Here is a 99,512-nt window from a genome sequence, read left to right on the forward strand (position 1 = left end):
CGCGCCATCTCCAAACACCGCGCCAAAGGCGACATCGACCGCAACAGCTACAAAACGCAGATCAGCATCCACATCCTGCCGGGTTGACAACCCGGCAGGATCGCTAACTGAGCGGCATTGGGCCTAGGCGTCCCGAATCTCCCGCGCCACAATGGCCGCCTGCACCCGCGACCGGACGCCGAGTTTGGTCAGCACCCGTGAGACATGCGTCTTCACCGTCGTCTCGCCGATGAACAGCCGCGTCGCGATCTGCGCGTTCGACAGCCCATCGCCCAGGCAGTCCAGCACCTCGCGTTCGCGATCGGTCAACTCGTCCAGCCCGGCGTGCCTCGGGGCCGCGCGCTCGCCGGGCGCGGCGGCGAACGCGTCGATGACCGCCATGGTCACCTCCGGTGCCAGCACACCGTCGCCCGCGGCCACCCGTCGGACCGCGTCCACCAGCGCCGGACCCGAGACCGATTTGAGGACGAATCCGGACGCGCCCGCCCGCAGCGTGCGCAAGACATACTCGTCCAGATCGAAGGTCGTCAAAATCAGGACGCGGGCCAGACCGTCGGCGACGATGCGTTCGGTGGCGGCGATCCCGTCCACCCCCGGCATGCGCACATCCATCAGCACCACCTCCGGACGCAGCGCCTTGGCCTGGGCCACCGCGATATCGCCGTCGGCGGCCTCGCCGATGACCTCGATATCGTCCTCGCTGTCCAGGATCAGCCGCAGCCCGGCCCGGATCGCGCCGTGGTCGTCGGCGATGAGCACCCGGATCACGCGGCGGACTCCCGCGCCAGCGGCAGCCGCGCCCGCACCGTCCACCCGCCGGATTCCGCGCCCGCCGCGCAGACGCCGCCGAGGGCGGCGGCCCGCTCGCCCATATTGAGCAGTCCGCGATGCGGACCCGCCGCCTCGAGCCGATGCGGCGGCCGGACAAGGCGATTGCGCACGGTCAGCGCCAATTCCGCGTCCCGCTCGGCGATTTCGATGACGACCTCCTGGCCCGGTGCGTGCTTCATGGCGTTGGTCAATGCCTCCTGGGTGATGCGATACGCGGCTTGATCGACCGCGCTGGGCAATTCGCGTTCGGGCAGTTCGACGCGGGTGCGCACGGTGAGTCCGGCGGCCCTGGCCGCGTCGACCAGGATGGGGAGCTGGGCCAGCCCGCGCGGCGCGGCGGCCGCGTCGGCGCCGCCGTCGTCGCGGGCCAGCAGACCGATCATGGTGCGCATCTCCTGCAGTGCGCTGACGCTGTTGGCGCGAATCGATGCCACGACCCCGGTGAGTTCAGCATCGGTCGCGGTGCGGTGCAGGACGCCGAGCGCGGCCTCGGATTGGATGGCGATGGCCGAGAGGTGTCCGGCGATGACATCGTGCAGGTCGCGCGCCATGGTCCGGCGCTCGTCGGTGATGGCCGCGCGCCGATCCAATTCCGCGACCAGCGTCAGCGCCTGCGCCCGACCGCGTTCGATCTCGGCGATGTCCTTGTGGGTGCGCACCGAATTGGCCCACCAGATGGGCGTCCAGATGAAGCTGAAGATCACGATGACGGCGAGCGCGATCGGCCGCCCGCCCGTGGCGATCACCGCGGTCGCCACGATGATGGCGACCGAGACGACGCCCCAGCACATGGGGATGATCCGGTTCGCGCGCCGACCGGAGTACAGCACGGAGGCGTAGATCAGATCCGAGTAGACCAGCCACGCCGGGACGGTGGGGCCGAGGTGGATATCGGTGGCGAGCGGGATGGCCCCGAGCAGCAGGGCCGCCACCGGATGGGTGCGCCGCAGCAGCGTGCATCCGAGGAGCGCGCCGAGGACGCCGAGCCGCACCCACAGCGGCACATCCTGACCGCGATCGATCATGGTGGACATGTTGGCCAGATACAGCCCGGTGCACGCCGCGAACCCCAGCAGCGAGCCGATGGCGTCTCGCGTGCGCGGTGATAGCTGCGACCAAACCCTCACCGCACCATCTCAGCACATGCCCGGCGCGGCACGGGTCCGCCGAAGTGATGAGGCGCGACGGCGTTGACGTGCGGATTCCCGTCGCGTCGTCGGTGGTCGCCAGTCGTGATCGCCCACCGGTTAGGCTGGTATGCGTGAATGTCGATGTGACCGCTTTGCCCGGAATCGGAGTGAGAAAGGATTTCGAGGTCCGGTCCGGCCGCCGCATCGGCGTGGTCGACCACCGCGACGGCGCAATCGATCTCATCGTCTACAAAGCCGACGATCCGGACGCCTGCGCCTCCCAGATCCAGCTCACCGCCGATGAGGCCGCCGTACTCGCCAACCTGCTCGGCGCGCCGCAACTCGTCGCCCAACTGCGCGAGGATCACCGCGACCTGCCGGGCATCACCACCCGCCAACTCCCGATCGTCGCCGAATCGCGCTACGCGGGCCGCACCCTCGGCGAAACCCAGATGCGCACCAAGACAAAGGCTTCCATCGTCGCGGTGATGCGCGCCGGGCAGCTGCACCCCTCACCGGGACCCGATTTCACCTTCGCAGAGGACGACCTGCTCGTCGTGGTCGGCACACCAGATGGCCTCGACGCCGCCGCGAAGATCCTGAACCACGGCTGATTCTCGTGCAGGAAACCGCGCTCGCGTTGATAGAGCTCGGAGCAGTGCTGTTCGCCCTAGGCATGATGGGGCGCGTGGCGGGTCGCTTCGGTGTATCTCCGATTCCGCTCTACCTGATCGGTGGACTCGCCTTCGGCAAAGGCGGGTTCGTAGAACTGAAAGCCGCAGGCGATTTCGCCCACTTGGCGGGCGAAATCGGCGTCATCCTCCTCCTTTTGCTGCTGGGCCTGGAATACACCGCGCCCGAACTGGTCACGGGACTTCGAAGATCCTGGGCCGCAGGCCTGGTCGATATCGTGGCGAACGCGACTCCCGGTGTCGTTGTCGCGCTGCTGCTGGGCTGGGGCCTCAACGGAGCGATCACCATGGCCGGGGTCACCTACATCTCCTCCTCCGGCATCGTGGCCAAGGTTCTCAACGACCTCGGCCGAATCGGCAACCGGGAAACCCCCGTAATCCTGTCCATCCTGGTCTTCGAGGATCTGGCCATGGCCGCCTATCTGCCGATCCTCACCACCGTCCTGGCCGGGCTCAGCTTCCTCAGCGGACTCAAGGCCGTCGCCATCGCGCTGGTCACGGTGACCGTCGTACTCGTGGTGGCGCTGCGCTACGGCCGCTACGTCTCCTCCATCGTGGACAGCGCCGACAACGAGGTGTTTCTGCTCAAACTGCTCGGCGCGGCACTGTTGGTGGCGGGTGTGGCCTCCTCGCTGAATGTATCGGCGGCGGTGGGCGCGTTCCTGCTCGGTATCGCCATCTCCGGATCGACCGCGCACGAAGCGACCAAACTGCTCGAGCCGCTGCGGGATCTGTTCGCCGCGATCTTCTTCGTCGCCTTCGGCTTCGCCACCGATCCGCACGATATCCCGCCGGTGCTCGGTTGGGCCGTGGTGCTGGCGATCGTGACCGTGCTGACCAAGATGTTCACCGGTTGGTGGGCGGCCGGTCGGCAGGGCATTCGACGGATGGGTCGGGCGCGAGCCGGGGCCGCGCTCATCGCGCGCGGCGAATTCTCCATCGTCATCGCGGGTTTGGCGGTGGCCGGCGGGACCGTTTCCGACGATCTGGCGGCGCTCGCGTCGGCGTATGTCTTGTTGATGGCGGTGCTCGGTCCGGTCGCGGCGCGCGTGGTGGAGCCGGTTGTGCAGTTGGCGCAGCGGCGTTTTCGGCCCGCCGTCAGTTCGTAGGCGCACCTTCCGGGCGGTTGTCTCGTCGGCCCGCCGAGCCGTGTCCTCGGTCGCCCTCCGGGCTGTGTCCTTGGTGGTCCTCCGGGCTGTGTCCTTGGTCGCCCTCCGGGCCGTGCCCCCCGTGCTCCCCCGAGCGCCGCAGACTCTCGGCCCGGTCGAGGAAATGCCAGAAGGTGGTGGCCACGAGCGCGACGATCAAGCCGATGATCGCCGCGCAGATATGGCCGTAGTTGGTGAAATTCGGGGCCTCCCACGCGCTCAACCCCAACACCACCCCGAGCGTGATCACCCAGGCCACCCGGACCGCACCGGTGAAGCGGAACGCGAGCACCGCCAGGACAGCGGTGAATCCGTAGCTGGTGCCGACATCGGAGGCGTAGCCGATGCGATGCGGGATCAGGTTGGCGTCGATGGCGCGCGAAATTCCGGTGATGATCAGCAGTGTCGCGCCGATATGGCCCGCCGAGTACACCAGGATCCATCGCGCGGTGCCCAGCCAGCGCTCGGCGGCGGCCATGACGATCAGGAAGCTGACGATGGTGTTCCACGGGAAGCCGCCGTCGGTCCAGAAGGCCGAGGCCACCAGCACCTGCAGCGGGTTGTGGCGCATGTTGTAGAGGTTGGTGGAGGCGGACAGGATCAGCCGGTGCTGGGCGGCCTCGCCGAGTCCGCGCAGCGTCCACCAGGTGATGAACAGGGTGAAGGCGTAGGCGGTGCTGGCGGGCGCGGCGGACAGATGCGCGCGGATCGCGGGCAGCACGCGGCGCCACAGGCCGGGGGCGCGCAGCCAGGTGAGCGCGGCGTGCAGTTCGGCGCCGAGATCGGTGGTTCGGGTCCACGGTGTTCGGAGCCGGGTCGAGGCGGGGGCAACCACGATGTCAGTGTGCCGTGTTCGCGCCGCCACGCCACCTCGACGCGCGCCCCCGGTGCGGCGGGGTCATCGGGGGCGCGGGCATCCGCAACGCCTGGATGGGTGAAATACGCTGTGCCGGTGTGGGTTTCATCGATGTAGCCGTGTCGCACCACCGGTGCGTGCTAGCGAATATTCGCGGCGGTGCGCAGATCCAAGCGGCGCATCACCCGGTCGACCACATCGGGCGGGACGCCGGGTTCACGGCGCGCGGCCAGCGCCTCGGTGCGACCGGCCTGCAGCACCTCCGCGGTGATCTTGCCCATCTTCCGGCGCAGGCGCAGCGCCCGATCACCGGTCAGCTTCGCGTTGGCATCGGCGGCGCTGGGATCGGCCTGGGCGAGTCGACGCTCGATCCCGTCGCGCACTCGCGCGTAGACCTCGTCGGGCAGCCCGTCGCGCTGCGAGATCTCTTTCAGTCGCGCCAATTCCGCGCCGAGGACCCGATTCCACAGGCTGCGCTCGAGTTCGCGCTCGGCCTCGGTATCGGCCTGCACCCCCGTCCACCGGACGACCGCGGGCAGGGTCGGTCCCTGCAGCAGCAGCGTGAACAGCACCACCGCGAAGGCGCAGAACTGGATCTCGCTGCGACCGGGAAACGGCGCACCCGAATCGGTGGTGTACGGCACGGCCAGCGCCAGCGCGACAGTGGCCACTCCGCGCATACCCGCCCACCACGTCACGATGGTCTCGCGCCACGTATAGGGCTCATCGATATCCCTCTTGCGCCAACCGCGCTGGAAGATCGCCCAGGTCGCCAGCAACCACGCCAGCCGCAGTCCCACCACGACCGCGATGACCAAGGCCGCCGACCCGAGGAAACGCGGCCAGTCGGGTCCGGCGTCGCGCAGCACGGTGCTCAACTCCAATCCGATCAGGCCGAAGGCGAATCCGGTGACCAGCATTTCGGTGATCTCCCAGAACGAATCGCCGATGAGTCGGAAATCGCTATCGCTGAAATCGGTCGCGGCATCGGTCAGATACAGCGCGCACACCAGCACCGACAGCACCGCCGAACCGCCCATGGCCTCGGCGATCCCGTAGGCCGCGAAGGGCAGCAGCAGACCGAGCGCGACCTGCCAGGCCGCCTCGTCGAGCCGCGCCATGAGCCTGCTGCCCGCCCATCCGAGCAGCAACCCGACCACAACGGCCACCACCGCCGAGACCAGGAAATCCCACAGCGCGCCGAGCGCGGAGAACTTGCCGGTCACCACCACCTGGATGGCGACGGTGTACAGGACAATGGCCGTCACGTCGTTGAACAGGCCCTCACCCTCGAGCACCGAGACCAAACGACGCGGCAGTCCCAGTCGACCGGCCAGCGAGGTGACCGCCACCGGATCGGGCGGTGCGACCAGCGCGCCGAGCGCGACGGCGGCCGCGATCGGCACCGCGGGCACCCCCGCGTGGAAGACCGCCGCGACCGCCGCCGCCGTGGCGATGACCAGCGCCACCGCGCGCAGCGAGATCGGCGCCCAGTTCTCGGCGAACTGCCGCCACGAGGTGCGTCGGGCCGCGGCGTAGAGCAGCGGCGGCAGCACCAGCGGCAGGATGAGTTCGGGTTCGATGCGGATATCGGGCACCCAGGGGATGAGCGCCAGCACGATCCCGAACGTCGTCATCAGCACCGCGGGCGCCAGGCCGGTCCGCTTGCTGAGCGGCTGGGCCAGGATGGTGGCGAACAGGACGACGAAGAGCAGGGCCAACTGATGCACCCAGGGAAGTTTGCTCACCGTATGCGCGAAAGTCGACCGCCCCCGCCGTCGTGCCGCTCACCAATTCCCCGAACGGAGCCGCATGTCTCAGCTCCGCAGGAAGACCTCTCAGTGTCGCGCCCCGGTATTGATCGGCCAGTCGCCGGTTGTGGTCGCCTCCGAATACGCGTTGCGATCGGCGGGGCGGCGGGTCGGGGGTGCGGTGTATTCGCGCGGCGGCAGCGGATAGGGCCGGGACTGCTCGAAATCGTCGTCCGCGCTCGGCGCGCTCTCCGGCCAGGTCGCGGCGGGGCGGGCCAGGGGAGGTTCGGCGGGTGCGGGGGCATGCCGCGCTCGCGATCGGGTCAGCTTCAGCGGCGGCAGATCCATGGTGTTCTCGATCTCGGTGAGTCCAACGCTGATCAGCAACAGAATGGTGACCAGGCTGAAGGCCACGATGATCGGTGCGAGCACCTCCATGGCCCCCGCGCCGGAGGGTGGCACCGCCCGGTCGGCGCGGTGCGCGTGCATCGAGGCCATTCCGGTGAAATGCATGCCCGTCACCGCGACACCCATGATCAGCGCCGCGCCCACGGTGGATAGAAAACCCTTGACGCGCAGCGTGAACCACAGTGCCGCGGTCGCCGCGACGACGGCGATCAGCACCGACAGCGCGACGATGCCCGCGTCGTAACCGATCATCGCGTCCGACTTCATGGCGTACATACCGGTGTAGTGCATGGCGGCCACACCGCATCCGGTGATCACGCCGCCCGCGAGCAGACTGATCCAGGTGGGTTCGGGCTTGTTGACCAGGAACAGTCCGATCCCGACCACGATGATCGCGGTGATCGCGCTGAGCAGGGTGAGCGGCACGCTGTAGCGGATCTCCGAACCCCGGATGGAGAAGCCGAGCATGGCGATGAAATGCATGACCCAGATGCCGGTGCCGCCGATGGCGATGGCCGCGCCGATCAACCAGCCGACCCGTCCCTCCTCGCCGCGGGCGCGGGCGGCGCATTGCAGCCCGAGCAGTGACCCGGTGACGGACATGGTGTAGGCGAGTACGGGCGTCAGCCACCCGTAGGTGAAGTGGTAAACGTCGAGCACAAAAGCCCCCAAGTAGCCGCCCAGGGGAACGGCGATCGCGCAAATGAACAACTGACCAAGGTCGACTCAGACCATACGGTAGCCGCGTCACCCGCGCACGCCAACTGTTCATAGGCGCGTCGATACCGTAAGACCCCCAGCCTCATTCGAACATGGTGTCCCGAAACGCCCTGTCCCCAACCAACTTTCGCCACAACGGAATCGGGCCGCCGAGCGAAAAGCTCGACGGCCCGATTCGCGGCGAATCAGTCCAGGTAGTCCCGCAGAACCTGCGAGCGGCTGGGATGGCGCAGCTTGCTCATGGTCTTGGACTCGATCTGGCGAATACGTTCGCGGGTGACGCCGTAGACCTGGCCGATCTCGTCGAGGGTGCGCGGCTGACCGTCGGTGAGACCGAAGCGCAGCCGGACCACGCCCGCCTCACGCTCGGACAGCGTCTCCAGCACCGACTGCAACTGATCCTGCAGCAGGGTGAAGCTCACCGCGTCCACCGCGACAACGGCCTCGGAGTCCTCGATGAAATCGCCGAGCTGGCTGTCGCCCTCGTCGCCGATGGTCTGATCCAGCGAAATGGGCTCCCGCGCGTACTGCTGGATCTCCAGCACCTTCTCGGGGGTGATATCCATTTCCTTGGCCAACTCCTCCGGAGTGGGCTCACGGCCCAGATCCTGGAGCAGCTCGCGCTGGATGCGGCCGAGCTTGTTGATGACCTCCACCATGTGCACCGGGATGCGGATGGTGCGGGCCTGATCGGCCATGGCGCGGGTGATGGCCTGCCGAATCCACCAGGTCGCGTAGGTGGAGAACTTGTAACCCTTGGTGTAGTCGAACTTCTCCACCGCGCGAATCAGACCCAGGTTGCCCTCCTGGATCAGATCGAGGAAGGCCATACCGCGACCGGTGTAGCGCTTGGCCAGCGAAACCACAAGGCGCAGATTGGCTTCCAGCAGGTGATTCTTGGCCCGGTTGCCGTCGCGGACGATCCAGTTGTAGTCGCGGCGCATGGCCACCGGCAGCTTCTCGCCGGTCTCGGTGAACTCGCGCACCTTTTCCGCCGCGTAGAGACCCGCCTCGATCCGCTTGGCGAGTTCCACCTCCTCCTCGGCATTGAGCAGCGCGACCTTGCCGATCTGCTTGAGGTAGGCGCGCACCGAGTCCGCCGACGCGGTGAGCTCGGCATCCTTGCGCGCCTGGCGCAGCGCCTCGGATTCCTCCTCGTCCCAGACGAAATCGCCCGAGGCCTTGTCGGCGGCGGAGGGCTCCTCGGCGGTCTCCGGCTCGGCCTCGCTCTCTTCCTCGGCGGTTTCCGCCTCGGCGGTGTCGTCCTCGGCCAGATCCTCGGCCAGGTCGTCGTCGGAGACCTCGAGATCGTCGAGATCCTCGAGGTCTAGATTTTCCTCGTCGAGCCCTTCCTCCGCCCCCGGCTCTCCCTCGGGGGACGTGGCCTTCTTGCCCGCGGACTTCTTTGCGGGACCGGCCTTCTTGGCCGCGGCCTTCTTCGCGGGGGCGGCCTTCTTGGCGGCGGCCTTCTTAGCCGGGGCCTTCTTCGCGGCAGCCTTGCGGACCGGCCGTTGTTCGGTTACCTCAGCGGAGTCGGCCTCGGCCGAATCGGCGGTCTGACGGGTATTCGTGGCTACCACGTACGCCCTTTCGTGACGGTCTCGTGCGGCGTCACGCCAGAGAAATGTTCCGGCGGAGCGGTTCTGTCGGGTTGCACCGGCGGAGGGCCGGTTGGGGGTTTCACCGGCTCACGACTTCGTCATAAGCCGAGGGCACAGTGCCTGCGGCTCACACAGTGCCCTCGGTTCAACTGAGGGGCTCGTGAACGAGGCGTGTTCCATTGTAACGATCCACCCAGGGTACCTAGGCATCATGCCCGGTGGTCGCATATAAGCGGGCGAGCCCGCGCGTCTCACGGCGCGATGCCCGCATCGATGGCCATCGCCGCGCCGACGATGCCCGCGGTATTGCGCAGATCGGCCGGTATCACCGGAGTTCGGTTGGTGAGCAAGGGAATCCACTGATCGGCGTCGCGGCTGATCCCGCCGCCCGCGACGAACACCTTCGGCCAGAACAGATCCTCGAGGGCGCTGAGCACCGTACTGACCTCGGCGGCCCACTGCGGGAAACTCAACCCGTCGCGATCCTTGATCGAGGCGGCCGCGCGATGTTCGGTCTCCATACCGCCCACCTGGAGATGACCGAGTTCGGAGTTGGGCACCAGCGTGCCGTGGTACAGCAGCGCCGAACCGATCCCGGTGCCGAAGGTGAGCAGCAGCACCAGACCGTCGAATTCCTTTGCCGCGCCGAAGCGGTCCTCGGCCAGGCCCGCGGCGTCGGCGTCGTTGAGCACCGTCACCTCCCGGCCGTCGAGCGCCTTGGCGAACAGGCCGCGCGCATCCGTGCCCACCCACGACTTGTCGATATTGGCCGCGGTGCGCACGATGCCGTCGAGCACCACCGACGGCAGGGTGATCCCGACCGGGCCGTCCCAATCCGCCTGCGCCACCACCTCGGCCACCGTCTCGGCGACGGCCTCGGGCGTGGCCGGATGCGGCGTGGCGATCTTGATTCGCTCGTGCAGCAACTCGCCGGTGGCCAGATCGACCGCCGCGCCCTTGACGCCGCTGCCACCGATGTCGATACCGAATGCGTGCCCCCGAGCGGACATGACTCAACCCCTCGTTCTCTGTGCTGGCCGGTGGGAAATCGGACGCCGCACCGGACCCACGCGCCCCACGGCGGTGCGTGCCCGACGACGGCGTCGTCGAGTGCGGAGGTCCGCACCCCGGCGATGTCCCCGCGCGAGTCCATCACCTGTGTCGTGCACGACAAGAGTAATGCGCATCCGATACTGGGCGGTCCCGAGGATGTGTGATGCGATGGGGTTCGTGCCGGAACCAACATCGCCCACCTCGGACTCCCGCTTCCCAACCGCGTCGGCTATGCGTGCCGACGGTGAGTTCTACCCCTTCGACCAGCAGCGAGCGCGCGGCGACGAGGCCGAACTGCGCCGCATCGCCGTGGAACTGGCCGAGGCGGCGGCCGCGCATGTGCGCGTGCGCCGCCCCGAGGTGTTCGGTCCGGCGGGTGCGCCCGCCGACGCCGTGCAGACCAAGGGGCATCCCACCGATCCGGTGACCGTCCTCGACAAGGAATCCGAACAGTTGATCCGTCGGCTGCTGGCCGAGCGGCGTCCGGCCGACGCGATCGTCGGGGAGGAGGAGGGCGGTCGCTTCAACACAGCCGACGACCAGGTGCACTGGGTGGTCGATCCCATCGACGGCACCGTCAACTTCCTGTACGGCGTGCCGGCCTACGCCGTGTCCGTGGCCGCGCTGCGCGGCGGTCATCCGGTGGCGGGCGCGGTGGTCGACATCGTCGCCGCCGACACCTACAGCGCCGCGCTGGGTCAGGGGGCCACCCGGACGGCGGCCGACGGCTCGGTCGAGCGGCTGAGCTGCAATCCGGTCGACGCGCTGCCGCTCGCGCTGGTCTCCACCGGATTCGCCTACAGCGCGGTGCGCCGGACCCGGCAGGGGGCGCTGGTCGCCCTGGTTCTGCCGCGCGTGCGTGATATCCGCCGCTTCGGCGCGGCCGCGCTGGAACTGTGCAATGTGGCCTGCGGCCGGGTGGACGCCTACTACGAGCACGGCCTCAACAGTTGGGATTGGGGCGCCGGGGCGCTGATCGCCGCCGAGGCGGGTGCGCGGCTGGTCCTGCCGCCCGCCACCGCGGGTGGTGTCGAGGGCGAACTCGTGGTCGCCGCCGCCCCCGGTATCGCCGAGAAACTGGTGGCGTTGCTCACCGAGGTCGGGGCCACCGCGGCCATTCCGGAGTGACGGCGCGCCCGCAATAGGGTTCGGCGCCGCGACCGGGATCGGTCGCGGCGCCGAACTTTGGTGGATGGATCAGCAGCGGCCGTGTCGGGCCGCGGCGAGCAGTTTGGCGTCGATGGCGGGGGACCCGCCCGGAGCCGGATTCTTCAGCGAGCGCAGCACCTCCTCGGCGTCGGCGCTGGGGCGCAGCGATTCGCCGAAGACGGAGCCGAGCACCAGGTCGACCGAATCGTCCTGGCGGGGATCCTCGATCAGTTCGGCGCAGGGCGCGACCAACTGGACCGAGGCGGCGGCCGGACGGCCGTTGACGCCGAAGCGAATCTGACCGGTACAGATCAGATCCCCATTGACGTATACCGAATCGTTACCATACGCGGCGCCGGGCGCACCGGTGAAACCGAGATCGCCCAGCGCGGCGGCGATATGCGCGGCCTGGCCGCTCTTGTTGTTGGCGTTGAGCACCCGCACCTTGGACTGGGCCAGCGGGGCGGGCTCGACGTCCTGGAGGCGCGAAGCGCCCACCCGCTGACCGAGTTGAGTCGGTGGCGCGGGTGGCGGGGATTTGGTGTCGGTGGGTGGGGTGGGCGAGTTGCAGGCCATGGCCGCGCCGCTCTTGTCGGCTTTGGAGAACGCGGTGATCCAGATGATCGCGCTGATCAGCGCGAGCACCAGCACGAAAATGAGCCACGTCTCTGGACGTCGACGCAGGTACGGTCGTCCCTGCCGGTCGGTCGCGGTGCCTTCGGTGATCAGTGAAACCACGACTGCACACTCTACGAAAGTGTCTCGGGCGCGCTGCGCAAGGTCTCGGTGCGTTGCCGGGGCGGTGTCGATTGCCCCTCAGTTTCGACTCGTCTGTGTTTTGGTTGCGACATTTCCCGCCTCGTCCGCTATTGTCTGGCGGCCCAGATCGAATCAATGGTGTGAAAATCCGAGATCGGTCGCGGGAACAAGAAGGGCATGTCCTGCGTTTACCGAGCGCAATCCGGGGTGGATCGCTCTGATCCGCGCTGATAGGCGAACGGTGTACGTGTGATGTGCACCACCGGCGGGGCGGTGCGTGCCGTGTCGATTCCGGCAGGAATCGGTGGCGACGCGGACCGGTCCGGGATATACGAAGCAAGGACGAGGGGAAGACGACATGGCAACCGACTATGACGCACCTAGGCGCACAGAATCCGATGAAGTCTCGGAAGATTCGCTGGAGGAGCTGAAGGCTCGTCGCAACGAGGCACAGTCCGCCGTCGTGGATATCGACGAATCCGATACCGCGGAGTCGTTCGAGCTTCCCGGCGCCGATCTGTCCGAGGAAGTGCTGACGGTTCGGGTGATCCCGAAGCAGGCCGACGAGTTCACCTGTTCCAGCTGCTTTTTGGTACACCACCGGAGCAGGCTGGCCAGCGACGCGGGCGGGCAGCTCATCTGCATGGACTGCGCCGCCTGAGATCGTCAGCCCGCGCTCGGGACCCCGAGCGCGGCCAGGACCCGGTCCGGATGCCGCGTACTGACCAGCCAGTACGGGGTCGGGTCGTCCGGGTCGTCGAGCACCAGCAGCACCATCGACCCCATCCAGGGGCGATGTTGGACATAGGCGGCGGGGTCGAGCTGGCGACCCAGCGCCGCGCTCTTCGCGGTCCGCGGGACAACGGCCGCGCGGGCCACATAGGTCACCGGCAGGTGCGCGCGATCGACGCGCAATTCGCGGACGCCGGTCGCATCGGCGACCACCTCAACCCGATGCCTGCCCATCCACAGCAGCACCCAGGCCGCCAACGGGAACCCCACCGCGTAAGGCAGCCAGCCGCGGATACCGGGCTGGCCGAGATGGATGGTGGCCGACATCAAACCGATGAGTCCCAGGGCCGCAGGCCACCACCACATGGGCACCCATTGGCGCTCGCGGTAGGGCGATTCGGCAGGTCGATCTCGGTTCGTCATCACGTCGCTGGGCTGGTCCGACACGAGTCAACACTAAGTCACGGCGGCCGAGGGGCTACGCGTAGGCTCGACCGATGTGAAGGACATTTCGCCGATTCCCCTGATGCGGCTCGACCCCGGCATACCGATGCCTGCCCGCGCGCACGACGGCGACGCCGGCGTGGATCTGTGCACCACCGAGGACGTCATCCTGGAACCGGGTGAACGGGTCCTGGTGGGGACGGGAATCGCGGTCGCACTGCCGATGGGCACGGTCGGATTGCTCCATCCGCGTTCGGGTCTGGCGGTCAAGGCCGGGCTGTCGATGGTCAACACCCCCGCCACCATCGATGCGGGCTATCGGGGCGAGATCAAGGTATGCCTGATCAATCACGATCCGCGCACCCCCATCGAGTTGCGGCGCGGCGATCGGGTCGCCCAGTTGGTCGTGCAGCGGGTGGAGTTGGTGGATTTCGTCGAGGTCGACGGCTTGGACGAGACCACGCGGGGCGGAGCAGGCTTCGGTTCCAGCGGCGGTCACGCGAGTCTGACCGCGCCGGGTGTCCCCGGCGGGGAGGTGTGAGGGGCATGTTCGGCAAGAAGAAGCGTCGCGCCGACGAGGAGCGCTACGACGAGTACGCCGCCGACGCATACACGGACCGCTACGAGGACGACTACGTCGAGGATCCGCCCACCGACGAGAATCCGATCGTCACCGGCGAATTCCCGGCCCGCGCCTTCGGTGCGGAGAGCGCCGAGCCGGAGCAGTCCGGCCCCTACGACTACGACGATGTCGCCGATCGCCTGGCCGAACTCGTCGATCAGCGCCTCGATCTCGGCTCGGTGATCCTGCCGGTGCCCCCCGGCGGACAGTTGCAGGTGGAGATGTCGCCCGACGGCACGCCGCAGGCCGTGCATCTGGCCACCGAATACGGCCGGATCACCGTCGTCGCCTATGCCGCCCCGAAGTCGGCCGGTCAGTGGCGCACCGTGGCCGCCGATCTCGCCGAATCCCTGCGCGCGGGCGGCGGTCGCGTCGCGGTGGAGAACGGTCCGTGGGGTCGGGAGTTGTTCGCCGTCACCAATGACGCGGATCTGCGTTTCATCGGCGTGGACGGCTACCGCTGGATGGTGCGCCTGGTCGCGGCGGGGCCGTCGGGCGCCGCCGATGAGGGCACCCCGCTGGTCGCGGCCGCCCGCGCGATCCTGCGCGAGACGATCGTGCGCCGCGGCACCGATCCGCTTCCGGTCCGGGATCCGCTCCCGGTCGTCCTGCCCCAGGAATTGGCCGAGCAATTGGCCGCCGCCCATCAGCAGCAGGTGTTGGCGGCGCAGCAGCAGTTCGAGGCTCAGCAGCGGGCCGCGCAGACCGGCGCCATGCCGGTGGTGCCCCGCCTGCCGGAGGGGCCGCGTCAGGGCACGGACGGTTCGGCCATGCAGCAACTCGGGCTCAACAACTAGCGTCCGCTCGCCGTCGGGCGTTCGCGCTCGACGGCGACCCGCGTCGCCCTGCCCGAAACGATCTCGGGGTCAGCGAGATTCGTGGAACGATTCCAGACCCAGCCGCCCGATGACGCCGGGATCGGCGCCGAGTTCGTCCAGGGTGATCCGGTGCAGTGCCGAATGCGGTAGCAGCGCGGCCCATTGCTCCGCGATCGATATGGGGTGCACCGGGTCGTCGACCGCACCCACCACGGCCACCGGAACTCGGACCGATCCCAGCAGTTCGACGCCGGGCCACTTGTAGTCGGCGGCCTCTTCGAGCGCGTCGGGCAGATCCGGCCACTGCGCGCGCCAGGATTGCGTCAGCGCCCGCGCCAACCACGGCGGACTGCTCGACCGCAGCTGCGTGACAACTTCCTCGAGCCCGCGCTCGCGCAACTGGCGCGCCGTATATGCCGCGCTGAGCGCGGCGGGGCACTGCGCGGTGTCGGGACCGGTCCACGCGGGCAGCGCCGCGACCACCCCGATCGCCGCCCGCGGATGTTCGGCCGCCCATTCCACGGCGACGGCCGCGCCGAGCGAGATTCCCGTCACCAGGATCGGACCGGATGCGGCCGCAGCGTCGAGCGCGGCCCGATATCCCGCCACCACGCCGCGCGGATCGGGTCGCACCGCGATCAGTTCGAATCCCCGTGCGGTGCAGGCCGGTTCGAAGGCCCGCCGGGCGAAGTCGGCGTCCGAGCCGGTGCCGGGCAAGGCCACGATTGCCTGCGCGCGGCCGGGGGTATCCGGCAGGGTGGATGGGATCGCGAACATCGGACCGAGCGTAGCGGGGGTCCGCGCACCCATCTACAGTGGCGGTGGACGGCCGACCGACCGGCCACTATTCGGTTCATCGCGGCGGCGTGCGATCCACGCCGTCGTGCGCCTGCAGGAGAGCATGAGATGTCATCCGCCGCGCCGGGATTCTTTCGCCGGCTTGGTCGTCGACTGACCGAGGATCTGGATCGACTCGACGCCGAGGAACTGGCCGAGACCTCGGAGGCCTCCGGCGCGTGCCGGGCCTCGGAGTGTCGACGCGGCGAGGAGGCCACCATGCTCGGTAAGCTGCGCAGCGTCGAGGCGTGTCCGAAGTCGGCGGGCGCGAGCGTGCAGGCCGAATTCTTCGACGGCACCGATGCGATCACCCTGGTGTGGATCGGGCGCAGGCGCATTCCCGGTATCGAACCGGGGCGGCGGATCATGGTCCGCGGCCGCGTCGGCGATCGCGACGGCCGCAAGGTCATCTACAACCCCTACTACGAATTGCGCGAGAACAGCTGACATATGCCATCGAGCGAGGACCGCGGCGCGCCGACCTACCGGGATGCGGCAGGGCGCGCGTCGACCCAGCAGCCGGATTCGCCCCCTTCGGCCGATCCCGCGCACGCCGGTGCGCGGACCGGCCGACATCGTGCGGATGACTCCTTCGCCGGGGCGGTGGAGGCCGTCGCGGAGGACGAGGGCAAGGACGCGGCCGAGCAGACCCTGCTCGAACAGCTCGGCGGATTCAGCGGCCTGATCTACTCGACGCTGCCGGTCCTGGTCTTCGTTCCGGTGAATTCGCTGTGGGGCTTGACGGCGGCCATCTGGTCCTCGCTGGGTGTCGCGGCGGCCGTGCTGGTGTGGCGGATGGTGCGGCGCAGTCCCATTCAGCCCGCCATCTCCGGATTCCTCGGCGTCGGCGTGTGCGCGTTCATCGCCTACCGGATGGGTGAGGCCAAGGGCTTCTTCCTGTTCGGCATCTACACCAGCCTCGTATACGGCGGAGTCTTCCTGGCATCGATTCTGGTGCGATGGCCGCTGGCGGGGGTGATCTGGGGTGTGCTCAACGGTCACGGCAGCGGTTGGCGCGCCGACCGGCGGGCGCTGCGGCTCTACGATCTGGCGACGGTCACCTGGGTTGTGGTCTTCGGCGCGCGCTACCTGGTGCAGTCCCAGCTCTACGACTCCGATCACACCGGTTGGCTGGCCGTGGCCCGGATCGGAATGGGCTGGCCGCTGACGGCGGTGGCCCTGGGGGTGACGGTGTGGGCGGTGCGCCGCGCGGGTCATCTCCCGGAGAAGAGTTCGGCCGAGGCGGCCTGACGGTTTTCGGCATTTCGGCCGCTCCGGGCCGAGATTTCCCGGCAGGGGCGCGTGGATTTCCCGGCCGGGGTGCGACAAGCACCGCCCGAGGGGGACGAGTACCCACCCTGGGGTGTCTGGTCGGTGTGGTGTGGTTCATATGACGATCGTGTGCGAGGGAAAATACGCAACGATCAAAGGAACCAACCGTGACCGTCGAACACTCCACCGTGACGCTGTCGCCCAAGAAATCCCCGACACTGTCGCAGCAGAAGCCCCAGCAGAACGCCCAATTCTCGGAGAGCAGGCGGGTCTCGGTCGAATTGGATCGACTGATCGGTCCCGCCGCGGCGGGCGACAAGGCCGCCGTCACCGAGATCGTGCGGATCGTGCATCCGCTGGTCCGCCGCTACTGCGGCGCACGGCTGGGCAACACCTCGCACCTGCAGGTGACCGCCGACGATGTGGTGCAGGAGATCCTGATCGCCACCGTCAACGCCATTCCCCGCTATCGGGATCAGGGCAAATCATTCCTGGCCTTCGTGTACGGCATCTCGGCGAACAAGGTCGCCGACGCGTTCCGGCGCGGCCAACAGCATCCGGTGTATCCCACCGCCAGTGTGCCGGACACGGTGTCCACCGCGCCCGGTCCCGAGGAGTGGGCGCTGGCCGACGAGCGCCGCGTCGCGACCAGGGAGTTGATGAAGATCCTGGCTCCCGCGCATCGCCAAGTCCTGGTGATGCGGATCGTGCTCGGCTGGTCGGCCGCGCAGACCGCGGAGGCGATCGGGACCAGTCCCGGCGTGGTGCGGGTGATGCAGCATCGGGCCCTCAATCGGCTGCGAGCACAATTGAAGTCGGCGTCCTAACTCAAAACGTATCGGGGAGTTACGTTTTGAGTCCGTGTTCGGCCAGCGCGCCGCGCAGGTCCTCCTCGGCCTCCTGCGAGGTCACGAACAGCAGTTCGTCCTCGCCCTCGAACGGGTCCTCCGGCGTCGGCACGATGACCCGCCCGCCGCGCAGAATGGTGACCAGCGCGGTGTCGCGGGGCAGCCGCAGCACCCGCACCGGCTTGCCCGCCAAGGCGGTGTCGGCGGGCAGCGTCAACTCCACCAGGTTGGCCTGCCCCTGCCGCAGCGTCATCAGCCGGACCAGATCGCCCACCGAGACCGCCTCCTCGACCAGCGAGGCGAGCAGCCGGGGCGTGGACACCGCGACATCGACGCCCCAGGAGGCGTCGAAGAGCCATTCGTTGCGCGGGTCGTTGACGCGGGCGACCACGCGGCGCACCCCGAACTCGGTCTTGGCGAGCAGGCTGTGCACCACATTGGCCTTGTCGTCGCCGGTCGCGGCGATGACCACCTCGTAGGTCTGCAGCCCCGCCTCCTCGAGCAGCGACAACTCGCAGGCATCGGCGTGCACCCACACCGCGTCCGGGATGGCGTCGGGATCGATGTGGTCGAGTTGACGTTCGAGCAGCATGACCTGATGTCCGCCGCGCAGCAGTTCCCGTGCGATGGAGCGGCCGACCGCGCCCGCTCCGGCGATGGCGACTCTCATGCTCAGTCCTCGTTCACTGGGGGTTTGCCCGCCAGCGCGACGGCCTCGCCGACGCTGCCGGAGGTGGCGGCCACATAGACGATGTCGTCGGCTTGGACGACGGTGCGCGCATCGGGCAGCAGCCCTTGACCGAAGCGGATCAGGAACGCCACCCGCGCGCCCAGGACGTCCTCCAACTGGCGCACGGTGCGCCCGTACCAGTCCTCGTGCAGCGCCAACTGGGTGATGGCGACGGTGCCGGTGGGATCGCGCCAGGTGGTGGTGCCGGTATCGCCGATCAGGGTGCGCAGGAACCGGTCGGTGGTCCACGGCACGGTGGCGATGGTGGGGATGCCGAGGCGTTCGTAGACGGCCGCGCGCTTGGCGTCGTAGATGCGGGCGACGACCTTCGCCACGCCGAAGGTCTCGCGGGCCACCCGCGCGGAGATGATGTTGGAATTGTCACCGGAGGAGACGGCGGCGAAGGCGTCGGCGCGCTCGATTCCGGCGCGGGTCAGCACATCTCGGTCGAAGCCGACCCCGGTGACCCGACCGCCCGTGAAACCCTGCCCCAGGCGCAGGAAGGCGCTGGGATCCTTATCGATCACGGTGACCTCGTGGCCCACCCGGACCAGGGCGCGCGCGAGCGAGGATCCGACGCGTCCGCATCCCATGATCACTACGTACACCGGGAAACCTCGCTCCTGGAACATGGTGTTCGGTCTGTTGTCTCGGCACAGACGGTACCGCTCCTGCCCACCGCCCATGTTCCCCCACCAAGGATGCCGCAAACCGGCCAGGACCAGCCGGGGCCACCAGGGCAGGTCCGGCTATGCTCGCTCCAGTGTCGAAGTTGACGACGGCCGCCAAACGCATGCTCCTTGGTCGGCCCTTCCGCAGCGATTCGCTGGGGCACACGCTGTTGCCGAAGCGGATCGCGCTCCCGGTGTTCGCCTCCGACGCCATGTCGTCGGTGGCCTACGCGCCGGAAGAGATCTTCCTGGTGCTCTCGGCCGCCGGTGTCTCCGCCTATCTGTATGCCCCGTGGGTCGGGTTGGCCGTCGCCTTCGTCATGGCGGTGGTGGTCGCCAGCTATCGGCAGAACGTGCACGCTTATCCCTCCGGCGGGGGCGACTACGAGGTGGCCACCACCAACCTCGGACCCAATGCCGGACTCACCGTCGGCAGCGCGCTGCTGGTCGACTACGTGCTGACCGTCGCGGTGTCGATCTCCTCGGCCGCCTCCAATATCGGGTCGGCGATCCCGTTCGTGGCCACCCACAAGGTGCTCTTCGCCGTGGTGGCCATCGCGGTGCTCACCGCCATAAACCTGCGCGGGGTCCGGGAATCGGGGACCGCGTTCGCGATTCCGACCTACGCGTTCATCGTCGGCATGTTCGTCATGCTCGGCTGGGGGCTGTTCCGGATCTTCGTGCTCGGCGACGAATTGCGCGCGGAGTCGGCCGGTTTCGAACTCAGACCCGAGGACGAACACCTCTACGGTCTGGCCTTCGCCTTCCTGATCGCGCGGGCCTTCTCCTCCGGCTGCGCCGCGCTCACCGGTGTCGAGGCGATCAGCAACGGGGTGCCCGCCTTCCGCAAACCCAAATCGCGCAATGCCGCCACCACGCTGCTGCTGCTGGGCAGTATCGCGGTGGTGCTGCTCATGGGCATCATCGTGCTGGCGCAGAAGATCGGAATCGTCTACGCGCACAACACCGCCGACCTGATCGGCGCGCCCGCCGGATACGAGCAGAAGACGCTCATCGCGCAACTCGCCGCGACGGTGTTCCACGGCTTCCCGGTCGGTTTCTTCTTCATCACCACGGTGACCGCGCTCATCCTGGTGCTCGCGGCCAACACCGCCTTCAACGGCTTCCCGGTGCTCGGTTCGATTCTGGCCCAGGACCGCTACCTGCCCCGGCAGTTGCACACCCGAGGCGACCGACTGGCCTTCAGCAACGGCATCCTGTTCCTGTCCGGTGCGGCCATCGCCTTCGTCGTCCTGTTCGGGGCCGAGGTGACCAAGCTGATCCAGCTCTACATCGTGGGTGTGTTCGTCTCGTTCGTGCTGAGTCAGACCGGGATGCTGCGGCACTGGACGCGGCTGCTGCGCAGCGAGACCGATCCCGCGCAGCGCGCACGCATGCATCGCTCGCGGATCATCAACGGGGTGGGTCTCACCGCGACCGGCGCGGTGCTGGTGATCGTGCTCATCACCAAATTCTTCGCGGGCGCCTACATCGCCATCTTCACCATGGTCGCGATCTTCATCGTCATGAAAATGATTCGCAAACACTATGATTCGGTGTCGCGCGAACTAGACGAACAGGACTGGGACGGTGTGCTGCCCACCCGCTCGCACGCCATCGTGCTGGTCTCCCGGCTGCACCTGCCCACCCGCCGCGCCCTCGGCTACGCCCGCGCCACCCGCCCCGACGCGCTCGAGGCCGTCACGGTGAACGTCGACGAGGCCGACACCAGGAAACTGGTGCGCGAATGGGAGCACAGCGATATCACCGTGCCGCTCAAGGTGATCGAATCGCCGTACCGGGAGGTCACCAAACCGGTGCTGGACTATGTCAAACGGGTGCGCCGGGATTCACCGCGTGAGGTGGTCACCGTCTTCATCCCCGAATACGTGGTCGGACACTGGTGGGAGCAGTTGCTGCACAATCAGAGCGCGCTGCGACTGAAGGGGCGATTGCTCTTCGAACCCGGCGTGATGGTGACCAGCGTGCCCTGGCAGCTCAGCTCCTCGATCCGGGCCAGGACACCGCGCGTGGTGAACGCGCCGGGCGCGGTGCGCCGAGGATACGAGGACCGCACATGATCGACTGGTCGGACACCACCTTCGAGGTGCGGGTCGGCCCGCCCGGACACGGCGGATTCTGTGTCGCCCGACACGAGGGGCGGGTGGTCTTCGTACGGCACGCGCTGCCCGGTGAACTGGTGCGGGTGCGCGTCACCGAGGATCGGGGCGGATCCTTCTGCCGTGCCGACGCCATCGACGTACTCGAGTCCGCACCCGATCGGGTGCCCGCCACCTGCCCGGTCTCCGGGCCGGGCGGGGCCGGTTGCTGCGACTTCTCCCACGCCACGCCCGAGGCTCAGCGTGCGCTCAAGGCGAGCGTCGTCGCCGAACAGTTGCGCAGGCTCGCGGGTATCGAGCGGGAAGTTCCGGTGGAATCGGTTCCCGACGGCGAATCCGGCTGGCGGACCAGGGTGCGGCTCGTGGTCGACGCCGAGGGACGGGCCGGGGTGCACCGCTACCGCAGCACCGAGGTCATCGCGGATCTGCGCTGCCCGCAACCGGTTTGGGGAGCGTTGGACGGAATCGGCGATCGGCTGTGGACACCGGGGGCGGATCTCGTCGTCGCCGTCGACGGCGACGGGGTGCGTCATATTGTCGAGCTGGCTCCCGCCGAGGTCGAAGATGCTGGGGGGCGGCGGAATCGGCGTGACCGGCCGGACAATGCTCGGGGGCGGGATGCGCGTCCGTTCGCGGGGAAGCGGGGGCGCGACGGGGATTCGCATGGCGCTCGTCGGCCGGATCCGGAGTCGGAAAAGTCTCGTGGCAATCGGCGCGGTGCGGACGGGTCGGAGACGGGCGAGTCGAGTGTGCGCGGGCGAAGGGATCGGCGCGGGCGGCACGATATCTCCCGCGCCGAAGGCTTCGGAAATGGTTGGGACGCGGGGGATTCCGGTCGACCGGGGGAGCGGCGGGATGCGGCGGCGCGCCGGGCGGCGATACACGCGCCGCGCGAGGAATGGGTGGTCTCCGGGACCGGGCGCGCGGTGGAGTACGTGGCCGGGCGGCGCTGGGAGGTCGCGGCCACCGGATTCTGGCAGGCGCATCGCGGTGCGGCGCAATGCTATTCGGATATCGTCGCGGCGTGGGCCGACCTGCGACCCGGCGATGTCGCATGGGATTTGTACAGCGGCGCGGGTGTTTTCGCGGCGCGACTGGCCGAACAGGTCGGCCCCACCGGCGCGGTTCGGGCGGTCGAATCGGCCCGCCCCGCCGTCGCCGACGGGCACGCCGCATTGCGCGACCTGCCCTGGCTGGACTTGCGCGCGCAGCGGGTGGAGCGGTGGATCGGCGAACAATCCGGCCCCGCACCGCGGGTCGTGGTGCTCGACCCGCCGCGCGCGGGCGCGGGCAAGGAGGTCATCGCGGCCGTGACCGCCGCCGATCCGGACCGCATCATCCACATCGGTTGCGACCCGGCCGCATTCGCCCGTGACCTGTCTTTGTATCAGGCATCGGGCTACCGGCTGTCGGAGCTGCGGGCCTTCGATGCCTTCCCCGCCACCCATCACGTCGAATGCCTCGCGCTGCTGGAGCGTTGATCGCTGGGCCGGACTGATGCGTAACGGCTTTGGACGTCGCGGCGATGTGGTGGGGGAATGCTCCGGATGGTATGGGAGGTGACGTGGTCGCGGCGCTGGATCGGCGGACGGGCTACGCGTGGTTGCGACTGGTGCGACCGATACTCGGCACGGTCGCGTCGCTGATGCTTGTCGCGCTGGCACTCTATGTCTGGAATCAGCCGACTACCGCCCCGGTGCTGGATGCGCCTCAGGTCACGCAACCTTTTGGCGCCGTTCAGCATTGAGGGGCGCCCCGGTCTCGGAATTCGGGGGTGTCGTGCCGGGCCGGTGGGTGAGATGCTCTGCCGGTGACTTGGTCGATCCTCGGGGGATTCTGCGCGGCGGTATTGATCTCGGCCATGGTGCCGGGACCGACCACGGCGCTGGTGATTCGACGCAGCGCGCTGAGTGGGACGCGGGCGACGCTGCCGGTTGTCGCAGGCATGGAGTTGGGCCTCTATTCGTGGGTCGTGGCCTCCGGGCTGGGTCTCTCGGCGTTGGTGGCGGTGAGTGACGCGGCGTTCGTGGTGATTCGCGTGGTGGGCGCGGTCGTGCTGATCGCGCTGGGAGTGCAGGCGTGGCGGCAGTTGCGCGAACCGATGCACGAGGTGGTGGTGGACGAGGGTGCGGTGCGCGCCACGCGCCGGCGGGCGGCGTCGATCGGTCTGCTCACCAACCTCACCAACCCGAAGCTCCCCGTCTTCACTTTCGCGTTCTACCCGCAGTTCGTCGGCTCGGGACCCGACGCCTTGCCAAACACCCTGCTACTCGGTGTGCTGCACATACTGATCGACGCGATGTGGTTCACCCTGGTCGCCGCCTTCGTAGGCCGCGCCCGAACCTTCTTCGCCCGCACCAGAGTTCGACAGTGGCTCGAAGGAATCACCGGCGCGGTGCTGATCGGGATCGGCGTGCGAATGGCGGTCAGCGAGGTGTGACCCATGACGAGTAAGTCCGAAACCTGGGCCTGTGGAATTGGGGCCTCGAGGTGCCGTGCCGTGACGACCGACCTCAAGTCCGTCGTCACGGCACGTCCGCTCAGATTTTGTGGTCAAACCATGGCCAATCGTCATCATCGCCGGTCGATTGACATCGCTTCGCAGTTCGGTGAGATGACTGCGGACATGGGCTCGACGGCCTCGGCATTCAGTCGTCGGTAGCGACGATCAAGAGAATGCGCCGTGTGCCTCTGTCGATCAGCACTATTTCGTGAAACTCGTTGTGAATGTCGGCATAGTCATTGGCTGCGGTATTGTCCAGTGTTCGCAGTAGGTAGCAGGCGGTCGCTTCGCGAACGGGGTCCAGCACCTTGTGATCGATTTCAACCCGGAGTGATTCGGGAATCATTCCACAACCGGATATCCATTGCTCGAGAACGTCGAGAGCGGTGGCGTTGTCGACCTTTCGATATGTATCGGGGGAAATTCGACTCAGCCAGTACGGCCCATGGCGTAGCCCCTCGGGGTCGAGGCCGCCACCGACATAATCATCGAGGAACTGTGGGTGTGCAATAAGCGCCCCGAGGACAAATTTGTCGTCGAGGTCGGGTCGCAAAAGATCGAATTTCTTCGAGTCTATCCACCTGAAGCGGTGTCTGCCCTCTTCTTCGAACTCGAAGTCGCGGAAGTTGATAAACGATTGTCCGGTATAGTCGATCGCTGTGCTTGTGCTCACATCCAACCTCCGATCGTGTCATGTTTCATATGGAAGAGTTCTATTCTGGGATATGCCACCGCTTGATCGGCACGCCGGGAACATTATTGAAGTCTAGCGTGGCTCCACCGGATCTGCTGAATGGTCTATAGTTGACCGTTGATTTCGGATCGCCGGAGATATTCCACACCTCTATATCGCCTTTGGGTGTGTGCTTCACTTCGTCTGCCTGCCCAAGTTTATCGATCAACTCCTGGTGAGCTCGTGCCACTTCTTCGGCCGATACCATCTGAACTCCGTCGGCGTCTTCGGTGCCGATCATTTTTCCAGTGGCGTCGGTGACGACATCTTTGATCGCCGCCGCTTTTTCTTCAACCGTTTTGGCGACACTCCCCGGACTCGGATCGTTTCCGCCCGGCGCGTCCTCGGTGTCGATGTACACCTTCATGAGGAGGATGGCGGCGAGTTTGGCGACCTCTCCGGTGAGATCGGGGACATTTTCGAATGCGGTGACGGTGGCGGCTGTGGCACCCGCGACTGCTGCCGCAGTGCCGATGATCTTGATGAGTTTGCTGGTGTCGTAGGCGCTTTTGAGCACTCTGGCGGTGTTGCCCGCGATCACGACGACACCGACGCCTGCGGCGACGTCGCTGAGGGCCGCGGTGATCCAGGAGGCGGCGATGCCGATGACGACAGTGGTTCCGGCCGCTATCAGGGCGTTGGTGACCGCATCCTTGAATTTGTCGCGGACCTCGGAGGTGGCGCTACTGTACTCCGCGACGGGGGTGGCGAGACTCAGGGATGCCGACGCGAGGTGGGTGGCGCTGCCATTGAGGGTGGTGAGGTGCCTGAGGAGGGGATCGAGACCCTTCTTGTCCTGGATGTCGTTGAAAAGGTTGGTGATCTCGGTGACCCTGGATGCGGCATCGGTGATCGTTTTGTGTTCGGCGAACGCCTTCCAGGTGGATGCGGCCTTGGCGAGCTTGTCTTTGTTCCCGTTGGGCAGCTTGCCGCCGAATTCGTTCTGGATCTTCCCGACCAGTGCGTCATAGAAGCCGGGAACACTGCCGTGGCCCTCGGTGACACCGTCACCGTTGTTGCCCACCGAGGTCGGGATCGACACCTTGTACTCCGACATCGCCGAGACCGTGGGACGCTCAGGCATCGGGTTGGATCTGTTGGCCAGCGCCCAGTTGTATCCGGCGGCGGAGAGCATGTACCCCATATTGGTGAGGGCGTCGGCCAGGTTCGTGCAGGTCTGCATTGTTTCCCGAGCAACGCGGTCGTAGGTTTTCCCCCATTGCTCGCAGCCGGCCGTGTCACCGGCCATACCCGCGCACTCGCCTTTGACCGTATCGTGGACCGGTTTGTCGGCCGTACGAAGATCGGTGGCGAGGGCGTGGCATTTTTTGGCAGCGTCGTAGTAGGTCTGCCAGTCGATGACCAGTACACCCAAGGTGGCTCAACCCCCGCTGAACATCTTGAAGTTGGTATCGACGGCGCGGGAGTAGCGCGCATGGGCCGCTTTGGCCGCGTCGCTCACCTCGCGTACGCCTTCGACGAACTCGCGTGCACCAGTGACCCATTGGGTATGCGCCTCGGCATATGCCTGGGCGGCGACGCTTCCCCATCCGCTGCCGGTCAAAGTCGCAACCCGGTGGTCGATCTCGTCGAGGTGCTCACCGACGAACCCGGCCAGACCCGATAGACGAGCCACGATCTCATCGAGATGGTCCAGATCGACCGAGAACTGGGAGCTCACGGCAGATCCAAATTCGAGGTGTTCAATGCGGCGGCGATGCTTTCATCGCTCGCCTGATAGGTGTCGGCGGTGACGCCGAGCTTTTCCGCCATGTTGGTCAGGGCGGTCATGATCTGGATCCCACCGTCATGGACGTCGGTCCAGCCCTGAGAGAACTCCGAGGCGCCATCCCCGGTCCAGCTGCCGTTGGTCAACGAAGCGACATCCTTGGCGGCCGAGTCCAGGGCCGTTCGCAGTGCCTCGGCCAACCCGTAGACGTACCTGCCGACCTCGCGCACCTTCTCGGGCATCACCGAGAGGTTCTGGCCAGAGGCTGGTGTCCCCCCATCACTCATGACGCGAATCTTAGCCGAGCCTGCCGGTGCGACGCATCGAGCGAGTGGGTGCCGGTGTTCGGATAGGTTGCTGCGGCGATACGAGTGTCGGCTTACGTTGGGCTGGAGGGGATTACCGACTAGGTGCTGATCAGCCGCGCGGCACGAAACGCACGCGCGACTGAATCATGTCGCGCGTGAAGGTCAGTCGAGTTGCCAGGTGGCGCGGACCGTGGCGGTGAGTTCGCCTTCGCCCAATTCGACCGGAACCGATGCGCCGGCGAAATCGCCTGAGTTGAAGGGGGCGGCCATCATTCGCGCGCGTGGAATGGGAAGCGGTGCGGCGGCGGTGTTCTCGGTGATTTCCAGGACGGGGCCGAGTGTGCGGTCCGCGCGCTCGGCGTACTGGGTGGCCTTGGCTTTGGCGTTGTCCCATGCGGCGTCGCGGGCCTGCGACAGCAGTGTCTCCTGGTCGGCGAAGGTGAGGGTGAGGCCGCCCAAACGCACATCGTCGCCGCCCGCTTCGACACAGTTGGCGATGACGGTGGCCGGGCCGGGCTCCGCGTTCTCGCCGATCTCCCGCAGTGCGACCGTCAGGTCCGTGGTGGCCACGTATCCGGTGATGCGGTTGCCTTCGCCTTCCGACCACACGGTTTCGGTGCGCACCGACAGGCCGCTGGTGGCGATATCGGCGGGGGTGACGCCATCGGCCCGCAGTGCCCTGGTCACCGCGGCGATCCGCTCGCCCGCCTGACCGTAGGCGAGCGCGACCTTGCCGGCCCGGCATTCGACGGAGATGGTGACACGCATCAGATCCGGGGTGGCCCGCGCGCTCCCGTGCCCGAAGGTGCTCACCGTGCCCGCTTGGTGTTCGGCGTCGTGTTTGTTGCTCACGGCATTGCTCCTGATCTGTTGTGCGGCAACGTTATCAATAGTCCGCGCCGCGTACGGCGATGGCTCGGACCGCCGCGTCCATCTGGGCGTAGGCGCCTGCCGCGAGTCGTTCCATGAGCGCCAGTTTCAGTTGCGGTTCGTGCTCGGTGAGGCGGTCGAAGCGGTCGGGACTCAGCACCGCGACCCGGACCTGTGTCTCGGCGCGGACCTCGTTGACGAAGGGACTGCCGATCAGCATCGGCATCTCCCCGAAGGACATGCCCGCGGTCAGTGAGACCAGGCGATGTTCGCGGCTGTCGGCCCCCTCGAAGGTGATGCGCACCCGGCCCGACAGGATCAGGTAGAGCCCGGAGCGTCCGCTGCCGCGTTCGGCGATGACCTCACCGCGCGCCACGGTGCGAATCTCGAATCGCTCGGTGAGTCGGGTGCGGTCGGCGGGGGAGAGCGCGGCGAGCGCCGGATGGTCGGGGAGTGCGAGGGAGGTGCAGGGTGGTTGGTCGATGGGACGGAATTGGTCCAGGACGATGTCCTCGCACCATTCGGTGGCGGTGTCGCGGTCGATGAAGACCCGTCCGCGCGGGTCGGTCGGGTCGAGGCTGGAGACGTTGTGTCCGAGTTTGCCGTCAGGGTCGACGAGGGCGACCCGGCAGCCGGTGGCGGCGAGTTCGCGCTGCAACGCGTCGAGCATGCGCACCGCGATCGCGCTGACCTCCCCGACCCGCCGCAGGTCGACCACCAGCGCGACCAAGCGTCCGGCTTGGGCTTCGATCACCCGCACGGCCCGTTCCGCACCCGCGAACAGCAGGTCGCCGTGCAGTTCGTAGACCCTGGCCCGCCGCCCGTGTTCGGCGAGCAGTGCCAGGTCCTGCGGGCTGCGCCGCAGCCGTGACGGCACGTCGGAGACCGCGTACTCGGAGCGGATGGTGGCCTGCGCGGCCCGTGTGACGTGCAGGAAGTGCAGTTCCAGCCGTTTGGACAGTTCGCGGCAGGCGGCGACGCCGCGCACACTGTTGCCGTGCGGGTCCAGGCGCGGGGAGTAGACCGCGATGCCGATCTGTCCGGGCAGCACCGCGAGAATTCCGCCGCCGACACCGCTTTTGGCGGGCATTCCGACGGTGCTGACCCAGTCGCCCGCCGCGTTGTACATGCCGCAGGTGGTCATGACACTGAGCACCTGTTCGGTGAGGGCGGCGGTGAGGGCGCGCGCTCCGGTGCCGGGGTTGACGCCGTTGTTGGCCAGGGTGGCGGCCATGATCGCGAGGTCGTGGCAGGTGATCTCGACCGAGCACTGCCGGAAGTAGCGGTCGACGGCCTCGTCCGGGTCGGAGTCGATGATGCCGAAGGAGCGCAGCATGTAGCCGATGGCGCGATTGCGGTAGCCGGTGCGCGACTCCGAGGCGTAGACGGCCTCGTTCATGGTGAGGCCGCGGCCCGCGAAGCGGGAGTAGCAGTCGAGGATGCGCTGGAAGCGTTCCTTCGCGTTGTGGCCGGAGATCAGGGAGGCCGCGGTGATGGCGCCCGCGTTGATCATCGGATTGCGGGGGCGTTCGGTGACGGGGTCGAGGCTGATCTCGTTGAAGGCTTCGCCGGAGGGCTCCACGTCGATGCGTTGGGCCACCGCCTCCGGCCCGCGATCGGCGAGGGCCAGGGCGTAGGTGAAGGGTTTGGAGATGGACTGGATGGTGAAGGCGGTGGTGGTGTCGCCGGTGCCGTAGATTCGGCCGTCGGCGGTGGCCAGGCACAGTGCGAACGAATCCGGTTGCGCGGCGGCGAGTTCGGGAATGTAGTCGGCGAGTTCGCCGGAGGTGTCCGCGCGGCAGTGCGCGTAGACCTCGGCGACGATGGCGGCGACGACGCCCGGTTCGGGCGGTCGCGGAGCGGGTTGCTCGGGCTTGGCCACAGCGTCACTGTAGGCGTTGCCCGGCGGTTTCCCCGGTGGCGCGCGGGGTGTGCGGGGCCGGTGTGGTGCACGCGACTGTGATGTCGGATGACCCGGTGCGCGGGTGCGGCGCGGGGATGGCTGGGCGGCTGCTGCGGGGTCGGCTCGGGGGTTACGGCGTTGCGCGGCTGCGGGGTTGACGGGGTTTGCGCAGGTGCGCGGCGTGGTTCGGCGTGTCGTCGCGGCGGAGGTCCGCGGATCGGCCCGAATCATCGCGCTGCCGCGTAACGTGTGGTGCGGCTTACATTTCCACGCGATGCGGCAGGTGCGGTTGCGCCGTCGGAGTGGGGGCCGTTCCATGGCTCCGTAGACTGTTCGGATCAGATGCGTCATCCGGAGGGAGCGGGTTCAGGTGGGAGTGCTTTCCCAGGTCGATACGCCCGAAGATTTGCGTCGGCTGAGTATGCCGGAGGTGCGCGAACTGGCGGCGGAGATTCGCGAATTCCTGGTCGAGAAGGTGGCCGCGACCGGCGGACATCTCGGTCCCAATCTGGGTGTCGTCGAATTGACCATCGCCCTGCACCGGATTTTCGACTCCCCGGCCGATCCGCTGGTCTTCGATACCGGACATCAGGCGTATGTGCACAAGATCCTCACCGGTCGCAAGGACCGCTTCGACAGTCTGCGCGTGCGCGGCGGCCTATCCGGCTATCCCAGTCGGGCCGAGAGCGAGCACGACTGGGTGGAGTCCTCGCATGCGTCGGCGGCCCTGTCCTATGCCGATGGTTTGGCCAAGGCGTTCGCGCTGACGGGCCGCCGGGACAGACATGTGGTCGCGGTCGTCGGTGATGGCGCGCTCACCGGCGGTATGTGCTGGGAGGCGCTGAACAATATCGCCGCCGCGGATCGCCCGGTGGTCGTCGTGGTCAATGACAATGGCCGCTCCTACGCGCCCACCATCGGCGGTCTGGCCGACAGGCTCACCGCGCTGCGCACGCAGCCCGCCTACGAGCATGCGCTGGAGACGGGCCGCAAGATCTTGAAGAGTATTCCGGGCGTTGGGGATTCGGCCTATTCGATGGTGCACGCGGTGAAGGCGGGCATCAAGGACGCGGTCAGCCCGCAGGAGCTGTTCGGCGATCTCGGCCTGAAGTACGTCGGTCCGGTCGACGGGCACGATCCGGTGGCCCTGGAGGCCGCGCTGCGGCGGGCCAAGGATTTCGGTGGTCCGGTGATTGTGCACGCGGTCACGCAGAAGGGGCACGGCTATGCCCACGCCGAGAATCACGTGGCCGACCAGATGCATTCCTGCGATCCGATCGACCCGCTCACCGGGCAGGCGCTCGGCGGCCCGAAGGCCATCGGCTGGACGAAGGTGTTCGCGCAGGAGTTGATCGAGCAGGCCGAGCGCCGGGCCGATATCGTCGCCATCACCGCGGCGATGCCCGGCCCGACCGGGCTGGCCGCCTTCGGTGAGCGGTTCCCCGAGCGCACCTTCGATGTCGGCATCGCCGAGCAGCACGCCATGGCCTCGGCGGCGGGGCTGGCCATGGGTGGTCTGCATCCGGTGGTCGCGATCTATTCCACCTTCCTCAATCGCGCCTTCGACCAACTGCTGATGGACGTGGCGCTGCATCGGCAGCCGGTCACCGTCGTGCTGGACCGGGCGGGTATCACCGGTCCGGATGGTGCGAGCCACAACGGCATGTGGGATCTGTCGGTGCTCGGCATCGTCCCCGGTATCAGGGTGGCCGCTCCGCGCGACGCGGCGACGCTGCGCGAGGAACTGGCCGAGGCGCTGTCGATCAGTGACGGCCCCACCGCCATCCGCTTCCCGAAAGGCAGTGTGGCCGAGGATATTCCGCCCGTGGAGCGGTTGGAGGGCGTGGATGTGCTTCGCCTGTCCGAGCACGGCCCCGCCCAGTCGGTGCACGGCGATGTGCTGGTGGTCGCGGTCGGCCCGTTCGCGCATACCGCCCTGGACGCGGCGGAATTGCTCGCGGCGGAGGGTATTGCGGTGACGGTGCTGGATCCGCGCTGGGTGCTGCCGGTCTCCGACACGATCGTGAAACTGGCCGAGAACTACCGCATGGTGGTCACCCTGGAGGACAGCGGGGTGCACGGCGGTGTCGGATCCACCGTCTCCGCGCGGCTGCGCGCGGCCGGACTCGACGTGCCGACCAGGGATATCGGTGTGCCGCAACAATTCCTGGATCACGGTTCGCGCGAGGAGGTGCTGCGCGATCTAGGTCTCACCGCGAGCGATATCGCCCGGCGCATCGGCGGGTGGCTCGGGGTGCGCTGAGTTCCCGTCGGAGCGCGACGCGCACAGGGGATTTCAGGACGGCTGCGCGGGCAGCAGGGCGGCGGTCAGTCGGGGGGCGGACAGTTCGCGCTGCCAGGGGCGGGCGCCGCCGGATTTGAGGAATCCATCGATCGTCGCGATCAGGTCGGGTGATTCGGGGAGGCGATCGTAATCCGGTAGTCCGTCCCAGCAGAGGCGGCGGACCAGGTCGGGGGAGACCAGATTCTCGACCGGTATGGCGCGCTCGGTGGACAGTTCCCCCATGGCGGTCCTGGCCCGATTCAGCCGTTTGGCGGCGGCCGGATCGCGACGTTCCCACCGGTTGACCGGCGGCGGCCCATCGAAAGGCTGTGACAGCGGCGGTAGTTCGGCATCGGAGAGGGCGCGTGCGGTGTCGACCGCGGCGAGCCAATCGCGAGAGTAGCGGCGCTGACGCGGACCGCCGAAGACGGGGAGCGCCCTGAGTTGGGCGATGGTGCGCGGGTCCGCGTTCGCGGCGGCGACAATGGCGGAGTCCGGCAGAATGCGGGCGGGTGCGACATCCCTGGCGCGGGCCAAAGTGTCTCTGGTGGTCCACAATTCGCGCACGGTGGCCAATTGCCTGGCGCGGCGCAGCGTGTGGATGCCCGAGGTGCGCCGCCACCGGTCGGCCTTGGGGGCGGGCGGCTCGGTAGTGCGTATGTGCTCGAATTCCTGTGCGGCCCAGTCGGTCTTGCCCTGGAGTTCCAATTCGACGGCGACCGCGTCGCGCAGTTCCAGCAGCAGTTCCACATCGAGGGCGGCATAGTTGAGCCACTCCTGCGGCAGCGGCCGGGTGGACCAGTCCGCCGCGCCGTGCCCCTTGCGCAGCGCCCGACCCAGCAGTCGCTCGACCATCGCGGCCAGACCGACCCGCTCGAATCCGGCGAGTCTGCCGCCCAATTCGGTGTCGAACAGTCGTGTGGGTCGCAGACCCAACTCCGCCAGACCGGGCAGATCCTGATCGGCCGAATGCAGCACCCACTCCAGGTCATTGATGGCCTCCGCCAGGGGCGTCAGCGCCGCCGCGACCGGGATCGGATCAATGAGGAAGGTTCCCGCGCCCCGTCGCCGCAGTTGGATCAGATAGGCGCGCGCCGAGTACCGGAACCCGGAGGCCCGCTCGGCGTCGACCGCCAGCGGACCGGTGCCCGCGGCGATCCGTCGGGCGGCCTCGGCCACGTCCGCGGCGGAGTCGAGCACCGGTGGCACACCCTCGGCCGGGACGAGCAAAGGCTCGGCTGCGTCTTCTGGCTGATCTGCTACCGGCATAAGCCTGAACTTTACGTTGCGGTCAGTTGGGTTCGCCGAGGGTATAGGACTCCGGGCTGGTATAGGACTGCGGACGCAGATGAGTGATTCCGGCGGGCGGCAACCCGGCGGCATAGGCGAGCACCTCGCAGAAGGCCTCCACATGCGGGCGCATCTCCTCGGTCAGCGCCGTCCAGGAGGCGCGCAACTCCAGTTGGTGCGCGCGCGGCGGCCCGGCGATATCGCCGTAGCGCACCGAACTGGTGGAGGTGACCGTGCCGCCCAGCGCGGTGAACGGTTCGGACCTGGATTCCAGCGCATCGACCAGCCAACTCCAGGCCACCTCGGGCAGCAGCGGATCGGTGGCCAGCGCGGCATCGATATCGGCCTGGATGTAGGCCACCAGGCGGAACACCCCGTGCCAGGTCTCATCGCCGTCCGGGTCGTGCAGCAGGATCAGCCTGCCGAACGCGTCGCCCTCCGAATCCACCGGCACCGCAGCGGATTCCGGATGACTGACTTCGGCGCCGATGGCATAGGAATAGGGCGCGAGGCGTTGCGGCGGCCGGATCGGTGCCAACTCGATGCGAGGGTGCACGGTTGCGGTGCCCATTGCCTCGACCGCGGCGCGAAAGCGTTTCGGCTCCCCCTCGGTCGGTGCGGCGCCGTCGCGGAAGTCGAGCGGTGTCACAAAGGGGACGGTAGACCCTTCACACCGCGCGCGGTCGGAGGCGCGCCGGGTGAAACGGCGGCCGAAACCGGGGCCGACCGCGTCTCCCGCGGCGCGACACACCGCTTACGATGGCCCTCGATGACTATCAACGCGCGCCGCCGACTTACCGACGCCCCCTTTCTAGCCGCCGCCACCGGCGCGCTGCCGTCGCGGCGGCCGGTGTGGTTCATGCGGCAGGCCGGGCGTTCGCTGCCGGAATATCGGGAGCTCCGCAAGGGCGTCGGCATGCTCGAATCCTGCTTCGACCCGGAGTTGGTGTGCGAGATCACCATGCAGCCGGTGCGCAGGCACGGGGTGGACGCGGCGATCCTGTTCTCCGACATCGTTGTTCCGCTCAAAGCGGCGGGTATCGATCTGGATATCGTCGCCGGGGTCGGGCCGGTCGTCGCCGCGCCGGTGCGCACCGTCGCCGAGGTGCGGGCGCTGCCGAGGCTGCGGCCCGAGGAGGTCGGCGCGGTCGCGGAGGGGGTGCGTCTGTTGGTCGAGGAGTTGGGGGACACGCCGCTCATCGGTTTCGCCGGTGCACCGTTCACCCTCGCCTCCTATCTGGTGGAGGGCGGGCCGAGCCGCAATCACGAGCGGACCAAGGCCATGATGTACGCCGACCCGACCACGTGGCACGAACTGCTCGGCGTGCTCACCGATATCACGATTGCCTTTCTCCGGGCACAGGTGGCGGCCGGCGTGGACGCGATCCAACTTTTCGACTCCTGGGCGGGCGCGCTGTCGGAGGCCGACTATCGGCGCTTCGTGCTGCCGCATTCGGAGCGGGTTTTCGCCGAGATGGGCGCGACGGGGGTGCCGCGCATCCACTTCGGCGTCGGCACCGGGGAACTGCTCAAGGCGATGGGGGAGGCCGGGGCCGATGTGGTCGGCGTGGATTGGCGGGTGCCGTTGACGGCGGCGGTCCGCCGCGTCGGTGCCGGAAAGGCGCTCCAGGGGAATCTGGATCCCGCGGTGCTGTTCGCCGGTTCGGCGGCCATCGAGGCGGCGGCGCGTCGGATCGCGCACGAAGCCGACGAGGCGGTGGCCATGGGGGCCGCCGGACATATCTTCAATCTCGGACACGGGGTCCTGCCGCAGACCGATCCCGGCGTGCTGACGGCGCTGGTGGAGTTGGTGCACGAGATCTGAAGGGTCTCGACCGCGTGTGAGGCGCGCGACAAGGTGTTGCACCGGTGGCTCGGGCGGGGCTCGGCGGGGCTACGGTCGGTCGCATGAGAATCGCGGTGGTCGGCGGCGGGATCAGCGGGCTGATGGCGGCCTACCGGCTGCGGGGACTGCTCGGGTCGGGGGCCGAGATCGTGGTCGTCGAACGTCGCGAGCGGGTCGGGGGGATTCTGTATACCGGCGAATTGGCCGGGGAGCCGGTGGATTTGGGGGCGGAAGCGTTCGTGGGGCGGCGGCCGGAGGTGCCCGGCCTGCTGGGCGAACTCGGGTTGACGTCGCAGCTGGTCGTGCCGTCCGGATCGCGGCCGGTGGTGTGGTCGGGCGGGGCGGCGCATCCGCTGCCGGAGCGGACGCTGATGGGGATTCCGTCGGTCGCCGAATCGGTGCGCGGGTTGGTCGATGACGCGACCGTCGCGTGGGTCGAAGGGGAGCGGCGGCGGCCGTTCGGCTGGGCGGTCGGAGCCGATATCTCGGTGCACGAACTGGTGGCCGACCGGTTCGGGGAGCAGGTCGTCGCCCGCAGCGTGGACCCGCTGCTGGGCGGGGTGTACGCCGGGAGTTCGCGCTCGATCGGCGTGCGGGCCGCGCTTCCCGCGCTGGCGGCCGCGCTCGACGCGGGTGCGGCGAGCCTCACCGAGGCGGTGGCGGCCACGCTGCCCCCGCCCTCCGACACCCCGGTGTTCGGCGGTATCCGGGACGGGTATCGCGTTCTGCTGGAGGCGCTTTCGGCGCGGTCGGGCGCGAAGTTCGTCACCGCGACGGCCGCGACCCGGCTCGACCGCGTCGCCGGGGGTTGGGCGATCGACCCCGTGGGCGCGGTGGACGCGGTCGTCTTGGCGGTGCCGGCTCCGATCGCGGCCGAACTGCTGCGTCCGGTGCTGCCGGTCGCGGCAGCAGCCGCAGCAGGCATCGAACTGGCGTCCTCGGCCGTCGTCGCCCTGGCTCTCCCGCGCGATACCGCCCTTCCGGAGAACTCGGGGATCCTGATCGCTACCGGGGAACCGTTGCGCGCCAAGGCTTTCACCCTCTCCAGTCGCAAATGGCCGCATCTCGCCGCCCGCCCGAACGCCCTCGTGCGCGCCTCCTTCGGCAAATTCGGCGATCCGGCCCCGCTGTCTTGGTCCGATGCCGATCTCATTGCCGCGGCCACCGAGGATCTGTCCACCGTCACCGGGCTCACGATCACCCCGACGAGCACCGTCGTCCAACGGTGGCCCGGTGGGTTGGCCCAATACGCGCCCGGCCACACCGATCGTGTCGCCGCCCTCGAAGCCGTGGTCGGCGCTACTGAAGGACTCGCGGTCGCGGGCGCCTACCTGCACGGTGTCGGAGTTCCGGCCTGTGTGGCCTCGGGCGCCGCCGCCGCCGCGAACCTGGCCGCGACTCTCGGCTGACCCCGGTCGAATCACACTGCGGGCCGGGTGAATTCGCCCGATAAATCCCGCGACTCGGAGGGTGGGGTAGATCGCATACGGGATGCGGTGGGGTGAGTGGCAGGATAGGGATCATGGCGCGACTCGACTACCAGGCACTGAATTCCACCATTCGCTACCTGATGTTTTCGGTGTTTCAGGTGCGGCCCGGCGTACTGGGGGAGGAGCGGGCGGCCGCGGTGAAGGAGGCGCGGGCCTTCTTCGACGGTCTCGCGGATCGGGGTGTGGTGGTGCGCGGTGTCTACGATGTGGCCGGGCTGCGGGCCGACGCCGATTTCATGATCTGGACCCACGCGGAGCAGGTGGAGCAGTTGCAGGCGGCCTATGCCGATTTCCGCCGCACCACCGAATTGGGTCGGGCCTGCACCCCGGTGTGGAGTCAGGTGGCGCTGCACCGTCCCGCCGAATTCAACAAGAGCCATATCCCGGCCTTCCTGGCCGGTGAGGATGCGGGCAACTACATCTGCGTCTACCCGTTCGTCCGCTCTTACGACTGGTACCTGCTTCCGGATGCCGATCGTCGCAAGATGCTCGCCGATCACGGCAAACAGGCCCGCGACTACCCGGATGTCCGGGCGAACACCGTCGCGTCCTTCGCCCTCGGCGACTACGAGTGGATCCTCGCCTTCGAGGCCCCGGAACTGCACCGCATCGTCGACCTGATGCGTGAGCTGCGCGCCACCGAGGCCCGCCGCCACGTCCGCGAGGAGACCCCGTTCTACACCGGCCCCCGCGTCGAACTCGAAAACCTCATCGCCGCTCTGCCGTAGCGGAACCCGGGGGTCAGCCCTTGGGTTCCAGGCGCAGGGCGATGGAATTGATGCAGTAGCGCTGGTCGGTGGGGGTGGGGTAACCCTCGCCCTCGAAGACATGGCCGAGGTGACTGTGGCAGGTGGCGCAGAGGACCTCGACGCGCCGCATGCCGAGCGAGTCGTCGGCGCGCAGGATGACGGCCGAGGAGTCGGCCGGGTCGAAGAAGGACGGCCACCCGCAGTGCGAGTCGAATTTCTCGGTGCTGCGGAACAATTCGGCCCCGCAGGCGCGGCAGGCGTAGACGCCCTCAGTTTTGGTGTCGGTGTACTCACCGGTGAAGGGGCGTTCGGTGGCGGCCTCGCGGAGCACCGCGTACTCCTCGGGATTCAGTTTCGACCGCCACTGCTGCGGGGTGAGCTGGATCTTGGGTGCGGGCAGGGAGGTGTCTGTCATGACTCCACGCTAATAGGTTCCCCGGCCGACGTGGCGACCCCGTTGTGGACCGGGGTGAGGGCAGGCGCCGGTGGTTCCTCCGCCGCCGCGGGTGTCTCGCGCAGCCACAGCGGATCGATACCCGAGGCGAGTCGGCCTTCGCGGCGCGCGTTGAGGTAGCGGTCGCCCAGGACACAGAACACGACGATGAGCAACAGCGCCCACCCGAAGGTGATGCGCAGGTAGTCCAGGGCGCGTCCGGCGCTCTGCCAGCGGTCCAGCAGCCACTTGTCGTAGGACATGAAACCGAACACAGCCAGCCAGGCGGGCCAGTTGCGCAGGACCGAATTGCGCAGCACCACCGTCATCAGGAACGGGAACAGCATCATCGAGTAGTACGCCTGCCCGAGCGAGGTGAGCAGGAAGGTCGCGGTGAGCAGCACCCCGGAGGTGGTGCACACGAAGAACAGTTCGTCCTCGCGGTAGTAGCGGTACAGCAGCCAGAGCGAGATCAGCACCAGCACGCCGAGGACCAGTCGCATACCCCAGGTGAGCCACGGCGGCAGCCCGTAGTAGGCGGCGTTTCCGACAATGGCGCTGTTGAAGTAGTCCCGCGATTCGAGCAGGTAGGGCATGGTGTGCCGGACGAAGGACATCGGGTCCTTGATCAGCGGCCAGGCGGCGGCGGTGAGCGCGACGGGCACCCCGATGGCGGTGATGAACACCTGCCACTGCCGCCGCAGCAGCGCAATCAGCAGCAGCGGAGCCATATTCGGTTTCACCGCGATGATCAGGCCGATGGCCACGCCCGCCCACAGGTCGCGCCGTTTGAGCAGCAGCATGAGGAAGGCGACCTCGGCCAGCAGGATGCACCCGTTGATATTGGTGAACACCAGCGTGTTGACCACGGTCTCGGAAAGGAACATGGCCAGCAGCAGCGCGGGCGCGAGCACCGAGCGCACCGTGTGGTCGAACAGGCGCAGCAGCAGATACCAGACGGCGATGATGGCGATCGCGTTGAGCACGATGAAGCACCACCGGGATTTCTCCGGGTCGAGGATCGCCAGCGGGGCGATCATCAGGGTGCCGCTCGGCGGGTAGAGGTAGTGCGGGTCGACCGAGTCGAAGTTGTCGGTGTAGACGGGCTGACCGTTGAGAAAGGCCAGCGAGGCGGCGTAGACGGGTTTGAAATCGTCGGTGATGAAGCCGTTGACAGCTTTGATGAACACCCGCTGCAGCACGGTCATGATCGCCAGCGGCCACAGGATGTAGTTCAGCGCCTCGGCGGTGGTCCGAGCGGTGCGGGGCTCGAGCTGTCGTGGGAACACTGGGGCACGGTACACCGAACGCGAGGCGGTCGCGTTGCCCGGACCACATTCGGCGCGCCTGGAAAAGGACCCAGCAGGCGGGAAGCCCACTCAGGCTGGGCAGACCGTCCCATCGGCGGGAAGTTTGGCCTCTTTGAGATATTCGAGGATCGCGGTCTGCGCGCACCCCGAGTGGCTGAACGCCGGATGACCGAAGCCCTGCCAGGTGACGGTGGCGTGCCGCGCGCCCGCCGCGCCGAGCGCGCCGCTGACCGAGGCTTGGCCGCCGGTGCCGACCACCGGATCGGCCGCGGCGCCGAGAATCAGCACGGGCAGGTCGAGTTTGTCGGGCAGCGGCGGGACATCGGCGGTGGGCCAGGCCACGCAGCCGAGCATGCCGAGGGCGGCGGTGCGACCGAAGACCGGATACTTCCCGCCCCACGTCTCGCCGAGGTCCTTGGCCTGGTTGGGGGTGGGCTGCTGCTGGGTGTCGGTGCAGCCGTTGACGAATTGGCCGTCGGTGCCGGTGGCCTCGGCCTGGCGCCGCATGAGCGCGACGAGCCGCGGCCGATCGCCCTTGATCGCGGCCGCGAGGGCATCGGCGAGTTCGGCGGTGCGGTCGGGCTGGTCCGCGCGGGGGTCACCGAGGTAGGAGGCGAGGGCGGTGGTCAAGGCCGAGGCGGAGATATCGCCGAGTCCGCCGGAGCTCGCGCGGCCGACGAGGTCGGTGACGGCGGCGCGCGGGTCGACCCCCAGGGCGCAGCCGAGGCCGGTGCAATGCTGGGCGAAGGCGGACAGCGCGGCCTCCGCGCCCTTGACCCGCTGTTCGGTCCGGGTGACGGTGTCGGTGTTGACCGGGACGGGCGAGTCGAGCACGAGGCGGGTCAGGTGGTCGCCGTAGCGGCGCGCGTAGCTGAGGGCGACCTTCGCGCCATTGCCGGAGCCGAGCAGCATGAGGTGATCCACCTGCCACTGTTTGCGCAACTGCTCGATGTCGTCGGCGGCGTGCGGGGCGTCGAAGGCGCCCTCGTAGGGCTGGAGGAAGTCGCGGCAGGCGATGGTGGCGTTCTGACTCAGGGAGGTCATGGCCACGGCCGGATCGCGGTCGGATTGCGCGGCGCCGGTGCCGAATTGGGCATTGTCGGCCAGGGCGCGGCGGACCTCGGGCGGCAGACAGTCGATGGGTTGGGAGGCGCCCAACCCGCGTCGGTCGACCGCGACGATGGGGCGGGCGGTCAACATGGCGCTGCCCTGACCGATGGCCAACCCGGCCAGGGTGGCGGTGGAGGGCCGGTCCACCCCGGAGGTCAGGACCAGCGGCGCGACATCCAGGGGAGTCTGCGGCAGCCGCGCCCGCATGGCTCCGGCGCGGAAGGTGCCCAGGACCGCGCCGCCGGAATCGATCGGCGTGGAGAATTCCGCGCATTCCAGGACCAGCCCGGCGGGGGCCGGGCCGAGCCCGAGGCCGTCGAGGGTGGGCGCGGTGCAATCGCGCCAGGCCAGGTCGGTCTTGGGCGGTTCGGCCTGCGGCGGCGGCGCGGGAGCGTTCGTCTCGGGTTTGACGCCGCCCGCCGCGACGGGCCGTTCGACGGCGACACCGGGCCGGTCGGAGGGACCCGCGCCGCATCCGGTCAGCAAGATCGACAGTGTCGCGGCCGACACCACGGCCCGAGTCCAGCGCATGCGTTACAGCCTGCCAGGTGCCGACCGCCACTTCATTGCCGGGACCCGCGGCTGGGCCTCGATTCATTCGACGATGCGCGTCCATCGGGTGAGCAGCGTGCCGTCCTCGTCGAGCAGGAGGTGGGTGCGCCGCATCCGCCGATGGAACTCGTGCGCGGACAGTGAGATTCGCCCCGCCGAGCCGCCGATCAGCAGCGGCGCGGTGGTCAGGCACAGTTCGTCGACGGTGTCGGCGTCGAGCAGCGAGCCGAACAGGTGTGGTCCGCCCTCACACAGCACCCGGAACAGTCCTCGGGCGCCGAGCGCGGCCAGCAGTGCCTTGGGCGTGACCGCGACCTCGCCCACCTCGATGACCTCCGCGCCCGCCTCGGCCAGTGCGCGCTTGCGGTCCGCCGCGGCCGCAGCGGTGGTGATGATCAACGGCGGCACGGCCGTATCGGTGAGCAGACGGCAGTCCGGTTCCAGGTTCGCGCCCGCCGTGACGACCGCGATCGGCGGCGGCGCGCCGTCGCGATGACCGCCGATACCTTCCCGGTAGAGCTCGCGGCGGCGGGCGGCGTGGGTGCGCGCGCCGCCGTAGTGTTCGGCGCGCACGGTGCCTGCGCCGACCAGGATGACATCGGCGAGATCGCGTAGCAGCAGGAAGACGGTTTTGTCGGCGGGTGTGCCCAGGCCCTCGGAGAGTTCGCCCGCCGTGGCCGCGCCGTCGATGCTGGAGACGAAATTGGCGCGCACCCAAGGGACCTGGAGTCCGGCGGGATAGGCGTACAAGCGCGCGAGCTCGTCGGAGTTCAGGTCTGTGAGCTGGATCGCATTGTGACTACGCTGCATGACAAGCCATCTCACCACGTCACTACGCTTCTGCTATGCAAGAACGCCTCGTCGACCGCCATCCTGAGGTCCCGGCCGATCAACTTGTCGCGCAGATGGTGCCGCCACCGATGTTCGACGAGGTCAGTTTCGACTCCTACATCCCGGATCCGAAGGAGCCTTCGCAGGCCGCCGCGGTCGTCAAGGCGGCGGATTTCGCCGATCGGGTCAACCAGATCCACAAGGCGGCGGGCAAGAAGAGTCTGTTCGGGAAGAAGAAGCAGATCAGCGGCGCGGGCCTGTACCTGGACGGCGGGTTCGGCGTCGGCAAGACCCACCTGCTCGCCTCGATCTTCCACAGCTCGCCCGCCCCGAAGAGTTTCGGCACCTTCGGCGAGTTGACCAATCTGGTCGGCGCGCTGGGATTCAACAACGCCCTGGAGCGGTTGTCGGCGAACAGTGTGCTGTGCATCGACGAATTCGAACTCGACGATCCGGGCGACACCATGCTGGTCTCGCGCCTGCTGACCGAGCTGTCCGCGCGCGGGGTGAGCATCGCGACCACATCCAATACGCTGCCGGGTCAGCTCGGTGAGGGTCGTTTCGCCGCATCGGACTTCCTGCGCGAGATCAAGAAGTTGGGTGCGATCTTCGAGCCGGTGCGCGTCGACGGACCCGATTACCGCCACCGCGACCTGCCGCCTGCCCCCGAACCCACCGCACCGGAGCTGCTGGCCGAACGCGCCGCCGCCGCGCCGGGCGCCACCCTCGACGAATTCGACGCGCTGGTCCGGCATTTGAGCACTCTGCATCCGTCGAAGTTCGGCGCGCTGATCTCCGGCGTGTCCGCGGTGTACATCTCCGGCGTGCACACGGTCACCGATCAAAACGTGGCGCTTCGCATCGTGGTGTTGGCCGACCGGCTCTATGATGCGAGCATCCCGGTCACGGTGTCGGGCGCGAAGCTCGACGAGATCTTCTCCGCGGAAATGCTGGAGGGGGGGTACCGCAAGAAGTACCTGCGTGCGATCTCCCGCCTGCTCGCGCTGTCGCGGTTCGAGGTCTCACCCGCCTGACCGGTACGCCTCGACGAAGGAGTTCGCCGTGACCCGTGCCCTGCGCGCCGCGGTGGCCGCCGCCACCGGCTTGGCCCTCGCATTCGGACCCGGCCTCGGCGGCGCGGTCGCCGATCCGGCCATCGCGACCGAACAGTTCACCTTCGACCGCTCCCTGCACTTGGACGGGGTGCAGAATGCCCGCGATGTGGGGGGCTATCGCAGCACCGACGGCCGTATCGTGCGGCTCGGGTTGGTGTATCGGACGGGCCAGCTGAGCAATGCGGGTCCGGCCGATCTGGCCGAATTGTCCAGTCGCAACGTGCGTTTCGTCGACGATCTGCGCACCGTCTACGAGCGGATGCTCGCGCCCGACCGGATGCCCGGCGGCGCCTCGGCACACTGGAACGATGTGATCGGGCACGCGCCGCCGGAGATCGTGGCCACCTCGCTCACCGGCGGCACCACCATGTACACCGCGTTCATCACCGCGCCGGGCGCGAACGAGGCGTTCGGGTCGGTGCTGCGCGACATCATCGACACCAAGGGGGGTGCGGTGCTCTACCACTGCACGGCGGGCAAGGACCGCACCGGCTGGGTCACCGCCGTGCTGCTCACCCTGCTCGGTGTGGATCGCGGCACCGTCACCCAGGACTACCTGCTGTCGAATCAGTTCCGCAACGCCAATCCGGACGATCCGATCAACGGCGTCCAATCCCAGTGGCTGGACGCGGCTTTCGATCAGGCGAGGCAGCTGTACGGCGGTTTCGACGCCTATGTGCGCGACGGTCTGCACCTGTCCGAGGCCGATATCGCCGCCCTGAAAGCCAAAATGCTGGTCTAACCGCCGTGTCTCGAAGTGGCGCCGTGGGCCGGTTGCTGGACCGCTGTGTACGCCGGATCTTCGGATCGACACACTGGGATCGTGAAATCCTCGCATGACTGGAACGTGATACACGACGCAGTACGGGCGGCGGAGTCTCGTAGCGACTGGGGCGCAGCGATTTCCGTAGTCAGCGCTGCTGCCAGGTGCCGTAGTGCTGACGCCGACATGCACAATGCGCATCTGTGGCACATGGATCTACTTGTGAAAGCCGAACTTATCGATGAGTTGGCCATGCTGGCTCGGGCCGATGTCCACGCACGGCGCAGGCTGGACCGGTTCCTGTACGAGAACGGATGCGATGGTGATCTGCGGCAGCGAGCTCAGCGCGGGGACAAGGCGGCGCTGTATTACCTCGTGAAGCTGCTTCGTCGGCGAGGCGAACAAATCGCCGCTCAGCAGGTGGTGGACGAGATCGATCCGGCTGATCAATACGCTCTCGAACTGGCGACACGGGACAGTTCCTAGCTGCCGTGTTCGGCGTACCAGCGCTCGATGAGCGCCGGCATTTCCCTGCCGATCCAGGTCATGAATTCGTGGATCTCGCGGACCCTGGCGGCGCCGGCGCCCGCCGGATCGTCGAACAGTCGCAGTCCGCGGCCGATGGTGTCGGTCATATCGGTGTACATCCCGCTCTGCTGGCGCATGAGCTCGGGCAGGATGCCGGGCCGGATGACGTAGTAGTCCCTGCGGTCGCCAGGGTTGGAGATCTTGTTGACCCAGCGCATGGTGACCAGGGTTTTGAGGGCGTTGGAGATGGACCCTTTGGATGCCTGTAGGGCTTCGGCGATCTGGCCGAAGGTTTGTTCCGGTGGTTCGGCGACCAGCAGCCAGCCCACCGTGCGTCCGGTCATTCGGACCAGGCCCATGCGTTCGAACACGAGCGCGAGGTCCTCGACGAACCGCAATTTCTCCTGGCTCGTATCGGCCGCTTGGTCGGTGCGCTCGTGCATTCGGTCGATTATCCCTTCGGGGCGGTGGACGGGAGCGGGTGGGGCGGGCGACCCACCCCACCCTCCGGATCAGACCGCCAGATCGCGGCGGTCGAAACCGGTCAGCGCGGCGGTGCAGGCGAGCGCGACCAGCACCACCAGCGCCAGCAGTTGGGCGTTCCACCCGTTGACCAGCGGGGTGTGACCGCTGGCGTAGTAGACGGGCGAGACCCGACGCAGCCACGACAGGCCGTCGATGGTGGCGCCGAGGTTATTGGCCAGATAGCTCGCGATACCGATCAGTCCGGCGATACCCAGTGTGAGAGTTCGCTTTCCGGTCAGCGCGCCGACAAGCAGCGTGACACTCCCGATCAGCAGCGCGAACATGCCGAGTCCGGCGCTGGCGGCAAGAACGTGACCCGTCGCGACATCGATGGAGCCCGAACGCGATCCGATCAGCACACCGACGGTGAGCGCGGTGCTGACCACGACGATCTGTGTCGCCAGCGCGGCGAAACGTTGCAGCAGCAGGTCGATTCGGCCGATCGCGCGGGCCAGCAGCAGATCCAGTGACCCGTTCTCCTCCTGGGTCACCGTGCGGGCGGCGAAGCTCACGGTGAAGATCAGCATGAGCACCAGTCCGAGCAGCGAGTACACCGTGGAGCCGAGATAGCCTGCCCCGCTGGCGAAATCGCTCATCCCCAGCGAGCCGTAGAGCTTGTTCTGTTTGAAATTGAGGGTGCCCTGTTCTTTCAGCGACTTGTAGGAGGACAGGTAGATGATCGGGATCAGGAAGAAGGCGGCCGACCACCCGATCAGCCCGCGTCGCTGCTCGGTCAGGGTCTGGGTGAATACCGTGCGTTTCATGGGATCTCCTGCTATCGGCGGTAGCGGCTGAAGAAGATGTCCTCGAGGTCCGGTTCGGTGGACAGCACGCTGACCAGGTGATATTTGGCCGCCACTTTGAACAGCGCGTCCACCTCGCCCTCGGTGGTGCAGCGCACCGTATTCCCCTCGACGCGCAGGTCGGTGACATTGGGCAGATTCGCGAAGTCGTCCGGGAAGGGGTGCTCGGCGACAACGAATTCCACGCTGCGCGGGGAGCGTCGGCGCAGCTCCTCGACATTCTCGGTGGCCAGCAGCTCTCCGGCGCGCATGATGACGGCGCGATCGGCGACCTGCTGCACCTCGCTGAGGATGTGCGAGGACATGAAGACCGTCTGCCCGTCGCGTTTGGCCTCGCTCACCATGTCCAGAAACCGTTGTTGCAGTAGCGGATCGAGGCCGGAGGTGGGTTCGTCCAGGATGAGCAGATCGGGTCGGTGCATGAAGGCGGCGACGATGCCGACCTTCTGCTTGTTGCCCTTGGACATCGCACCGACCCGCTTGGACAGGTCGAGGTCGAGCCGGTCGGCGAGTTCGGTGATGCGCCCCGCCGCGACCGGTTCGGCGCCCTGGTCGCCGAGGAAGGCGAGCAGGTCGCGTGCGGTGTGGCGGCCCTCCATGGTGAGTTCGCCCGGCAGGTAGCCGATGCGGCGGCGCAGCGCCGGACCGCCCTTGCGCGGCTCGCTGCCCAGCACCTCGACGTGTCCGGCCGTGGGGCGGATCAGATCGAGCAGGATGCGGATGGTGGTGGTCTTGCCCGCGCCATTGGGGCCGAGGAAGCCGAAGATCTCGCCCGCGGCGACCTCCAGGTTCAGCTCGGCGATGGCCCGATGGTTGCCGTAGTCCTTGGTCAGGGCCTCCGCACGGATGGCGGCCATATCAGTCTCCTGTACTGAAAGTTCCGTAATGATCGGTGTGTTCAGTAAAGGCTGAACACGACGAACATGTCAATCGAAGCGGCCCGCTCGGCAGGGTCAGAACAGCTTGCGCATGATGAAGTCGTGGTGGATCTGCTTGCCCACCCGGAAGGTCTTGGTGCCGACCACCGCGAAACCGTGCTTGGCGTAGAAGCGCTGTGCCCGCGCGTTCTCCTGATTCACCCCGAGCCACGCGCCCGGATAACCCTCGTCCGAGATTCGCCGCAGCGCCGCCCGCATGAGCGCCGTCGAGACGCCGCTGCCGTGATGACCCGGCAGCACATACATCTTGTTGATCTCCACCGCGGGCCGCAGCGCCAGCGCCGCGGCCACTTCGGGGTCGGCGGGTTCGGCCGCGTGCAACATGGCGTAGCCGACGATGTCGTCCCCCGCCACGGCCTTGAGCACGGTGCGATCCGGATCGCTCAGATACTCCCCGAAGCGCTCACCGGAGAGCACCTCGGCGATGAAGACCTCGATATCGTCGGCGGTGGCGTCGGGCGGACAGGCCAGCGGAAAGGTCGCGGCCGCGACATCGCTGAGCGCCTCGGCGTCCCACAGGCCGGCCCGGTCCACGGTGACCGGCAGGTTGCTCGACTGAGTCATTTGTCCAGTACAGCACGGCCCGGATCCGCCGTGCGGGGGTTATCCGCTTCGGCGCGCGGCGGGAATATCCGCGCCAGCACGATCAGCGCCACCGCGAAGACCAGCGGGATGACGAAGCCCGCCCGATGACCGAATCCGGCGGCGATCCCGCCCACCACCCCGCCACCGAATAGCGTTCCCGCGTAGTTGAACAGATTCAGACGCGCGATGAGCGCGTCCAGCGCGCTGCCGTGGGCCAGCCTGCCCGCCTCGGAGAAGCCCAGCGGCGCGATCACCGGCATGCCGAGTCCGGCGATCAGGAATCCGAGGAAGGCCATGACCGGATCGGCCGCGCCGACCACCACCGCCAGCCCGACCGCGCCGACGGCGGCCGCCACCCATACCACCCGCCGCGGTCCGAAGCGGCGGACCCACCAGTCGCCGCTGAGCCGCGCCAGCAGCGAGGCGCCCTGGTAGGCGGCCAAGGCCAGTGCGGCGGTCGCCGAACCGGCCAGCAGATCCTCGCGCAGGTAGAGGCCCGACCAGTTGCCGACCGACAGATCGATGGCGAACACCAGGGCGATGGTGACGCCGAAACCGAGGTAGCCGCGCAGCGCGATCGAATCGGTGGGCGAATGCTGCTCCGTCGCACCGGATTCCGCCTCGTCGCGGCCCAAAAGCCGAGGGCCTGCCACCAATCCGAGGATCAGGACCAGCGTGGCCGCGCCGAGCAGCGATTCGCGCGAGGCGACCCCCAGCGCCTCGCAGCCCGAGACATACAGCGCACCGAGAATGGATCCGCTGCTCCACGCGGCATAGAACGAGGACAGGATGAACCGCCCGTACCCGTGCTGGATGAACACCGCCTGCATATTGGTGGTCGCGTCCACGATGCCCACGGCGACGCCGTAGCAGGCGAGCGCCGCCAGCAGCACCGGGATATTCGGCGCGAAGGCGGTGATCGCGCCGGTGATCGTGATGAGCCCCAACCCGATTCGCAACGCGACCCGACTCGACAACCGGGTGGCGAGGCGCTCGGCGAGCAGGCTGCCGACACCCGCCAGCACCGAGACCAGCACCACCGCGCCGACGATCAGACTGTCGGTCATGCCGTAGTGGTCCTTGAGTTGCGGTAGTTGCGTCAACACGACCGCGAAGAAGAAACCCTGCAGCGCGAATGCCGTCGAATTCGCGCGACGGGCCGCGCTCGGCACCGGGAAAGGGGAGCCCATCTCCGGAGCGTAATCGCGCGGGCGCGTCCGGCGGGTGGGGATCGGTCGGAAATCTCCACCGAGATCCGCGCCCGCGAATTCGCTACCGGGGAAGGGTGTCAGCGAACGCGCGGCGTGCCACTATCGGAGTGGCACAGCATGACTCGCGAAATGGGGAAGGCCGACCGCATGATAGAGCTGCCGCAGGAATTCTTCGACGATCCTTATCCGGTGTACGCGCGACTGCGCGCGCAGGGACCCGTACACGAGGTTCGCTTTCCGGACGGAATGCGCGGCTGGATAGTGGTCGATTACGAGGCGGTCCGCGAGGTATTGCGCAATCCGACCGTGCACAAGGAGTTGAATCCGGCGCTCGAAGTCTTCAAGCGGGCGTTCCTCCCGCAGGACCGCCCGAAACGGACGTTCACCCGTGTCGCCTCGCACATGCTCAATACCGATCCGCCCAACCACACCCGGTTGCGCAAACTGGTCGCACCCGCCTTCGTGCCGCGCCGCATCGAGGCGCTCGAACCCCGAATCCTGGCCATCGCGGGCGAACTTCTCGACAGGATCGCCGAGGCCACCGGCCCCGTCGACCTGCTTACCGAATACGCATTCCCCCTGCCCATCACGGTCATCTGCGAGCTCGTCGGCATGCCGGTCGAGGATCGCGAACAGTTCCGCGAATGGTCGAATCTCGCGATAGACAACGCGAATTCGTCCAAGGACGAGGTCCAGCGGGCGATCACCGGCCTGGAGGACTACTTCGATCAGCTGATCGAGCGCCGTCGGGGCGAGGAACCGGGTGAGGACCTCATCTCGGCGCTGCTGGCCGCCACCGAGGACGGCGACCGGCTCAGCCACGACGAAATGGTGTCGATGCTGTTCCTGCTGCTCATCGCGGGCCACGAGACCACCGTCAACCTGATCGGCAACACGGTGCTCGCGCTGCTGACCGAACCGGAGAAATACCGTGCGCTGCACGGGAATCCGGACGCGGTGCCCGGCCTGCTCGAGGAGACGCTGCGCTACGACAGCCCCGTGAACCTGGCCACCTTCCGCTACACCACCGAGCCGATCACCGTGGCGGGCACGACGATTCCCGCCGATCAACTGGTGTTCTGCGCGTTGGGCTCGGCCAACCGCGATGAGCGCCGCTTTCCCGGCAGCGAGATCTTCGATCCCGATCGCCCCCAACCCAATCATGTCGCCTTCGGATACGGCATCCACTTCTGCCTCGGCGCGCATCTGGCCCGGCTCGAGGGCCGCATCGCGCTCACCGAACTGGTGCGGCGCTATCCGGATCTGCGGCTGGTCGAAGGTGCGCAGCTGCGCTGGCGCGAGAGCACCATCATTCGCGGGCTGCGCGAGCTGCCGGTGGAGTTCGCGAGCGCGCCCGCGCTGCGTTAGTCGCACACGCTCGCCGTGTTAGCTGTGCGGTTTCGCGGGCCGGTGCGGGTGGCCCCGCACACAAGGGTGAGGCCGAGATTGTGATCACCAAGCGGGCGACGTAATCTCCTGCCATGACGAGCGGGAGCCGGATCGCCATCGTTGGTGCGGGCATCGCAGGGCTCTCCTGCGCAAAAGTGTTGGTAGAGGCCGGATTCGCGGTCGAGGTGTTCGAGCGCGCACCCGATGTCGGCGGTGTGTGGAGCGCCTCGCGCCGCTATCCGGGGCTGCGCGCGCAGAGCAGTTCGGCCGCCTACCACTTCTCCGATCACCCCCTGCCCGAAGAGTTTCCCCGCTTCCCCGACGGCAGGCAGATGCAGGCATATCTCGAGGGATACGTCCGCGAATTCGGCCTGGCGGACAGGTTGCGACTCGGCACCGAGGTGGTCGCCGCCGATCCGGTGGACAGCGGCTGGTTGCTCGAGATTCGCGACGAGTCGGGTGTGCACCGCACCTCCTGCGATCACCTCGTCATCGCCAACGGTCTGCACAGCGACCCGTTCGTCCCCGACTATCGCGGCGCGGAACTGTATCGCCACCAGGGCGGCAGGCTCTGCCACGCCGTCGAACTCGGCGACAACCTCGACGCGGTGCGCGGCCGCAACGTGGTCGTCGTCGGCTACGGGACCTCCGCCTGCGATATCGCCGAGGCCGTCAGCCATGTCGCCGCGTCCACCACGGTGGTCGCGCGGCGGCTGCGCTGGAAGCTGCCGCACACCCTGGCGGGCATCGATATCGAGCGACTGACCCTGACGCGAACCGGCCAGGCGCACTTCCGTCAGCCCGACCCCACCGGATTCGGGCGCTTCCTGCACGGGGCGGGCCGATCCTTCCGCGAGGCCAACCTCGATATGGTCCAGGAGATCGCCACCAAGCGCACCCACCTGCGCGAGCTCGGCCTGGTCCCGGACGAGCGCTTCGAGGAAATGGCCTCGGGCGGCATCGAACTGGTCACCGAGGGCTTCTTCGAACAGGTCGCGATGGGCCGCATCACCGTGCGCCGCGATACCGAGATCGTCGAAATGATCGCCGTCCCGGAGGGTTTGGCGGTCGAACTCACCGACGGCGACCTACTGCCCGCCGATGTCGTGGTGTGCGCCACCGGATTCCGGCAGCGGGTGCCCTTCCTCACGCCCTACGTGCAGCGACTGCTCACCGACGAGCGCGGCAATTTCCGGCTGCACCGCCAGATCCTGCCCGTCGACGTTCCCAACCTCACCTTCGCCGGCTACAGCTCCACCACCGCGAGCGCCCTGTCCGCCGAGATCGGGGCCTACTGGACCGCCGCCTACCTCACCGGGCGCCTCACCGTCCCCGCCGCCGAATCGCTCGGTGCCCAAATAGACGCGCGGCTGGAATGGTTGGAGCAGCGCGGCAATCACGCACACGGCACGGCCCTCGGCCCGCTGACCCTGCGCACCATCGACGAGATGCTGGCCGACCTGAATATTCGGCTGCCGTGGCGGGTGCGGGCCGGGCAGTCGGTGCGGCCCATGCGGGTGGACAGCTATCGCGGGCTCCGCCCACGGGAGGACCGCAAACCGGTGGTGGCGGGAGAGAAGCCCGCCCGCGGCTCATTCAAGGTCGTTCCGATTCCCGCGCAGACCACCGCGGCTGTCGCGGCCAGTGTCGAGCCCGCGGTCCCGGTCGCCGGGGCCGCGCCGCGCCCGAACCCGTAGTTTCTCGAAGCACCGTCCGCTTTTCAGCTCGCCGACGAATCACCGTGGGGCACGCCGCATTCCAAGGAATCCGCCGTGACCTGCGGTGATTATCGGAAACGGAAGTTTGGCCGCCCACCGTTGCGATGGTGATAATCCAGGGGTGGACACGCTGGATATGAACCTGCTGGTGGCGCTCGACGCGCTGCTGGAGACCAACAGCGTGACCCTGGCGGCCCAACGACTGCGCACCTCACCGCCCGCCATGAGCCGGACCCTGGCCAAACTGCGCCGCGTCCTCGGCGACCCGCTGCTGGTGCGCGCCGGACGCCACCTCGCGCCCACACCGCGCGCCCTCGAACTCCGCTACGAGGTGCGCGCGCTGGTGGAGCACGGGCGCTCCCTGCTCACGCCGCGCGCCTCCGTCGACCCGCGGGCACTCAAGCGCACGTTCGGAATTCAGGCCGACGACATGGTGCTGACGGAACTGGCCGGGCCGCTGCTGGCCGCCGTGGACGCCCAAGCGCCCGGTGTCACGGTGCGCTTCCTGCCCGACGGCCGCGACGGGGCGGCGGCGCTGCGCGCGGGGCGGGTCGATCTGGAGGTCGGGGTGCTCGATCACACCGATCCGGAGATCGTCGCGCAACGTGTTGTCGGGGATCGGATCATCGGCATCGCCGCGGCGGATCATCCGTTCGCGTCGGGGCGGGTCACCGTGGCCGCCTATGCTTCCGCTCCGCATCTGGCCATCTCGCGCGTCGGACGCGCGCACGGCCCCATCGACGAGCGGTTGGCGCTGCACGGGCGCACCCGGCGGGTGGTGGCCACCGTGCCCACCCTGTCGGCGGCGCTGTTCGCGGTGCGGTCCGGACATCTCGTCTGCCCGGCGCCCGCGGCGCTCACCGCCGCGCTGCGGCCCGCGATGCGGTTGTGCGCCTTCGAGATTCCACTACCGCTGCCCGAGATCGCGATCGGCACGGCCTGGCATGCGCGCAATACGGCCGATACCGGTCATCGGTGGTTCCGCGAGTTGGTTCGCGATATCCTCACCAGTCGGCGTTGACTGCCCTATGCCGGATGTGGTTCGGCCGGTGTGGGATTCGCGTAGCAGGTCCGGTCCTCCTCGGGGAGGGTGCCGTCACGGAAATAGGCATTGGCGGTGTCGAGAACGCAACTGCTCAGTCCGGGACGCAGCACCATGTGGATGCGGACGTCCTGCAGCGTGACCAACCGGGAGGCCGACAGTTTTTGATGCAGGCCAACGGCTTCGACGTACGGGGTGCGGTTGTCTCCGGTGGCCTGCAGAATCAGCGCGGGCGCCGCGTTGTCCACGACCGTCGGCGGCTCAAGCGGAGCGGGCCAGAAGGCGCACGGCTGAATGTTGTTGGCCAGCGCCGCGAATACCGGTTGGGTGGGTCGAGCCGCTTCGATGGCGCGCCAATACCAGGCCGGATCGGCGGGCATGGGCGCGTCACCGCACCAGATCATCGCCATCACCGAATACTCGTCCGTCCGTGCGGAATCGACCTGCTGAAGCAGTTCTTTGTTGATCTCGGGGGAGCGGCCGTCGGCGAGGTCGACCAGGGTGCGGATGGTGCGGGCCAGCGTGTCGTTCAGCCGGGCGTCGCGCAGCATCGTCCACAGGATATTGGGCAGCAGGTGCTCGTCCACACCGAAGCCTGCCACCGGGATCGGAGTGCGCGCCGCGTGCTGAATGAGCCCCTCCACACCCGCACGAACCTCCGGTGCGGTCGCGCCGAGATGGTAGGTGTCATCGTGCTCGGCGGTCCAGGCGGCCCAATCGTCGAGGCCCGCCTCATCCGCCGCACCCCAATCCTGTTGCATACCAAGCCAGTAGCGGCCCGGATCGACAACGCTGTCGTACACCATTCGATCGGTGCGGCCGGGGAACATCTGCGTGTACACCGCGCCGAGATAGGTGCCGTAGGACAACCCGAAGTAGCTGATGCGGGGCGCGCCGAGCACACCGCGAATCACATCCATATCCCGGGCGGTATTGCGGGTCGTCAGGTAACGCGGCGTGGTGGCATCCCAGGTGAGGCAGCTACCCGCCATCTGCGCCTGCAACAGGGTCTCCGCGACGAATCCGGCCAGATCCACCCCCGCCGAACGGATCGGATTCGACACCGGCCACCCGCAGGGTTTCGGCGCACCCGAGCGCGCCACCCCGCGCGGATCGAATCCGATGACGTCGTACCGGTTGAGCACCTCCGGTTCGATCACATCGCCGATCAGATCGAACGCGTCCAACCCGGAACTGGCAGGCCCACCCGGATTGGACAGCAGCACCCCTTGCCGATTGTCCTTGTCCTTGGCCTCGATCCGGGAGACGGCGATCTTCATCGTCGGCCCGGTCAGCCGCCCGTAGTCGAGGGGCACCGTGACCTCGGCGCACTGCGCACCCTCTTTCACCAGCCCCGCATCCGCGCACTGATGCCAGTCCACCTGCTGCCCATAGAATCGCGCCAGATCAGCACCCGATTCCGCTGTCGCGCTACCCGCCGTGCACAACCCGGCCACCAAGGTTAGTACCGCAGTAGCACACCGCACCGTCGAGCGCCCGAATCCCCCTGCACTATCCCCATTTCCACCGGCGCGGCCCTTGATCACGGAAACAATTTAGCCCAGCGCCCCCGATTTCCTACTGGTGCGAGTACTCCCACATAGCCCCGGCAAGCACCCCGCGCGCCTCGACCACCCACCCACTCGCCCTTCGAATCCAGTCCGGAACACCTACCGTCGTCTGCGCCGCATCGGATTCGATTCCCCGCACACACCGGTCCTGCCACCAGAGGATCCTGTCGATGAGTTCGGGTGGCTCGATGGCGATGCCATAGGCGGCGCAGATCAAACCCATCTGCCGACCGGCCTCATGGGTATCGGTGACCGTCGGACCCAAATTCAGGAACTGCCAGCACATATGGGCCAGGTCATCGATGCGGCGGCCCGGCGCCGCCCAATCCCAATCGATGAAGGCGATCGGATGCGCGTCGTCGCGATAGACGGTGTTCTTCGGGGCCAGATCGTTGTGGCAGACGACCTCATCCGTGCCGGACAGCGGGTGTCCCGCTGTGGCGTCGTGGAATTCACGCACCAGTCGCGCAGCGGCGATCAGTGCGGCGTCCGTCAGCGTGGGCGGATCGGTGTAGCCGGAGATGTGGGTCAGCGTTTCGCGATCTTCGGTTGTCGCGAGCAGCCTTGGCGCACCGCACCATTCGATCTCGGCGAAATAGTCGAGCAGATCGTGAACGAAGGCGCCCGCGCGCGGCCGGATGACGCGATCACCGTCGACCACGATCCGCCTTCCCTCGCTCGGCGTCATCGACTGTCGGAAACCGGAGGGCGGGAAGGGATTACGAACTGCGGTTCGTCATGTCCTGATTGCGCGATGGTAACGATCCCCACAAACCGACCCGCCTCCCTATACGGTGGCGGCATGACGCTGCCGCCCGCCCACCAAGCGCGGGCGCGCAGGTCAGGCATTCGGCGGGTCGAGACGCGGCGGCGGGCCGGACAGGCGGCGCGGCTCGGGCGGCCTGCGCGCTATGCCGGGATCGGTGGCGGGGCCGAAGATGTCCGCGCTGCCGAGCGGGATATCGGCGGCCCGTTTCAGTTCGTCGAGCATGGCCTGGAGTTTGTCGACCTGGCTGTCGTGCTCGCCCGCGTGACGGGAGCCGGTGAGCGCGTTGCCATTCGGGGCGGGCAGCGGCTGGTCGGGCTCCCCGGTGCGGAAATCCTCGTAGGAGGTGTGCTGGGCGCGGGCGGGATCACCGGTGCGGCCGCTCTGGCCGGTCAAGCCGAGACTCCTTGGGGTGGCGCCATTTTCGTAGTCGGGCTCGCTGTGCCGGGGCGGGGTCGGCTGGTCGTGGAATCCGCTGGAGTCCCGGATCTTCGGACCCGAGAGGCGAGGGCCGGGATTCGGGGCCTGCCCGGCCGTCGAATGCCGGTCATCGGGGTTGCCGGACAAACCGTTTCGGTTCCCGCTCTGCGTCGCGGAGATTCCGGCGATCAAATCGCGCACATCCCGTGGGATGGATCCATTGTTCAACACGGCGGCCAGGCGTGGATCGGCGCCCGGATGTCGGTCGATCGGGTCGGAGACGGACGAGTCGTGCTTTGCGGGGCGGTCGGCAGCATTCGGCATCTCGGCCGGGTCCGCGGCGGTGGCGTGGCTGCCGATCTGCCCGTTCGAGGCTTGCGACACGAGGCTTTGGGCGTATCCGGAGTCGGTGCCCGGTTCGCGCGCGATGTCGTGCAGGCCGGAGGCGAATTCCGTCGGATGCCCGGCCGGGAGGTCGGAGCCGGAGCCGTTGCCCGAGCTGCCAACGGCCTGCCCGAAAACCGGGTGGGATTCGAGGGTGCGGCCGCCGGATACTTCACGCCCCGGATGACTGTCGGCTCCGTTGCGTCCTGCGGATGGGGTGCGTCCCGCGCTCGCATCGTAGTCGGACAGTCGGCCCGACTCTTCCCACGTCGCGAACTGTTTTGCGGGGCTGAGGCGTTCGGCGAACCGTGGGTTGACTTCATCCGGCGCGGCAGTGGCATCCGGTCCGGTCGAGAGAGCATGCCCCGCGCCTGCGCTGTTTTCGAGGTGACGCCGGGGAGTGTTACCGGAACTCTGGAGCGCACGCGCAGGCGTTTCGGGTCCGGTCGCCGCATTCGAACTGAGATCGGCTCGAACGAGTCGCTCTGTGTGGGTTCTGTGCTCGACGATGTCGCTGGGAGATCCTTGACCGCCGGAGTTGTTTCGGGCCAGGTTCGAAGCGGAGTCCGCTCCGATCGGTGCACCATCGACCGGATCGAGCCGAGCGAATTGATCGACAGCGGCACCGAATTCGGCGCTGTGCGAGGTGCTGCCAGGGGTGGACCCGCGTCCGGCGATATCGAGGGCCTGCTCGGCGACGAGACCGGAATCGCGTTCGGTGGTGGCGGAGGGCTCGGTCGGCCCGATCGGGTCGAGCGTAGCTCCGTGTTCGGCGAAATGCCTTGCGGAATAGTTACTTTCGGCGGATATCTCGCGTTCCATTGCCGGGCGTCCGATCGTATCGGACCCGTCGGCGGTGGGCTCGTGGGTCGAATGGCGGGACGCGAATCCGGCTGCCGGGCGCTCGGAGGTCACGCCGCGACGGGTGACCGAACCGTTCTCGGCCGAATGCTCGGAGGAGCCATGGCGGCTGGCTGCCGATTCGGCGCTGAAATGAGCTGCCGTGGCGGGATACTCGGCGAGACCCGTACCGTCCTGCCTGGAACTTCGACGTCCGGGCGAGGTCGCCGTCGAGTCGGATGCAGCAGCGTGGCCTGCTATCGCGCGGGGTTGGTCGAAATGCGCTGCGGTGTTCTCACGTTCGGGGGAGTGCCTGCCGTTCGTGGCAGTTCGAGGGTCGCGGGCTTCGGGATGGACGAATTGTATGTTCGCATCGACGAATCCGGCGGTGGGCTCCCGCCCTCCAGTGGCTTCGCGTTCTCCCGAACCTCCGACGGAATCGCGTTGGGGCGGGTTCCCCTCGTCCACGTCGAGCCCGGCGGCGGTACCGATGGCACCGGCGGGATGTCCGAATTGCGCGGTGGTGCTGCCCTGGTCGGGCCTGATTTCTCGCAGGTCGGCGGCTCCGCGCCGAGTAGCGATCGCGGCGGTGTCGCGCATGGTCGAGCCGGGGTTGTCTGTTTCGGGATCGGTCGCTGCGGAATGCGCGAATTGAGCAGTGACGCTGCGGCGTCCGGTCGCCTCGGTGGCATCGCGACCGGCGGAGATTCCCGCGGTGGCAGTGCGAATGGCGGCGAATCCGGGTTCGCGGCGGGTGCCCCGACTTGCCGTCTCATTGACCTTGTTCATGGGAGATTCGTGCGAATTGGCCGGTCCGACAGCGGATTCGGCGGGCTCGGGACCTTTGGCGACCGCTCCGGTGCCGGAACGGGATGCACCGAGGTCTGGAGTGATCGCCACGCCGGCGGCGTGGGGGGCGCTGGACTCGGGGGCGGTAAAGGTCTCGGAGGCGGTGAACGACTCGGGTGCGGAGAAGGTTGCCGGACCGGAAATGTGCGGGTCGCGAATCGAATTCAGATCAGGAATCGGTCGCTGCGCGGTCGGTTCCGAGTCGGTGGGGTGGAAGGCATCCGGGAGGGGATGGCGGACGCCCGGTTCGCGGGCGAGTCGGGCGGGCGCTTCGGGGGCCGGTATCCGGTCGCGGTGCGCGGGGCGGTGCTCGCGGTGCGCGGCGCGATCGGGCTCGGTGTCCGAAATGTCTTGTCCGGCACGGAATGCCCACGCTTCCAGCCGGGCGAGCCGGGTTTCGACGCCGCGATCGCCGTCCACGCGCAGCGCCACCTCGTCCAGCTTCTCGCCGAACTCCCGTAGCGCCGCCGCAATGCTCGACAACATCGCGCCGACCGATTCGGCACCCTGCTGACCGTGCTCCATCCAGTTCCTTCTTCCCCGTATCGCCCGACTCCGCGCTCGGCCGCCCGATTCTATCCGCGTCTGTAGCAATAAGTCGTGCACGTGACGACCGGCGCGATACCGGGCGCATCCGTTCGCCCGCGCCGCACGCTACTCGACAGTGCTACCGCCCCTCGCGCGGGTGGTCCGAAACCAGCCGAGGCAGCGAATATTCAGCGAATCACACGCGGTCCGGTAGCGGTGTGATCCGCCGTGCCGTGGCCACGGCCGACCGACTCGACGAGGCGCGCGATCTCGGTGGCCATCATGCGCGCGTCCATCGGCCGCGCCACGATCGGATCACCCGACTTGATGTAGTAGCGGCCGTCGTCGACATAGTCCGCCCACAGGAAGCCGCCCCCGTCCGTGGTCGGGCGGGAATCCACTGCGCCACTCGGAAATACCGCCACTTCACCGAGCGCCGACCGCTCCCGTTTGAACACCCGATTCAGCCGCTCGGCAATGCTGTACTCATCGGCGCGCCGCACATACCGCTGCCGGTCCTCGGCCAATTCGCCACGCCGGAAGCTGATCGCCGCCTGCCGACCCGGCCGCGCCTGCGGCAGCGCCGTCACCGCCGCACCGGCCACCTCATCGGCCCGGCACCGCGCCAACAGCACATCCCCACCCGTATCCTCGGCAACTCCCGGCAATTGCGTCAGCGTCGCACCGTATCCGCCGCGTATCACGCCATGGAAACGGAACACCGCCGACCCGCCGAAACCTTTCGACTCCACCCGGACATCCGGATTCAGCAGCACACCGAGCGTCTCATCCAAATCCGGCGAATACCGATCGAGCAGCGACCGCACCGCCTCCTCCCGCAGCCGAACCAGATCCGCCCAATCCACCGCGGTGGCGGGCCGGAATGCCAGCGGATACGGCAGTCGATCCCGATCGTAGGCATTCCACAGGATCTGGAACTCCTGCCCGGTGAATCTCCAGGACCGCACCGCTACTGCTCCCCGATCACCGGCGGCACGGTCTTCCCCGGTCTACCCAGTAGTTCCTCGGACCGATCGATGATCAAGTAGTCCTTCGTCTTTCGGATCTCGTCGTCCTCTTTGCGCTGCGCGCCCGCACCCGGCGCGAAAGGTGCACCGGCCGCACCACTTCCGCCTCGGGCCGCCGCCCCGGACGCAGCCCGCGTCTGAGCCGCCGCAGGCTGCTGCGCGGGCACGTCACGATTCGGTGCTCCTGAAACTCCCTGTGTGCCAGGAGAAGTCGGCGAGCCGGGTCGAATCGTCCCACTCCGATCGGGTACCGGCGTCGGTCCACGCCCCGTCGTCCCCCTGCCCGGTCCCGATGGCTCTCGTCCTAGCCCGGATGGCGCTCGCCCCGGCCCCGCCGCTACAGGCGCTTGCGTGCCCTGCGCGGGCACACCCTGCGGCAGCCCACCCGTGCCGGAACCGGGCGATTGTGCCCCTTGATCGCCCGCCGACGGTGCCGGACCACCGGCGGACGCGGCCTGTGTTCGTCCCTGGTCCGCACTCGAATCACCCTGTGCCCCAACCGTATTCGGCGAGCCCGTCCCGGCCTGCTCCGTCTTCGGCTCCGTCTCTTCCGATCCGGCGCCTTGCCCACCGCCGCCGGCCACGCTTCCGCCCTCTCGCCCGCCGCCACCCGAACTCCCGTCCACCCCACCGGAACTCACCTCTGGTCCGGTCGGATCCTGCACCACCTTCGGACTATCCGGCACCACCGGCACCCCGATATCCGTCTGATTCGCCACCTGCCAATACACAGTCCGCAAAACCCGCTGCGCCTCCGCCCGCGCCTCCTGCTCCCCGTAGTCGGAGGCTTTCATAGTCCCCTCCTTCGGAAGCACTTTCGTTCTCGGATCCGCCGCCCCATCTCCCGTCCTAGGCATCAACGCTTTCGTCTGATCCAACCCTGTATAGAGCTCCTGCAACTTCACCGAAATCAGCTCGGAAGCCAATGTCAACTGCTGCGACTGCGAAACATACTGCTGAATAGCGCGAGTGGCCTCGTTGGCAGCCTGCCCTCGCCAACCGTTCGCGATGGTCGCCTTGATGGCATCCCCAAACGTGTGCGACTTCTCGCGAAACGAGGCGCTGATGTTCTGCCAGGCCTGTGATACTTCCATCGCCTGTGCTGGTCGCATCGCCTCCACGCGCTGAACGAGATCTGCGAGTGTCGAGCTCTCGATGACAAAGAGGTCATCCCCTGGGTTGGAGATCGACTGTGGGTCGTACCCGTGTTCGAGCTCGCTATTGACGCGACTCGCGTGGTAGTAGATGCCCTTGCGCTCGGTGTTCCACTGCTGCTGTGTGGCAATGACCTTGCGCACGTACTCTTCCCGATTCATCGCCCGTCCTGACCGTCGACTGGAAGCTCTGCGAACCTTTGGGCTGTCGACTGATCCACCGACCGGTAGTTCTCGATGGCTTTGGCGAAAACTTGGCGCATGAGACCGACCTGGTCGATATGGGTCGCGATGGCTCGGTGGATCGAACTGTCCGCGCCATTGACTTTCGACGTGAATTTCGACTCGAGGATCGGTCCCGATGGCATGCCGCCGAATCCGGCCACATACTGAATCGATCGCGTCGATGTACGCACTCGATCCAGGTCGTCTAGGTATCGTTCGCACTTCGCATCCAGATCTTTGCCGATTTCTGGATCGAGAGTCAGTTCACCGGAGTTTGCAAGGTCGAGTAGTTTGCGCCAATCGGCGGTACCGGTGGCATTCGTCACTTCAGTTCCCCCCTCCCGGAAGATACTTGGCGAGGTCATTGGCGTACCGAGTGGCCTCGGTGCATGGATTGCCCTGCTTGCCGACCGACAGACGGGTCGTGATCAGGAAGGCGACCGAGCCCTTCGCCGGTCCTTGTGGAATCTCAACGGCAACACCGCAGTCGAGGCCGTCCGCGTCGTCCGAGAATCCGAACCGAGTTGCTGGGCGCCCGGCGACGGTCATCGGGGAGAAGTTTCCGAAGTCGCGGCGTTGTCGGATCTGATCGAGTGTGGGCTCGCCCGAAAGAATCGCGAGGTAGTGCCACCGGGCCGTCGATCCCCAAGTGCATGCCTTCCACCCGGTGAAATCGACACCGGCGACGTTCGGCTCTTTGTCGTCGGGGTTCAACCCACTCGCGCGCAAGGCATCGTTCGGGATCGAGGTGCATGGATCCCACCGGCCGGTCTGCTGATTCGGGGAAGAGGTAGCGCCCAGACCAGCAGAGGTCATCGGGGTTGAGGTTGACGGCTGTCCTGAACTCGCACTCGGGTTCCCATCGGTCGACCTACCGCAACCCGCTATCGCGAGAACAGCCCCCAAAGCAAGGGCGGTCGCGTGGCACATCCTCCTGCCGGTCATTCGCATCCTTCCCTCGGTGGTGGCTTGTGCGGCCTGCTTCCCTTCGTCAGGAAGGTACTTCGCTCGGAGCATCGTCTCGGTGGATTCGTGTCGCCCGACACGAGTCCACCGCGCGCGGCGACGCGCCGCAGAAGTTTGCTTGCCTCGGTCATGAGGTCCCCTGATCGTTCGGTGCCCTGCATATCGAATGACGTGCTGCGGGTTAGCTGCCCGCTCCACCCCTGCTACCTGCGGAAACAGTACCGTCGGAGGGTCGGGTGGGGCAAGAACCGTTTGGGGGTTCATGTGGTGGGGTTGAGGATTTCCTGGGCGAGGGTGCGCAGGAGGGTGGGGGAGAGGTGGGCGAGGGCGGGGAGGGGGCGGTACCAGTCGGTGGTGTTCCAGATATCGGCGAGCAGATGGTGGATTTCGGTGTGCGGGATGGGGTGGTGGGTGAGCAGCGCGTTGGTGAGGCGCAGCAGGGCTTCGGCACGGGTTTTGGGGTGGTCGGCGAGGTCGGCGCTGGTGCGGGTGCGGTCGAATTGGGCGAGGTGCAGGGCGGTGTCGACGAGATGCAGTGCTATGTCGTCCATTTCGCCGTGGCCTCGGATGCGCGTCGCCTCGTGTTCGGCGCGGGTGAGCAGGTGTTCGGCGGTGTCGCGGTCGGTGTGGGCGGCGGCGACGGTGAGCAGGGCGTGGATGCGTTCGTGAATGTAGGTGATGGTGTCGGCGAGTTCGGTGGCGATATCGAGGTCGCCCGATTTGACGTGCGCGGCAACGATTTCCAGTTGGATGTGCGCTTTGGGCGGCAGGTCGTCGAAGGCGGCGGCGATGGTTTGGGCGCGGGGGAGGTCGCCTATTCGGGCGTAGGCGATGCCGAGGTCGCGCAGCACCGCGGGGCGACCCTCGTCGGTCAATCTGCGGACGACCGGTTCCATGGAGCGCAGTCTGCGCCGTACCGGTTCGAGCAGGCCCGCTTCGACCAGGGGTCCGCCGAGTTCGGCCAGTATCGAGATCTGATGGTGGACCGAGGGCATTTCGACGATGAGGTCGAATCCCGCTCGTGCCAAACCGATTTCGATGAGTATGGTGGCGAGCCGCAGTGCGGCTTCGGCGTGATCGGCGTGCAGGACGGCTTGTTCGGCACAGGCGAGCGGCGGTTCGGTGTCGGGATGCAGGCGGTGCTGCAGCAGGACCTCCTCCACCAGTTCGAGCAGGTGTCCGTCGCCGGTGGCGCTGACCGAGGGTCGAGGCCCCGCGAAGCGCGCGAGGTCGCCGTTTTGCGCCACCAGCGCGCGAATTCGAAGGAAGCGCAGGGGAATTCGGGCGGCGGCGGCCCTGGCCAGTGGAAGTTCGCCCGCTTCGAGGAGTGCGCCCGCGAGCGCGAACAGACCCTCGGAGTATCGGAGCGGATTGTCCATGCGGATGGCGTCGGCTTCGACCTCTTCGGCCAACTGTCTGGCCTCGGATTCGCGTCCCGCGTCGAGGAATTCGACAATCAGGTCGGTGAGCGCGTCGGCGCGGGCCTCGGGGGCGGCGATGCGGCGGGCGCACTGTTCGGCGAGATCGAGTTCGCCGAGGTCGATCAGCCGTGCGAAGTACTCCGGTGACGGATCGTCCTCGGTGTGTAGCGCGCGTGCCTGCCGGCCGAACCCGGCCTCGGCGAGTGATCGGATGAGCACGGCCACAAGGTATTTCCGGGTCGTCTCCGGTTCGTCCTCGGGGATCCGCGCCATCTCCTCGGCAATGGTCCGCGCCCGGTCGGTCAGGTTCGCCCGGCTCAGTGCCCGCAGCATCCCACCGGCGGCCGCGATTCGATCGGCGGGATTGTCGATTCCGTGCACGATCGACTCGGCCCGGTCGAATTCGCCGATCTCCGCGAGCGCCCTTGCCAGCGCGACCTGTGCCCGGCCTTGATATTTGGCCGACACGAAGCGCTCGGCCAGGATCTCGACGCGCCGCAGCGCCCGCAGCGCGTCTTCGGGCCTGCCCGCCTCCAACCACACCGGCACCAGGATGCCCTGCACGATCAGTTCCAGATATGGATCGTGGATCGCATCGATCAGCTTCTCCGCGTTGCCGATATCGCCGACCGCGACGAGCGCCGCGATCAGTTCGGCGCAGAGGCGTTCCTGTTCGGCGGAGTCGTCCTTGATCTCGCGAACCAGCGATTCGGCGAGGAGTCGATCCTGTTCGTGTCCGGCGGTGTCGCGCGGTACGGCGGCGAGCGCGATATGGGCCTCGGTGCGGCGCACCGGGTCGGGAAGGCTGCGGGCCAGGTTGGCGGCGCGTTCGAAGGCGCCGAGTCGGGCGAAGGCGGCGGGTAGTCCGGTCGGAATATTGTTGCTGCGCTGGGCGAGTCGATCGCGGTGCAGGGCGAGCCTGCACAGGGTGAGCAGATCCGGATCGGGTTGTCCGGCGAGGGCCGCGCCGACGGCGGCGATCTCGGTGCGCGCGGCGATATCGCCGCCGGTGCGGTGCAGCATCCGATCGTGGCGGGCGCGGTCGAGGGCGAGCGCGGTCATGCGCGGCAGATCCTCTCGGGTGCGCAGCATCGAGAAGTAGCGGGTGAGCAGATAATTCGGGGTCTCGGGCGGCCAGCCCTCGGCGCGGTAGCCCTCGGCCCACCGGTGGATCTGTTCGCGGTATTCGTCGACGAGGGCGGGACCGAGCGCGTTCTCGGCCTCCTCGCGCAGTGTCTCGTGGGCGAACAGATAGGTGCTGTCGGTGTCGAAAGGTGTGGTCCTGGCCCGGAAGCTGCGCCCGACGATACCGCTGAGCAACTGGGTGAAATGGTAGGGCGGCAGTCCGGTGATGTCGGCGAGTTCGGTCTTGGTGAGTCCGCCTGCCGCCGTGATCAATCCGAGGTGTTTGGCCTCGCCAGGATGGGCGAGCAGGGTGCTCAGCTCGTACTGCGCGGCGCGTCGGATGTCGTGGGCGTATTTGGATTGGGCCAGCGGCCGATGCCGGCAGGTGCGCAGCGGGTGCCCGCCCGCGACATCCAGCGGCACCGGCGGATTCGGTCGGCTGGCCACCAGCACCCGCAGGCCGGGTCCCGGATGTTTGGGCAGGAGCGAGGCGATGCTCGGCGTCCCCTGATCCTCGTCGAGTCCGTCGACGATGAGCAGGATCCGGCCGCCGCTCTCGGCGGCGCGTCGCGCGGCGAGGTCGAGCAGATGCCGCCGCAGCGTGTCCCGGTTGCCGCCCATCGCGGAGACCGCGATCCGCTCGGCGGGCAGCAGGACCGAAAGCTGGTCCAGCACGGCCTCGGTGAAGGCGACATGATCGGATTGCGCCGCCAGCCGCGAGGTGATGAAGAAGGCCACCACCCGCACATGCGCGGGGGGATGCAGCGCGAACCACGACATGAGAGCCGTCTTGCCCGCCCAAGGTCCGGCACGCCACCACAGATAGGGCTCCGGGCCGTCGCAGAAGGCGTTGAGTTCGGCCAGTTCGATCTCGCGGTCGACCAGTGGACCCAGCGGCGCGATATCGCGGACCTGCGCGAAGTAGGCGGCGGATTCGGTGCTGGGCAGCACGATTTCGGGAGCGCGCCACGCCGGGTTGGGCGCGAGGGCCAACTCGGCGGCCGTACCGCGCTCCAGAGCCTTGGGTTTGGGCAGGTTGTCGGCCGGAAGGCGTGCGCGCAGTTCGCGATACAGCGCCGACATGGTGAGATACCGCTCCCCGCCCGGTATTCCGCCGCGCAGCAGCGCCAGCAGCGCACCGGTGAAGGCGGTGCGGCCCTCGGCGTCGGCGGCGGCCGCGAATTTCGTCTTCTCGTCGGTGGCGGTCAGCACGAACGCGCCCTCGATATCGACGACCTCGCCGAGCGGGTCGGCCGCCAGCACATCGCGCCCGAATGCCTTTCCGCTGTGGCAGCAGTCGAGGACGACGATCTTCACCTTCGCGCGCGCGGCCCGAATCCTGGCCCGCACGGCCGAATACGGCACGGTGGTGAAGGCGGCGTCCTCGGCGCGGGACCCGCCGTGGGTGAGGTGCAGCTCATTGTCGATGGCGACGCCGTGGCCGACGTAGTAGAACAGCAGCAGGTCCACGGCCGACTCCTCGGCGGCGCTGAGCGCGCGCGAGACGGGGACCGCGTCCGGCGGATCCAGCACCACCTGCACATGTTCGAGACCGGTTGTGGCGCGCAGGAATTCGGCCAGTTCGCGCACGCTGCGGGCGATGGCGGGCAGCGAGGCGAATCCGGAGTCCTCGGCGTAGCGGGAGGTGCCGATCAGCACCACGCGGGAGTCGTGCGAATCAGGAAGCCTCATCGGGCGTTCCGCGGACGAGTTCGATCGCCTCGTTCACCTGTTCGGCCCGCACGGCCCGGCCGCCCGAGGTCGTGATCTCGGCGGTAATCCCGTCAGGGCGGGTGATTCGCAATCTCAGCCGCGGTTTGCGCATATGCAGCCACGCGGTGAGGCACGTGGTCAGCGCCGTGAACAACTCCATCGAATCCAGCACGAGGCGAATGACCTCCTCGGCGCCCAACGTGTCGGGGCGTTCCGCGCCGGGGTCGAGATGTTTTCGCGCGGAACGCAGTTCGTCGTCCTCGAGGAGAGCCGAATAGAGGGAGTGCAGCTCCTCGACATCATCTTCGGCCTCCGATACCGTGACCACCAGCTCCACAGTCCGTCCTTCCCCACGGGTGTGCCATGCGTTCTGGGAATATATCCTGCTGTACCGCAATTGTTCTCCGTTCCGCTCCGCTCGCGCCGCGGCGGCTCGGGTTCGCGCGCGCCGGGTGGCGCACCGAATGTCGTGTCGCGGGGAATTGGCGACAAAGATCAATTCGCGCGGATTTCCTGTGGTGAACCTCTCTCGACCGGCCGAAAGACGCCTCCGCCCAGCGGTCTTCGCTGGTTGCCGGGCCGTTTGCCTGCCCGGCGCACCCGAGCGCGGGGTATAGGGGGCTGGCGGGCAGGCTCGGACTTATGCACTCTGGACCGGGAGGGCGTGCGTTTGTGCACGCCGATCGGTGTATGGGCAGGGGTGTTGGCGTGAGAACGAAGCAGCGGGCGAATCCGGCCTGCGGACGCCGGGCGATGCTCGCCGAACTGGGCATCACCGGCGAGCCGAGCCGCGCGCCCGGTGAGGGCTACGGCTGCCGCTGCACCGAATGCGCGGCGGCGCAATGGGATGTGCGGCGGCTCAAATACTGGCTCGTCGGCAGACTGCTCGCCTACGGCGCCGAGATCGCCGAGGTGGACCATCGGGTCGGCTCGATCCCGGTCGATATCTACTGGCGAAAAGGCGAGCGTCAGTACGCGATCGAGGTGCGCACGGCCACCCTCGACCGCGCCTCCGCTCAGGAGCACACCGCCTCGCTGCGCGCCGCCGGTCTCGACGGCGTGCTGTGGTTGTGCCTGCCGGGCTACTGGGTCGAGCACCTACCCGCGCTCGGCATCGCCGATTTCACGCCCTCGGGTGTCGAATACCGGGCAGTGCAGGGCGTGGTCGATGTCGAGCACACCTCGGTGGTCTCACCGCGCCGCGAACCCTACGAGCTGCGCGAATTCATCCAGCGCTGGATCAGCGGCGAAATGGTCTGGGGCTACCGCGATCCGATGACGGGAGGCTGGGCCACCGTGTCCGACTGGGAACATCACACCCGCACACAGGCCGCGGTGATCGCCCGCCAGCAGCAGGAGCTGATGAACCAGCGCACCTCGCTCGCGGTCTCCCGAAAAGCGGTGCGCGACAAGCAGAAACAGGTGATGAAACTCACCACCCGGCTCGAGCGTGCGGATCTGACGGCGCAGGAGCAGGCCGAGACGCTCGACGAGGTGCGCCGCAAACTCGCCGATCACCACCGGGTGGACAATGCCCTGCGCAATACGATCCGCAGCCTCGAGTCCACCATCGGGCACTGGCAGTTGGTGACCTGCTGCGCCATGCTGCTGATCATCACCTTCCTCGCGGGCGCGATGATCGTGCGCTGAGGCGGCGGCCCGCGCCGAGGATCAGAAGCTGAAGGCGATCGACCGCAGGATCAGCACCGCGATGAATACGGCGGTGAAGGCCAGATCGATGGACAGTCCGCCCGCGCGGATCGGTCGCAGCACCTTGCGCACCGGGGCGATGACGGGTTCGGTCCAGGTGTGGGTGAAAGCGCGCACCTTGTTCGTCCAGGTCGGGCTCTCGGCGAGGATCGCGATCCAGTCCAGCACCACCCTGGCGAGCAGCAGCAGCATGAACAAGGTCAACGCGAACCCGAGCAGCGATCCGATGATGTGCATTGCAGCTCCTTGGTGATGGCGGTTCTACCGGTATCAACGCCGCAGGGACCGCGCGAGTGCCGCGCGCGTCGGGTTCTCAGCCGCCTTTCAGTTCAGTATCGCCCGCGGTGAGCGCGAAGGGGCCGCGCTCCCACCGCCAGGAATGCCGCAGCGTGAGCGCCACCAAGTCGAGCAGGTCCAGCCCGGACTGTTCCCGGATCGAGCGCAGCGCATGCCAGTAGACCGGACCCGCCGCCACCGACTCGACCAACAGGGCCTCGGCCGCGGCGTCGACCGGGCGGCGCAGCAGATCCGGGACACCCAGTCGGCTGCCCGTCCACAGCGCCCAACCCCACCCTCGTTCGTGCGCGTACCCGCGGGCCGCCGCCGCCCTGACGCGGTTGACGTGGAATCCGAGCTGCCCCAGCGGTTGCACATCGATAAGAACGACGCGGCCGTCCCGCAACTCGGCCGCGACACTCGGATAACCCACCCGCTCCACACCCTCGACCCGATAGGTGAGCGCGACCGGCTGCTCCCGGAAGGTGCGCACCGCGTCGGCCGCGGTGAGCACACGCAGCAGCCGCGCCTCCAAACCCGAATCGAAGGCCACGTCGCGACCCACCTTGTCGAGGTAGAAACGGCCGCGGCCCTCGTCGTCCGCGTCGACCAGTCGGGCAGGCGCGTCGGGCAGCGGCGCGGGGGAGCCCGAGGCGGGCCATTCGATCTGAGCCGACATCGCATCCCATTCGCCGAGGGCGGGCGGTTCGGCATGCAGTTTGGTCAGGCGGCTGTTGGTCTTCTTGCGCCAGGCCAGGATGCGCTGGGTGACGAATCCCGCGATCCGGCGCGCGTCCTCGCCCGGATGTCCGGCCAAGCGCAGTTTGAGGTAGGTCAGCTCGTTGGCGGCGAGATCGGTATCGGTGGCGTAGGTCTCGGCCAGGAAGGCGCGCAGCAGTTGGGAATCGCGGGCGCCCAGCGGATACCGCTCGGCGAAGACACCGCCGCACTGCCCGGTGAGCTGGGCGTCACGCAGCAACAGACCCACAGCCTTGGTGTGCACCTGGCGAACACGGTCGCGCGAGAGGTCGTAGCGGGCGCCGATCATCGCCAGCGTCTGCGGGCGTTCACCGCGCAGACCCAATCGCAATCGCATGACCTCCGCATTGCGCGGCCTATCCGCGGCCTGCTCGGCGACCAGCCCGGCCAACCGCTCGACGACATCCTCGAGCCCGAACGACACGTCGTCGCGAATATCGTCCAACTCCGCCTCGTCGACCGCCGTCACCGCACCCCTTATCGATTGTCCTGTGCCGCAAGAGCGTATCTCCCGACACCGACAAATCCCGCTACCAGTGCTCCCGCACCCACGCCGCGACGGGCGCCAACGCCGCCGGACTCACCGGATCGCGCAGCGAACGACGGTAGCCGCGCGGACCGGCCCGTTTGGGATCCGGCCGCAACAGGTGACTGAGTTCGGGCACGATATGACCCTCGAACGGCCCGCGCACCAGGTTCCCGATGGTCTCGACATCCTCCGGCGGGACCTGCAGGTCATTGGCGCCGGTGAGGGCCAGCACCGGCGCCTCGATCCGGGACAGCGCCGCGGTCGGGTCGTAGTCGGCGAATTCGCGCAGCCACCGGGCCGCGATCCTCGTGCCTTGGACCCGCATGACATCCGCATCGCTCGCTCGGATGCGGGCCAGCCGCTTCGGTTGCGTGACAAGGGGATCCGCGCGAACGAGGCGCATCGTGGCGCGCAACCAGCCGGGGAAGGTCGCCACGATGCGGGCCGTCTGCCAGGTCAGGATGTCCGCGCCCGGTCCGGCTCCGCACCACAGCAGGGCCGCGCCCGCGACACTGCCATCGGCGGCCAACTCGACGGCGTGCAGCGCGCCCTCGCTGTGTCCCACGGCGAGCAGCGGACCCGACGCGTGCTCCGCCAGGGCGGTGAGCGCGATCCTGGCGTCGGTCAGGCGGTCGGTGAAGCCGACCCGGTAGTAGTCGCCCTGGCTCGCCCCGATCCCGCGCTTGTCGTAGCGCAGGCTGGTGACACCCGCCGCGCCGAGCGCGGTGGCCAGGGACTTCGTGATGTCCAGCGCGAGGCCGGGCCGATTGGAATCGCGGTCGATGGGGCCGGAGCCGGTGATGAGCAGCGCCGCCGCGACCGGGTTCGCCGCCTCGGTGAGGGTGCCCGCCAGCCTGCCGCCGTCGAAGACGATCTCCGGCACGTCCTCAGCCCTGCTTGCGCCAGTGCAGCAGGCGGTAGAAGTTGAGGTCGTAACCCCAGCCGAAGGATTTGGGGGTGAACAGGCGCGGGTCGTCGGGATTCCACATGCGGGCCTTGACCCGCTCCCAGGTGGGGCGCCGCCAGTCATAGGGGACGCCGAACGTCTTGCCCTCCGGGTCGGGTACGCAGTCATTCTCCGGGCCGGTCATCTCGCATCCTTTCCGTCGACGGGTATACGGCCCACAGTAGGTCGCCGTATCGACAGCAGGTGCCCGGACGTGTCCGGCGTGTCATGCGGAGCGCGAAAACTATTCCGTCGCACGGACTTTCACCGAAAACAAAACGGAGGCCCGGTGATGAACCGGACCTCCGTGAGAGGATGGTGCGCGATACTGGGATTGAACCAGTGACCTCTTCCGTGTCAGGGAAGCGCTCTCCCGCTGAGCTAATCGCGCGAGGTGGAGACGGGAATCGAACCCGTGTGCACGGCTTTGCAGGCCGTTGCCTCACCACTCGGCCACTCCACCGCGCAAAGGGGGACGGCGTACTTGATGCCAAACCCTACCTCTCGAGCGGATGACGGGATTCGAACCCGCGACCCTCACCTTGGCAAGGTGATGCGCTACCAGCTGCGCTACATCCGCATTTGCTTCTCGGCGGCGTTTCCGACCTCCTCGTTGCGAGACAGAACATTAGCCGACGGCCGGTGAAAGGTACAAATCCGCTGGTAGAACGGGGAAAATCCGCGAGGTTGCCAATGTGACGGGGGAGGCGCTCGAGGCTGTCGGGATTCCTGTGCCGCCATATCCCCTTCCCGACAGCCCTCCTCGGCCGCCCGCCGCGTCACACGTCATGCCGTAGTGGCGATTTGGTGAACCACGGGTGACCCGTGCTAATGTTCCATCTCGTTCGGCAGGCCCCGCAGCCCCGAACAGCCCGCCTCCACGCGGGCAGTATGGTCTCATAGCTCAGCGGGAGAGCGTCCGCCTCACACGCGGAAGGTCGCTGGTTCGATCCCAGCTGGGACCACAGTAGAAAACAGCCCCTGACCAGGCAATAAGCTGGTCAGGGGCTGTACTTCTATCTCGGGACTGTAGCCACACCTGTAGCCAAGCCCCAGTTTTCTCACCCGCCGAGTAGTGCCCCGATTGCGGCGACGATCACGGCCCCCAAGACGCGGCCGATCGTTCCCCACGGCAGTCCAGCCGGGTCAGCGGAAAAGCTCGAAATCACTATTGTCTCCTGAGATCACTTCAGCGCAGCCGGGTCCTTGAAGCCATCGATGCCGAGCTTCGCGCCGATCACGGCCACGGCATCGAGCAGACTCCGACCGCCCAGTTGCGGCCACCCGACCGGGGTCAGGGCACCACGTTGGTCTTTCGACCCCGGCCCGGCCAACTGCTCGAGGATGTGGCCGTCGTGCTGGTCGTCCCACGCCAGCATCTCGCCCGCGGTCGCATCAGTCTTGCCGCTGGGCTTGGGTGGGCGGTGCGCCCACACGGCTTCGGCGATCTCTTCTTTGCTGGGCATATCATCATCTCCTGTCAGTAGGGCTCGAAGTTGGTCAGGGGTGCCACGGAACGCATCGACATCCAGGTCGCGGTTCGCGACGTACCCGCGTTCGCTGAACTGGAACACGGCCACGTCCAGGCCGCCGTACCCTTCCCATCCGGAATCACTGCTGCCTGGGTAGATCGCTGACGCCACCCCGGCGCGGTCGACGCCGTAGCTCGAGGACATCAGCGGCGGCAGGCCGGTCAGATCCGGTGATCCGATCTGCTGCCAGTACCAGTGCGGCAGATAGGTCAATGCCACGCGCACACCCCGCCGCTGGATCGCCTCCACCATCGCCCGCGCCACGCCCGGGCCGCCGGAGTTGGCCTCGAAATCGATCATGGCTGGGATGTCACGGTCGCCGAGGTGATCAACGAACGAATCGGCCTGCGCCTCGATATCGCAGTCTCCGCGCACATAGTGGTAGCCGACGAGGATCTTCCCTGCGGCGAGTGTGGCGTCGCGGAAGCTGGGCCACTGGGCGTCCCGGAAGTAGTCGCCCTCACTCACTTTGGCAATGACGAAATCGCACCCCTCGGCGAATGCCTGTGTAAGGTCAAGCCCTTCTTGGTGATTCGAGATGTCGATTCCGAACGTGGTGTGCGCCATGGTTGCTGGCATTTTCTCGGCTCCTGGTTCGATCGCACTGGTGAGCCACGGCATCGGGTCTAGACGGTCCGGGCCTGGACCAGCCCACGTCGAGCGGTGCACCTCGAAATGCAGATGCGGTGCCACACCGCCGTTCGTGCGGCTGACTGGGTTGATGTGGCCGATCCGCTGCCCCGCCGCGACACGATCACCCACCGCCACCTCACGCACGATGTGCCCGTACACGGTTGTCCCGCCGCCGTCCTCGGTCGGGTGATCGATCACCACCCATCCCGCAGGGTCGGGTCCCCCGAACCCGACGGCAGGCCCCGCATAGATGACGTTGCCCGCCTGAGCGGCGTAGACCGGCATTCCAGCGCTGCCACCGTCCCGCCCGAAATCGACGCCCCAATGGAAACTCTCCGGGCGGTCGCCGAATCCGCTGGTCGCCATGCGGCCGGTGCCGAGCGGCCAATAGCGTTCGCTCACGGGCACAACGTAGGCCGTGAGGATGCAACCCTCACCGCCGAGTGACGCGCACTATACATACTGGTGTTCGCAGAGTAATTCGCACATTCATACTGGTAGGGTGTGAATTCCAGATGAGAACATTACAAGCAGTGGTGTGTGAAGGACGTTGCGATGATCAAATTGATGTCCAGGCCGGAAGTCGCCGAGTACATCGGCGTCCAACGCGGCACACTCAACCGCTACAAGCTGCCGCCTGCGGACGCGCAGATCGGGCGCGTGCAAGGCTGGCTCAAGGAGACGATCGACGAGTGGCAGCAGCGGCGGCCGGGACGCGGGAACCATCCTGATCAGGCCAACTGGAACCTGCCTCCCGAACTGCGGTGAGCGGGGTGGGCTATTCGCCGGCCATCTGCGCGAATGCGTCGAAGTCCGCCATCTCGTCGTCCCGCTCGAAACCAGCCGGAACCACCGCCAACTCACCGGCCGCGGTCAATGTCTCGATCCGGTACATGTCCCGATTGAACGCGACCAACTCCTTTTCGCCCATGTGCTCGGTCCACAGCACCTCCGCGACATCCAAGACCGCGTGCATATCCGGCAGTTGTCGCAGCGGGTCCGGGATACCGGACAAGATCAACTTGCCTCGGATGGAGCGCCAATTACGCGCCGCAAACTGGGCTAGAGCTGCGACGGCCCGGTAGGGCGCGCGGTGTCCAGCGTGGCAATCAACTCGAAGATCCGTCCGAAATCTTCCACAGTGAAATTGCCGTCCGGGTTCATCATCCGCGTGAGCAGCCGCCCATACGACAACGGCGATATGTGGTTGCGCACGAACAGGGTCGTCATCTCCTGCCGGAGATCGTCCGGCGTATGCCTGCTGGCAGCCATCGAAAACGCCTGGAGCGCCATCGGCGATGGCTTCCTGACCTGAATCAACTCGCCATCGAGGTCGACAGTCTGATGCCTCCATCGCGGGATCGGCTGCCCGAACGTGTCCCGGATCACGTCACCGGTCTCTACGTCGGTCTCGAACTCCTCACCCGCAGAATCGATCACCTGAACCGGTGAACGCGCAGGCTCGGGCACGAATGCGCTGCTCGGGTCCAGTACCGCTGGTTGCTGGTCTTCTCGAATACGCCGCTGGCGCACAAGAGCCTTCTCGGCCTCCAGTCGGGCGCGCTCGGCAGCCAGCTCGGCGCGCTCGGCCTCGATATCTCCAACCTGCCCGGACAGGTCCGATATGCCGTGCGGGGGTTCGATACTGGTCATGGTGTGCTCCATCCACTGTGCTGCCCTGGGTACGAGCGCGCAGCGTAAAGGGCGCGGGTGCATCTGGCACGTCGCCAATCCCACGCCTATCTAGGGGATTACCGGGACACTGAACAGCTCCAGCATGATCGGCCCGACCTTGCCCGCCCGCATTTGGACCGGGTCACCCCACCCCGAATACCAATCCAGTCCCCACGCCGGAGTCGACCACGACACTTGCGCTTTAGCCTTTATCGTCTGGCCCGGCGGCAGCGTCACCACATCCCCGATCGGCACCGTCAGCGTCGGTGCGCGATCCTCAAGTACCGCGTATATGCCAACAGTGCCGGTGCCAGCGGGGCCGGTACCGAAATCAGGGTAGCCACGCATCCGCGACTCCTCGGTCAACGTCGGATCAGCCGCGGCCACGCCGGATGAGATACCCCACTGGGTACGGATCGCTAGATGCTTGAGGCAATCGATCGAATATCGTTGCGAGCCTTGGGTCATGACAGCGTGCACCTTCTGAGAGATGCCGGTGTCGTTGGCCCACTGCACCAACACCGAAAACAACACTGTGCCAGCTGAATTGTTCGCAGGGGTGAACGTCGCGCCGCCTGCGGAAGCCGACGCGCGGCGCTGCATCTGCCACCGCCGCAACGGAGTCAACACGCCGTCGGTCGCGTCGAAATAGCTGCTATCCACACATGGGTCGGTCATGGGGTGGCCTCCGGCTCCGCCCACAGGCGTAGCCGCACCCAGTAGGCGCGCACAGTTTGTAGGGCCTGGTTGGGTGCCCGCCACTGGCCGGGCGTCGAGTAGAGCGCCCGGTACCGGATGTGGACGGACTGGCCGGGCAGGACGGTGCCTATCTCGTCGTACCGCAGCGAATCGGGCCAGCCGCGAAATAGCCTGCCGTAGTAGATTTGGTTAACCGCGAACGGAGTAATCTGCAACCGGCAGGCTATCCCATCGTCACCCGCGTACGGGGCAGGTGCGTTCGGGGACAGCCCGACATCCCATGAGATGCCGTCGTTGAGGACATACATATTCGGGTTGGCCGCAACAATCTGGCGAGGTGCCCGCTGCGTACCGAGCCGCGCGCGCTGCCGGGTCTTGCCTGTGTTGGTCCAGGTCAGCTCGGCATCGATAAACGGCACCGGGTCAGGCGCCTGCTGCACGTCCCCATCCTTGGTTGAGGTCACGAACCGTTCGGCGACCACACGGGGCCGCCACGCATCGGCGAACCCTGTCCCGGTCGGGCTCGACTGCATCCACGACGCGGTGCAGATAGTGATGGACATCAGCGCACCGCCTCATCCGCGCTCGGGTAAGCCCACAGGCGTAGCCGCACCGACCGCGCATCTGCTTCGTGCACAGGCTGATTCGCGCTGGCATTGTTGCTCCACGGTGGAGGAGTCCACACATAGCACCGGTACCGCACTGAGAGGGTCGAGCCCGCTGGCAACTCGATCCAGTCTTCCGTCGCCGACACAGGATAGTCCTGCGAGATAACACCTTTAGACGGCTGAGAAGCATTGTCTGTGCCAACGTCGAAACCGAAGGTGGTCAGGCCGTTTGCAGCGCTGTAGTTGTCGGGAGTACGTGGGACCGCATCGACCGCGGCCGTCCAGGAATCCCAGATCTGGACGGCATTGGGATTGGAGCAGATGATGGTGCGGTAGGCGCGAATCACCTGCAATCGCATCATCAGCCGCAACGGCGAATCCGATTTCCACGACAGCGCGGCATCGATCATCTGCCGACCGGGCTGGGAGGTGAGCCCGTTGCCGGTGATCGCGCCGTCTCCTGTTGATACGGCGGTGGTTTCGGCGACCAGACGCACCGCCGCCCATTTTTCGATCCCGAGCTGACCGCCCGCGATCCTCAGATTTCGATCGACGCAGACCTGCGGCATGAGCTAGCTCCTAGACACCAGGGAAAGGGACATGGAGGTGGGTATCGGCTGTGCGAAAATCGGTGCGGCACCCACATTTCGGGAAGTCCCCGCCGCTTCGGCAAACAACGAGACAGCATCCCCGGCCTGTAGCGGTAGCTGCCCGGCCACCGTGACACTCGGCCAGGGCGTGCCCGAACCGTCAGCGATCCGTCCAGCGACCCTGGTTTCCCCATTGACCATCACCGCTGCGGTCAAGAACGCGTTTCCGGCGCTGAACCACACAGTGGCCGCGATGTCGTAGACCCCGCTCACGGGCACCATCACCGCGTCGAATGTCTTCTTACCGCCAGTCCAGTTGCCGCCGACCTGATCGGCCGCACCATCCCACATGATGGTGCCGTTCGCTCCCGAAATCGTTTGCAGCGCTGTACACGTCACTGTCACCGCTGGCGGAGTCAGGTCACTGATCGCGTCTGGGTCGTTCTCCCCGCCGGAAGGTTTCCGAGCGAGGATTGTCGACCCACCCTCCACGTGGGAGGCGATCAGGTGACCGTCCGCAGACGCCGACAGCACCCACGGCCCGATTCTTTGGCTGGTCGGGTTCTCGACGGATTCGATACGGCGCGACGTTTCGCGCGCCCACTCCGCATCCGTGCGGGCGGGGCGCACCGGTTCGGCTGTACCGCTCACGATTTCACCGTCCCTCCAGCCTTCTCCAGCTCGGTACGGTCGTCCGGGGTGGCCAGCGACACCGCCACCTGTATCCCGGACGAGGACCCCGACACCTGCACCTGATTCAGTCGCAGGATCGTACGCAGCCCCAGCGCAGACACGGCGATATTGATGCCCGGCACCAGTATGTCCAGCTCCACCGGCGAATCCGGGGACAGGGTGGCGGACTGCGGCACCACCAGCTCGTCACGGATCACGGCAATACGGCCTACATACTCGGCGGCAGCGCGCTGAATGTTCGCCACTCCGAACAGGTCATCAAGGCTGACAAGGGATTGCAGGTGCAAACCGGCCAGCTCGCGCCGCTCGATCCAGGCCCCGTTCTTTCCTTGCACCCTCACGTCGGTGCTCGTCTTCGCACCGGACCGTTTGATGCTCATGCCTTGCGTGAAATCGCAGTCCGCTAACTCTGCGGCTACATCGGTGGGTTGTGTACCGAGGACTGGCCGCCCGCGCACCACGGTCCACCGCAGGCCCAGCTTGGCGAGATCAGCCATGTCCTGCTGCACATACCGCAGGTCACCGGTGACCGACACGTCATACCGTGATGCCGACGCGAGCGCCGGAAGCACGACCGGATCAGCTTGTACGCCATGCAATTCGAGCATGGACCGCCACATATCTGCCGCGATCGGCGCGACGCTGAGCTGCTGCCATTTCCGTGTGATCTGGGTGCGGGTGTGCCACATCAGCACCGCCGCGTCCCGCGCATCGATGCTCATGCTGGTTCGGTCGCGAGTCACCTCCTGAATCGGTCCGAACCACTGCAATCCTTGCCCGTGCCAGCACGAAATCCAGTGAACCCAGGGCGTGACGATGGTTGACAGTTCCTGTAGCGGTGCCTGCACCTGGCACCGCGACACCTCGTTCAGCTCTCGCGACCAAGTAAATTGCGTGGGGCATTCCAGGGTGCCCAGTGTCGACCCGTCAACGATGGAGTGGACAGCGAAAGCGGCGGTCTCGAGTTTCACGCCTGCCTGCCTCGCACACTCACCTGCACGGTGAGTTCGATACCCGGCTCATGCTGGGCCACCAGCTCCCAGCAGCGGCCCGCGTCGAGCACGGTCGATGTCCACGGTGCGCCCGAAGGCGTATGCACGATCCCTACCTGCCGCACCTGCCGTCCGTCTACCAGCCCGTAGGGGCGGCCCACCACGGAATCAGCCACGATCGTCCCGCCTGCGGGCAGTCCGGCCAACGATAGAAACCCGGTGCGGTCACACGCCGCACTGGAGCCGCAGGGCCGAAACCAAAAATTCGCCGAAATCGGTCTTGAGCCTGCGGTGATGGTGAGGGTGACCGTCTGGTCGCGGCACATCACTCCTTCCGCTTTTGGGATGGGTGCGACGCGAGTCTGTACCTGGCACAACGGAATACACCCCGCGCACACGGGCGGACGTTCCGGCGACACATCCACCACTGCCGGGACACAGATAGCCGACGCCAGTACCGGAATAGTGGAACAGGAGGCAGGAGACTCGCAGTCGGGAGCATGCGCCCACTCGATCCGCTCCGTGACCTGCGTCCCCCACACCACCGAGCGACTGGTAGCCGGACCGTATACGTACGGGTCCAGCACTCCCATCTCCCATCCCACTGTCTTGACTGCGCCCTGCCGATGCTCGACACCGCGAACCCCGAAACTCTTGGTTTCCCGCAGTTCGCGGGTGTAGACGACGCGGGACATGATCCGCCGCAGCGTTTCCGGGTTCGCGGCGCTGTCCTCCGGGTGCGCGGCCAGGAACTCCAGTGTCGTCCCCGCCAGGCTGGTAGCGTCCCGCAGGCGACACGATAGCCATTCCTGCCCATACGTGACACCAGCATTCGTACAGCCAACCAGGATCGCCTCGAACGTCAGCGACCGCGCCTTGTCCCGGTGTGGGCCGGTCACCCCGCCCGCGCAGAGCGCATCGTTGACCGGCCGATCCACTGGCGCTGGCCCGAATCCTTCTGCGCTCGTGACCCAGGCGCCAAGGAATTCAGCCGACTGCGGTATCGCAGGGTCGTACCATGGCGCGTTCGACAGCACATACGGCCCTTCACCGAGGAACGCAGGCAGACCGGGCCACGAGTCGTCATAGTGGATGTAGTCGCGCGGCACGGCACACCGGCACTGAGCGAGGGCTTCCTCCATCGACTGCGGCGGACCCGGCTTCGCGTGGGCCACCAGCCTTGCGGTGTTGGTCAGTTCCGCCCCACCGAGCGCGAGATAGCCTCGGAACACCTGCCTATCCCTCGCTCACGGCAGGGACCGGCGCTACCAGACCGAGCACGCCGAGATACGTATCCGCCGCACCTGGCACGCTGGTAGCCTGCGCGACCGCATCCGCATCCGACACCGTGCGCTGTTCCAAGTCTGTGATCAGCTCGTACTCCATCTTCAACTCCCTCACAGCAATTCCAGAAGGCTGTCCCGCACCGCACCCGGCCCACCGACGCCGACGTACTGGATAGGCGCGTTTATCGTCGTGTTCCCGCGTCGGCCACCGGATTCGAGTGCGCCAACCATGCGGTCGAACAAATCGGTTTGGCGTGGCGACAGCACGCGTTCCGGGCTGATGGTGTCTTTCGGCATGTAGCCCTTGCCGATAGCCACACCGCCCGAGTCGAACGAGTCGATTGCCGCGCCCGCGCCGATCGCAAGCCCGGACACCACCACAGCTGCCACACCCGACAGGGCCGCACCCACGACAGCACCGATCGCCGCACCGATAGCGGTACCGATGCCGGGGATGATCGACCCGATCGCGGCACCGATAGCGGTCACTACCAGCGTGATCATGGCCGACAGAATCGCCGAGATGATCGGAATAAGGACGCTCGTGATCAGGTACCGCAGAACGGATTTGATCAGGGCGGTATTGAGGCGGTTCATCTCCTGAACCACCAGGTCACGGGAGGATTCGTTGCGCTGCATCAAATCCGCGGTGTCCGCGACGATTCGGCCGGTCGTGTCGAACGCGCTGGCCTGGTCGCCGCGTAGCCGCTTGATTTCGTCGTTGGTGTTGATCAGGTTGTCCCGAATCTCGATACTGACGCCGGTCAGTCGCACGATGAGATCCGCCGCAATACCACCGGAGATGTCTTTGCCGAGCGTCCCTCGGGACCGGCCGACCTTTGAATCCTGCTGTGCGAGGGCCGCATTGGCGATCTGCTGCGCGATCTGCTGGAACGCGGAGGTAGCGGCCTGCGCGACGCTCTGAACAGCTTTGCTGACCTCCGCGACCATATCGAACGCACTACCGGGCGCACCGAACGGCGACACTGCGCCAGGGCCGGGGTTGTTCCCGTCTGGAGTGGTCTGCGGCGTGATGCCATTGGCCGAAAGGTCGGCTATGGCACGGGTAGTGCGATTGGTACCGTCGACTACAGTTCCGAATCCCGTGCTGAGCCAGTCCTTTACGATGCCCAGCGCGGCATCGAACGCGGACTGCATGATCGGAGCCAACACTCCGCCGGACACCCGTGTCGCGATATCGGCAAGCACGGCCTGCACCTGCTGGTTTTGCCGCTCAACCACCAACTCCTTCGACGATTCGGTGCGCAGCACCAAGTCTCGGGTTTGGGCCGCGATCTGCCCCGCCTGCGTGATCGCCTCGGTGGTCTGCTGCTGGAATGGCGTATCGGTCGGCCCGCGGCGCGCTTCGAGCTGCTGCACGCCGAGCAGCCGCGACAGCACTTCGATTCGCGAGGTGAACACGGCATTGGTCAGCAGATCGTGGTCGGCTGTACGGGGGCCGCCGCCCGCGATCTGCTGCAACGAACTGACGAGGGCATCGAACAGGCGAGTCTGTTCGGGGCTGAGCACACGCTCCGGGGCGATGATGTCTTTCGGCATGTAGCCCTTGCCGACAGCCACACCGCCCGAGTCGAACGGGTTCAGCGCATTGAGCACCTGGCCGCCAACATCCTTGGCCTTCGCCCAGGCAGACGGCAACAGATCGGTGAGTCCATCCGCGAGGCCGGTTAGGTAGTGGACCGAGCCATCCTCGAACGTTTGAAGGAACCCAGGCGGCACCCGCCGCCACTCCGGCGGAGGCGGCCCCACCTCCGACTCCATACGGCGGCGGATCGGATCGAGCAAGCCGCGGACTACATCTGTGATCTTCCGGGCCAAGAAGCCATGCTGATCGGACACAGACGGGCCGATACTCCCACCGCCCGCGCCTGGTTGGAAGAATCCGTTCGCGCCGATCGGTAGGTGATACACGCCAGCAAAGCTCAACGGGTTGGTGCCGGCCCCGTAGTGCACACCACCAAGAGCACCGCCGGACTCGGCGCGCATCGCGACCGGGATACCGAGCAGCGGCAGCGCACCGAGCACGCCCGCTGTGTGGCCGCCGCCAGGGCCGCCGGGATCGTCGGTTACGCCGATGGTGAACCCGGCGTCTGCACCGCGCGTGAAGCCCTGCGGCCCCGCCTGCGGATAGCCAGCGAAAGATGATGTGGCCCAATAGCGTTGCCACGGATTCAAACCCAAGATCGTCGCCGCGACGCTGCCCATGAAACCGGAGCAGTCGAAGCTATCACCATCGAAGCGTGGCCCCGCCCACTGATAAGGCTTGCCGCTCTGCGCTCGCGCGAACTCATGGCCCTTGAGTAGTTGATACATCCACGGTTCCACCGCGCCGCCATCGGCGAACTTCGGCTGCACCCGGTCGAAAAGCCCTTCTGGCGAGACATTGCCAATCCCCTTGGCGCGCACCGCCGCCCCGTACGCGTCCAGGTTGCCGCGCCCCAAATCGGTGATGATCCGGCCGTTGTCCCAGGCGAAAGGCACACCCCGCGCGATCATGTCGCGGATCGCGTACAAGATGTTCTGCCCGCCTGCTTTCAATACCTCGGCGGCGGTGACGACATGCTCACCGGTGGACAGCCACGCCGGAATACTGTCGGAGGTGCCCGAACCAGGACCGAACACTGAACCGCCCGAAGCGAATCCAAGTTGGACGGGCTGCATCTCCCCGACACCCGGCAAGAACTTCGCGACGGTATTCCAGGCTTTGAGCAGACCCTCATTCCACACCGTGGACACCACGAACCGCACGGGATTCGCGGCGGCGTCGCGCAGCTTGCCCCAGATAGCGGCAATCCCGTCGACGCCGGTCTGGAACCAGCCCTTGAGCTTGTCCACCGCACTACCGAAACCCGGAACCAAAGTGTCAGAGAACCATCCGCGCACGGCGTCGATACCGGATTGCAGTTCACGCCACTGGCTGACCACCTTGTCAACAGCCTCGCGCACCACGCCCTGCCAAGCCCCGATCAGCTCACCGATCCGACCGAGCACCACCTCGAACACGCCGCCCATGTCCCGTAGCTGATTGCTGACCAGCGGCACCACCTGCGTCGCCAGCCAAGTCATGGAGTCGATCACCTTCGTGACGACGGGAGTAAGCCGGACGACGATATCGATCAACGGCGGCAAGACCTGCGCCGCCAGTTGTGCGAGCTGCGGCAGCAGCGGGACAACCGCGAGCAACAGATCAGCGAACGATTTGACGAGTTGAGGCAGTACCGGCGCGATCTGGGTCAGCGCGTCCGCCAACGCCTTCCCCAATATTGTTGCCACCTGCGCCAACACCGGAGCCACCTGCGCGATCACCGGCTGCATCTGCGCCGCCAAAGCCTGAATGACGGGTGTCAGCGCCGTAAACATCTGCGACAGAGCGGGTGCCAGGGCTTGCAGCACCACGGACAGGCTTTGTGCGATCACGGGCACGAGGGGAGCGACCGCCATCAGAAGATCAGCGAACGCCTTAGCTACAGGCCCCATCGCAGGCGCCAACGCATTCAGTGCGCCGATCAGTGCGTTGCCGACCGTGACCGCGATCTGCGCCAGTGGCCCGATCATCGGAGTCAACGCGCCCATCAGCGACCGCAGCAGCTCACCAATTACAGGCAGTACCGGCTGCAAACCGCTCGCCAGTGCCGAAATGAATCGCGCCAGATCAGGCATGATCGCGGTCAACGTGTTGGCGAACACGGCCCCCAGATCGCCCAGCGGACCCGCGATCATCGCGAACCCGTTGCCGAGCGCGGCCAGCATCGGCCCCACCGCAGGCAGTGCCCGATCCGCCAGAGTGAGCAGCCCTGTGGTGAATCCGCCGAGCAAAGGACCGATGCCCTGGAGCATCGCGGACACGCCATTCAGCGCCCCGGACAGCAGCCCTGTTCTGGTGGCGTCGGAGAACGCCCGCCCGATGTTGTCGCCGATACCCGCGATCTGCTGCCCGATCCCGATCAGTGCCGGGGTTAGGGTGTGGAGGAAATCCAGCCATCCCTGCGTGGCTTCACCGGTCCCCATCCCCAAGCCGCGCAACAAGTTCGTCGCACCCTGGAATGTGTCGGTCATGCCTTGGATGCCACGCTCGGTGCCAGCGAAGCGCAGTGCCGAGTCCGCCGCCTTGTTCAATTCCTGGCTGACACTGACCATTTGGGTTTTCAGTACCGGCAGGACACGCCCGGCTACATCAGTGAGGGTGTTGCCGAGATTCGCGAAAAGGCTGTCCTGCGTGGCGGTCTTCAAATCCATCAGGGCCGGTCGGATGCCGATGAACGCCCGCACGAACGCCTGCGCGTTCGGTGCCAATCGCGACATCGCCTGGTTGAAGTCCTGCACTGCCGAAGTGCCGCGCGCCTGCTCAAGTGCCAAGTCCCGCACGGCTTTCGCAGCATCACGTGCAGCGGTCGCCGCCTCGTGCTGAGCGTCGGCCAACTGTTCCTCGGCCCGTCTCTGCGCGTCCTTCGCGTTCCGGACCGCATCCGACCCCTCGATGCCCTTCTTCTGGGTGTCCGTGTTGTCCTGCTGCGCACGCGAGTTGTCTTTGACCGCCTGGTCATAGGACAACTGCGCCCGCTCCAGCCTTATGAGCGCCTGTTCATGGGCGGCCGGGTTGAATACGGTGTCGTTGACTTCTTTCTGCGCCTCACGCAGCCCGATCGCCGCTTCCTTCTGGCTGATCGTCGCCCCGCGCGCCCGCAGTGCCGCGTCCTCCAGATCACGACCGGCCTGCCGGTACGCGCGCCCCACATCTTCAGCGGCCCGCTGGGCATCCTTCTGTGCATCGGCAAGCGACCGCTGCGCGATCTGCGCCGAGTGCGCCGAATCTTTCACCCGATCCTGCGCGTCAGCTACGGCCCTGGCCCGGTCCGCGGCTTCCAGTGCTTGCTTCGGGCCATACTCGCCAACGGCGTTGGCCGCTTTGAGGGCGTCACCGAGGCCGTGTGTCCCGACCAGGGCGGTGGCTGCGAGACCGGCAGCCGCCGGTCCGACGGCGGACAGCGCACCCGCCAAGCCACTGACAAGACCGGCGGCGGCACCGGCCGCGCCACCTATGCTGGCGATGATGGCCGTGACGCCGGAAAGCTTTGCGCCGGTGGCCGCGACAGACCCAAGCGAGGCACCGAGGCGTGTCAAAGTGCCGTCGGTGTCACCTCCGCGTCGGGCGGCACCGCCCGATACATGCTGCACGGCCTGTGTCGGCTGGTTCGCCGCCACCATCTGACCCATTGCGGCGTGATCAACTTGTACCTGGATGTGCTGCACAATCGGGTGGGTCTCCCACTCGAGTTCGGTGTGCAGGGCGCGCACCTGCTCTCGTACACCGCCGTCATCGAGTCGGACCCTTTGCACGATCGGGCGAGCCTCGTACTCAAGGTCGATATGCAGGGCACGCACACGCTCCCTGACACCGTTGTCATCGACGTTGAAGGAGATGTTGAGCGGGTGGGCGTCCACCTGGAGCTGGACTCTGCGCATGGCCGCGATGACGACGGCGGACAGCTCGGCCTCGAACCCTCCGCCATCGGCGGTGATTGGGATGCGGATTCCGCCCGGCGTCGTCACCCGCGCACAATCACAAACCGGGGTGCAAGGTCAGAGCAGGTTTTCCCTGACCATCTCGTCGCGCACCGCCGACGACAAGAACGCGTTCCCCCGGTATCCCGGATGCTGGACACGCCTCGCGAACACGATGTGACCGCCAACCTCGAACCGAAGCACCTGCGCCCGTCGCGGCACGATCGTGTGCGGCGCGGTGCCGTCGTGCACCCATTTCGCATATCGCGCGGTCGCGAAAACTTCGGTGCGCACGGTCGGCCCTGCAACTCTGGTGTGGTCTCCGATCGTGGACCGCAAATGCCCGCTGCGGACATTCACGCGGTGTCGCGCCGTACGGGTGATCGCGCGCCCGATGTTCCGCATTCGCGGCGCAACAAGCAGCGCCGCCCGTTCAGCCGCATGGGAAGGCGGCACCCAGTCCAGGCGCGGGCGTATCCGGATACTCACTCGCTGGCCTTCGCCCGGCTCCGTCGCTTGGGGGCAGGAGCCGGTGGCACCTCGTCGTGGTGCCACCGCACTATCTGCACCACCCGCGATTCGACCAGCCCGCGCAACCGCTCGGTCCACTCCACCGTGTACCGGTCACCACGCCCGCACACATCCGAGTTGATGACGCCTTCGATCGTTACTTTCGCCATTGGCCCTCCAGTTGTGCGTGTGCGAGCTGTGTCCAAGCGATGACGAGTCCATCCGGCCCGAAAGGCTCACCCGCTCCCAGCGCCGTATCGGATGCGACCCCAGCCGCTTTCGCATCTGCCGTCGCCGCGCACAGGGCGCGGTCGATCCGCCAGGAGTCGTCCCACTGCACCGCCGCGATCTCCTCCAACTCGGCTGCACTGGCATCCAGGGCATGACAGCGGGCAATACCGGCCTCGATCGTCACCGCGGCTTGTGCCGCGCACCAGGCGGAGACCGATTCCGTTGGGAACTCTTCTGTGCGCCACCTGCGCACGAGACGCACCCATATATAAGGCCCACAGCCGGTGCACGAACCGGAGTCGGTGCCGACCCACGGCGGCGGGACCACTTCGGCCCCGGCCACGATCCACACCCGATCCGTGCCACCACCCAGCGGAGGCACGGAAGCGTCCGGGCTGAATACCTGCCGGAGCCGTGTGACCGCGAGTCCGATGATCGTCGCTGCCGGATCCATCAGTAGCCGCTCCCCGTGTGGTCCGGACTCAAGACGGCAGGCGGGAAGGCCAAGCGGTGTGGGTTTACTGCGGCTATCCACAGATCCACTTCGGGGATGCCCGTCTGCTTGTTGGAGAACAGCGCGCTCGGGTCGGCAACCTTCATCGAGACCCCTTGCCGCGCTATTGATTCCACCCCTCGCGGGAGCCTGCACTTCTCGCCCCGGCACGCATTCCAGAACTCCAGCGCGAGAATGCCCACCATCTGACCCGCGCCCGCAGGTGGGGCAGTGCCCTGCAAGTACTCCACCGACCATGTACCGGGCGATCCTGCCGGACGGTCCAGATGCTGATCCGGCCACCGCCCCGACCGCGCGTAGAGGCGGTCACCCTCAAGCACCCAAACGCCGGAATCGACCACCGCGCCGTCGATCGTCACCCCGGTCACCGTGCACACCGGGCCAGGCAGATGCACCACGCCAGGCCCGCCCACCTGGCAGGTTGGCCCGCACGCGCACACGACGTTGCGCCACACTCCCGCACCGAGTTCGGGATACCAGGACCAGCCCGGCAGCCAAAACAATGGCCTGTCGCGGTTGCGCGGGCACGGCCGGATAGTCCGCGGGCAGCACCCGAATTGGCGGCCGGTGAAACTCCACAGGATCGATACCGCCGTGTTGATCGCGCCCTGTAGCCGCACCTGATCATCCGGCGCGGTCACCACGGGCAGGCATGTCCTGTCCACGGGCCACGTGCACGCGCTCATAGCCGGGACCGTAAGCCGCTGGGGTGCAACATCACACCACGACGGCCGCCATGAAATCGTCCAGAGCGGCTGGCGGCTGCCCACCACCGGACACCCCGGAATCATCCTCGCCATGCAGGCCCGAAAAGTGGTTGCTCAATGGCGCCTGTGCCTCGGTGAAAGTGCCTTGCAGTAGGGGGTTGCTGTTGACGGACGCCGTATACACCGTGCCCTCGGCCCGTATCTCCATCACCGCGCCATCCGGAAACGCGCCACCGGTGCTGACATAGTCCGCGGTGCCCGTCGCGGCCTTGAAGCTCACGCCGTCGAGTGTGTAGATACAGATCCCCATCAGTGTCGCCGTGCACCAGAAGTGCACCCCCGCATGAACTCCGGGGTTCGCGCGCACAGCCACCGACAGCGAGGAATGCTCCGGCGAACGCCCGTGCCACCGGATTCGGGCGCGGGCGATCTGTGTGTCGCTTGGCAGCACGGCGGTGTGATGCGCGAAGGAGACCGGCGAGGACGGTAGACCAACCGCGCACAGCTCGCCGTCGGACAGGTAGAGGGTTCCACCACCGCTGGTGACCCAATTCGGCCCCAACCGGACCGCGTTGAAGTCATCAAATACCGCGACGGACAACGGCACCGTATCCCTACCGTTGAAGTTGCGCAGGCCAGCGCTGTTGGTACTGCCGTACCTCTGGACGAACAGCCCGAGATAGCGGTGGTCGTCATCAGCCCACGTGGCGTCCAGCGCGCCGAGACCGGACCTGGTGCCGTTGACGTACACCCGCCACTGGTTGTCCTGGTCGACCTCAACCCGGATCACGGTGCCCGCTGTGATCGTCGCCGATTGGCTTTTCATCAGCGTGAATGTGCCATTGATGCCTCCACGCAAGATGCCGAGCGCCCACTGTGTGGAGGCGACGGACAGGATGATCATGTCCGTCATGGTCGAGTTGCAGCGCAGCACCGCCCCCGCCGCCGCCGTGTTGTTCGGGGCGGTGCCGATCGTGAACTCCACACTTTGGTACGGCGTGCTCGTCGGAGTGTTGTAGATCGCCGCTCGACGCCCAGCGCCAGTGCCCTGGACAGCGAGCATTCTGCCGATGATGCCGAGATCTCCGCCGGTCTCCGTCCACGGCCCCAAATTGGTCGAATCCGCCCGGTCGAAGGTGTCGGAAAAGGAGACCGGCGGCGTGAAGGGCGGCTGCACGACGGCGACCCTCATACCCGATGCCCCATGATCTCGGCGGCCAGGCCGACGCCCACGGTGGTCGAGTTGATCGCGGTCTGGTACACGAATATCCGATCACCAGCCACGACACTCACATTCGGCATTGCCGCAATCGGCGAACTCACTGCGGCGGAACCCGACGACCCGGCGATGGTGTTGCCGCTGGCGGTGCCATTTAGCCGTAGCTCAGCGGTCGCGGCATCACCTGTTCCAGCGGTCGCGCACCAGTACCGCACCTTGTCGATGACCATGGCGCACGGGACGACCCACGCTATGGCCAGGCGGCCAACACCGACGGAGTGGGTGCCGTCGTTCTGGTAGAGCATCATCCCGACCACCGAATCGGTGATCAGGATGTCCGCGTCGGAAAGCTCTCGGATCGCTCCCCCGACAGTGACCAGCGGCCTGCGAACGACCATCAGGCCAGCACCACCGGCTGCGATCCCTCGAAATTGATCGCGGTGGCCGAAACAGCGACACCGATGCGCTGCACCACATTTCCGGACCCGGAAGGCGCGATGCTGGTCGCGGTCCCGGCAGCAGCCGCCAGGAACACCGGGCCAGGAGTCGCACCCGTGACCGCCGTGTTCGGACCCTCGAAATACACGGTGGCGTTCGCGCCGGAGGCCACCGACGCCAGAACGAACCCGTGCGCATCCTTGCCCTGGGTGGTCGCGTCAGCCTTACGCACCTTCGCGCCGCCGGAGTTGTTCCACACGTTCACGAAGTCACCAGCGGCCAGGGCCTCGGATGCCGTGATGATCGCGGTGTCCGCGCCGATCCCGGCGGGCATCATGGACGAGTCGAGTCGACCCGACCCGTCGAGCGCGGGAATCTTCCCGGCATCGGCAGCGCCCGCGGACGCCTGAGCGGCGGCCTGCTCGGTGAGCTGCCCGGTCGCGGTATCGAGCTTGATGTACTTGTTGCCAGCCATGATTCGTGTCTCCTACAGTGCGATGCTCGGTGAGCGGTCGACGAAAACGGTGCTTGAGGCGGTAGCTGCCGCGAGTTGTGCCACGAACGCGGCCGGGCCGGTCGGGACGGATTGCGTGAGCGCGCCAGTAGCGCCCAAGAAGATCGGGCCGGGTGCCCAGGACCACGACGGCTCGGTCATCTCTCCGAACATGCAGACCTGGACATCGCTGCCGGGAGTTGCTGCGCCAGTAGTGATCCCGATCGGCAGACCCAAATGCTTCGGATTGGTATTGTCGGCGGGCACAAACCGGCCGTCTGAGCCGCGCACCACCGCACGATGCCCGGACAACGCAACACCGGCTATTCCAGTGACGACTACTGCCGACCCGCCGCTGCCGGGCGGCCCAGCCGGACCGACCGGGCCGGGCACTGGAACCGCCACTGCCCCACCGGATATGCCGGGCACCGCGACGATGCCACCGACGCCCCCTGGCTCACAACCGGATTCGACCGGGCCGCGCAGCCATACGAACGCGGAGGTGTCGGGGTACTGCACCCAGAGTTCCGCCCACGAGGTGAGCGGGACCTTCGCCACATCTGCGGCGGGCACATGCCACGACATGATCGAACCCGATATCGTGGCGGGCCAATTCGCGTAGAACGTAGTGCCATTCGCCGATATTCGCAGCCACGCCGAAGTACCGGAGGGCCACGGAACCGGGGCACCGGCTGGCTGTTGCAGCTCGACCCGCCTGACGAAATCGGACGCTGGGTCGAGCACCAGTCGCAGACGTCCCGCAACACTGCCCAGGGTCAACATGGTCGGGACTGTAGGCGGCAGGGGTGCGAATCCCGAAGTGCCTTCTCTCATTTCGTGCACGGGACCGGACTCTTCGCCACCACAACGCTTTCGCAACGCTTTCACAACACGGGCGCTAGAGGATCGAGTGCATGACCGACGAATCTATGAATCGCGACCCCCTGATCACCGACATGCGCGAGCTGGCAGAAGTCGCGACCGAGTGCGCCCGAGCATTCACGTCGACCGTCGAGGAACTGCGCAAGGCGCGAGAAGATCTGCACCATATGACGATCGGGTGCGCGCACGCACACATGAGAGTTGCCAAGATCATGCGGCTCGTGATCGACGCCGAGCATGCCGGGTGCGATAGCGTCCCGGTCAAGTCGATACGGGCGGCGGTCCGAGACTGACCTCCGATGCGGCAACCGCTCGCTCCACACGTTCGTCGCGGAGCGAGTGGTTGCCGAATTCCGCCTATTTGATCAAGAGCGATGCGCTGGCGTCTCCTGTGCGTCGGACCACACGATTCGTGTCGCGCCGCCGTGACCGTGAACCTCCATGGCGTCTTCCAGACGGGACCACACCACCGTCGATTGTTTCGACCCGCGCCAGCGGACAACCGTTGTGCCATCTGGAAATACGCAGCCATCGGCAACAATCCCGGTTCCTGAGTACCCGGTTATGTCGCGATCACGGACCAATTGAAACGTGAGGGTCGGATTTTCAGCAGATTCAGGCATAGACGCCGCCCTTGACCATCTCGGCCACGGTGACGGTCGGCGAAGTACCGCCCGTCAGGCCCGCACCTGATGCGGTCATCAGTGGCAGGTCCATGCCCGCCAGAGTGCCCTTGAACTCGACCACGTACGGACCGGTGCCGGTGACATCGACATTCCCGGTGCCGATGGTCGCCAGCGACTCCAGTGCACTCTTGACCGCTGTGCTCGCGGCGTTGAAGGCGATGCCGGCGGTTGTCTGGCCCTTGTAGGTCAGGGTGAGGGTTCCGCCAGTCGGGGTGCCCGCAACGGTGATGGTCTGCTTCTCATTTGTCGCTTTGGCTCCACACGCAGGCTGCGGTGGTGCGGTCTCGACTGCTGTTTCCCCGTAGTACGGGGTCGGCAGGACCAGCGGGCACGCACCACCGGTCGGCTCCGGCGGCGCGACCGTGGTACGGAAACTCCGGAAATGCTGACCGGCCTTGATCGGCTGCAAAAGGCGGCCACCAGTGTTGTTCGTGTCGACAGGCATCACGTTGTAGGGGCCGCGACCCCAGCGGGCACCGGCCGCGGTGATACCGGACAGCGTGAAAGTCGATGCCTTGGCGCCGATTTCAAGATCGCCGATCTGCGCTTCCTTCATGACCGGCCACACCATGTACCCATACGGGAGCACCAGCGCGCCGCCCGCGCCGACCAGGAGGTCATCAGAGGCCGGGACATCGCAAGCGTCATCGGAACCGACACCCGACCACAGTTCAATAGCGACACCGGTATCGGCCGGGACCTTCTTCTGATCGCTGAAACCGATTGGCTTGCCGTCGTGGCTGGTCACGACCTCCCAGTCCAGCAGCATGTGGAAGAAGTCTGTATCGACGCCGCACAGTTCGATTGACAGCGACCACCACTTGCGTTCGGGCGGGGTGCGGTCGGAGACGCACACACGGCCTTCCGCGTTGACTTGCTCGATATTGTCTGCGTCGCGCATGACTGGCGACGCTTTGACGGTGACGAAACCGCTGGTCACGAGCCGCGAACGCGGACCGGCCAAGGGCATACCGCACGCGTCAACGAGGGTGGCGCGCAGGCGCTTGCCCTTGACGACCGCGAATGTAGCCACGATGACTCCTCAAAATCTATCGGCTTACGTGGCTGCCCAAGCCCCAAGGCGCGCACCGTAGAGTCCAAGGGTGCAAGCCCGCCCTAAGAGGCAAGCCAGTCGGCCAATGGCTGATCGCCTTGCAGGACCCGGCGAAGATCGGCTTTCAACGCGCCGACTTCCGTACGCAATGCGGCGATCTCGGATCGAGACGCAGCGACTTCCTCACGAAGTGCCCGATTGTCGGAGTGCGCGGCCACCAGCTCGTCCTGCAACGCACGCCGTTCATCGCGCAGGTCTCGGCGTTCCTCGCGCAGCTCCTCGATCAACTGGTCGTAGGCTTCGGTGACTTTGACCAGTGTCGCGGCGTCATGGGTGCGGGCCTGCGCCGCGATCAGACGCCGATTGGTCACCCCGGACACCACCGCTGTCACGGTGCCGCCTCCGAGACCGGCGGCGAGCACCTCCCACACCGTCATCAGCGCCATCAGCCTTGCCCGGCAGGCGGTTTCACCAACCTGTGCACATACGCGGTCACCGCTGTGAGCACCGCACCGATCGCGGCCCCGCCGACCGCCTTCCAATCCGCGGCATTCGTCCAGTCGAATCCATTGCCACCGATCACGCTGGCGACAGCGAGCAGCACCGCTACAACCACCGTGGACACCGCACCCTGGATGATGGTGCGCACCGCCCTATCCCGCGCGTCCGCCGTGCCCTCGGCCCCGGTCGCGATCACGATCTGCCCGCCGTCACCGAGCCACTGGGTGATCTGTTGCTCCGCTGCCGCACGTGCCTCTTCGGCCGCTGCGGTGGCGGCGGCGGTGACTCGCGGCTCGATCTGCGATTCGATCTGGGACAGAACCTGTTTGGCGACCAGATCGACCACGTTCGTGCCGCTCATGCCCCACCACCGAGAGCCCCGGTGTCCGCCTTGCCGCGGCTACTGGTCCTGCGGGCGGTCTTGGCTGGGGCAGGCTCGGCGGCCGTGGCGAGCATCGGCTCCTCAACGGCGGCCGGGTCGTCGTCCAAGACGAGCCCCGCCGCCTGCGCGATCTCCAATGGAACTCGGAATCCCCCGCCGTTGTGGCCAGTGGCGGTGCGAACCTCGCGCCTCCGATCACCAGCAGCCGCGGCAAGGAGTTTCGCGGCAACCGCTTCGCGCGCCGCGAATTCAAGAGGATGTATTTCGGCGATGTCGCCGTGGATTTCCGCGATCACTCGCATTTCACGCTCCAATAGTGACGGCGTGCGCCCAGCATTCCCAGGTCACCAGGACCTCACGCTCAGCGACCGACAGTCGGTGGGGATAGTCGGGGCCGTGGGTAATCACTACTGGCCCTTGATGGACAGTTACGGGGCCGGTCGCCACAATCGTCTGCCCGAGAGCGGCATAGCCTGCGCCGCAAGCGATCCGATGTCCCATAGGCGAGAGCAGTTGCCCGCCTTGCCGATACACGATCTGCGCATTCGCGAATGCCGCCGCGAGATGCGGGGCGACGTGCAGGACACCTGGGAAGCCGTGGCTTGCGACCGCTTCCTCGAGGACACCGACCGCCGCGACCAATCCGGCCACATGGTCGGGTATCCCGGCAGCAGCCAGTAGTTTCGGGGTGAGTTGCTGCTCTACCCGCACCGACTCTTGAAGTCGCAGGTGCTGCTCGGCACGCCGCTGCGCCTCATCCTCGGGGACGGCCGCGGCGCAGTCATCATCTCCACCGACTACATCACCGGTGAACGCAGGCGGAATCGGCGTGCGCCGTGTGCCTTTCGGCGACGGGACAGGCGCAGGCGCGGCGCAGTTGATCGGCCACACCCAGGAGGTGCCGCAATTGATGCTGTCCACTAGCACGCCGAACGACAACCGAGACGGGTCTCCAGCGTCGCGGAGAGTTGCCGCCGAGTACAGACCCCCAGCGGCGGGGTTCGCGGCCGGGGGCCGGTAAATGACGGTCATGAAGGGTACCTCTCGGCGAGGGAAGAAGGGTCCGGCCGGGGGCGGGGAGCGGGGGCAGCCTCGATGGGACTGCTCCCCACCCCCGAACCGGAGTCTGCGGCGGGCGCGCTGTTAGTTCGGAGCGCCCGCAGTGGTTTCCGCTACCGCGATGCTCGGCGACGTACCGCCGGTGAACGAACTGGATGCAGTCATCACTGGCAAGTTCGTGGCAGCGAGCGCGCCCTGGAACGACACAACATACGAGGCGCCAGGAGTACCGGCTACCGCGACGTTCCCGGCACCGATGGTGGACAGGCCCGCCAACGCAGCCTGTACCTGTGCGGCGGTCGCGTTGTAGACGAGGGCGGTGGTGCTCTTGCCCTTGTAGGTCAGGGTGAACGTGCCGCCGGTCGGAGTACCGGTAATGCTGACGGTCTGCTTCTCGTTGGTTTCGGTCGGGCAGGTGATCGAAATGCGCTGGCCGACAGCGCCGGACACGCACACGGGCACTGTCACGACTTCCGATACCCGGCACCGGTTGTCCACCAGGTACTCGTCCTCAGTGAAGATTTCGGTGTAGCGATTGGCCTGCAACTGGGCTTTGTCGTAGAGGGTGCCGACCTCGATCACATTGGCCAGATGGCGGAACCATGCGCCCGCCGGGTAGAGCAGCACCTGCGCGGCGGAAGGCCAATGCGTCGCCGCGTCCGGGAGGCCCTGCCAGTGACCCACCCACTGGATGCGGATGTTGCGGGCTGCCAGCCACCCGTCCACCATCGCGTCAGTGACACCCTTGACGTCCACACCCTGCTGGAGGGCCATGTCGGCGGCAGCCGCTTTCAGCAACCATGTGGGTGCCACGCCCTGGATCGGCGCGTTGTGTGCAAACCGTTCTTTCTGGCGAATCAGGGTGGCGCGCAGGGCGAGACCATTCAAGATCGCCCCGGCCCCGCCGATACCCGCTGTGGCGGGCACCGTGATCGCCGTAGATCCGGCTACCATGTCCTGAATCGTCCACAGCGACAACTTGATCGCGTGGGCCTTCATCGTTTCCTGCATGAATCGCGCGATCAGCTCAGGGAATCCGCGTCTTTGCAGGATGCCCGCAGTGACGCACAGGCCGATCGCCTCGGCGCGGATTTCCTTGAACTCGGTGCAAGGGATTTCGATGCACGGCTTGGTCGGGTTGGTCATCAACTCGGCCTCGGTGTACCGGAACGGCAGCGTCGCATAAAGTTCGCTGAAATCCGGGGCTACAGGGCGACGGATGCCGCCACGGCTGATGTTCATATCCGGCAAGGTCACCAGATCGGCCGCCGGATTCACCTCGCAAAAGTCGTAGATCGTTTCCGAGGGCGAACACCAGCCAGCGGACGCGACCAATGCGCCGTCATCGGCAAACCGATTGCGTTCATAGCGTGTAGCGGCAACAACACCAGCCACCTGCTCGGCCATGTCGATATCGGTGTCGGCCGTGATCAATCGATCCTGCGTGAAATCGCGTGACAGGGTGCCCAGGCTCATCGCGACCATATCGCCGCGATCACGATGCGAGGGCCGGTTCGAGCGGATCACCCGCGAGACCGCCATGGAGTCAATGGATGCGGCGAGCTGCTGGTAGCCAACCAGGCCGTCAGCGTATTTCGGTGTCTGCGGATGCATACGGAAACCGACATCCGGGGTGGACGTGACCCGTGCAGGAACGCTCCCGCTCCGTGCACCAAGCCCTTTGAACGACAGCGGGCGCGGCTTGCTGGCTGCGGTGACAGGCTCGACCGCTTCCGCCGCAACCTTTTCCGCCTCGGCCACCACGTCGACATCGCCGCTGCCGGGGGTGTCTCCGCCATCAATATCGGAGTCCGCGGCTTCGTCTCCTTCGCTGGTGTCAGTCTCGGTGCGAGCCTGCTGGCGGGCCTCGATCAGTGCGCGGGCTTGATCAGCGCGGGCCTGTTCCTCCGCTCGGATCTCCTCGATTCGCGCCGCCAACGTCGATGCCGATTCGCTGAGTGCTTGCAGCTCAGCGAGGGTTTCCGCCGAGACGGTCGCACCCTCTTCGGCGATTCCGGCTGACAGAGCGTCGAACTCGGCCTCGGCGACTGTGCCCAGCTCCGCGAGCTGTTCGAGCGTCAGCCCGTCGAGTACTTCGGGCATCTGGAACTTCATCGTGTCCTCCCACGAACGGATCGTCTGTTTGCTGGGAGGCCCGCAGCCATGCCCCTATTCGCGCAGAACCGTAGGGAAGGAGGGTGCAACGGCCGTTAGGATGTCCGGATTGCCGGGAGGGGTGAAGGGTCTCTTCCCACCAATGAAGGGGACTCATGCCGATCACCACTCGAATCGCCGCCACCGCAGCTACATTCGCGACCTTGGCCGCGCTCACCGCGTGCTCCAGCGGCAGCGACAACAAGGCCACGTCGACGCCGATCATGCCAAACGTCTCGTCTGGTGTTGTCGCAGCGGCTGTTTCGGAGACCGGCAGCGTGCCCGGCGTGTATCGGCCAATGGATACAGGCAAATCGCGGTCCGGGCTAGAGGCATCCATCCTCGCGGTAGAGGACACCGGTACGCGATACGGGCCGGGAGTGGTGGTCACATTCCAGGTCGCCAACACCACCGACAAGCCGTGGGAAGGATTCAACTGGTTGCCGCCGACGTTGGTTTACGGTCCGCCCGGCACGCCTGCGGAGGCCATCACCTCGTTGTCGGAAGGGTACGGCGCTGGTGTGCAGGGCGTCATCCCACCTGGTTCCCGGCAGACGGTCAAAGAGGCGTACAAGGTCAGCAAGAATCTATTGAATCCTGCGGTGATCACTGCGGGATCGGTTGTGTGGCAAGGGGACTTCACCTCGTTCCAGCGGTAGCCCCCGCGTCTGTACGAAATGAGCGAAGGCCGGATGTGGAAGTATCCGGCCTTCGCTCACTCCTGGGCCTGTTTCACCACACCGCCGCCCGCAGCCTGCGCCGCAATACGGGCCTCGGTCGCGGTCAAATAGGGGCCGACCTTCTCACCGGTCACCGTGGTCACCCACCATCCGCCGCTGGCTTGGTTCGAGCGTGCTCCGTTACATGCGCAACCCATCTCAACTCACCTTCTGTTCGCGTCGCCTGTGGGATTCACGGATCGCATCGGCCAGGACCCGCCGCCGTGGCACCGACGCGGCCATCAGGTTCCGAGCAGCAAGCGAGCGCGCCTGGTCGGCCTGCTGCTGGGCGTAGGCAGCGACAGCGCGCGCGGCCACATCGTCAAGGATGCTGGTATCGACCGCGGGCCGGGCCGGGCGCGGCGCGAAACTGGCGACCATCGCAAGATCGCCGTCCCGGTCCCGCTTCCGAGACACGATCGGGAAGCCAGGAGCGTTGACCGCGCACGCCGCGATCAACTCCGGGTGCCCTGCAACACGCTCCCAGTGCCCCGAATGCGGTGTCCCCAGAGCCTGTTTCACCATGGCGGGATCCGCGGCCGGGTTGATCGCTCCTGATACCCAGATGCCGTGCTCATCCTCGCCCGCGCGGGCCAAAGCCCAGCAGGTGCCGACATTGTCGTAGTGCTCAACAGCGGCGCGCATTCCCTGCCCGGCGGGGCCGTGGCCGCCGCCTACCGTGAGGCGGCCGACCCGAAGGCGTTCGCCATCATCGAGTTTCACGCTCGACTGGTGGAACTCGGCGTAGTTGGAGTGGCTGCGGTATGGGGTGACGCAGCGTTCCCGAACCCCGGTATGGCAGGTGCCCCACGTCGCCAGATGCCCTACGACACGGCCGGATTCGTCCACATGGATGGGTGTTGGCTGCTCTAGCAGCGGGTTGGCGAAGAACTCTGCTGGGTAGGTGTCTTCCTCCACCACGGCCGCCGCGACGAGTGCCAGCGAGGGAGCGGTTGTGATGTCGCCGAGCGTGATAGAGGTTTCGCGGAACTCGGGCACGGATACCAATGAGGCGCCAACGATTTCGACAGCGTCCATGCGCATCACGACCGCGCCGTCCATCCACACCTGCTCTGCGGTTTCGGGGGTGACCGGAGAACCCGTGGTGTCGGTGAGCGTTTCGGAGCGGACCACCAGCTCGGCCGAAGGCGCGGTAACACCGGCCTCTATCTGCTGGATCGCTTCGGCGGCGTCCGGGGTGTCGAGCATGGTGCCCGTGGCCCACAGCCCGCCCTCGCGCAGCTCGAGCGTTTCGATCGCACCGACTGTGAGGCTGCCGTCGTGGCCCGGATCGTCCTGCCGTTGCCACTTCAACGCGAACGGCAGTTTGGTGTCGAGCAACTGCGCGTCTTGCGCGAGCATCGACATCCCGGAGCGGCCTCCGATGCCCGCTGGCATGAGTAGTGCCTCAAATGTCTTGGCCGACATGGTCCCTCCTGAGTCTGTTGCCGAGGCTACTCGAGCCGGGGTCTGATTCTCGAGTGCCGATTCCAAAATCGTGACCACACACCGGCAGCCGATGACCTCTCCGGGCGGGCCGGAAGGGTCACCTGGATATCGGAGCGACACACCGCCAACGATGAAATCCGCTGCGAGCGAGACCCGTTGACGGTCTGCCTGTCGATGGGTGTGGCGGGTCCGGGTGTCGTGCAGCGCAATCCACACTTTATCCAGCGCGCGCCCTGTGTTCTGCTCCTCGAGCTGGGCGCGCGCGACCCGAGTGGCGTTGTAGATGGATACCGCTTGGGTGCGGCCGATCTCGGCCGCCTCCGACTGCCAGGCCGCCCGCAGTGCGCGGGCAGCGGCTATGCGCGCCGCGTCCACCGATTCCCCGGCGGCGCGGACCGCAGCACGCACTTTCTCCGCTGTTCGAGCGGGGATGCCGAGCAGTCCGGTGCGCACTTCCGCCAGCGTGCGCGAGGTCCACTCGCTCTCGCTCAACCGTTCCCGGTCTTCGCCGAGTAGCCGGTGCACGATCCTCGCGAGCCGTGGAAGGAGTCTGTTGTCCACCTGTTCCTCCCACGCCGAGGCGGTGCGAGTGATCGCGTCCGGGTCCGGTGGGATGGCCGCGGATGCGGTGTAGGCAGGCAGTGCGGCGTCGGCGGCGGTGGGTAGCCAGGCTTGCAGCGCGGTGGCGGCCAATCCTTCGATTTCGCGTTCGAGCGCCAGCACTTCGACCAGGGCGACGCGACGTTCAGAGTTCATCGGCCCGCCCACATAGGCGGTGTCCCCGTCGTCAGGGCTTCTCGGGATAGCGACGCGACGATCGCACGGAGCTGCGCCATGTCGAGTCCAACTGTCGCGCACACTTCCGCGTCGACCACGGCGTCCCATCCGTCGATCAGCCGGGCCACTTCCGCCGCCGCGATCGGGCCGAGATGGTCGGCAAGGTGTGTGTCTCGCGCAGGCACATCCCGCAGGCGCGCATGATCGGCGCGGCTGCGCCGACGCTTCCCTGCGAGCCTGAGCGCTTCGTTGACGCACAAGCGGATCACGGGCGCGGCCGACGCCGCGACCGCCTCACCTCGCGTGTCCGGCACCCGGTTGTTGGTGGGCGCGTCGAGCGCGGGCTGTTCCGTTGATGGCTGTTGCGGCGCGGTGAGTTCAGGAAGGTTGAGCGCTGGCGCGAACGCACGCAGGATCGGTTCCAGGGTCGGGAACAGGGTCGCGTCGCGGCGCACCTGGTCAGTGGCCCACCGCACCCACCCTTCGCGGGCGGAAAGATCGTAGCCGTCCGTCTCCACCGACATGCCAAGCTCCCGCACGTACGTATCAGCCGATAGCACGCCATCGATGTAGGCGGCGCGCACCTTGTCGAGCTGATCGGGCTCGGCCTCGACATCCGAAGTGTCGTACCAGATGCAGCCCTCGAAATCCGGAAGCATTGGACGCAGCAGTTGGTTGGTGAGCGCGGCACAGATGGTTTCCATCTCAGGCGCCGCGTGCCATCGCACCGCTTCCTCTTCCACCCCGTACAGGCTCCAGTGATTCAGGTCCGCGAGACCAAGCAGTACCTCCGGGGGCATGTCGAGTGTCATAGCCAAACGCCGAACAGCATTCTCGCGAGCTGACTGCGCTTTGTCGCTGACCTCGCTATCGAACCGGAGGTGCTTGATGTTGCCGACATGCTCGCCTGCAACCTGGATGATGATCGGCACCAGTGCGGCAGCCGAAGATGGGTCACTGATCGCGGTCGACATCGCTTCCTGCAACTGCATTCGCAATTCGTCGGCACCGACGAACCGGTTCGGCACCGCCGCTCCGGGAAGGCCAGGCGCATCCGGGTCAGCGGCTCCGGTGGGCGCTAGCCGTGAGGACATCGACACCTCGGAAGGCAAGATCAACAGCCCGTTGCCCGCCTGCCGGGATTTGCCAGCACCCTCGATGTTTTGGCTCATGCGCACGATCTCTCGCAGGATCGGAAGCGCTGCCTTGACAGGTGACCAGGCCATCCAGGACCTGCGTGGGTCCGGCCGCCAGATCCGGGACAGGGTGTCCACTTCGGGCACCATGGTGTATTTGCTGCCGTCCTGCAACGTGAGTTCCACAGTGTCGCCGCGCGGTTTTATTTCATCGCTGGACAGGATGTGCCACTGTTCCTCGCCGTCGGGGTAGATGATCGCCAGCGATCCCTCACCCGGAAACATCAGCAGCGGCGCGAGTTTGCCGAGCATCTGCGATTGCCCGGTCGCGCCTCCAGCGATGCGGCGCACGATGTCTTGGGCGGCAGTGTTCTCAGTGGTTCCGGTAGGTTTCCCGGTGTGCGGGTCCAGATCGGACGCGACCAGACGAAATCTGCTGAGCAAGGCGGTTTTCCACAGCATGGCGAAACTGAGTTCGCCTACCAGGTCAAGCATGTCCCATGCTTCGCTCTGCCATTTCCCGGTCCCTGCCTGGGGTTTGGTGAGTGTGCCCCACCTGGCGGGTGGTACGGGCATTGATGCGGCGGTGAGCGCGGGCAGCCCGCTATCCACCTGCGGCCCGGTGGAATCCGCGGCGGTGGGTTTGCGTCGCCAAATGATGCTCATCGGCGTGCACCGTAGGTTGCCGGGGTGCACGCCGATGAGGGCAAATGGAGGACATTCAGTTCGCCACAGGACCGCCTTGGGCATGGCTGCGCGTCCAACGACGTATGGATGATTCCCTGGACCGTCAAGCACAGCACAGCGTCTGCGGAAAGTGAGTCCCAGGAGTTCTTCGGACGGTGAGCCGCCTGGGACTCTGCGCATTTCAGGCCATATTGCGCAGGAACTGTCCGCCGATGTGGTGGGTGTAGGCGGGTGGGATGGCTTGGCGCGCGGACTTGTTGCTCATCCACGTACAGCCCATCGCGTCAGCATAGGCACGCTCGCCCTTGTGCTCGAACGCCAGCAGATTGCCGTGGTGCCAGCAGGGTGCCACTAGGTCGCCAGTCGTGCCCCACGAGGTCTCGAAGACCCGGTGACGGCGGACGCGGAGTCCAAACTGTGTGCCGCACAACAAGTAATCAGACCTCAACGGGGCCTCGGGCACGTTCTCAACCACCCACGCCACTCCAGCGGTTTGCAGGCGGATGCGGCCAGGGGTGAGCAGATCTGGGTGTTCGGCGCGGCTACCCCGCCAAGAGGTGACGCGAGCGAACGTCTGACATGGGTACGAGGCGTGCACTAGGTCATGTCTCCCAATCGGGTTTTCTCGATCCTGCCCGGTAGGTCCTCGGGTCGGGGATCATGTTGGCCGTGGCGGCGACGGTCGGTGATCGGTATCGGGTTCTGACGGACAAGCAGTGGGAAT

General features: G+C 67.0%; 97 protein-coding genes, 4 tRNA genes and 1 pseudogene. 28 read left to right on the top strand and 74 right to left on the bottom strand.

Features of this window, described 5'->3' with window-relative positions:
- Nucleotides 1-123: 123 nt before the first annotated feature.
- Both D5S18_RS21695 and D5S18_RS21700 read right to left on the bottom strand, forming a co-directional pair.
- Nucleotides 124-768: a response regulator gene (locus D5S18_RS21695; protein WP_120043004.1), complete on the bottom strand. Its 645-nt coding sequence runs from the start codon at nucleotides 766-768 to the stop codon at nucleotides 124-126.
- Nucleotides 765-1,958, bottom strand: a complete 1,194-nt coding sequence (locus tag D5S18_RS21700) for a sensor histidine kinase (protein ID WP_120042934.1) — start codon at nucleotides 1,956-1,958, stop codon at nucleotides 765-767. The genes D5S18_RS21695 and D5S18_RS21700 overlap by 4 nt, the downstream gene beginning before the upstream one ends.
- Nucleotides 1,959-2,092: 134 nt before the next feature.
- Between D5S18_RS21700 and D5S18_RS21705 the strand changes: the two genes are divergently transcribed.
- On the top strand, nucleotides 2,093-2,575 hold the full coding sequence (locus D5S18_RS21705) for a cation:proton antiporter regulatory subunit (RefSeq protein ID WP_162500988.1): 483 nt from the start codon (nucleotides 2,093-2,095) through the stop codon (nucleotides 2,573-2,575).
- A 5-nt stretch (nucleotides 2,576-2,580) separates the two neighbouring features.
- Nucleotides 2,581-3,762, top strand: a complete 1,182-nt coding sequence (locus D5S18_RS21710; protein WP_120042936.1) for a cation:proton antiporter — start codon at nucleotides 2,581-2,583, stop codon at nucleotides 3,760-3,762.
- Here D5S18_RS21710 and D5S18_RS21715 read toward each other — a convergent pair.
- From D5S18_RS21715 to ppgK, 5 genes are all read right to left on the bottom strand, one after another.
- Nucleotides 3,752-4,636: a rhomboid-like protein gene (locus D5S18_RS21715; protein ID WP_203236852.1), complete on the bottom strand. Its 885-nt coding sequence runs from the start codon at nucleotides 4,634-4,636 to the stop codon at nucleotides 3,752-3,754. The two genes, D5S18_RS21710 and D5S18_RS21715, sit on opposite strands and share 11 nt — an antisense overlap.
- Before the next feature lie 161 nt (nucleotides 4,637-4,797).
- Complete coding sequence (locus D5S18_RS21720; RefSeq protein WP_239003925.1) at nucleotides 4,798-6,405, bottom strand: Na+/H+ antiporter; 1,608 nt, start codon at nucleotides 6,403-6,405, stop codon at nucleotides 4,798-4,800.
- 90 nt (nucleotides 6,406-6,495) lie between these two features.
- Nucleotides 6,496-7,527 carry an MHYT domain-containing protein gene (locus D5S18_RS21725; protein WP_239003926.1) on the bottom strand — a complete coding sequence of 344 codons (1,032 nt, stop codon included), beginning with the start codon at nucleotides 7,525-7,527 and terminating at the stop codon, nucleotides 6,496-6,498.
- A gap of 194 nt (nucleotides 7,528-7,721) precedes the next feature.
- Nucleotides 7,722-9,116, bottom strand: a complete 1,395-nt coding sequence (locus D5S18_RS21730) for an RNA polymerase sigma factor (RefSeq protein WP_120042937.1) — start codon at nucleotides 9,114-9,116, stop codon at nucleotides 7,722-7,724.
- Between the two features lie 272 nt (nucleotides 9,117-9,388).
- A complete protein-coding gene (gene ppgK, locus D5S18_RS21735; RefSeq protein WP_120042938.1) occupies nucleotides 9,389-10,147 on the bottom strand; it encodes a polyphosphate--glucose phosphotransferase in 759 nt (252 codons plus the stop codon).
- A 274-nt stretch (nucleotides 10,148-10,421) separates the two neighbouring features.
- Here ppgK and D5S18_RS21740 point away from each other — a divergent pair, with 274 nt between their 5' ends.
- Nucleotides 10,422-11,318: an inositol monophosphatase family protein gene (locus D5S18_RS21740; protein ID WP_239003934.1), complete on the top strand. Its 897-nt coding sequence runs from the start codon at nucleotides 10,422-10,424 to the stop codon at nucleotides 11,316-11,318.
- 69 nt (nucleotides 11,319-11,387) lie between these two features.
- Here the strand turns inward: D5S18_RS21740 and cei are convergent, their stop codons facing one another.
- A complete protein-coding gene (gene cei, locus D5S18_RS21745; protein WP_120042940.1) occupies nucleotides 11,388-12,077 on the bottom strand; it encodes an envelope integrity protein Cei in 690 nt (229 codons plus the stop codon).
- A 379-nt stretch (nucleotides 12,078-12,456) separates the two neighbouring features.
- Between cei and D5S18_RS21750 the strand changes: the two genes are divergently transcribed.
- Nucleotides 12,457-12,759: a DUF4193 domain-containing protein gene (locus D5S18_RS21750; protein WP_043653981.1), complete on the top strand. Its 303-nt coding sequence runs from the start codon at nucleotides 12,457-12,459 to the stop codon at nucleotides 12,757-12,759.
- A 5-nt stretch (nucleotides 12,760-12,764) separates the two neighbouring features.
- On the opposite strand, the gene D5S18_RS21755 is transcribed toward D5S18_RS21750, so the two are convergent.
- Nucleotides 12,765-13,253, bottom strand: a complete 489-nt coding sequence (locus D5S18_RS21755) for a DUF3093 domain-containing protein (RefSeq protein ID WP_120042941.1) — start codon at nucleotides 13,251-13,253, stop codon at nucleotides 12,765-12,767.
- 103 nt (nucleotides 13,254-13,356) lie between these two features.
- Between D5S18_RS21755 and dut the strand changes: the two genes are divergently transcribed.
- Nucleotides 13,357-13,815 (top strand): dUTP diphosphatase, encoded by a 459-nt coding sequence (gene dut, locus D5S18_RS21760; protein WP_120043007.1) that lies wholly within the window; start codon nucleotides 13,357-13,359, stop codon nucleotides 13,813-13,815.
- Nucleotides 13,816-13,820: 5 nt separating this feature from the next.
- Complete coding sequence (locus D5S18_RS21765) at nucleotides 13,821-14,693, top strand: DUF3710 domain-containing protein (protein WP_120042942.1); 873 nt, start codon at nucleotides 13,821-13,823, stop codon at nucleotides 14,691-14,693.
- A 69-nt stretch (nucleotides 14,694-14,762) separates the two neighbouring features.
- Here D5S18_RS21765 and D5S18_RS21770 read toward each other — a convergent pair whose 3' ends face one another.
- Nucleotides 14,763-15,491: an alpha/beta hydrolase gene (locus tag D5S18_RS21770; protein ID WP_120043008.1), complete on the bottom strand. Its 729-nt coding sequence runs from the start codon at nucleotides 15,489-15,491 to the stop codon at nucleotides 14,763-14,765.
- Nucleotides 15,492-15,620: 129 nt separating this feature from the next.
- On the opposite strand from D5S18_RS21770, the gene D5S18_RS21775 reads away from it, so the two are divergent.
- From D5S18_RS21775 to D5S18_RS21785, 3 genes are all read left to right on the top strand, one after another.
- Nucleotides 15,621-15,998, top strand: a complete 378-nt coding sequence (locus D5S18_RS21775; protein ID WP_120042943.1) for an OB-fold nucleic acid binding domain-containing protein — start codon at nucleotides 15,621-15,623, stop codon at nucleotides 15,996-15,998.
- Between the two features lie 3 nt (nucleotides 15,999-16,001).
- Entirely contained in the window at nucleotides 16,002-16,802 is an 801-nt protein-coding gene (locus D5S18_RS21780; RefSeq protein WP_239003927.1) for a DUF3159 domain-containing protein, read from the top strand.
- A 188-nt stretch (nucleotides 16,803-16,990) separates the two neighbouring features.
- Nucleotides 16,991-17,650, top strand: coding sequence for a sigma-70 family RNA polymerase sigma factor (locus D5S18_RS21785; protein ID WP_239003928.1), 660 nt, complete (start codon nucleotides 16,991-16,993; stop codon nucleotides 17,648-17,650).
- 19 nt (nucleotides 17,651-17,669) lie between these two features.
- Here D5S18_RS21785 and D5S18_RS21790 read toward each other — a convergent pair whose 3' ends face one another.
- Together D5S18_RS21790 and D5S18_RS21795 are read right to left on the bottom strand one after the other, a co-directional pair.
- Complete coding sequence (locus tag D5S18_RS21790) at nucleotides 17,670-18,341, bottom strand: potassium channel family protein (RefSeq protein ID WP_120042944.1); 672 nt, start codon at nucleotides 18,339-18,341, stop codon at nucleotides 17,670-17,672.
- Between the two features lie 2 nt (nucleotides 18,342-18,343).
- Nucleotides 18,344-19,009 (bottom strand): potassium channel family protein, encoded by a 666-nt coding sequence (locus tag D5S18_RS21795; protein ID WP_120043011.1) that lies wholly within the window; start codon nucleotides 19,007-19,009, stop codon nucleotides 18,344-18,346.
- Between the two features lie 155 nt (nucleotides 19,010-19,164).
- Here D5S18_RS21795 and D5S18_RS21800 point away from each other — a divergent pair, with 155 nt between their 5' ends.
- The 4 genes from D5S18_RS21800 (at nucleotide 19,165) to D5S18_RS21815 (ending at nucleotide 23,632) form a co-directional block, all read left to right on the top strand.
- Nucleotides 19,165-21,153 carry an APC family permease gene (locus tag D5S18_RS21800; protein ID WP_120042945.1) on the top strand — a complete coding sequence of 663 codons (1,989 nt, stop codon included), beginning with the start codon at nucleotides 19,165-19,167 and terminating at the stop codon, nucleotides 21,151-21,153.
- Nucleotides 21,150-22,673, top strand: a complete 1,524-nt coding sequence (locus tag D5S18_RS21805; RefSeq protein WP_120042946.1) for a class I SAM-dependent RNA methyltransferase — start codon at nucleotides 21,150-21,152, stop codon at nucleotides 22,671-22,673. The genes D5S18_RS21800 and D5S18_RS21805 overlap by 4 nt, the downstream gene beginning before the upstream one ends.
- An 83-nt stretch (nucleotides 22,674-22,756) precedes the next feature.
- Entirely contained in the window at nucleotides 22,757-22,939 is a 183-nt protein-coding gene (locus D5S18_RS21810; RefSeq protein ID WP_147404058.1) for a hypothetical protein, read from the top strand.
- Between the two features lie 63 nt (nucleotides 22,940-23,002).
- Complete coding sequence (locus tag D5S18_RS21815; protein ID WP_147404060.1) at nucleotides 23,003-23,632, top strand: LysE family translocator; 630 nt, start codon at nucleotides 23,003-23,005, stop codon at nucleotides 23,630-23,632.
- Between the two features lie 208 nt (nucleotides 23,633-23,840).
- Here D5S18_RS21815 and D5S18_RS21820 read toward each other — a convergent pair whose 3' ends face one another.
- The 6 genes from D5S18_RS21820 to glsA all read right to left on the bottom strand — a co-directional run bounded on the left by D5S18_RS21820 (nucleotide 23,841) and on the right by glsA (nucleotide 29,217).
- Entirely contained in the window at nucleotides 23,841-24,368 is a 528-nt protein-coding gene (locus D5S18_RS21820) for a hypothetical protein (protein WP_147404062.1), read from the bottom strand.
- A gap of 40 nt (nucleotides 24,369-24,408) precedes the next feature.
- The gene (locus D5S18_RS21825) at nucleotides 24,409-25,803 is read right to left on the bottom strand and encodes a hypothetical protein (protein WP_203236853.1); all 1,395 of its coding nucleotides are present in this window, start codon (nucleotides 25,801-25,803) and stop codon (nucleotides 24,409-24,411) included.
- Between the two features lie 6 nt (nucleotides 25,804-25,809).
- Nucleotides 25,810-26,109 carry a WXG100 family type VII secretion target gene (locus D5S18_RS21830; RefSeq protein ID WP_120042950.1) on the bottom strand — a complete coding sequence of 100 codons (300 nt, stop codon included), beginning with the start codon at nucleotides 26,107-26,109 and terminating at the stop codon, nucleotides 25,810-25,812.
- Nucleotides 26,106-26,444, bottom strand: coding sequence for a type VII secretion target (locus D5S18_RS21835; protein WP_120042951.1), 339 nt, complete (start codon nucleotides 26,442-26,444; stop codon nucleotides 26,106-26,108). Before D5S18_RS21835 ends, D5S18_RS21830 begins: the two co-directional genes overlap by 4 nt.
- 183 nt (nucleotides 26,445-26,627) lie before the next feature.
- A complete protein-coding gene (locus tag D5S18_RS21840; RefSeq protein WP_120042952.1) occupies nucleotides 26,628-27,317 on the bottom strand; it encodes an SIMPL domain-containing protein in 690 nt (229 codons plus the stop codon).
- A 34-nt stretch (nucleotides 27,318-27,351) separates the two neighbouring features.
- A complete protein-coding gene (glsA, locus tag D5S18_RS21845; protein WP_120042953.1) occupies nucleotides 27,352-29,217 on the bottom strand; it encodes a glutaminase A in 1,866 nt (621 codons plus the stop codon).
- Nucleotides 29,218-29,608: 391 nt separating this feature from the next.
- On the opposite strand from glsA, the gene dxs reads away from it, so the two are divergent.
- The gene (dxs, locus tag D5S18_RS21850) at nucleotides 29,609-31,501 is read left to right on the top strand and encodes a 1-deoxy-D-xylulose-5-phosphate synthase (protein WP_120042954.1); all 1,893 of its coding nucleotides are present in this window, start codon (nucleotides 29,609-29,611) and stop codon (nucleotides 31,499-31,501) included.
- 33 nt (nucleotides 31,502-31,534) lie between these two features.
- Here dxs and D5S18_RS21855 read toward each other — a convergent pair whose 3' ends face one another.
- A complete protein-coding gene (locus D5S18_RS21855; RefSeq protein ID WP_120042955.1) occupies nucleotides 31,535-32,791 on the bottom strand; it encodes an HRDC domain-containing protein in 1,257 nt (418 codons plus the stop codon).
- A 22-nt stretch (nucleotides 32,792-32,813) separates the two neighbouring features.
- Nucleotides 32,814-33,383, bottom strand: a complete 570-nt coding sequence (locus D5S18_RS21860; RefSeq protein WP_239003935.1) for a DUF3000 domain-containing protein — start codon at nucleotides 33,381-33,383, stop codon at nucleotides 32,814-32,816.
- A gap of 198 nt (nucleotides 33,384-33,581) precedes the next feature.
- On the opposite strand from D5S18_RS21860, the gene hemE reads away from it, so the two are divergent.
- The 3 genes from hemE to hemQ all read left to right on the top strand — a co-directional run bounded on the left by hemE (nucleotide 33,582) and on the right by hemQ (nucleotide 36,876).
- The gene (gene hemE / locus D5S18_RS21865; RefSeq protein WP_120042957.1) at nucleotides 33,582-34,637 is read left to right on the top strand and encodes a uroporphyrinogen decarboxylase; all 1,056 of its coding nucleotides are present in this window, start codon (nucleotides 33,582-33,584) and stop codon (nucleotides 34,635-34,637) included.
- An 83-nt stretch (nucleotides 34,638-34,720) separates the two neighbouring features.
- Nucleotides 34,721-36,067 carry a protoporphyrinogen oxidase gene (locus tag D5S18_RS21870; RefSeq protein ID WP_120042958.1) on the top strand — a complete coding sequence of 449 codons (1,347 nt, stop codon included), beginning with the start codon at nucleotides 34,721-34,723 and terminating at the stop codon, nucleotides 36,065-36,067.
- 113 nt (nucleotides 36,068-36,180) lie between these two features.
- The gene (gene hemQ / locus D5S18_RS21875) at nucleotides 36,181-36,876 is read left to right on the top strand and encodes a hydrogen peroxide-dependent heme synthase (RefSeq protein ID WP_120042959.1); all 696 of its coding nucleotides are present in this window, start codon (nucleotides 36,181-36,183) and stop codon (nucleotides 36,874-36,876) included.
- Between the two features lie 13 nt (nucleotides 36,877-36,889).
- On the opposite strand, the gene msrB is transcribed toward hemQ, so the two are convergent.
- The 4 genes from msrB to D5S18_RS21895 all read right to left on the bottom strand — a co-directional run bounded on the left by msrB (nucleotide 36,890) and on the right by D5S18_RS21895 (nucleotide 41,112).
- A complete protein-coding gene (gene msrB, locus D5S18_RS21880) occupies nucleotides 36,890-37,312 on the bottom strand; it encodes a peptide-methionine (R)-S-oxide reductase MsrB (protein ID WP_239003930.1) in 423 nt (140 codons plus the stop codon).
- Complete coding sequence (locus D5S18_RS21885) at nucleotides 37,309-38,619, bottom strand: glycosyltransferase family 87 protein (protein WP_203236854.1); 1,311 nt, start codon at nucleotides 38,617-38,619, stop codon at nucleotides 37,309-37,311. Before D5S18_RS21885 ends, msrB begins: the two co-directional genes overlap by 4 nt.
- 90 nt (nucleotides 38,620-38,709) lie before the next feature.
- Nucleotides 38,710-40,281: an alpha/beta hydrolase gene (locus tag D5S18_RS21890; protein WP_120042961.1), complete on the bottom strand. Its 1,572-nt coding sequence runs from the start codon at nucleotides 40,279-40,281 to the stop codon at nucleotides 38,710-38,712.
- Nucleotides 40,282-40,344: 63 nt separating this feature from the next.
- Nucleotides 40,345-41,112 carry a pyrimidine reductase family protein gene (locus D5S18_RS21895; protein ID WP_120043013.1) on the bottom strand — a complete coding sequence of 256 codons (768 nt, stop codon included), beginning with the start codon at nucleotides 41,110-41,112 and terminating at the stop codon, nucleotides 40,345-40,347.
- Between the two features lie 35 nt (nucleotides 41,113-41,147).
- On the opposite strand from D5S18_RS21895, the gene zapE reads away from it, so the two are divergent.
- The 3 genes from zapE (at nucleotide 41,148) to D5S18_RS21910 (ending at nucleotide 43,497) form a co-directional block, all read left to right on the top strand.
- Nucleotides 41,148-42,167 carry a cell division protein ZapE gene (gene zapE, locus D5S18_RS21900; protein WP_120042962.1) on the top strand — a complete coding sequence of 340 codons (1,020 nt, stop codon included), beginning with the start codon at nucleotides 41,148-41,150 and terminating at the stop codon, nucleotides 42,165-42,167.
- Nucleotides 42,168-42,195: 28 nt separating this feature from the next.
- On the top strand, nucleotides 42,196-42,990 hold the full coding sequence (locus D5S18_RS21905) for a tyrosine-protein phosphatase (protein ID WP_203236855.1): 795 nt from the start codon (nucleotides 42,196-42,198) through the stop codon (nucleotides 42,988-42,990).
- A gap of 81 nt (nucleotides 42,991-43,071) precedes the next feature.
- A complete protein-coding gene (locus D5S18_RS21910) occupies nucleotides 43,072-43,497 on the top strand; it encodes a hypothetical protein (protein ID WP_203236856.1) in 426 nt (141 codons plus the stop codon).
- Here D5S18_RS21910 and D5S18_RS21915 read toward each other — a convergent pair.
- From D5S18_RS21915 to D5S18_RS21935, 5 genes are all read right to left on the bottom strand, one after another.
- The gene (locus D5S18_RS21915; RefSeq protein ID WP_120042963.1) at nucleotides 43,494-43,982 is read right to left on the bottom strand and encodes a GbsR/MarR family transcriptional regulator; all 489 of its coding nucleotides are present in this window, start codon (nucleotides 43,980-43,982) and stop codon (nucleotides 43,494-43,496) included. The two genes, D5S18_RS21910 and D5S18_RS21915, sit on opposite strands and share 4 nt — an antisense overlap.
- A 69-nt stretch (nucleotides 43,983-44,051) precedes the next feature.
- Nucleotides 44,052-44,828, bottom strand: coding sequence for a DUF2705 family protein (locus D5S18_RS21920; protein WP_120042964.1), 777 nt, complete (start codon nucleotides 44,826-44,828; stop codon nucleotides 44,052-44,054).
- An 11-nt stretch (nucleotides 44,829-44,839) separates the two neighbouring features.
- Entirely contained in the window at nucleotides 44,840-45,724 is an 885-nt protein-coding gene (locus D5S18_RS21925; RefSeq protein WP_120042965.1) for an ABC transporter ATP-binding protein, read from the bottom strand.
- 96 nt (nucleotides 45,725-45,820) lie between these two features.
- Nucleotides 45,821-46,369 carry a GNAT family N-acetyltransferase gene (locus D5S18_RS21930; RefSeq protein WP_439651157.1) on the bottom strand — a complete coding sequence of 183 codons (549 nt, stop codon included), beginning with the start codon at nucleotides 46,367-46,369 and terminating at the stop codon, nucleotides 45,821-45,823.
- Nucleotides 46,366-47,580: an MFS transporter gene (locus tag D5S18_RS21935; protein WP_120042966.1), complete on the bottom strand. Its 1,215-nt coding sequence runs from the start codon at nucleotides 47,578-47,580 to the stop codon at nucleotides 46,366-46,368. The genes D5S18_RS21930 and D5S18_RS21935 overlap by 4 nt, the downstream gene beginning before the upstream one ends.
- 138 nt (nucleotides 47,581-47,718) lie before the next feature.
- On the opposite strand from D5S18_RS21935, the gene D5S18_RS21940 reads away from it, so the two are divergent.
- From D5S18_RS21940 to D5S18_RS21950, 3 genes are all read left to right on the top strand, one after another.
- Nucleotides 47,719-48,969, top strand: coding sequence for a cytochrome P450 family protein (locus tag D5S18_RS21940; protein WP_120042967.1), 1,251 nt, complete (start codon nucleotides 47,719-47,721; stop codon nucleotides 48,967-48,969).
- A 113-nt stretch (nucleotides 48,970-49,082) separates the two neighbouring features.
- On the top strand, nucleotides 49,083-50,687 hold the full coding sequence (locus D5S18_RS21945; protein WP_120042968.1) for a flavin-containing monooxygenase: 1,605 nt from the start codon (nucleotides 49,083-49,085) through the stop codon (nucleotides 50,685-50,687).
- Between the two features lie 142 nt (nucleotides 50,688-50,829).
- Nucleotides 50,830-51,729, top strand: coding sequence for a LysR family transcriptional regulator (locus D5S18_RS21950; protein WP_120042969.1), 900 nt, complete (start codon nucleotides 50,830-50,832; stop codon nucleotides 51,727-51,729).
- Nucleotides 51,730-51,734: 5 nt separating this feature from the next.
- Here D5S18_RS21950 and D5S18_RS21955 read toward each other — a convergent pair whose 3' ends face one another.
- The 9 genes from D5S18_RS21955 to D5S18_RS21995 form a co-directional block, all read right to left on the bottom strand.
- A complete protein-coding gene (locus D5S18_RS21955; RefSeq protein WP_203236857.1) occupies nucleotides 51,735-53,132 on the bottom strand; it encodes an alpha/beta fold hydrolase in 1,398 nt (465 codons plus the stop codon).
- Nucleotides 53,133-53,328: 196 nt separating this feature from the next.
- Entirely contained in the window at nucleotides 53,329-53,982 is a 654-nt protein-coding gene (locus tag D5S18_RS21960; RefSeq protein WP_203236858.1) for a phosphotransferase family protein, read from the bottom strand.
- A gap of 180 nt (nucleotides 53,983-54,162) precedes the next feature.
- Nucleotides 54,163-57,105, bottom strand: a complete 2,943-nt coding sequence (locus D5S18_RS21965; protein WP_120042972.1) for a hypothetical protein — start codon at nucleotides 57,103-57,105, stop codon at nucleotides 54,163-54,165.
- Nucleotides 57,106-57,296: 191 nt separating this feature from the next.
- The gene (locus D5S18_RS21970) at nucleotides 57,297-58,076 is read right to left on the bottom strand and encodes an ESX secretion-associated protein EspG (protein WP_120042973.1); all 780 of its coding nucleotides are present in this window, start codon (nucleotides 58,074-58,076) and stop codon (nucleotides 57,297-57,299) included.
- A 2-nt stretch (nucleotides 58,077-58,078) separates the two neighbouring features.
- Nucleotides 58,079-58,303: a hypothetical protein gene (locus D5S18_RS34485; RefSeq protein WP_147404064.1), complete on the bottom strand. Its 225-nt coding sequence runs from the start codon at nucleotides 58,301-58,303 to the stop codon at nucleotides 58,079-58,081.
- Between the two features lie 1,145 nt (nucleotides 58,304-59,448).
- A complete protein-coding gene (locus D5S18_RS21980) occupies nucleotides 59,449-59,841 on the bottom strand; it encodes a hypothetical protein (protein WP_120042975.1) in 393 nt (130 codons plus the stop codon).
- Between the two features lies 1 nt (nucleotide 59,842).
- On the bottom strand, nucleotides 59,843-60,745 hold the full coding sequence (locus D5S18_RS21985; RefSeq protein ID WP_120042976.1) for a DUF3558 domain-containing protein: 903 nt from the start codon (nucleotides 60,743-60,745) through the stop codon (nucleotides 59,843-59,845).
- The gene (locus D5S18_RS21990; RefSeq protein WP_120042977.1) at nucleotides 60,742-64,719 is read right to left on the bottom strand and encodes a caspase, EACC1-associated type; all 3,978 of its coding nucleotides are present in this window, start codon (nucleotides 64,717-64,719) and stop codon (nucleotides 60,742-60,744) included. The genes D5S18_RS21985 and D5S18_RS21990 overlap by 4 nt, the downstream gene beginning before the upstream one ends.
- Nucleotides 64,706-65,077 carry an effector-associated constant component EACC1 gene (locus D5S18_RS21995; RefSeq protein WP_120042978.1) on the bottom strand — a complete coding sequence of 124 codons (372 nt, stop codon included), beginning with the start codon at nucleotides 65,075-65,077 and terminating at the stop codon, nucleotides 64,706-64,708. Before D5S18_RS21995 ends, D5S18_RS21990 begins: the two co-directional genes overlap by 14 nt.
- 371 nt (nucleotides 65,078-65,448) lie before the next feature.
- Here D5S18_RS21995 and D5S18_RS22000 point away from each other — a divergent pair, with 371 nt between their 5' ends.
- Nucleotides 65,449-66,390 carry a competence protein CoiA family protein gene (locus D5S18_RS22000; protein ID WP_239003931.1) on the top strand — a complete coding sequence of 314 codons (942 nt, stop codon included), beginning with the start codon at nucleotides 65,449-65,451 and terminating at the stop codon, nucleotides 66,388-66,390.
- A 21-nt stretch (nucleotides 66,391-66,411) separates the two neighbouring features.
- On the opposite strand, the gene D5S18_RS22005 is transcribed toward D5S18_RS22000, so the two are convergent.
- The 7 genes from D5S18_RS22005 to D5S18_RS22035 all read right to left on the bottom strand — a co-directional run bounded on the left by D5S18_RS22005 (nucleotide 66,412) and on the right by D5S18_RS22035 (nucleotide 69,540).
- Complete coding sequence (locus D5S18_RS22005; RefSeq protein ID WP_120042979.1) at nucleotides 66,412-66,687, bottom strand: YggT family protein; 276 nt, start codon at nucleotides 66,685-66,687, stop codon at nucleotides 66,412-66,414.
- 76 nt (nucleotides 66,688-66,763) lie between these two features.
- Nucleotides 66,764-67,954 (bottom strand): sigma factor-like helix-turn-helix DNA-binding protein, encoded by a 1,191-nt coding sequence (locus tag D5S18_RS22010; RefSeq protein WP_120042980.1) that lies wholly within the window; start codon nucleotides 67,952-67,954, stop codon nucleotides 66,764-66,766.
- A 61-nt stretch (nucleotides 67,955-68,015) separates the two neighbouring features.
- Nucleotides 68,016-68,897: an alpha/beta hydrolase gene (locus D5S18_RS22015; RefSeq protein WP_120042981.1), complete on the bottom strand. Its 882-nt coding sequence runs from the start codon at nucleotides 68,895-68,897 to the stop codon at nucleotides 68,016-68,018.
- A gap of 4 nt (nucleotides 68,898-68,901) precedes the next feature.
- Entirely contained in the window at nucleotides 68,902-69,105 is a 204-nt protein-coding gene (locus tag D5S18_RS22020; RefSeq protein ID WP_120042982.1) for a DUF5808 domain-containing protein, read from the bottom strand.
- Nucleotides 69,106-69,276: 171 nt separating this feature from the next.
- Nucleotides 69,277-69,351: transfer RNA gene (locus tag D5S18_RS22025), tRNA-Val, on the bottom strand.
- Between the two features lies 1 nt (nucleotide 69,352).
- Nucleotides 69,353-69,423: transfer RNA gene (locus tag D5S18_RS22030), tRNA-Cys, on the bottom strand.
- A gap of 44 nt (nucleotides 69,424-69,467) precedes the next feature.
- Nucleotides 69,468-69,540, bottom strand: a tRNA-Gly gene (locus D5S18_RS22035).
- A gap of 313 nt (nucleotides 69,541-69,853) precedes the next feature.
- Between D5S18_RS22035 and D5S18_RS22040 the strand changes: the two genes are divergently transcribed.
- Nucleotides 69,854-69,925 (top strand) — tRNA-Val (locus D5S18_RS22040).
- A 219-nt stretch (nucleotides 69,926-70,144) separates the two neighbouring features.
- Here D5S18_RS22040 and D5S18_RS22045 read toward each other — a convergent pair.
- Nucleotides 70,145-71,527: a peptidoglycan DD-metalloendopeptidase family protein gene (locus D5S18_RS22045; RefSeq protein ID WP_239003932.1), complete on the bottom strand. Its 1,383-nt coding sequence runs from the start codon at nucleotides 71,525-71,527 to the stop codon at nucleotides 70,145-70,147.
- 165 nt (nucleotides 71,528-71,692) lie between these two features.
- Between D5S18_RS22045 and D5S18_RS22050 the strand changes: the two genes are divergently transcribed.
- Nucleotides 71,693-71,893, top strand: coding sequence for a helix-turn-helix transcriptional regulator (locus D5S18_RS22050; protein WP_203236859.1), 201 nt, complete (start codon nucleotides 71,693-71,695; stop codon nucleotides 71,891-71,893).
- 10 nt (nucleotides 71,894-71,903) lie between these two features.
- Here D5S18_RS22050 and D5S18_RS22055 read toward each other — a convergent pair.
- The 18 genes and pseudogenes from D5S18_RS22055 to D5S18_RS22130 form a co-directional block, all read right to left on the bottom strand.
- Nucleotides 71,904-72,167, bottom strand: a pseudogene (locus tag D5S18_RS22055) (DUF7240 domain-containing protein); the annotation flags it as partial.
- A gap of 20 nt (nucleotides 72,168-72,187) precedes the next feature.
- Nucleotides 72,188-72,778, bottom strand: a complete 591-nt coding sequence (locus D5S18_RS22060; RefSeq protein WP_147404066.1) for a hypothetical protein — start codon at nucleotides 72,776-72,778, stop codon at nucleotides 72,188-72,190.
- A gap of 90 nt (nucleotides 72,779-72,868) precedes the next feature.
- Nucleotides 72,869-73,477, bottom strand: coding sequence for a hypothetical protein (locus tag D5S18_RS22065; protein ID WP_147404068.1), 609 nt, complete (start codon nucleotides 73,475-73,477; stop codon nucleotides 72,869-72,871).
- On the bottom strand, nucleotides 73,474-74,061 hold the full coding sequence (locus D5S18_RS22070) for a DUF7172 family protein (RefSeq protein WP_120042986.1): 588 nt from the start codon (nucleotides 74,059-74,061) through the stop codon (nucleotides 73,474-73,476). Before D5S18_RS22070 ends, D5S18_RS22065 begins: the two co-directional genes overlap by 4 nt.
- The gene (locus D5S18_RS22075; protein WP_120042987.1) at nucleotides 74,061-74,675 is read right to left on the bottom strand and encodes a DUF7172 family protein; all 615 of its coding nucleotides are present in this window, start codon (nucleotides 74,673-74,675) and stop codon (nucleotides 74,061-74,063) included. The genes D5S18_RS22070 and D5S18_RS22075 overlap by 1 nt, the downstream gene beginning before the upstream one ends.
- A 3-nt stretch (nucleotides 74,676-74,678) precedes the next feature.
- Nucleotides 74,679-75,347 carry a hypothetical protein gene (locus D5S18_RS22080; protein ID WP_147404070.1) on the bottom strand — a complete coding sequence of 223 codons (669 nt, stop codon included), beginning with the start codon at nucleotides 75,345-75,347 and terminating at the stop codon, nucleotides 74,679-74,681.
- On the bottom strand, nucleotides 75,344-76,360 hold the full coding sequence (locus tag D5S18_RS22085) for a hypothetical protein (RefSeq protein ID WP_120042989.1): 1,017 nt from the start codon (nucleotides 76,358-76,360) through the stop codon (nucleotides 75,344-75,346). The genes D5S18_RS22080 and D5S18_RS22085 overlap by 4 nt, the downstream gene beginning before the upstream one ends.
- Nucleotides 76,357-77,613, bottom strand: a complete 1,257-nt coding sequence (locus D5S18_RS22090) for a sugar transferase (protein ID WP_120042990.1) — start codon at nucleotides 77,611-77,613, stop codon at nucleotides 76,357-76,359. Before D5S18_RS22090 ends, D5S18_RS22085 begins: the two co-directional genes overlap by 4 nt.
- Before the next feature lie 4 nt (nucleotides 77,614-77,617).
- Nucleotides 77,618-77,767, bottom strand: coding sequence for a hypothetical protein (locus tag D5S18_RS34960; protein ID WP_158607925.1), 150 nt, complete (start codon nucleotides 77,765-77,767; stop codon nucleotides 77,618-77,620).
- Nucleotides 77,768-77,778: 11 nt separating this feature from the next.
- Nucleotides 77,779-83,238: a hypothetical protein gene (locus tag D5S18_RS22095; RefSeq protein ID WP_120042991.1), complete on the bottom strand. Its 5,460-nt coding sequence runs from the start codon at nucleotides 83,236-83,238 to the stop codon at nucleotides 77,779-77,781.
- A gap of 30 nt (nucleotides 83,239-83,268) precedes the next feature.
- Nucleotides 83,269-83,484, bottom strand: a complete 216-nt coding sequence (locus D5S18_RS22100) for a hypothetical protein (protein ID WP_203236860.1) — start codon at nucleotides 83,482-83,484, stop codon at nucleotides 83,269-83,271.
- 191 nt (nucleotides 83,485-83,675) lie between these two features.
- Nucleotides 83,676-83,870 (bottom strand): hypothetical protein, encoded by a 195-nt coding sequence (locus D5S18_RS35180; protein ID WP_162500987.1) that lies wholly within the window; start codon nucleotides 83,868-83,870, stop codon nucleotides 83,676-83,678.
- A complete protein-coding gene (locus D5S18_RS22105) occupies nucleotides 83,858-84,385 on the bottom strand; it encodes a hypothetical protein (RefSeq protein WP_120042992.1) in 528 nt (175 codons plus the stop codon). Before D5S18_RS22105 ends, D5S18_RS35180 begins: the two co-directional genes overlap by 13 nt.
- Complete coding sequence (locus tag D5S18_RS22110) at nucleotides 84,385-85,131, bottom strand: hypothetical protein (RefSeq protein WP_120042993.1); 747 nt, start codon at nucleotides 85,129-85,131, stop codon at nucleotides 84,385-84,387. The genes D5S18_RS22105 and D5S18_RS22110 overlap by 1 nt, the downstream gene beginning before the upstream one ends.
- Before the next feature lie 31 nt (nucleotides 85,132-85,162).
- Nucleotides 85,163-86,329, bottom strand: coding sequence for a hypothetical protein (locus tag D5S18_RS22115; protein WP_147404071.1), 1,167 nt, complete (start codon nucleotides 86,327-86,329; stop codon nucleotides 85,163-85,165).
- An 11-nt stretch (nucleotides 86,330-86,340) separates the two neighbouring features.
- Complete coding sequence (locus D5S18_RS22120) at nucleotides 86,341-86,769, bottom strand: hypothetical protein (RefSeq protein ID WP_120042995.1); 429 nt, start codon at nucleotides 86,767-86,769, stop codon at nucleotides 86,341-86,343.
- Nucleotides 86,769-87,284 (bottom strand): hypothetical protein, encoded by a 516-nt coding sequence (locus D5S18_RS22125; protein ID WP_203236861.1) that lies wholly within the window; start codon nucleotides 87,282-87,284, stop codon nucleotides 86,769-86,771. The genes D5S18_RS22120 and D5S18_RS22125 overlap by 1 nt, the downstream gene beginning before the upstream one ends.
- Nucleotides 87,285-87,296: 12 nt before the next feature.
- On the bottom strand, nucleotides 87,297-88,136 hold the full coding sequence (locus D5S18_RS22130; RefSeq protein WP_439651161.1) for an LtfC-like domain-containing protein: 840 nt from the start codon (nucleotides 88,134-88,136) through the stop codon (nucleotides 87,297-87,299).
- An 80-nt stretch (nucleotides 88,137-88,216) separates the two neighbouring features.
- Between D5S18_RS22130 and D5S18_RS22135 the strand changes: the two genes are divergently transcribed.
- Complete coding sequence (locus tag D5S18_RS22135) at nucleotides 88,217-88,477, top strand: hypothetical protein (RefSeq protein ID WP_120042997.1); 261 nt, start codon at nucleotides 88,217-88,219, stop codon at nucleotides 88,475-88,477.
- Between the two features lie 72 nt (nucleotides 88,478-88,549).
- Here the strand turns inward: D5S18_RS22135 and D5S18_RS36680 are convergent, their stop codons facing one another.
- The 7 genes from D5S18_RS36680 to D5S18_RS22160 all read right to left on the bottom strand — a co-directional run bounded on the left by D5S18_RS36680 (nucleotide 88,550) and on the right by D5S18_RS22160 (nucleotide 93,981).
- A complete protein-coding gene (locus tag D5S18_RS36680; RefSeq protein WP_120042998.1) occupies nucleotides 88,550-88,807 on the bottom strand; it encodes a hypothetical protein in 258 nt (85 codons plus the stop codon).
- Nucleotides 88,800-89,903 carry a hypothetical protein gene (locus D5S18_RS35400; RefSeq protein ID WP_203236862.1) on the bottom strand — a complete coding sequence of 368 codons (1,104 nt, stop codon included), beginning with the start codon at nucleotides 89,901-89,903 and terminating at the stop codon, nucleotides 88,800-88,802. Before D5S18_RS35400 ends, D5S18_RS36680 begins: the two co-directional genes overlap by 8 nt.
- A gap of 83 nt (nucleotides 89,904-89,986) precedes the next feature.
- On the bottom strand, nucleotides 89,987-90,370 hold the full coding sequence (locus D5S18_RS22150) for a hypothetical protein (protein WP_120042999.1): 384 nt from the start codon (nucleotides 90,368-90,370) through the stop codon (nucleotides 89,987-89,989).
- Nucleotides 90,370-90,786: a hypothetical protein gene (locus D5S18_RS22155; RefSeq protein ID WP_120043000.1), complete on the bottom strand. Its 417-nt coding sequence runs from the start codon at nucleotides 90,784-90,786 to the stop codon at nucleotides 90,370-90,372. Before D5S18_RS22155 ends, D5S18_RS22150 begins: the two co-directional genes overlap by 1 nt.
- Nucleotides 90,783-91,109 carry a hypothetical protein gene (locus D5S18_RS34490; protein ID WP_147404075.1) on the bottom strand — a complete coding sequence of 109 codons (327 nt, stop codon included), beginning with the start codon at nucleotides 91,107-91,109 and terminating at the stop codon, nucleotides 90,783-90,785. Before D5S18_RS34490 ends, D5S18_RS22155 begins: the two co-directional genes overlap by 4 nt.
- Nucleotide 91,110: 1 nt before the next feature.
- Nucleotides 91,111-91,728 carry a hypothetical protein gene (locus tag D5S18_RS34495; RefSeq protein ID WP_147404077.1) on the bottom strand — a complete coding sequence of 206 codons (618 nt, stop codon included), beginning with the start codon at nucleotides 91,726-91,728 and terminating at the stop codon, nucleotides 91,111-91,113.
- Nucleotides 91,729-91,950: 222 nt separating this feature from the next.
- Nucleotides 91,951-93,981: a major capsid protein gene (locus D5S18_RS22160; protein WP_120043001.1), complete on the bottom strand. Its 2,031-nt coding sequence runs from the start codon at nucleotides 93,979-93,981 to the stop codon at nucleotides 91,951-91,953.
- Nucleotides 93,982-94,136: 155 nt separating this feature from the next.
- On the opposite strand from D5S18_RS22160, the gene D5S18_RS22165 reads away from it, so the two are divergent.
- Nucleotides 94,137-94,679: a hypothetical protein gene (locus D5S18_RS22165; protein WP_147404079.1), complete on the top strand. Its 543-nt coding sequence runs from the start codon at nucleotides 94,137-94,139 to the stop codon at nucleotides 94,677-94,679.
- 56 nt (nucleotides 94,680-94,735) lie between these two features.
- Here the strand turns inward: D5S18_RS22165 and D5S18_RS36600 are convergent, their stop codons facing one another.
- From D5S18_RS36600 to D5S18_RS35405, 3 genes are all read right to left on the bottom strand, one after another.
- Nucleotides 94,736-94,897: a DUF7196 family protein gene (locus D5S18_RS36600; RefSeq protein ID WP_439651162.1), complete on the bottom strand. Its 162-nt coding sequence runs from the start codon at nucleotides 94,895-94,897 to the stop codon at nucleotides 94,736-94,738.
- Between the two features lies 1 nt (nucleotide 94,898).
- Nucleotides 94,899-96,713, bottom strand: coding sequence for a phage minor head protein (locus D5S18_RS22170; protein ID WP_203236863.1), 1,815 nt, complete (start codon nucleotides 96,711-96,713; stop codon nucleotides 94,899-94,901).
- A 227-nt stretch (nucleotides 96,714-96,940) separates the two neighbouring features.
- Nucleotides 96,941-98,767: a hypothetical protein gene (locus D5S18_RS35405; protein WP_203236864.1), complete on the bottom strand. Its 1,827-nt coding sequence runs from the start codon at nucleotides 98,765-98,767 to the stop codon at nucleotides 96,941-96,943.
- Nucleotides 98,768-99,512: the final 745 nt, after the last annotated feature.

The sequence above is a fragment of the Nocardia panacis genome (genome assembly GCF_003598715.1).
Lineage (GTDB): Bacteria > Actinomycetota > Actinomycetes > Mycobacteriales > Mycobacteriaceae > Nocardia > Nocardia panacis.

Coding starts and splice junctions, on each gene's coding strand:
- ppgK (WP_120042938.1), bottom strand. CDS start 10,147: ATGTCCGCTCGGGGGCACGCATTCGGTATCGACATCGGTGGCAGCGGC.
- D5S18_RS21740 (WP_239003934.1), top strand. CDS start 10,422: ATGCGTGCCGACGGTGAGTTCTACCCCTTCGACCAGCAGCGAGCGCGC.
- D5S18_RS21750 (WP_043653981.1), top strand. CDS start 12,457: ATGGCAACCGACTATGACGCACCTAGGCGCACAGAATCCGATGAAGTC.
- D5S18_RS21755 (WP_120042941.1), bottom strand. CDS start 13,253: ATGACGAACCGAGATCGACCTGCCGAATCGCCCTACCGCGAGCGCCAA.
- dut (WP_120043007.1), top strand. CDS start 13,357: ATGCGGCTCGACCCCGGCATACCGATGCCTGCCCGCGCGCACGACGGC.
- D5S18_RS21765 (WP_120042942.1), top strand. CDS start 13,821: ATGTTCGGCAAGAAGAAGCGTCGCGCCGACGAGGAGCGCTACGACGAG.
- D5S18_RS21770 (WP_120043008.1), bottom strand. CDS start 15,491: ATGTTCGCGATCCCATCCACCCTGCCGGATACCCCCGGCCGCGCGCAG.
- D5S18_RS21775 (WP_120042943.1), top strand. CDS start 15,621: ATGTCATCCGCCGCGCCGGGATTCTTTCGCCGGCTTGGTCGTCGACTG.
- D5S18_RS21780 (WP_239003927.1), top strand. CDS start 16,002: ATGCCATCGAGCGAGGACCGCGGCGCGCCGACCTACCGGGATGCGGCA.
- D5S18_RS21790 (WP_120042944.1), bottom strand. CDS start 18,341: ATGAGAGTCGCCATCGCCGGAGCGGGCGCGGTCGGCCGCTCCATCGCA.
- D5S18_RS21805 (WP_120042946.1), top strand. CDS start 21,150: ATGATCGACTGGTCGGACACCACCTTCGAGGTGCGGGTCGGCCCGCCC.
- D5S18_RS21835 (WP_120042951.1), bottom strand. CDS start 26,444: ATGAGTGATGGGGGGACACCAGCCTCTGGCCAGAACCTCTCGGTGATG.
- D5S18_RS21855 (WP_120042955.1), bottom strand. CDS start 32,791: ATGCCGGTAGCAGATCAGCCAGAAGACGCAGCCGAGCCTTTGCTCGTC.
- D5S18_RS21860 (WP_239003935.1), bottom strand. CDS start 33,383: ATGGGCACCGCAACCGTGCACCCTCGCATCGAGTTGGCACCGATCCGG.
- hemE (WP_120042957.1), top strand. CDS start 33,582: ATGACTATCAACGCGCGCCGCCGACTTACCGACGCCCCCTTTCTAGCC.
- D5S18_RS21870 (WP_120042958.1), top strand. CDS start 34,721: ATGAGAATCGCGGTGGTCGGCGGCGGGATCAGCGGGCTGATGGCGGCC.
- hemQ (WP_120042959.1), top strand. CDS start 36,181: ATGGCGCGACTCGACTACCAGGCACTGAATTCCACCATTCGCTACCTG.
- msrB (WP_239003930.1), bottom strand. CDS start 37,312: ATGACAGACACCTCCCTGCCCGCACCCAAGATCCAGCTCACCCCGCAG.
- D5S18_RS21890 (WP_120042961.1), bottom strand. CDS start 40,281: ATGCGCTGGACTCGGGCCGTGGTGTCGGCCGCGACACTGTCGATCTTG.
- D5S18_RS21895 (WP_120043013.1), bottom strand. CDS start 41,112: ATGCAGCGTAGTCACAATGCGATCCAGCTCACAGACCTGAACTCCGAC.
- zapE (WP_120042962.1), top strand. CDS start 41,148: ATGCAAGAACGCCTCGTCGACCGCCATCCTGAGGTCCCGGCCGATCAA.
- D5S18_RS21915 (WP_120042963.1), bottom strand. CDS start 43,982: ATGCACGAGCGCACCGACCAAGCGGCCGATACGAGCCAGGAGAAATTG.
- D5S18_RS21920 (WP_120042964.1), bottom strand. CDS start 44,828: ATGAAACGCACGGTATTCACCCAGACCCTGACCGAGCAGCGACGCGGG.
- D5S18_RS21925 (WP_120042965.1), bottom strand. CDS start 45,724: ATGGCCGCCATCCGTGCGGAGGCCCTGACCAAGGACTACGGCAACCAT.
- D5S18_RS21930 (WP_439651157.1), bottom strand. CDS start 46,369: ATGACTCAGTCGAGCAACCTGCCGGTCACCGTGGACCGGGCCGGCCTG.
- D5S18_RS21935 (WP_120042966.1), bottom strand. CDS start 47,580: ATGGGCTCCCCTTTCCCGGTGCCGAGCGCGGCCCGTCGCGCGAATTCG.
- D5S18_RS21940 (WP_120042967.1), top strand. CDS start 47,719: ATGACTCGCGAAATGGGGAAGGCCGACCGCATGATAGAGCTGCCGCAG.
- D5S18_RS21945 (WP_120042968.1), top strand. CDS start 49,083: ATGACGAGCGGGAGCCGGATCGCCATCGTTGGTGCGGGCATCGCAGGG.
- D5S18_RS21965 (WP_120042972.1), bottom strand. CDS start 57,105: ATGGAGCACGGTCAGCAGGGTGCCGAATCGGTCGGCGCGATGTTGTCG.
- D5S18_RS21985 (WP_120042976.1), bottom strand. CDS start 60,745: ATGAACCCCCAAACGGTTCTTGCCCCACCCGACCCTCCGACGGTACTG.
- D5S18_RS21990 (WP_120042977.1), bottom strand. CDS start 64,719: ATGAGGCTTCCTGATTCGCACGACTCCCGCGTGGTGCTGATCGGCACC.
- D5S18_RS22005 (WP_120042979.1), bottom strand. CDS start 66,687: ATGCACATCATCGGATCGCTGCTCGGGTTCGCGTTGACCTTGTTCATG.
- D5S18_RS22020 (WP_120042982.1), bottom strand. CDS start 69,105: ATGACCGGCCCGGAGAATGACTGCGTACCCGACCCGGAGGGCAAGACG.
- D5S18_RS22050 (WP_203236859.1), top strand. CDS start 71,693: ATGTCCAGGCCGGAAGTCGCCGAGTACATCGGCGTCCAACGCGGCACA.
- D5S18_RS22060 (WP_147404066.1), bottom strand. CDS start 72,778: ATGACCAGTATCGAACCCCCGCACGGCATATCGGACCTGTCCGGGCAG.
- D5S18_RS22065 (WP_147404068.1), bottom strand. CDS start 73,477: ATGACCGACCCATGTGTGGATAGCAGCTATTTCGACGCGACCGACGGC.
- D5S18_RS22070 (WP_120042986.1), bottom strand. CDS start 74,061: ATGTCCATCACTATCTGCACCGCGTCGTGGATGCAGTCGAGCCCGACC.
- D5S18_RS22075 (WP_120042987.1), bottom strand. CDS start 74,675: ATGCCGCAGGTCTGCGTCGATCGAAATCTGAGGATCGCGGGCGGTCAG.
- D5S18_RS34960 (WP_158607925.1), bottom strand. CDS start 77,767: ATGGAGTACGAGCTGATCACAGACTTGGAACAGCGCACGGTGTCGGAT.
- D5S18_RS35180 (WP_162500987.1), bottom strand. CDS start 83,870: ATGGCGAAAGTAACGATCGAAGGCGTCATCAACTCGGATGTGTGCGGG.
- D5S18_RS22105 (WP_120042992.1), bottom strand. CDS start 84,385: ATGGATCCGGCAGCGACGATCATCGGACTCGCGGTCACACGGCTCCGG.
- D5S18_RS22110 (WP_120042993.1), bottom strand. CDS start 85,131: ATGAGCGCGTGCACGTGGCCCGTGGACAGGACATGCCTGCCCGTGGTG.
- D5S18_RS22120 (WP_120042995.1), bottom strand. CDS start 86,769: ATGGTCGTTCGCAGGCCGCTGGTCACTGTCGGGGGAGCGATCCGAGAG.
- D5S18_RS22125 (WP_203236861.1), bottom strand. CDS start 87,284: ATGGCTGGCAACAAGTACATCAAGCTCGATACCGCGACCGGGCAGCTC.
- D5S18_RS22130 (WP_439651161.1), bottom strand. CDS start 88,136: ATGAGAGAAGGCACTTCGGGATTCGCACCCCTGCCGCCTACAGTCCCG.
- D5S18_RS22135 (WP_120042997.1), top strand. CDS start 88,217: ATGACCGACGAATCTATGAATCGCGACCCCCTGATCACCGACATGCGC.
- D5S18_RS36680 (WP_120042998.1), bottom strand. CDS start 88,807: ATGCCTGAATCTGCTGAAAATCCGACCCTCACGTTTCAATTGGTCCGT.
- D5S18_RS22150 (WP_120042999.1), bottom strand. CDS start 90,370: ATGGCGCTGATGACGGTGTGGGAGGTGCTCGCCGCCGGTCTCGGAGGC.
- D5S18_RS22155 (WP_120043000.1), bottom strand. CDS start 90,786: ATGAGCGGCACGAACGTGGTCGATCTGGTCGCCAAACAGGTTCTGTCC.
- D5S18_RS34490 (WP_147404075.1), bottom strand. CDS start 91,109: ATGCGAGTGATCGCGGAAATCCACGGCGACATCGCCGAAATACATCCT.
- D5S18_RS22160 (WP_120043001.1), bottom strand. CDS start 93,981: ATGAAGTTCCAGATGCCCGAAGTACTCGACGGGCTGACGCTCGAACAG.
- D5S18_RS22165 (WP_147404079.1), top strand. CDS start 94,137: ATGCCGATCACCACTCGAATCGCCGCCACCGCAGCTACATTCGCGACC.
- D5S18_RS36600 (WP_439651162.1), bottom strand. CDS start 94,897: ATGGGTTGCGCATGTAACGGAGCACGCTCGAACCAAGCCAGCGGCGGA.
- D5S18_RS35405 (WP_203236864.1), bottom strand. CDS start 98,767: ATGAGCATCATTTGGCGACGCAAACCCACCGCCGCGGATTCCACCGGG.